This window comes from Allobosea sp. 47.2.35 (genome assembly GCF_024655635.1).
GTDB lineage: Bacteria > Pseudomonadota > Alphaproteobacteria > Rhizobiales > Beijerinckiaceae > Allobosea.
Genome location: NZ_JANLGI010000019.1, coordinates 1 through 113,986 on the forward strand (window position 1 = coordinate 1; position 113,986 = coordinate 113,986).

Sequence of the window (113,986 nt, forward strand, 5' to 3'; positions counted from 1 at the left end):
GAGGCGCCGGCCTGCCCGCGGCGCAAGAACCCGACGGTCTCGCACTCCAGGCTCGCGACGAAGCTGTAGGCGCTGCGGGCTTCCTCCTCCATCAGCTTGCCGCGCTCCATATGCGCTGAGGTGAAGCCCTCCATCACCTCCCCGGTCAGGCGTTCGCCGGCGAGCTTGTAGAGATAGGTCTGCCGGGTCCGGCTCTCGGCACCGCCGCGTCCCTTGGTCAGGATCGAGGCGAACTCGGACGCGGTCGGGATGCCCAGGCGCGCTTGTGCCCATTCCGGGGAGCCTTGTGTGCAGTTGATGATCTCGAGCATGATCAGGCCCGTCCCTTCCTGGCGTTGAGCATCACCAGCGCCTGCCGGAAGCGGCGCGCTGGCAGTTCGGCAAAGGCCTTGATCTTGAAGAAGCGCAGCAGGGCCTCGCGCTCACCGCCGACCTCGTCGATCAGCGCGAGTAGCTCCCGGGTCTGCTGGCGGGTGATGGTCTCACTGGACCCTGCGGCCTTGCCATCATCGTCATCGGTTGCGGCGAGCCCCAACGCTGCCTTCAGCGTCATCCGCTGCAGATAGGTCAGTGTCGATCCGATCGCCTGGATCGCGTTCTTGTCGCCGCTGTGATCGGCGCCGGCCGAGAGGCTGTTCTCCTCGCTATGGCCGTCACGGTGCGAGATCACGCAGGTGATGCTCACCCTCTCGCCGTCACTGCTCGAGCGGAAGCGGTAAGCCAGCCCGTGGCGCGCCAGGGCCGGCCCGATCGCGCGGGCGATCTCGGCCAGATCCTCGTGGCGGTAGTGCTTGCTCCCGATACTGGCGATCTGGGTCTTCGCGATCACCGGAAGCTCTGCCTTGGCGGCTGTCAGTGCGGCTTCAAAAGCGCAGCGTGCATCGTCGGCCCGGCTCCGCTCGTGCAGGCCGATCAGTTGAGACAGCACATGGTCGTCGGCGCCGCGGTCGAGCGCAGAACTCAACAGGCTGAGCGGGGTGATCGTGGGGGCAGGGCCCCGACCGGCAAGCCGAATGGTTGCGGCTGAGCGCCGGTAACGCGCTGCTGCGTTGGTCATTGCCTGGCCCTCCTGCTGAGAGGGCTGCAAGACGCGACGCGATCTGGGCCGAACCGCCAGTCGCGATAGGCTTGCGCGAGTTCAGCCGGGCTGAGCTGCGAGGTAGGGGGCAGGGGCTCTTGGCGCACCTCGTAGGTGAGCGCCCGTGAATCTACGGTAAGCGGAAGAGGCAAACTACGGTTCATCACGATACCCTCAGTGAAACTGCTGACGGGCGAGGGCGATCGCGGGAGCCTCATTCGGCGAGGTCGTCGTCGCTCCAGTTCCGATATCGTCGCGAAACAGCCCGGGGCGGCCCAGCGTCGCAACGGCTTGAAGCCGTTGAAGCGCCGACAGCTCAGCCTTGGCCTCGGCCCATCCGCGCTTCAGGGACTGAGACAGCAACTGGCGTCGTTGCGCCCGACTTTGCAGCCCTGAAAACCGAAGGCGGGCCTGCCGCATGGCGTAGCGCAGGATGCCCGGCTTGTAGAAAATGAGCTTGTGCTTGAACTCCAGGATCAGGGTCATCATCGTCCTCCAGCGACGAAAATCGTCGGTGACGGACGGTTCCCTTCCTGTCGGGGTACCAGTCAACTGGAATAGTCGACGCTCGACGAAAAGCGTTGATCAGGCTATGCCGACTTCATGATCACACCAGCCCAATGCCGCGCGGCCCGCGCACTCCTCGACTGGAGCCAGCAGGACCTCGCAAAGGCCGCACATCTTAGCCTCTCAACAATCCGTGACTTCGAGAAAGGCAGGCGCGTGCCGACCCATAACAACCTCCGCGGGATCAAACTCGCCCTCGAGGAGGAAGGAGTTGAGGTTGGGGCAGAGAGGTCAGGGGTCGCAATAATTAAGCCAAACGCCTAAGTCTGGATCGCGTCGACCAACATGCGAGGCAGAAGAGCTGTCGGACGAGGCCGGCGGCAAAGACCGTCGATCCGATTGAAAAATCCTTTCTCGACAACTCCACTCACCGCTAAGGGGAGAGGCCATAAACGAAAGTTATGGGCGAATTGACAGGTTATCTAATCAGCAGGATTTGTGCCGCTTGCGCTCGATTGACATTGCGCATTGTTTCGACCACTGCCTACTCCATAGTCGTGGTCGACTGCACGCGTCGAGCGTTGACCCGGCTCACGCTCTACTTGGACTTCTTCGACGATCACGCTGGACAATCGAATGTGTGGCATATTTGGGCTTGCCATATCGCGCAAGCATGCAATGGACCGCTCGCAATGGGCGGATGGCATCAAGAAGCTCTTCGAGACTTCCGAGACCCGCGGCAAGGAGGCCGCAGGTATCGCCATTGCGACGGCGCGAGAACTGCTCGTTCATAAGGACTCCGTCTCGGCCAGCGCGATGCTGGCGACGCCGGATTATCAACGCGTGATCAAACAGGCGGAGCAGTGGTTCTCCGAAGACAAGCTTTCCGGCAGCGCGCTCGCTGCGATCGGCCACTCGCGGCTGGTTACGAATGGCCTTCAAGGCATCGACGCCAACAATCAGCCGGTCTGGCGCGACGACGTGGTTCTCGTCCATAACGGGATTGTCGTGAACGTCGATGCGTTGTGGGCTCGCGAGAAGGCGGGTGGCCTTGTTCCGCGCGCGGATGTCGACACGGAGGTCATCGCGGCCCTCGTGCAGAAGCATCGCAACGGCGGTGGGTCGATTTCGGAGACGCTCGGCCGGGTCTATGCCGATATCTATGGCGAGACCTCGATCGCGATGTTCCTGCGCGATGTCGATGCCCTCGTTCTCGCGACCAATACTGGCTCCCTCTATATCGGACGCACGCGCGACGGCGCGGGCCTGTTCTTCGCGTCGGAACGCTACATCTGCGAGCAGCTCATCTCCGGCGCGAAGAAGCTTGCGGGCTTCGAGGGGGCCGAGATCATTCACTTGCGCCCGGGGCAGGGCGCGATCATTCCGCTTGCCACGCTCGACATCGAGCGCTTTGCCGTCGAGCCGCGAGGGGAGACGGGGGAAGTCAAGCTGGCCGCGCCGGCGGTGGAGCCGATGCTGGAGACGCAGCGGCGCGTCGAGGAGAAGTCGACGCGCTACCGCGAGGCGATGCAGGCGATGCGGCGTTGCTCGCGCTGTCTTCTGCCGGAAACGATGCCATTCATCGTCTATGATCAGCAAGGCGTCTGCAATTACTGCCACAGCTATACGCCATGGGTTCGCCGACCGGAGGGTGATCTCGAAGCCGAGCTCGCGAAGTATCGGTCCAAGGATGGCTCGCCCGATTGCGTCGTGGCCTTCTCGGGAGGCCGGGACAGCTCTTATGGGCTGCATCTGCTCAAGACCAAGTATGGGATGACGCCGCTCTGCTTCAGCTATGACTGGGGCATGGTGACGGATCTCGCGCGCCGCAATCAGGCGCGGATGTGCGGCAAGCTCGGTATCGAACACATCTGGATCTCGGCCGATATCAAGCAGAAGCGCGCCAATATCCGGGCCAATGTCCTCGCCTGGCTGAAAAAACCCGACCTTGGACTCATTCCGCTCTTCATGGCGGGCGACAAGCAGTTCTTCTGGCACGCCAGCGAGACGATCAAGGCCACGGGAATTCCGTTGTCGGTGTTCTGCACCAATCGGCTCGAGAAGACGGACTTCAAGACGGGCTTCCTCGGCCTGAGGCCGACGGACAGCGAGATGCGCAACAAGCCGTCGTCGCTGCGGTTGAAGTCCAAGGTGGATCTTGCCTGGGGCTATGGCAGCAGGTTCCTGTCCAACCCCCGTTATCTCAACCGTTCCATTCCGGACACATTGTTCGCGGCGTTCTCGTACTATGGCATCGAACAGGAACATCTTTTCATGTTCGATTATCTTCGCTGGGACGAGGAGACGATCAACCGGGCGTTGATCGATGAATACGATTGGGAAACGGCACCCGACACGCCGTCGACCTGGCGGATCGGCGACGGGACGGCGCCATGGTATAATTACATCTACCACACCGTGGCCGGGTTCACGGAGTTCGACACATTCCGCTCGAACCAGATTCGCGAGGGCATGCTGACGCGAGATGAGGCGCTCGCTTCGCTGGACGAGGTGAATGCCCCGCGGTGGGGAGCTATCCGGGATTACATGCATCTCATCAACGTGGATTTCGATGAGGCCATTCGCGTGGTCGATCGCATGCCCAAGCTCTATCTGGCGTAGATTCTCCTGTTCGGGGTTATTGAGCGGCCTTGCCGCTGCGAAGCGAGGTCGCGATGTCGCGTTGGTTCAGCGTGTCCCTGAAGAAGCGCGTGCTGTTTGGCTGCATCGCGTTGCTCGCATTGGCGGGCGCCGCGGCTGGGACATGGGCATATCGGCAATGGGCCGACCGTACCCCGGATCTTGCGGCACTGCGTGATAGCTTGCGTGCCCGCCTCGATCCCAAATTCCCGGGCAGGGGCGTGACGGACTATCCCGGGAATACGAGCGACGATGTATCCAAGGCCTATGCCATGGTGCTGAAGGCGGAAACCGAATGGGCCCGGCGGACCGGCAGGCCGGTCAGCGAACTGGCCATCGCATCCGGCATGTTCCTGCTGGAGCATTCGGACGAACGCCGTGACGGCTTCCCGGGCTGGGGCGTTCCGATCGCTTGGGATCCCTATGGTGACGGCTCGGTCAACCCGGCTCATACCAAGTATACGATTTCGACCGGCATCGCGATCGACGCTCTATTGGATTGGGCGGAGGTGGATCCGAAAGCGCCACGCGCCCGAATCTTCAATCTGATGATCGGCGCCGCGCGCCCGTATCTGCAAGCGGGAGCGCTGTCACCGTCCGGGTTGCTGCCCTATTCGCTCGAGTCCGTCGACAGACCCTACGACACCTTCAATCCGGCGGCCTATCTTGCCGGTGTCATGCAGCGCCTGAGCGTGTTCCCCGAGGCAGCGGAGATTCGTGACAGTCTGCGCGCTGTCGCCGACAAGACGATCGAAGCGCATCTGGCGCAGCGCCGCTCGACGCAGGCGGGAGCATGGTACTGGAACTATTCGATCAACGAGAACGTCCCCAACGACCTCGCCCATGCCGGCTATGTCATCTACGGCTTGCGCCTTTACGCTCAGGAAGGTGGAAAGCTTGCAGGCAAGCTGGATGTGCCTGCCATCGAGAAACACCTTGCCGATTTCGTCGGGGAGCCGACGGATCGCCTGTTCGCCTGGCCGATGTTCCGGCAGGATACGAACACGCCGGCGCGGTCCTATGATCTGGGGATGGGGCTTTATCTCACCTGCGTTGTCGGCCGGCCCGATCTCACCCATCGCTACGCCAGGTCGCTTGCGCGATACCGGACTCCCGAAGGCGCCTACCTGAAATACCCGCCGGACTACAACGCTCCTGCCCTCAGCGTCAGGGAGTACGAGGCCTATATCCTGCTCGGCCTGTCGCGCTGCGCCGAAAGGCCGGCCCAATGAAGCTGGGGCTGTCGCGCCGAGTGGTTGTCGCCCTTGCGGCGGTTTCTATCCTGGGGCTTGGGGCTGTCGGCACGCTGCGCTTCTTCAAGGCCGAGGCGCTACGGCGCGCCGCGATCACCGTTGCTGCCGATCAGACGCGGCAGCTTGAGACCGCACAGAAGACGATTGCCGAGCTTCGGCAAAACGAGACCTTGGCAATACAGGCTGCTGCTCGCAAGGCTTCTGGGCTGCGCCTGATCGCGATTTCAGAGGAGCATCGACAGGCTGCGGTAGCAGCCATGCCGCCGTTCGAGCCTGATCGGGAAGTCCCGATCCCGTTCACGCATTTCGAGAGCGGCGGGAGCAAGGCGGAGCTTCGCTATACGCCGTCGACGGGGCTGAGCACGCTGGATATTGCCGGTTATCGGGCAGTGACGTTTTCACGCCAGGGATTTCCGCTCAAGTTGGTCAGCCTCGGCCCGAATCGGTTCGCCGTCTTCTTTAGGGAAGTGCCTTCCAGCCGTCTGTTTCTCAGCATTCTGGATGGAATGGAGATGCGGGAAATCCAGCTCGCGGGTCCGGGGGATGCCGAGCCCGTCTTGCGCGAGAGCATAGCCTGGGATGGGCGTTTGCTGGGAATCCTCTACGATAACCAGCGCCGCGTGAACGAAGTCGTGGAGATCGACCTGGCCGCGGCCGCGGAGACACAGGTCCCGCGCGTGATCGCCACCTTGCCGACGCTCGAAGACCCCGCTGGATCGAATTACGAGATGATGGCGACATTGTTCATGTTGCCTGGGCGAGACCGTCTCTGGATCGTCGGGGGGACCTTGGTCTCGACCTTGTCCAAGAATGAATTTGCTGTTGTTGGGCGCCTGTCTGCCTGTGAGCGGGCGCAGGATGTGGCGTTATCTGAGCAGGGACCGACAGTCCTTTGCCTCGCCAAGCGCAAGGATGGGCCAGCTTTTCTGTTGTCGCGCTGGGAGGCGGGTGGCCTTGTTGGCGGATATGAGGACATCGCGGCGGACGGGGTGCCTTTCGATCTAGCAGTCAAGGCGGAGAAGCCGACGACGGATCGGGTTGTCTCCCCTGCCGATGTCGCCGGCTTGTTGCGCCGCGATCTCGCCGGAAACCAGGTTTCAGGGGTGATGGAGCTTGGGACCAACAATCTCGAGGGGCGGGTTGCCTGGTCCCAGATTTATTTCCTCAACGGCCTCCTCGACCTGTTGTTGATCAGCCGGAGTGACGAGCGCGCTTTCGAGCGCTTCGCTCCGCTGATCAGCGAGGTCAAGCGCCGGTTGGATGTCGAGATGTCGGCGCTGGATCGCGTTCTCGCCTCAGCCGTGGGCTATGAGGCGAAAGCCTTCACGGCTCACCGCGAGCCGCGCATTTTTGCCGTCCAGACGGCTCGCCTTTTGCTGCTCGCCAACCGGTATCGGCGCGAGGTTCCACATGGAGCTTCGCTTCCCGCATTTGAAGGGTTGCGGCAGCGGGTCTTCGAGCTGCAAGGACATATCGACGCGTTCCAGGTCTCGTCGGGAGGAGCTGACGAACCGAAGGCAGGCCGCTCCTATCTGATGTGGCCGAAAGGCAGCGCGTTCTATTTCGACGGCCTCAATGTCCCCTACAATCATCAAAACGAATGGGCCTACAGCGTACTGGATACGTTGAAGAGCGAACGCATGCTGGATCAGGCAGATAGCCTTGCCCGGCGGAGAGCGGTGGACATCATCGATCACTTTCTCGAGGGAGTGACGCACCGCGGCGCGATGCCGGAGAGCGGCATCTGGCCTTATTGGTGGGGCCGGGCTGCGCGAAGCTGGACGGAGTCCGACGGGGTCTCGATCAATACGCCCGCCTATCCGGGGGATCGCCTGGATGCCTTCATCTCCTTCAAGTCGATCGACGTGATGTCGGTGCTGTCGGCCGAACGTTTCAGCGAGCCGGCGACGCGACCGGAGTTGATCGCCGGCATTCGGGATCTCGTGGCTAATGGCAGCGTCTATCCTTTCGTATCTGCCTCCTTCGTAGCGCGTGGCTACCTGCCCGAGTTGGAGCCAATTGTCGGGTTGCGCTATGCGCGGATGACCGCGCCCTGGGAGATGCAGAATGCGGTATGGGCTTTGCTATCGCTGCCGCTTGCTGCCGATAAACGGTGAGGTAGGGCGAGAGCCTCGCGATTCAGAGTAGGTCACCCCAAGCGCGGCCCAGCAGCTTCAGGGGGGCGAGGCTGCTTTCTGGATCGCCGGGAGTTGGAGTTTCCGCCCTTCGATCACGGCGGTGGGCTTGGTGCTCCGCTGGCATTTTTGCATCGGCAAGAACGCCTTCTGGGCGTCCGAGAATTTCAAGTCCTCCATCGCCCTCAGCTCCTCCTGCTCCAAGGGAAACGATACGGAAAACTCTAACCCAAAGCTGTACCGTTTTAGGGACCAGATCAGGGCTCTGATCAAAAGCCTGCGGCCATCGTTGGGATTGAGGACCGGCAAGCCGGAAGGCTGATATGATCGGCCATTCGGGAGGTCGCTGTGCGTCACGCAGCTCAACAAGGCCTTACAAAATTCATTGTCGATTGTCGTTGTGCGTATATATGGGCGCAGTAATTCGCGAATTTGTGAATTTATTCGATATTATGAAGATTAAATTAAGTGATTTTTTCAAAAAATTGCCAATATAATCTAAATATTACTAAGAATTCGTTGGAAAGAATATTAATTAATCGTTTTTGTCGCCATTGTTAAAGAATTGAATTAATGCATGCGGCGAATGCAAAATCTGGACCTGTCTTAATTCGAAATAGAGATTGCACTTGATCGTAAGATGCTGCTCTCATTGTTCCAGAAGCGGACATGAGCGGTTTGCTACGACGCCTTCTCGGCTCCCCCCCTGCGGCGCACAGTTGCGCAGATTGGGGTTTTCGAGGTCTCAAGGTCGCCTTGGGACAACAGGACAGTGGACGAAGATCGAGAATGAGCGGTGAGCGGCAAGGCCCGGACATGCTGGGTCCGGAGGGAGGGGCGTTTTCGGTCCGCCGACTCGCCGGCTCGTTCATGGCGCTCAGCCTGAGCCTGGCGGCATCGCGTGGCCTTTCGATCGGCAGTTTGCTGCTGTTTTCTTGGTTCAGCGGCCCTGAACCTTTTGCGCCATTCGGGCTCTACATCGCGTTGGTGACTGTGTTCTGGGTCGCCGTCTTCGGTTGCTATGAGCAGGCTATCCTCGTTGCGCGAGCGGAGGAAACGGCGGCACTCGCTTGGTTGGCCAGCGCGGTCGCGGCGGGCCTCGTTGTGGCCCTGTTCGTTGCCTGCAGCGCAGCCGTGGCATTCGATCTGCCGTTGCCGGAAGGGTTTTCGGATGCGCCTTTTGCACTGCTCTGCATGCCGCTTTCGCTCGCGCTGCGGGCGGCAAATCGGCTCGCACTCATCTTTGCCACGCGAGAAGGCGAATTCGCGCATGTTGCGAGGACGAATTGGATTCAGGCGTCGGTCCAGGGGGCGATGCAGTTACTGCTGCTGGTCGCGGGGCGTGATTATCTGACCTGCCTGATTCTGGCGGATCTTGTCGGGCTCTTCGCTGGAACCGCGGTCATCGGCTTCCGCAGCGTTGGGGTGCAAAGAACGTTGGCCGCCAGTCCTCCCTCCCTATGGCAGATGCGGGACGCTGCTCTCGCCTGGCGGACGATGCCGCTTTGGCGCTTGCCGATGAGTCTCGTTTCGGTTGCTGCGATCAGCTTGCCAGCCCTGACCATCCCTCTCGCTTATCCGTCAGCACTTGCAGGCCAGCTTCTTTTTGCGTTGCGGATGCTTGAAATGCCTTCCTTCGTTGTGACGGGTGCGGTTTCGCCATTGCTGCAACGCCAGCTCTCGGTGCGGGAGCAATCCCCCGGCTTCGCAAAAGCGGCGGTGCTGCTGCTGACATTCGTGGCGGTATCCGGGTTTGCACTCGGAGGCGTGGCGGCGACGATCATCGACGACTATTTCACCGGCTCGCGCTGGTTCGATGCGCTCGCTGCCGTGCCTTGGCTCGTTCCTTATTTCATCGGCTTGACGATCAGCGCTCCACTGGTTGGAGCCGTGATCGGGCCATTGGTTGAACGTCGTTCGATGCTGCTACAGGGATTTTTCTTTGCCCTTTCGCTTGGGGCAGCGGCGCTGCTCTTCGCTCCCATCGACTGGCCGATCCCGCTGCTGGCTTTCGGCTGCGCCATGCTCGTGCGGGCTCTCACCTTTGCGCAACTCTATATCGATGCGCGGCGAGCCAGCGCCAAGAGTTCCTGAGCGGGCGCGATCGCTGCCGATATGCCGGATCGGGCGCCGTTACGCCAGAACGATGCCAGTTCGGGCGAGGCATCTGCCTTTCGGCTGCCCGCGAAGCGATGCTCGATGGGGCATCGATCATCGACGGTCCGGTATATCCTCAATCGAAAGATGCTTGATGGTGAGGTTTCTCGCTTCCCCGATGAAGGCCAGCGCATAATTGCTGGCGCCGCGAGGAACCTTGAACGGCAGTACCGTCTCTTGAGCATCGGGCGTCAGGAAGAACCTCCCGGCAGAGATCCAATCGACCCGGCCGTCGGGCATGGCGTATTGGATGTAGAGAGTGAAGAAACCAGACCCTGACGCGTCGACCCTGGCCTGCCTTTCCTGCCAGCCGTTCGGGGCGGCGTGTCGAAACAGGAGGTCATAGGCCGGTCGGACGGACGAATAGATCGTCGATTGGGGGTAGTTTTCCAGTGTCGTACGAAGATCCTCGAGCCGGGAGCGGAGCAAGAAGGACAAGCCCGGCGTGAAACCTTCCGTCGATATCCGTGACGTCCTCCCCCAGAAGCGGGTTTCGTCCGTGCTCCGGTAGGTCGCGAAAGTGCCGTCCGCGAATACGAGCGCCGTGTGGGACCAGTCTGCGATCGTCGTGCCGCGTGAAGCTTGCGTCCCCTCCGCGCGAGGTGGAACAGCCGTCCTGCAGAGGGCGAAATCCGAAAGGGCGATGTTGCTCGGGGCTCGTCCGACCTTGCGAATGGCGATCCGGAAATCAACGGTGTTGGGGCCGGGAGTGAAGCGGGCCTTTATGTGGCGAGGGTCCTTGTCGATCACTCCGTCCCAAAGGCGCGCGACTTGCGGCTCGACGCCGACTGTACGCTGGACGTACTCGATCGCGTCGATCGCCAGAAAGCCTTCGCCTTGCGCCGTGGCCGTGATGCCGACGGTGTTGGGCGCCGGAACCTGCTGCGACCATGACGTGCGCGGTGGCAGGTCCAACGGGCCGAGCCCCGTGGCGAGGATTTGATCCGCACCGTGATTGGCCGCGAGCAGAAGCGAGTCGGATGATGGGCTGCCCGATCCAGACAGAAACGCGGCGGACACCGTGCCCGTCGAGCGGATCAGATCGAAATTGAGGAAGGGGATACCGGTCAGCGATCGGGCAAGTTTCGTCCAGGAGCCACCCAGCTGCCAGATCGAGAGATCGATATCGGATGCGGGGATGGGGTGGCAGGTTGCAGGCGCCGGATTGTCGCGCAGCGCGAACAGACGATAGCCGCGGTGGTTGCCGATTTCGTCGACGAGTGTCTGGTCGGCGATCAGATCCGAGACCACGGTTCGCGAATAGGTCGGCCAATGGTAGTTTGGCAGCAGAATGAAGCGGATGTTGCGGGCTCGCAGCCAGGCATGGGCCTCGGCGACATCCGTCATTCGATAGAGTGGTTCGACGGCGTTATCGAAATTGTCCAGCCATGGACCCGTGCCGTACAAGGTGAAATCGGCCTGTCGAAAGACGAGCGTGCGCTCGCCGGGCTTCAGATGGCTTTCGATGTAGCGATATAAGGGCGCGCCGGGAAAACGGTCGCTGGCGCGATAGATCGGGGCCCGTTCGCCGATCGTCGCCAGGTCTACCCGGCTCCCGAGATTGGAGAGGCGTGCTGCTGATTGGAGCAGCATCCAGCCGGGAAAGATCAGGAGCAAAGCGGTGGTGGAGATCCGGAGCCAGCGTCCGCGTGTGAGCGCAGTGGCGAGGGCAGGCGCTGCCAGCACAGCGGCAAGCGGGACCAGCGTCATCATGTACCGGGCGTTCTTGATGACGAGGTCGGTGCGGAGCAGAATGGTCAGGCCTGCCATCAGGAAGTAGCAGCAGATCCAGACGGCAAAGACTTTCGACACCGGCTTTGCCGCGCGCCATTTGCGCAGGACCAGCCAAAGGCCGGGGACCAGCAGCCAGAACAGCAAGCTGAATTGAGGGAGTTCGGTAAAGCCCCGAAACAGGCCGAAAGCCATGCGGTCCGTGACGGTCATCAGGTCCCGCCGGTAGCGCTGGTCCGTGTAGAAATCGATCTCGGGCATATCCCAGATCGGCACGCTGTCGTGAATGGGCGTGCCGAAGAGGTAGAGGTTCCTAAAATAGTGGAGCCCCCCGACAAGGAGCGCGGCCATTCCGACGATGAGCGGAATCCGAAGGTTCCGGAAACGGTCAGGCGGGCCGAGCAGCAGCCAGGATGCACCGCCGAAGGCGATGGCGAGAATTCCGATGGAATGCGCAAAGGCTGCTAGGCCGAGAAGGCCACCGGTAAAGGCGGCTTGAGTGGTCGTGGGTTTCTCGATCAGGCTGGCGACGGCGACAGCTGCAGCTATGAAGGCTGTGAGGCGCAGCGGGTCGATGTGATAGCCCACGATCATCGTGACGTAGAGCGGGGACGCGATCAGCAGGATCATCGCGCCGGTCACGGCGATGGGCCGGCGGTCCGGAACGGCGATGGCCACGAGGGCCATGGTCGAGATGAGGCAATAAAGGACGAGAAGCCGGGCCGGCAGGAACGATTCCGCTCCAAGCCAGTGATACCCCCAGACGATATACATGTGATAAGCGGGCGGATGGGACGGTGGCGCAAAGAGGCCGTTCTCCGCCGCAGTGGTGATCGGGTATCCCGAAAGGGAAGCTTGCTGGAATATATTCTTGGCTACGGCCATATATTCAATGGAATCGTTCTCGAAGAACGGCATCGTCGCAATCTGAAATGTAATAAAAAGCAGAATAAAATAGAGCAGGTATTTAAATTTCGTCTCGGCCGCATACGAAAAGGCGTCCCGATAGATCGATAGAAATCTCAAAAATGAATCGCGATGAAACGAGATGGCGAAGATCGATGCCGCCAGAATGTAGATGAATGCATTCTTGTTGAGGAAAGGGATGTTGTAAGAAATATATATCAACAGAGACAGGATGAGCGGAGACGTGGCAATAAGCGCCGCGGCGTTAAATTTACTCTCCTGGGTAGCGCGGTGAAAGATTCTCAGAAGGGCCGTCGGAAGGCACGCAAAGGTTATGGCGATGAAACAGGAGAGCTTTGCGGCATAGATCACAGTTGCGGGCTTTCCGGAGAGGGCGTTTCTGTCGTTGAGTCTGATGAGCGGTGTCGTCGTTCGCCGTTTGCCGGTTTTCTTGCGGAACTGTGATGCCGCTGCCGCTGCCGGACGCTACCAGATATCGGTGCGAGGGGGCAATGCGCTTGCGCTGCCCGACGCTTGCATGTGCGGAACGGCTCTGCCGGGCATGGTCGATTCGATTGAGCCTTGTATTTCGATGCCCGCTTGGGCAGTGTCCCGGCGAAAATACACAAGGGTTTGTCGGCGAGATGGATGATCAAGCCATGCCGCATTCCTGAAGCAAAAAGTTATTGGCGAAGAGCCAGGAGAGTTGGGTGTATAAGGGTAAGATCATATCCGTTGTCGTTCCTTGCTACAACGAAGGGCATCAGATTCACAAAGTTGTGGAAACGATGCCGGATTTCATCGATCATATCGTTATCGTAGACGATCTGAGCAAGGACGATACCGTAGGTGTCGTAAAGGCTCTTCGGGAGAAGCACCCACGGATTACGTTGCTTGAGCATGCCGAGAACCAAGGTGTCGGCGGCGCGATTGCAAGCGGCTACAAGTGGTCTCGCGACAATGATATCGATGCCGCGGTCGTGATGGCCGGCGATGCTCAGATGGACCCGGACGACCTCCCTGCGCTCCTCGATCCCGTTGTGAACGGTGAGGTTGATTACTCGAAGGGGAACAGGCTTATCTGGAGAGGGTCGTATCGCATCATTCCCAAGAAGAGATTCTTCGGGAATTCGATTCTGTCGTTTCTTACAAAGATTGCCTCGGGCTATTGGCACGTCGCGGACTCGCAGACTGGCTACACAGTCATCAACAAGGATGCTTTGGCGACGATTGATTGGGACACCATGTATCGTCGCTATGGTCAGCCGAACGATCTGCTGATCAAGCTCAATATTGATGATTTCCGAGTCAGGGATGTGCCGGTTCGGCCTGTTTATGGCGTCGGAGAGATCAGCGGCATCAAGATTCGGCGCGTGGTGTTCACGATTTCCAACGTGCTCGTTCGCGGGTTCCTCAAGCGGATGTGGGAAAAATACGTCGTCCGCGACTTCCATCCACTCGTGTTGTTCTATCTCTTGGGCGTGCTGATGCTGGGTCTGTTCAGCGTCATGATGCTGCGGGTGATCGTGCTCTGGATCATGGACGGATTCGCCCCGCCGATGTCGGCGATGGCTGCGCTGTTCGCTTTTTCCACGGGGCTGCAGGCGATGTTCTTCGCCATGTGGTTCGACATGGATGCGAACAAGCACCTGCGCTGATGCCGATCGGTCGGGTTTTCCCCGTCCGCGGTTCGGGTGTGCTCCTTTGGGGCGCGTTGTGCGGGATCGTCGTCTATGTCGTCGCGGCGGGCGCCGTCATCATGATGGCAGAGCGTTCTGGGCGAGATGCTGTCGGGTTGCCACACCCGGCAGCGGCGGTGGTCTTCTATGACGACAGTCCGGTGCAGCGGAAGGCGCGCGTTGCCTATGCCGTCGAGCGGTTCCGCGCAGGCGATGTCCAGTATCTCGTGATGGCGGGCGGCTGGCGGCCGGGCCGGGGCGGCTACCAGGGGGCGCGAGAGATGGTGGAGGACGCGCGGGGCATGGGTGTGCCCGATGCGGCCCTCAGATATGACGCCGGCTCCAACGACACTGTTTCCAATCTACGCCAGGCGATGGCGCTCGTGCCGGATCTGGGAGTTCGCGCTGTCGTCATGATCAGCGACAGCTTCCATATCCCGCGCATCGCATCGCTCGCGCCGGTTTTTTGCGCGGATTTTGAGTGCCGCTTCTGGCCGGCCCCTGTGCCCATGACATGGTGGGTTTGGTTTGTGCGCATCAATCACGAGCTGGCTGCCCAGGCCGCGCGACTGCTGCCGCGCGGCCTGCTGGAGATTTGGTTCGACTACCGGCGCCATGCCGGGATCGCACAAGAGGGCGGCGCGCAGGCATGACTGGCACAGGTCTGGAAACTGGCGGGGGCGAGGCCCACAAGGGAACGAGCATCGCAACGGGCGTCCTGTGGAACATCGCTGCCCTCGGGTTCTTGGCCGTCGCCGGCATCGTTCTCAATCTGGTCGTCGGGCGGGTCTATGGGCCGGCGACGCTCGGCGTCTTCAACGTCGCTTTCGCCGTATACATTTTCTTGTCGCAGATTGCGGCCTTCGGGTTGCAGTTCTCGGCACTGCACTCGGTTTCGGTGATGCGGGGCGGGCATGGGGAAGCTTTGTCGCGAACCGTCTACGGCGGGCTTCTGCTCTGCGCCGGGATCGGTGGACTCGTGACCCTTGCGAGTATTTTGGCGGCGCCCCTGATCGCGGCCCTGTTCCCACGCGTGCCAGATCTTTCGACGGCGTGGCTCCTCGTCGCGCCCGGGCTGCTGCCGTTCGCGCTGAACAAGTATATGCTCGGAGTCATCAATGGCATGCAGCATATGCGCGCTTTTGCCGTTCTTCAGGCGGGCCGCTTCATCGGCATTCTGATCGGGCTGGGCGTGATGATCCTCGCGGGCTTGCCCGGGATCTACCTCACGTTCATCCTGGCGCTCGCCGAATTCCTGCTTGCCGGCGTTGCGGGAGCTTACCTTATGAAGGTGGTCCCTCGTCCGAGTGTGGCCGGCATGTCAGCTGAGATGCTGCGCCACGCGCGTTTCGGAATGCGCGTGTTTCCGGCGGGCATGGTGGCGGAACTTAACACCCGCGTCGATGTCCTGATGATCGGGGCGCTGCTCAACGATACCGCTGCTGGGATCTATACGATCGCCTCGCTGGTCTACGAGGCGGCGTTGCAGGCAGTGGTCGTTCTGCGGAATAATATCAATCCGCGCCTGGCGCGGGACATCATGGAGCACCAGAAGGAACATATCCTCGCTTTCAGCCGTCGATTGGGCGTGCTGGTTACGGTGCTTGCGGCGGTCGGGGCATTTGTCGCGATCATTGGCTTCCCGCTGTTCGCTTCGCTTGCTTTTCCCGGAAAGGAGTTCTCGGGAGCGTCGGAGCCATTGTTCTGGCTCATGCTCGCCCTCGTCTTCGCAGCCGCGCCGCTGTGCTACAGCCTGATCCTGTCGCAGGCGGGCAGGCCCGGCTGGCAGAGCGTCGGTATGGTCGCGATGTTGACGATGAACCTGATCTTCAACGCGCTGCTCATTCCAAAGTTCGGGATAGCCGGAGCCGGTATGGCCATGGGCCTTTCGACGGTGCTCGGCGGCGCCCTGATTGTCGCCCTAAGCCGCTTTGTGCTCGGCGTAAGGCTGTTTTTCTGAGGGTATGGCGCCGTTTTTGATGGCCCGTTGCTAAAGCAATGGCCTCCGACTAAGAGGCTCACGAGCGCGCCTGCAAATGGGGTCGGGGCGGCCGCACGTCGCCTATGCCATTGGGGCTTCGGCGCGGCTCAGTGCGGAAGCCGATCTCCGCGACTGTGGGCTTGCTAGGTCCAGATTACCGTCGACAGCTTGAAACGGACGACTGAACGATGTGTGGCCTATTCGGTTCGATCGGGTTTGCGCCGGATATGGCTCGGATCGATCTCGTTTCGCATCGTGGCCCGGATGGGCGGGGTTGGCGCGAATTCGCTTCTCCGGGCGGGCCCGTCGCTCTCGGGCACAGGCGGCTTGCCATCATCGACGTGTCGGATGCTGGGCTGCAGCCGATGTCGGAGCGATCAGGCCGCTACCATCTCGTTTTCAATGGCGAGATCTACAACTATATCGAACTGCGCGACGAGATGCGTGCGAGCGGCGAGATTTTCGAGACGGAATCCGACTCGGAGGTGCTGCTGCGGGCTTACATGCTTTGGGGCGAAGGAGCGTTGAAGCGCCTGCGCGGCATGTTCGCATTTCTTATCTGGGACGATCGGGACAAAACCCTGTTCGCCGCGCGCGACCGTTACGGCATCAAGCCCTTGTATATTGCAGCAAGCGGGCAAGGCGTCGCCTTCGCGTCGGAGATCAAACAGCTTCTCGATCTTGCCGGCGGGACTAGGAGGCTCAATCTGGCGCGTGCCTATGATTTTCTGGCGGACGGCATGTCCGATCACACCGCCGAGACCTTGTTCGAGGGAATTCTCCAGATTCGCGGCGGCGAATACGCCATCGTGGCGGCGCATGCTGCCGCACTCGGGCAGCCGATCGTCAGGCGTTGGCACGAGGTCGCTATGCCGCCCGTGGTCACAATGTCGGAAAAGGATGCGGCGGAGCGTTTCCGGGAGCTGTTGCGCGATTCGGTTCGGCTGCATCTGCGGGCGGATGTGCCAGTCGGCTCCTGCTTGTCGGGGGGGCTGGATTCCTCGTCCATCGTCTGCCTCATGGCCAGGATGTTGCCGGCTGATGGGCTAGGCCTGCACACCGTCTCGGCCTGCTACGCGGACAAGTCGGTGGACGAGAAGCCGTTCATGGATGCGGTCATCGAGGCAACGGGAGCGCAGGCGCATTTCGTTTTCCCACGAGCCGAGGACGTCTTCCAGCGCGTTGCCGATATCACCTGGCATCAAGATGAGCCCTTCGGTTCGAGCTCGATCTTCGCCCAGTGGTGTGTTTTCGAAACGGCCAAGGCTGCCTGCATCAAGGTCATGCTCGACGGTCAGGGAGCTGACGAAATCCTGGCCGGGTACCACGGTCTTTTTCCGACCTATTTGGCGGAGCTGGCACGGTCGATGCGTCTGATGCAGCTCGCGCGGACAATGGCGGAGCGGCGTTCCATGCATGGTCAGGGCGTGGGAAGGCAGGCGGCGGGGTTGATCTACTCGCTGGCGCCAGACGGCATGAAAAGGCTGGTTCGCGGCGCGCGACATGACCATTTGCAGCATGGCTGGCTGTCCACGGATACATTGGCGTCGCTTGAGCATCGTCCATCGGCTCTCGAGACCGCCGCAGCATCGCTAGGGCTGAAGGCGCCCGGCGATATCGCCTCGATCTGTCTGGTGATGGCGCATTCCTCCAACCTGCCCATGCTGTTGCATTGGGAGGATCGCAACAGCATGGCGCATGGGATCGAGGCCCGTGTCCCGTTTCTCGATCATCCGCTTGTCGACTTCGCCCTCGGTCTCGGCAGCCAGCACAAGCTGGTCGGGGCTGATACCAAGCGGGTTCTGCGGCGGGCCATGGCCGATGTCCTCCCCCCTGCAGTCAGTGCGAGGCGCGATAAGCTCGGCTTTGCGACGCCGGAAGCCGCCTGGTTCCGCGGGCCGCTTAGACAGTTGGTGGAGGATGGAGTCGAACGGACATTGCGCACGTTGCCCGGGTTGCTCGATCCAGCCGGTACGAGGCGCTTCGCGTCGAAGATGCTGTCGGGCGCGGCACCCCTTGATTTCAGTTTGTGGAGGATCATCAGCCTCGGTATCTGGGCCGAGCGCTTCAAGGTCTCTCTCGGCTAGTGCACTTGGCGTCCAGCAGTCTTGCTCGATGTCACTCTGTCTAGGCGCAATTTCTGACGCTCCAGGCAGCGATGCGTTGGCGAGCGCCCTGGATGTAGGCAGTTCCCTTGCTCGACATGGAAACCGCCGCCCCCCAGCGCAGCCTCTGCGCTGGCGACGATCGCCCTCCGGTTCAGGAGGGGTAGAACTTCGTCACTCTTTCGGTTGTCTCGGTCGACCTGCGACTGTCGTGTGGGACCGCTCACCGGCCTCGTATTCGACAGTGGTGGCTCTTGCCATACAATTTTGAGGTTGTTGCGGGCGAGCAGTTTGATTAGGCGAATGGACCGTTGCCGGAAATGGACAAGGCGGTTGTTCGTTCGGATATCCTGCGTGAATGGGACAGGCTTCTCCCCGGAAAAGAGGGGCGGGATCAGCGTGCGGACTATCTTGAGGTGACCGTCATTCGAGACAAGCAGGCCGTGGCGGCGATCACCAGCAATACCGATGACCATCCGACCTTCGAGTATTATTGGCTGCGTCAGATGTTTGGGCGTTGGGTATCGCCCAGATTAGAGGTTTCGTCGACCGCCTTATGAGCGCTTTAGAAAGCATGTTCCCGTTGTTATCGAGCCATAGACCCCAGGCTTTCTGAGTCGGGGCGCTTGGAGCACAGTGTCGTCGGTTTGCGCTGAGGAAATGCTCTGACAGGCCGTGCCGGAGGCACGGTCTTTGGCATCTCGGTCTCACAAGGCTCCTATAAGGGGGCCTTCCTGCCTGTGCGTTCGACGATATCGAGCAGGCGTTTGCCTTCCGTTTCGAAATTGAAGGCTTCAGCGGCTCGAAGGCTGTTTCGCTTGCACTGGTCGATCTGCTCTGGCGTCAACGTGTTCAGCAGCTCCGCGATGGCATCGGCGGAAAAAGCCACCAGCAAGGCCCCACAGGCTGTCCCTTCGATGATCTTGCGTATTTCGGGCAGGTCGCTGCTGACCACCATCAGCCCGGCGGCCAGATATTCGAAGAGCTTGTTGGGGAGTGCGAAACGCGCATGAATTGTGCTGTTGGATAGCAGGAAGATACCGATATCGGCGTCGCGCGCGGCTTCAACTACACGATGGGGCGGGACCGCCGGCTCGAACCGGACGCGATCTCCAAGGGCTGCCGCGCGGTTCACGAGTGCCTCGCGGAAGTCGCCTGCGCTTTCGCCGCGAATGGTAAGCCTGTATTGCGCCGGCCAGGCATGAACGCTGTCGATGAGCGTTTCCAGGCCGCGCCGTGGTGCAACGACGCCATGATACAGGACGTGGGTCGTCGAACCCGTCTGCCGAAACACGCCGGGTTGTTTTCGGGGCATATTGGCGATCACATCGGGCTTGACGGGCAGGGCGTAGCGTTCGGCGAGCGCCTCGCTCAATCCGGAGCTCACGGCGATGACCGCATCGGCTTCGCGAATGAAGCGGTTTTCTATCCAGGCGACATGCTGTTGTGCGAGGAGCCGCCAGGGCTTGCTGTCAGCGAATTCTTCTGTCGCGAATTCATGACTGTCGTAGATGATGCGCGCGTTGCAGGCGCGCTTGGCGGCACTCGCAAGGGGCAGGGCGCGCCAGTCATTGGCGATAACCAGGTCAGGGCGGTAATCCAGCAGCTGTCTTCTAGCAGCCAGGCGGGTGAGGGAGGCCCAGTAAAGCAAGCTGGCTGAGGCGGGCCAAAGGCTCGCAGGAGCGTGCCTGCCGACGAGGCCGAGACGTATGCGCAGGTTCGAGCCGGGGCCAGGTAATGGGGCCACGTCGTTGACCGGCGTTTCGGGCAGGGGTGCTTGCGCGAAGATGCGCACCGCATGTCCGGCCTGAGACAGCAACTCAGCATGACGCAACACGCGGGAATCGTGCCGCAGCGGTCCGATGCAAACCAATGCGATCTTCATGGATGAACTGCTGAGGGTAACGGGGGGCAGCACTCGATCAGGAGCGCGGCCGTGTCCGCGGCACGGTAGCGCCAATCATATTGCATCTCAACCGCACGGCGGCCGCGTGCGCCCATCGTCGTCGCCTCCGTCCGATCCGCGGCGACCTGTGCGACCGCGCCGGCGAGCGCGACCGGGTTGGCAGACGGGAAGACGAGGCCGCAAGCGTTGTCCCGCACGACCTCGGCCTGATAGGGCAGATCGCTGGCGATGACAGGGCGGCCGCTCGCCATGCTTTCGAACAGCTTGAGCGGCGCGACGCCACCCTCTTCGCGGCGGCCATGTCTTTCGATAGGGCAGAGATTGACGAGCGCGCGTGCAGCCAGGCCAGCGATATCGGGTTTGGGCAGATAGCCCAGGGCGATCACGCGCTGATCGTGCTCAGCTGCCGCCCTCACCGATGCGAGCCCCGGCCCGTGGCCTGCAACGACGAGCTTCACATTGGGCGGCCAGCTTGGGTCGGAAATGGCGGACAGCATCGTGTCGACACCGTGCCAAGCCACTAGGCCGCCGAAGAAGAAAGCGTAATCGCCTGCGATGGTCGGACCGCCAACCGCTCCGGGTTTGAATTCCTCGGAATCGGCTCCGTTCGGGATGAGCCGCACATCGATCTTGCTGCCGATCGTTTCGCGCAGCCAGCTCTGCAAGCCGGGTGTCACGGTAACGAGCATGCTGGCTGTGCGATATTGCCGATGCTGGATCCAGGTCAGCAACCGGGTTGCAATCGGAAGTAGGCCGTGGCTGACTCCGATATCCGCCGTGCGGCCATTGACCTCGTGGACGATTGGCTTGCCCAGAAGCCGGGCTCCTGTCGAGAACGCCAGTGCAGCCGGATGGGCTCGGACATAGGCGATGTCGGCTCGCCGAAGCGCGATGAATGCCTGCCAGCTGAGCCGCGCATAGTCCGACAGGCGACGCAAGGCCGAGCGTCGGGGTTCGTCAGCTTTGGCGTGCACTGCAAAAAGAGCGACCGGCAGGCCTAGATTGTTGGCGATCGCATGGACATGCGTAGCTGCCGCCTGCCCGGGTTGCAGGCTCTCCAGGCAAAGATAGACGACCTTGGGGCGTGTGCCGTCTCTCTGGACTCGCGCGACGTCGCCCACCACTAAGCTGCAGCGGCACTTCTCAGAGCGCCTCGCACCGCCTCGATGACGTAATTCTGCGTCGCCTCGTCGAGATAGGGATGCATCGGCAGCGCGACGACCTCCTGCGCGACGCGTTCGGAGATCGGCAGGCCGTTCCCGGCGACCGGATAGTGCTTGTAGGCGGTTTGCTGGTGCAGGGGCTTCGGGTAATAGACCGTGGTCGGCACGCCCTTGGCCTTCAGCGCAGCCTGGAAGGCGTCGCGGCGGTCGGCCGCGACGCGGATGGTGTACTGAGCCCAGGTCGAGACGCAGTCCGCCATGACATGGGGCGTCACGACGAGGTCCTTGAGCGCGGCCGTGTAGCGGGCTGCCACGACCTGCCGCTTCTCGATCTCCTCGGCATAGACCTTGAGCTTCTCGATCAGCACGGCGGCCTGGATGGTGTCGAGCCGCGAGTTCACGCCGACGCGGACATTGTCATATTTGTACGAGCCCTTGCCGTGGAAGCGCAGCGACATCAGCAGCGCGGCATGCTCGTCGCTGTCGGTCAGGATCGCGCCGCCATCGCCATAGCAGCCGAGCGGCTTGGCCGGGAAGAAGCTTGTGGTCGCGAAATCGCCGATCGCGCCGGCAACGCGGCCCTTGTAGCGGGCGCCGTAGCCCTGCGCGGAATCCGAGATCAGGATGAGGCCGTTCTGCTTGCAGAAGGCCTCGATCGGCTCGTAGTCGCAGGCCTGGCCGAAGAGATCGACGCTTATCAGGGCGCGCGGGTTGAGCTTGTGCTGCTTCGCTGTCTCAAGCGCGGCGCCGAGGCTCTTGGGGTCGATATTGTAGGTCGCTTCGTCGATCTCGGCGAAGACCGGGGTCGCACCCATCCAGGCGACGACCTCGGCGGTCGCGGCGAAGGTGAAGCTCGGGCAGATCACGGCGTCGCCGGGGCCGATGCCGAGCGCTTCGAGCACGAGGATCAGCGCGTCCGTGCCGTTGGCGACGCCGATCGCATGCTTCGCGCCGCAGAAGGCGGCGAGCCCGGTCTCGAACCGCTGGACCTGTTCGCCGAGGATGTAGTTGCCGTCATGGACGACCTTGAGGATGGCCTCGTCCATGGCCTTGCCGATGTACTGGCGCTGGGCCTTGAGGTCGATGAACTCGATCGTGGGACGCTCGCTCATCAGGCAATCTCCTCAAGCTGCTCCGGGCTGATTTCCCGGTAGCGCGTTCCAGTCAGCGGGCAGGTCAGGTCCGGCCCGAGCCTCTCGCCGGCCTTGCTCATCCAGCCGATCCGGCGTGCAGGGACCCCGGCCATCAGAGCATAGTCGGGCACGTCCTTCGTCACCACCGCGCCGGCGGCAATGAAGCAATACGCGCCGAGCGTATGGCCGCAAACGATGGTCGCGTTGGCGCCGATGCTCGCGCCGCGCTTCACCAGCGTGCGGCGGAACTCGGCCTTGCGGTTCATGAAGGCGCGCGGGTTGTTGACGTTGGTGAAGACGCAGGACGGGCCGCAGAACACGTCCGCTTCCAGCTCGACGCCATCATAGAGCGCGACGTTGTTCTGGATCTTGCAGCCGTCGCCGATCGTCACCCGCGGCCCGGCCATCACGTTCTGGCCGAGCACGCAATCCTTGCCGATCGTGGTCTGGCCCAGCACATGCACGAAATGCCAGATCCTGGTGCCGGTGCCGAGCGTCGCGCCCTCGTCGACATAGGCGCTTTCATGGACGAGCGCGCCGGGAAAGCGCGGGTGTTCCCGCATCTGCGACGCGCCGGCCATGCTTTAGCCCTTGAGGTATTTGGCGACGAAGGGATGCGTCTCGCCGGCGGTTACGACCGGGGCGTTGCGGAACTGCGAGACGACCTCGATCGAGAACCGGACATCCTCGAGGCCGTAACCCTTGCCGGCGAGGATCTCCTCGTAGCTGCGCGTGTGCAGGTCGGTGAAACCCTCGGAGAACTCGACCTCCTCGCCGTCCATGGTGATTGAGCGATAGGTCGTCTTCTGGCCCTTGACGCTGTCGGGCAGGTCGTTGGCGTCGACCGAGAGGAACCAACGCACATCGGCCTTCTCATAGGAGAGCAGGCCGCCGGCACGCTCGCCCTCGCGCAGGTTCGCCGTCTGCGACTGCAGGGGGCCGAACACATAGGCGAGCATGTCGAAGAAATGGACGCCGATATTGGTGGCGACGCCGCCGGACTTGGAAACGTCGCCCTTCCAGGAGGCGTGATACCAGCGGCCGCGCGAGGTGATGTAGGTCAGATCGACCGAATGGCGCTCGTTGGAGGTGGCGATGCGCTCCTTCAACGCCTGGATCGCCGGGTGCAGGCGCAGCTGGAGGATGGTGTTGACCTTGCGGCCCGAGTCGCGCTCGATCTCGATCAGCCCGTCGATGTTCCAGGGATTGAGGACGAGCGGCTTCTCGCAGATCACGTCGCTGCCGGCGCGCAGGCCGAAGCGGATATGGGCGTCGTGCAGGTAGTTGGGCGAGCAGATGGAGACATAGTCGATGTGCTCGCCGCGGCGATGCAGCTTGTCGACGTGGCGGTCGAAGCGCTCGAACTCCGTGAAGAAATGCGCCTGCGGGAAATGGCTGTCGATGATTCCCACGGAATCGTTGGGATCGAAGGCGACCTTCAGGTCGCCGCCGACGGCCTTGATGGCCTTCATATGGCGCGGCGCGATATAGCCGGCAGCACCGATCAGCGCGAATGACGTCATGATGTGTTCTCTGGCGTTTCCCGGGGTGTCTCGGCTCAGGCCTTGACGATATTAGCGCCGGTCAGGCCGGCCTTGGCGCAGGCATTGCGCGTATCGACGACGAGGCGCGCCGCAGCGACGAGTGCCTTGTAGTCGACCGCGTCATGGTCCGTCGCGATCAGCACGGCGTCATAGCCTTTGATCGTTTCCGGTGAAAGCGCGACTGAGGCACGGCCGGTCAGGTTGGCATGCTCGCGGGTGGGGGGAATCACCGGTACATGCGGATCGTGATAATCGGCCTTGGCGCCGCGCTCCTCGAGCAATTCGATCAGGCGCAGCGAGGGGCTCTCGCGCATGTCGTCGATGTTCTTCTTGTAGGCGATGCCCATCACCAGGATACTCGCCTTGCTCAGGCCGCGGCCCTGCTGGCGGTCGAGCGCCTCGGCGATCCGGTCGATCACCCAATGCGGCATGGCCGTGTTGATCTGTCCGGCGAGCTCTATGAAGCGGGTGGTGACGTCGAACTCGCGCGCCTTCCATGTCAGGTAGAACGGGTCGATCGGGATGCAGTGGCCGCCGAGGCCGGGGCCCGGATAGAACGGCATGAAGCCGAAGGGCTTGGTCTTGGCGGCGTCGATCACCTCCCAGACGTCGATGCCCATCTTGCCGTAGATCACCTTGAGCTCGTTCACGAGCGCGATGTTGACGGCGCGGAAGATGTTCTCAGTCAGCTTGACCGCCTCGGCCGTGGCCGAGGAGGAAACCGGCACAGTCTTGACCACAAGGGCGCCATACACCGCGTTGGCGAGTTCCAGCGCGTCGGCACCATCGCCGCCGACGACTTTCGGAATGGTCGAGGTGCCGAAATCAGGATTGCCGGGGTCCTCGCGCTCGGGCGAGAAGGCGAGGTAGAAATCGACGCCGCTCTTCAGGCCGGTCGCCTCAAAGACCGGGCGCATGACCTCGTCGGTCGTGCCGGGCCAGGTCGTCGATTCCAGCACGACGAGATGGCCCTTGCGCAGGCGCGGTGCGATAGCCCGGGCCGTCGCCTCGACATAGCTCAGGTCGGGCTCGCGATGCTTGGTCAGCGGCGTCGGCACGGCGATGATAATCGCATCGACGTCGCGCAGCTCGTCGAAATCGGTCGTGGCGCGGAAGCGGTCTTCCTTGATCGCGGCGGCGATGGCCTCGGTCGGGATGTGTTTGATGAAGCTCTCGCCGCGGTTGATCTGCGCGACGCGCTTGGCGTCGATGTCGACGCCGACGACCTCGAAGCCGGCCTTGCAGGCCGTCAGGGCCAGCGGAATACCGACATAGCCGAGACCGATGATGCCGATTCGGTAGTTCTTCGTGGCGATGCGCGTGAGCAGGCCGGAAAGGTCGGAACCAGTGACGGGGCGAGGAGACGCCGAAGCTGACATGAGCGGCTTTCCGCTGGAAGAGCGCACATGGCGCGAAATCAAGTTTCAAGGGAGGCTTTGCCGTTCGGTTAGAACGATGTCAACCTGAGGTGCTTCCGCTTCGGATCCTGTTGATCAAGTTTTGGGCAGAATTCCGTCATTCAAATGAGACGGTACCTGGAACCAACTCTATCCGTCGAAGAGGTTGGGTCGGTGCGGTAAGGATCCTCCACTTCGGGCGAGCTGACTTGCTGCGCTGCAGCCCTATGCGCGATAAGCTGCGTGAGCAGGCTTTCTCGGCTTGCTCTGACGGGGTTTTTATGACGTTCCGCAATATCCACGCTCACGGTTTCGTCCGCATCGCCTGCGCCGCGCCGCGGTTGAAGGTGGCGGATCCCGCTTTCAACGTGGCCGAGACCGTCGCCATGCTGCGGCGAGCCGACGAAGGCGGCGCCTCGCTCTGCCTGTTTCCGGAACTCGGCATCAGCGCCTATGCCATCGACGATCTGCTCCAGCAGAACGCCTTGCTCGATGCGGTGAACGACGCGTTGGCGCGGCTCGTCGCGGAAAGCCGCAGCCTGCGCTGCGTCGCGGTCGTCGGCGCCCCCTTGCGTGTCGATGGCAGGCTGTTCAACTGCGCCGTCGCGATCCATCGCGGCCGCATCCTGGCCGCCGTTCCCAAGACCTATCTGCCGAACTATCGCGAATTCTACGAGCGCCGCCAGTTTGCCTCGGGCGAGCGGGCCAGCACGCTCTATGTCGATCTCTGTGGGCAGGAGGTTCCGTTCGGCGCTGACATCCTGCTGACGGCGAGCGATATCCCCGATTTCGTCGTCCATATGGAGATCTGCGAGGACGTCTGGACGCCAATCCCGCCCTCGTCCTACGCCGCGCTCGCCGGTGCGACCTTGCTGCTCAACCTCTCGGCCTCGAACGTTACGATCGGCAAGTCGGACTGGCGCCATGCGCTCTGCATGGCCCATTCCGGCCGCTGCATCGCGGCCTATGCCTACTCAGCCGCCGGCACCGGCGAATCGACCACCGATCTCGCTTGGGACGGCCAGGCGATGATCTACGAGAACGGCGCGCTGCTGGCTGAGGCCGAGCGCTTCGCTGCCGAGCCGCAGCTCATCCTCGCCGATATCGATCTCGAACGGCTGGCGATGGACCGCATCCGCCAGAACACCTTCGGCGACAGTGCCGATCTCAATCGCGACCGACTCGGTTTCCGCCGCGTCGCTTTCGCGCTCGAGCCGGACCGTGACAGCGATCTCGGCCTCGCCCGTGAGGTGGATCGCTTCCCCTTCGTGCCGAACGACGACGCAAGGCTGAACGAGCTCTGCTTCGAGGCCTACAACATCCAGTCGCATGGCCTGCGCAAGCGGCTGGAAAGCACGCGGCTCGACAAGGTGGTGATCGGCGTTTCCGGCGGCCTCGATTCGACGCAGGCCCTGATCGTCGCGGCGCACACCTTCGACGCGCTCGGCCTGCCCCGCGAAAACATCCTTGCCTATACGCTGCCCGCCTTCGCGACGAGCAAGGACACCAAGGACAATGCCTGGCGCCTGATGCGCTCCCTCGGCGTCAGCGCCGAGGAGATCGACATGACGCCGGCCTGTCGGCAGATGCTCGTCGATATCGGCCATCCCTTCGCGGCGGGCGAGCCCGTCTACGATACTACGTTTGAAAACGTGCAGGCCGGCGCGCGCACCTCGGTGCTCTTCCGCCTCGCCAACCGGCACAATGCGCTGGTGATGGGTACCGGCGACCTCTCGGAGCTCGCGCTCGGCTGGTGCACCTATGGCGTCGGCGATCACATGTCGCATTACAACGTCAACGGCTCGGTGCCGAAGACGCTGATCCAGCATCTGATCCGCTGGGTCGCCCAGTCCGGTCGCTTCGGCGCGGAGGCCTCGGATGTCATGCTCGACATCCTCGCGACCGAGATCTCGCCGGAGCTGGTGCCGGGCGATGGCCACAAGCCCGCGCAGAAGACCGAGGATTTCGTCGGCCCCTATGCATTGCAGGATTTCAACCTGTTCTACACGACGCGCTACGGCTTTCGCCCGAGCAAGATCGCCTTCCTCTCCGAGCATGCCTGGCGCGATGCCGGGGCAGGGGATTGGCCGCCGAACATGGAGGCGGCCAAGCGCGTCGCCTATGACTTGCCCGTGATCAAGCGCTGGCTCGGCGTCTTCATCCGCCGCTTCTTCGAGACCAGCCAGTTCAAGCGCTCGGCCGTGCCGAATGGCCCGAAGGTTTCGTCGGGCGGCTCGCTCTCGCCGCGCGGCGACTGGCGGGCGCCGAGCGATGCCTCGGCTGCACCATGGCTCAAGGACTGGGAGCGGATTCCGGATTGACGCCGGGAGCTCTGGTCGTCAGGGCAGCCATCGGCCGATTGCGGGGGGCGCAGAACGGATTGACCCGTCGCTCCGCGCCCCGCTTGGCGTCATGGCCAGACAGGTGCGCCGTCCAGCCCCGTCGTTTCTGGCAGCCCGCAGATCAGGTTCGCATTCTGCACGGCCTGCCCGGCCGCACCCTTGCCGAGATTGTCGACCACGCCCATCGCGATCACCAGATCGCGCTCTGGGTCGGCCGCGTAGCTGACGAATGCGAGGTTGGAGCCCGTAGCCCATTTGGTTTGGGGCGGCTTGTCGGTCACGCGGACGAAGGACCGCCCGGCATAGAAGCGCCGCGCTGCGTCCAGGCACTGCTCGGTATTGGCGCGGCCGCGGCAATAGATCGTGGCGAGTATGCCGCGGGTCATCGGCACCAGGTGCGGCGTGAACACCAGCCCGGCCGCGCTGCCGCCACTCAGCCGCTCGATCGTCTTGGCAATCTCGGGCATGTGGACGTGCTTGAGCAGGCCATAGGGCACGAGGTTCTCGTTGCTCTCGGCGTAGCCAAACGTGCTGTCGCCGCCGCGGCCGGCACCTGAGATGCCCGTCTTGACGTCGATCACGATATTGCCGGGCTCGATCAGTCCGTTGACCAGCAAGGGCGCCAGCGCGGTCAGTGTCGCTGCCGGGAAGCAGCCGGGATTGGCGACACGCGTCTGGCCGCCGATCTCGGCCGGCCAGATATCGGCCAGACCGTAAGCCCAGCCTTCGACATAGCGGTGGTCGCCGCCGATATCGACGATCTTCACGTGCTTGGGCACGCGCGCCAGCGCGTCGGCCGACGCACCCGTAGGCAACGACGCGAACAGCACGTCGAGCTTGGGCAAGGTCGCAGGATTCCACTTCTCGATCACCAGTTCGGCCAGCTTGGCCGGCGCACCGGGGAAGCGATCCACCAACCGGCTGCCGGCGCTGCTCTCGCCCGCAGCATAGACCAGCTCGAAAGACGGGTGGCTGGCGATCAGGCGCAGCGCTTCACCGCCGCCAAAGCCACTGATTCCGACAATGCCGACGCGGATCTTCATGGTGATGTCCTTGTGGGTTTGGGCAAAAGAAAACCCCCGGAGCCTAGGGCTGCGGAGGTTCAGGGACGCGGGTCGGGGTCGCTTCGGCGGATGATACCTACGATCAGGCCGTCATCATGCGGAAGAACGCTGGTCGACGCGCAGCCCGAAGAGCCGCCGCTCGTGTGAAGCAGCGTCGGCGTCGGTCACAGCGGTTCCGGTTCCTGAGCATGTCCCGCGACACTGTCGCGATGCCCGTCCATCGTCAAGCGCAACGCCCGCTTTCGCACGCGGCAAGGTAGTCTCCGCACCCAACAAAAAAGCCCGCGGCTTGCGCCGCGGGCTGATCGTTTTTGTCTCGGGAGGCTCAGGCCGCGATCGCGGCCGGGTCCTTCTTCTCCCATTCCTCGCCCCAGATCATCACCGCATGGCCCGGCGAGACCTCGCGATACTGGCGCACCGGCGGCACGTAGTCGGCCGGGCGGACCGGGCTCTTGATCTCGTCGTTCGAGACCGGGCGCTTCTGCAGGCGCCGGGCCGGATCGGCGATCGGCACCGCCGCGAGCAGGCGCTTGGTATAGGGGTGCTGCGGGTTCTGGAAGATCGCCTCGCGCGGGCCGATCTCGACGATCTCGCCGAGATACATCACCGCGACGCGATGGCTGACGCGCTCCACCACCGCCATGTCGTGCGAGATGAAGAGATAGCCCAGGCCCATGCGGGCCTGCAGGTCGAGCATCAGGTTGACCACCTGCGCCTTCACCGAGACGTCGAGCGCGGAGACCGCCTCGTCCGCCACGATCAGGCGCGGCTCGACCGCGAGAGCACGCGCGATGCAGATGCGCTGGCGCTGGCCGCCCGAGAACTCGTGCGGGAAGCGGTTGGCCATCTCCGGCTGCAGGCCGACGCGCTTGAGCAGGTCGGCGACCTTGTCGCGCGCTTCGTTGCGCGTGGCGAGGTTGTTGATCAGCAGCGGCTCGGCGACGGCGGTGCCCACGTTCATGCGCGGGTTCAGCGAGGCGAAGGGATCCTGGAAGATCATCTGCATCCGCTTGCGCTGCTCGCGCAGGTCATGCTGGCTGAGCTTCAGCACGTCGACGCCGTCGAGCAGCACCGAGCCGGCCAGCGGCTCGATCAGGCGCATCACCGAGCGGCCGGTCGTCGACTTGCCGCAGCCGGATTCGCCGACCAGCGCCAGCGTCTCGCCGGCCTTAAGGCTGAACGAGACGTTCTCGACCGCGTGCACCCGGCCCCGGACCGAGGAGAGCAGGCCGCCACGGATTTCGAAGCGAGTCGTCAGGCCGGCGACCTCGAGCACAGGACGCTCGGCCGCCTTGACGGTGTCCGGCACCTCGGTCGGCACGTCGGACTCGCCGGTATTGCGATCGACGACCGGGAAACGCATCGGGCGCCCCTTGCCGATCATCGAGCCGAGCCGCGGCACGGCCGAGATCAGCGCCTTGGTATAGGGCTTCTTCGGGCTGGCGAAGATGTCCTCGGTCGCGCCGGTCTCGACCTCGTCGCCGTTGTACATCACGACCGTGCGGTCGGCGATCTCGGCGACGACGCCCATGTCGTGGGTGATGAAGAGGACGGACATGCCTTCCTCCTCCTGCAGCGTCTTGATCAGCTCCAGCGTCTGCGCCTGGATGGTCACGTCGAGCGCGGTGGTCGGCTCGTCGGCGATCAGGAGCTTGGGCTTGCAGGCCAGCGCCATCGCGATCATCACGCGCTGGCGCATGCCGCCCGAGAAGCGGTGCGGATACTCATGGAAGCGCGACTTCGCCGCGGGGATGCGCACCTTCTCCAGCAGGCGGATCGTCTCGGCCTCGGCCTCCGAGCGCGACAGGCCGCGATGCAGGATCAGCGCTTCCGCGATCTGGAAGCCGATGGTCAGCACCGGGTTCAGCGAGGTCATCGGCTCCTGGAAGATCATCGCGATCTCGTTGCCGCGGATATGGCGCATGTCCGCATCCGGCAGGGTCAGGAGTTCCTTGCCGTTGAGCTTGATCGAGCCTTCGATCTTGCTCGAGCCGGGCGGGGTCAGGCGCATGATCGACAGCGCGGTCACGCTCTTGCCGGAGCCGGATTCGCCGACGACCGCGAGCGTCTCCTTCGGCTTGATGTCGAAGGAGATGTTGCGGACGACCGACTTCCACTGGCCTTCGACCCGGAAGGAGGTCGTGAGGTTCGAGACGGTCAGGATCGGTGAGGTCATGGCTAGTCCTTCCCTGGATCAGATGACGCGACGCGGGTCGAGCGCATCGCGCAGGCCGTCGCCGATGAAGTTGATCGAAAGCACAGTCAGGAAGATCGCGGCGCCCGGGAACAGGGCCCAGTGCGGCGCGGTGTCGAGCTGGTCCTTGGCGTCGAACAGCAGGCGACCCCAGGTCGGGATGTCCGGCGGGAAGCCGAGGCCGAGGAAGGAGAGCGTCGATTCGGCGATGATCGCCGAGGACACCTCGATCGTCGAGGCGACGATGACGGGGCCGAGCGCGTTCGGGAGGATGTGCCTGACCATCTGGCGCATCTTGGTCGCGCCCTGGGCACGGGCGGCCTCGACGAACTCCTTCTCGCGCAGCGAGAGGAACTGCGCGCGCACCAGGCGCGCCACCGGCATCCAGCGCAGGCCGCCGATGACGATGACGATCAGCACGAAGACACCGCCCTCGACGCCGAACACCGCCTTCAGCTGTTCGCGGAACAGGTAGATGATGAGCAGCAGCAGCGGCAGCTGCGGCAGCGACAGGAACAGGTCCGTCACCCACATCAGGATCGGGTCGGCATATTTGCGCGACATGCCTGCCACCGCGCCGATGAGGACGCCGACGATCGTCGCCACCACCATCGCCGCGAGGCCGACGGCGAGCGAGATGCGTCCGCCATACATCATGCGCGCCAGGATATCCTGGCCGAGGTCGTCGGTTCCTAGCGGATGCGACCAGGACGGGCCCTGGAGCTGCGCCGAGAAGTCGATGTCGTTGATCGCGACCGGCCACACCCAGGGGCCGACGATGACGGCGAGGACCAGCATGCCGAGCACGAAGGTGCTCGCCATGGCCAGGCGGTGACGGCGGAAGCGGCGCCAGGTCTCGCGCCCGGGCGAGACCGAGACCTGGCTCACGGCAGCGCCCGCAGCCGGATCAGCTGAAGGAGATGCGAGGGTCGAGCCAGCCATAAAGAATATCCGCGATGAGGTTGAAGAAGACGACCAGGCAGGAGAAGACGAACGTCACGGCCATGATCACCGGCGTGTCGTTGGCCAGGATCGCATCGATCAGGAGCGATCCGATGCCGGGTACACGAAAGATCTGTTCGGTGACGAGCGCGCCGCCGAACACGGCAGGCATCTGCAGCGCGACCAGCGTCACGACCGGGATCAGGGCGTTGCGCGTGATGTGCCGCAGCGTGACCCGCTTCTCGCTCAGGCCCTTGGCGCGCGCCGTGGTGACGTAGTCGAGTCGGATGACGTCGAGCACGGCCGAGCGGACATAGCGCGTATAGGAGGCTGCCTGGAACAGGCCGAGCACGGTGATCGGCATGATCGCCTGGCGGAACATCTCCCAGTACCAGCGCCAGCCGGTGGCGGCGATGTCGGAGCGGTAGACGAAGGGGAACCAGTCCAGCGTGACCGAGAAGACCAGGATGAAGAGCAGGCCGGTGAAGAAGGTCGGCAGGGAGAAGCCGACGAAGGCGAGCGTGTTGGCGATCTGGTCGAAGACCGAATAGGGCCGGGTTGCGGCATAGATGCCGACCGGCAGCGCGACGCACAGCGCCAGAATCTGGGAGGAGCCGACGACGAACAGCGTGGTGGGCAGGCGCTGCAGGATCAGGTCGTCGACATTGATGCGGCTGGCGAAGGAGAAGCCCCAGTCGCCCTGCGCCATGTTCGACAGCCAGCGCAGGTAGCGCACCATCACCGGATCGTTGAGGCCGAAGCTGGCGCGCAGCGCCTCGCGCACTTCAGGCGGCACGTTCGGATTCGTCGCCATTTCCGAGAACGGATCGCCCGGCGCCAGGGCCAGGATCGTGAACAGGATCACGCTGATGCCGAGAAGACTTGGAATGGCGATCAATAACCGCCTGATGAGATATGTCGCCATGAAATAGTCTCTGTACGCACGGCCGGGCCGCGAACTGGAGTTGATGACGGCCGGCCCGCCCCTGACGCTGATTCAGCAGCAGGGGCGGGCCGGCACGTTTGTCTTCCGTCACCGCGGCGCAAACCGCGGTGACGGACGATCGGGCTTAGCTACGATACCAGGCCGCGATGTTCCAGCTGTCGACGTCCCAGCCGCTATGATCATGCGACAGGTTGTTCAGCGAGGCCGCGATGCGGGTGCGCGACAGGATCGGCAGGATGACATTGGCCTCGCAGAAGATCTCGTTGACCTTGATCAGGAGCGCAGCGCGCTTGGCCGGATCGAGCTCCTTCTGGGCGGCCTTGTAGGCCTTGTCGGCCTCCGGGTCCGAGTAGCGCGAGACGTTGCGGCCCAGCCACTTGTTCTCCTTGGTCGCGATCTCCCAGGAGACGAACTGGTTGAGGAAGCGCTCCGGATCGGGCTGCGGCTGCGTCGTGGTGTACATCTCCATGTCCACGTACAGCTTGGTGTAGGTGTCGGGGTTGGCGACGTCCGACGAGAAGAACACCGAAGCGGTGACCGACTTCAGCTCGAGGTCGATGCCGGCGCGCTGGCACGCCTGCTTGATGATCGCCTGCGTCTTCTGGCGCGGAGCGTTGATCGAGGTCTGGTAGACGTATTTGAGCTTCTTGCCGTCCTTCTCGCGGATGCCGTCCGAGCCCTTCTTCCAGCCGGCGTCGTCGAGGATCTTGTTGGCCTTGTCGATGTTGAACTCATACTTGAGCTTGGTCGACTTGAACTGCTTGGGCTCGTTGACGAAGCTCGCCGTCGCGGTGCCGCCGCGGCCATAGATGAACTTCTGCACCGAGTCGCGGTCGATCAGCAGGTTGATCGCCTGGCGCACGGCCGGGTCCGTCAGGGTCGGGTGCTTGGTCTTGACGCTGGAGCGCTCGCCATCGACCTCGGTCCACGGATCGGTCGTGTTGAGGATGATGAACTCGATATCGCCCGAGGCAACGGCGCTGATCTTGCCGCGGCCGCCGGTCTCCATGCGCTTGAGGACCTCGTCCTCGACCTGCAGGTTCCAGGCATAGTCGTATTCGCCGGTCTGGAGCACGGCGCGTGCCGCCGACACCGCGTCACCGCCACCCTTCACCTCGATCGTGTCGAAATGCGGCTGGATCTTGACGTGGTAATCCTCGTTGCGGGTGCCGGTCAGGATGTCGCCCGGCTTGAAGTCCGCGAACTTGTAGGGGCCGGTGCCGACGGGCTTCAGGTTGGCCGGGGCCTCGCGCGACTTCGCGCCCTTGTACTCGCCGAAATGATGCTTCGGGATGATCATGCCGGCGACGCCGACATAAGGATCGGCCCAGAACGGTGTCGCTTCCGCGAAGATCACCTTGACGGTGTGCTCATCGACCTTCTCGACCTTGATGTCCTTGTAGGAGCCGGTGGTATAAGCGGCGGTCGCCGGGTCGGCAGCGTATTCCCAGGTGAAGACGACGTCGTCGGCCGTCAGCGGCTTGCCGTCGTGCCACTTCACACCCTGCTTGATCTTCCAGGTGACGACCTTGCCATCGGCGGAGAGGCCGCCATTGGCCTTGGTCGGGATTTCCGCGGCAAGCTGCGGGATCAGGTTGCCGTCCTTGTCCCAGCCGGCGAGCGGCTCGTAGAAGATGCGGGACGCGATCTGGTCCTTGGTGCCCGAGGCGAAGTGCGGGTTCAGCAGCGTCGGGGCCTGCCAGAGCAGCATCTTCAGCGGGCCGCCGCCGCCGGCCTTGGTCGGCTTGTAGGGCAGGGTGGCATTCGCCATCGCCACATCGTTCCAGATCAGGATCTGGGTTGCGAGCGGCGCGGCAATGCCGACGGCCGCCATTCTCTGCATGAAGGAGCGTCGCGACAGCGTGCCTTCCTTCACATCCGCGACCAGGCCGCGGATTTCCTGCTCAATCATCAAAGCCTCCACCTTCAAAACAAAATTGATCCCCGGCACCTTCGCGCCGTGTTCTCGTTGATGGGCCCAGCAAGGCATGTGCCAACGAAAGCGTCAACTGTGCAGCGCAGGGCAGGTACGCGTCTGCCGCGATGCAGGGCTTCTAGGAATGGGCATTGTTGCATGAATGTGCCCATTTTTGCGCCACGGTCACAACTTTATGTCGATATCTGCCTGAAGACGACAGCTTTCTTTTCGTTGAGAACGGTGCCGCCGTGGCGCTCGCGCGCGGCGCCGTCATCCTTGTGACCTATTCTTCGTGAGCGGCCGGGCGTCGTCTTGCGGGGATGCCGTGGCGGGCCGGTGGAGCGTGCGCCGGTTCGTCTTGACTCACCCGTGCCGGAAATGGAATGTTTATTCCAACTCGCGGGAGGTCTAAAAAATTCCTGCCATTCGCTTCGGGAGGCGGGTCGTTGTCGCAAGCTGGTTCGTTCAGCCGTGATCTCCACGGCAAGGTTGCCATCGTCACCGGCGGCAGCCAGGGTCTGGGAGAGGCGATCGTCCGCGAATTCGCGGATCGTGGTGCTCGAGGCCTTCTTCTGACCGGGCGCAATGCGCAGCGTGGCGAGGCCGTGGCGGAAAGCCTGCGGAAAGGCGGCTGCGATGCCCGTTTCCATCAGGTCGATCTTGCCGATCTCGATGCCGTCAGGCGGGTGGTGCCGGCGGCCGAGAAGGCCTTCGGGCATCTCGACATCCTCGTGAACGCCGCGGGCGATACCGACCGCGGCACCATCTTCGACACCTCGCCCGCGCTCTACGAGCGCATCATGGCGGTGAATCTGCGCGCCCCCTTCTTCCTGATCCAGAATGCCGCCGACCTGATGCGCCGGCAGGATATCCCAGGCGCCGTCGTCAATATCCAGTCGATGTCGGCCCATGGTGGCCAGCCCTTCCTCTCCGCCTACAGCGTCTCGAAGGCCGCGCTCGCCGCGCTGACGAAGAATGCGGCCTACGGGCTGCTGAAGCACCGCATCCGCGTCAACGGGCTCAATATCGGCTGGATGGCGACGCCGGGCGAGGATGCGATCATGAAGCTGCGCCATGATGCCAAGGACGGCTGGCTTGATGAGGCCAATGCCTCCCAGCCCTTCGGCCGCCTGATCGACCCGCGCGAAGTCGCGAAGGCCGTCGCTTATCTCGCCTCGGCCGAATCGGGGCTGATGACCGGCTCGAATATCGATTTCGACCAGACGATTCTGGGCGCGCACGACTAGCCCCGGATTTCCACCGCGGCGCGAGCGCCGCAAGACTGCCTGACGAGACGCGACCACGGGAATGACGAAGGCCATGAAGATCGGATTGCTGGGCGCCGGCCGCATCGGGCGCATCCACGGGCTGAACGTCGCCGCGCGCGGCGATGCCGAGCTGGTCGCCGTCACCGACGCGATGCCGGAGGCTGCTGCCTCGCTCGCCGCCGCTGTCGGCGCCAAGGCCACGACCACCGAGGCGATCCTCGCTGACGCCGCCATCGATGCGGTGCTGATCTGCACGCCGACCGATACCCATGCCGACCTGATCGAGCAGGCGGTTTCCGCCGGCAAGGCCGTGTTCTGCGAGAAGCCGGTCGATCTCGACGCGGCCCGCATCCGCCGCTGCCTCGCGACGGTCGAGAAGTCCGGCAAGCCCTTGATGATCGGCTTCAACCGCCGCTTCGACCCGAATTTTGCCGCGCTGGAGAAGCGCTTGCGGGCGGGCGAGGCCGGTGCGATCGAGATCGTCACCGTGATCTCGCGTGATCCCGCGCCGCCGCCGGTCGATTACGTCAAGCGCTCGGGCGGGCTCTTCCGTGACATGATGATCCATGATTTCGACATGGCGCGCTTCCTTCTGGCCGAGGAGCCGGTCGAGGTCTTCGCGCTCGGCTCCGCTCTCGTCGACAAGGCGATCGGCGAGGCCGGCGATGTCGATACCGCCGCCGTGATCATGAAGACGGCCTCGGGCCGGATCGCCCAGATCTCGAATTCGCGCCGCGCCACCTATGGCTACGACCAGCGCATCGAGGTCCATGGCTCCAAGGGCATGCTCCGCGCCGGCAATATCCATGAGACGACGGTCGAGATCGCGACGGGGCAGGGCTTCCGTGCCGACCCCGTGCAGAATTTCTTCCTGGAGCGCTATGCCGCGGCCTATCGCGCCGAGCTCGACGCCTTCATCGCGGCCTGCAACGGCAAGGCCGCGGCTTCGCCGACCGGGCTCGACGGCCTGAAGGCGCAGATTCTCGCCGATGCCGCGACCGAATCCGCGCAGACCGGCAAGCCCGTCCGCGTCGATCTGGGGATGAAGTGATGACGCCGGCCGAGCGCGACCTGCGCTATTACACGGCGCTTGGCCTCGCCGCCGAGGCGGGCCATCTGGCGCTCGGCTATTTCAACAAGAGCGAGTCGCTCGGCATCACCATGAAGGGCGCGCAGGACTGGCTGACCGTCGCCGACGGCAAGGTCGAAGATTTCCTGCGCCGCCGCCTCTCGGAGCTTTTCCCGCAGGACACCGTCATCGGCGAGGAGGGCGGTGGTCAGGCGTCGGACGCGGTCTGGATTCTCGACCCGATCGACGGCACCGCGAATTTCGCCCGGGGCGACCGCAACTGGTGCATCTCCATCGGCTTCCTCGCGAACCGCAGGCCCGAGATCGGCGTCGTGGCGGCGCCGGCCCTGGGCGAGGTCTATGCCTCCAGGCGCGGCGCCGGGGCGACCCTGAACGGCGACCCGATCAAGGTGTCCGGCACCACCGATATCGGCCGCGCCTCGGTTGAGCTCGGCTGGTCGACACGCATCCCCGCGCAGAACTATGTGAAGGTGATCGAGCGCAACTATGCCGCCGGTGCCGCGATGAAGCGTGGCGGCTCGGGCACGCTCGGCCTCTGCCATGTCGCCAATGGCTCGAGCGATGCCTATGCCGAATTGCATATCAATGCCTGGGACGTCGCGGCCGGCATCGTCATCGCCAGCGAGGCGGGCGCTGAGATCAACGACTTCTTCGCCGGCGAGGGGATTGCGAAGGGAAACCCCATCCTGTGCTGCACGCCAGCGCTTGCGGCGCCGCTGCGGGAGATTACCGGAATCGCTTAGCCGACATCATATTTCATTGATCTTTCGACAAAATTCATCTCAGCTTCGTCTTAAGCGACAAGAAACGAAAGATCCGAACAGGGAGGTTCACATGCAGACGAAATCATGGCTCAAGGCGGGGCTTTTCGCCGCGCTCGCCACGGCGGCCTTCGCCGCCACCCCGGCCCGCGCCCAGGGCTCGCTCGTCATGTATTGCGGTGTCCAGGAAGAATGGTGCCGCGCCATGTCGACGGCCTTCGAGAAGGAGACCGGCATCAAGGTCGCGATGACCCGCAAGTCGGCGGGCGAGATCTATGCCCAGCTCAAGGCTGAATCCTCGAACCCGCGCGGTGACGTCTGGTGGGGTGGTACTGGCGACCCGCATCTGCAGGCGGCGGAAGAGGGGCTCACCCTCGAATATGAATCGCCGAAGAACAAGGAGCTCCACGGCTGGGCGCTCGACCAGTGGAAAGCCGCCAAGCAGCGTTCGGTCGGCATCTATGCCGGCGCGCTCGGCTTCGGCTTCAACACCGAGCAGATCAAGTCCAAGGGCATCCCCGAGCCGAAATGCTGGGCCGACCTGCTCAATGCCAAGCTGAAGGACGACGTCCAGGTTGCCGATCCCAACTCCTCGGGCACGGCCTACAACCTGCTGGCGACCGTCATCCAGCTGATGGGCGAGGATAAGGGCTTCGAGTACCTGAAGCAGCTCCACAAGAACGTCAGCCAATACACCAAGTCGGGCGCCGCCCCGGCCAAGGCCGCGAGCCTCGGCGAGACGGCCGTCGGCATCGTCTTCATCCATGACGCGGTGGTCTTCGCCGTGCAGGGCGACCCGATCAAGCCGGTCGCGCCCTGCGAGGGCACGGGCTACGAGATCGGCTCGATGTCGATCGTCAAGGGCGCGCGCAATCTGGAGAACGCCCAGAAGTTCTACGACTGGGCCCTGACCCCGGCCGCGCAGGCGCTCGCCGCTCCCGCGAAGTCCTATCAGGTCCCGTCGAACAAGGCCTCGCCGGTGCCGGCGCAGTCGCCGAAGATGGATCAGATGAAGCTGATCAACTACGACTTCGTGAAATACGGTTCCTCGGCCGAGCGCACCCGCCTGCTCGCCAAGTGGGACAAGGAAGTCAAGGCGCTGCCGAAGTAAGCGGCTTCGCACTTTTCTTCCGAACCAACATCGTCATCCTGGGCCCTGCCCGGGATGACCCGGCGGTTTCATCACCAAACACGTTTGGCGGCCTTCAGAACCGGGATAACGGTCGGCCGCATCAGGGCAAGGGAACAGGGCAACCATGGCGCCAGCGACGAGACTCGTGCTGCTGATCGGCTGGCTCGGCTATGCGCTGATGCCCTGGTATCTCGTCGAGGGCATGAGCCTGACGAACTGGGCCTGGCTCGCCGAATACCCGTTCGGCAAGGCGGGCAGCGCGCTGGCGCTTTCGCTGTCCGGCCAGACGCCCTGGCTCCTACCTGTCGGCATCGCGCTGGCAGCTGCGACGATCTTCTGGGGCAGTGCCGACCGGCAGCGCACGGCCGGCGTACTGGTCTGGGCCGGCCTGCTCGGCATGGCCCTGTTTTTCGCCCAGGCTTTCTCCATCGTCCTGAAGGACCAGGGCATTTCCTGGCTTGCCGCCCTGCTCGGCGGCGCCGGTGCTGCCCAGCGCGGCATCGGCGGCGGCGCCTTCCTGACGCTTTTGTCGCTGCTCTTCCTGCTCTGTCACGGCCTTGCCTATCGCGGCGTTTGCCGTGGCGACCTCTTCACGACCTCGACGATCGGCCTCGTCGTCCTGCTGATCGGCATCTTCATCTTCTTCCCGGTCGCGATCATCTTGAAGAGCGCGCTGGTCGACCAGAACGGTGCCTTCGCACCGGCGGCCTTCGTCGAGCGCTTCCTCGATTCCTCGATCTGGGGGCTGGGCTGCGTCACCAGCAATACCAATTGCGGTGTCGCCTGGAACACGCTGATCCTCGCCGTGCTCTGCGGCGTCATCACCACCTTGCTCGGCCTCGCCTGCGCGCTGCTGATCCTGCGCACCGGCATGCCCGGCAAGCGCGTCATGCGGGCGCTGACGGTGCTGCCGATCATCACCCCGCCTTTCGTCATCGGCCTCGCGCTGATCCTGCTCTTCGGCCGCGCCGGCGCGGTCTCGACCCTGCTCTACGAGTGGTTCGACATTCCGCGTTCGCGCTGGCTCTACGGCCTGCCGGGTGTGCTGCTGGCGCAGGTGCTCGCCTTTGCGCCGATCGCCTTCCTCGTCCTGATCGGCGTCGTGCAGGGCATTTCGCCGAGCCTTGAAGAAGCTTCGCAGACGCTCGGCGCCAAGCGCTGGCAGACCTTCCGCACCGTGACCTGGCCGCTGCTCAAGCCCGGCATCGCCAATTCCTTCCTGCTCGGTTTCGTCGAGAGCATGGCCGATTTCGGCAATCCGCTGGTGCTCGGCGGCAATTTCGAGGTGCTCTCGACCAAGATCTTCTTCGCGGTGGTCGGCGCCTCCTACAATCAGGGGCAAGCGGCGGTGCTCGCCATCGTGCTGCTCGCCTTCACGCTCGGCGCCTTCTGGGTGCAGCAGCGCTGGCTTGGCGACAAGTCCTACACGACGGTCACCGGCAAGGGCGATGCCGGCCTGCCGACGCCGCTGCCGCGCCGCATCACCTGGCTCTCGGCCGCCGTCATCGTGCCCTGGGTCGCGCTGACCGTGGTGATCTATGTCGTCATCCTCGTCGGCGGCTTCGTTCGCAACATGGGCCGCGACTTCACCCCGACGCTCCAGCACTATCTCACCGGTTTCGCCATCGACTTCAGCAACGGCATCTATTTCCAGGGCTCGGCCTGGCCGTCCTTCTTCACCACGGTGAAGGTCGCCGCGATCTCGGCGCCGCTGACGGCGTTGATCGGCCTGCTCACCGCCTATCTGCTGACGCGCCAGCGCTTCAGCGGCCGGGCAGGCTTGGAATTCGCGACGATGCTCTCCTTCGCCATTCCCGGCACGGTGCTCGGCGTCGCCTATATCCTCGCCTTCAACGTGCCGCCGGTCGAGATCACCGGCACGGGCCTGATCCTCGTCATCGCCTTCGTCTTCCGCAACATGCCGGTCGGCGTGCGCTCCGGCATCGCCGGCCTGTCGCAGATCGACAAGAGCCTGGACGAGGCTTCGACCACGCTGCGCGCCCGCAGCTTCACCACGCTCTGGCGCGTGGTGCTGCCGCTGCTCAAGCCCGCCCTGGTCTCGGCGCTGGTCTATAGCTTCGTGCGCTCGATGACGGCGGTCAGCGCGGTGATCTTCCTGGTCTCGGCCGAATACAACCTCTCCACCGCCTATATCGTCGGGCGCGTCGAGGCCGGCGAATTCGGCCTCGCCATCGCCTATTCCTCGGTTCTGATCGTCTTCATGGCGCTCGGCATCGCGCTCATCCAGTTCACCGTCGGCGAGCGCAAGCTCGGCCGCCGCGCCCGCACCGCTGCTGTCGCCGCACCGGCGCCTGCCCCCGCTATCGGATAAGGACAGAGACTTAAGATGGCCAAGGCCGGACCCGCTTCCGTCGAATTCCGCAACGTCTCGATGCGCTATGGCGCGGTGACGGCGGTCGACAACATCAACTTCACCATCGAGGCCGGCAAGCTCGTGACCCTGCTCGGCCCCTCCGGCTGCGGCAAGACCACGACCTTGCGCATGATCGCGGGCCTCGAGATCGCCAGCGACGGCCAGATCCTGATCGGCGGCAAGGACGTCACCAAGCTCTCGGCTGCCGACCGCGACGTCTCGATGGTGTTCCAGTCCTACGCGCTCTTCCCGCATATGAGCGTGCTCGACAACGCCGCCTATGGCCCGACCGTGAAGGGCCTCGGCAAGGACGAGGCCAAGCAGATGGCGCTGGAGAAGCTGGCGCTGGTCGGCCTGAAGGGCTTTGAGAACCGCTACCCGTCCGAGCTTTCGGGCGGCCAGCAGCAGCGCGTCGCGGTGGCCCGCGCGCTCGTGCTGGAGCCGCAGGTGCTGCTCTTCGACGAGCCGCTCTCCAATCTCGACGCCAAGCTGCGCCGCCGCGTCCGCGAGGAAATCCGCGAATTGCAGCAGGACCTCAACCTGACCGTGGCCTATGTCACGCATGATCAGGAGGAGGCGCTCGCCGTCTCCGACCGCATCATCGTGATGTCGAACGCCCGGATCGCGCAGGAAGGCGCGCCGCGCGACCTCTACGAGCAGCCCTCCAACGCCTTCGTCGCCGACTTCATCGGCGACGCCAATCTGGTCGATGTCACCGTGAAGGCGGCGGCGGACGGCCGCGCCGATGTCGCGATCGGCTCGGCGACGGTCAGCCTGCCGGCGCGTGGGCTCGGTGTCGGCCCGGCCAAGGTCGCGATCCGGCCGGAGGCGCTGCTGCTCGGCGAGCCGGGGCAGGCGGGTTCGCTGCCCGGCACGATCCGCAAATGCGCCTATCTAGGCAACCATCTCGACATCATGGTCGAGACTGAAGTGGGTGGGCTTTTCGTCGTCCAGTATGGCGGGCGCGAGATGCTGGAGCCCGGCACAGCGGTCTCCGTTTCCTTCGCGAACAAGGGCGTGACGCTGATTCCGCCGGCCTGAGCGACGCCGGAAGCCGAAGTTCGATGCTCGCAGGCTGAGAATGCGGCAGCTGCTGCCGTATTCTCAGCACTTTCGCTGTGTATTTCTGTTGAGTTGGCTAATCAAAAATTGATAGATTCGGCTGACAATCGTCACCTGAATCGGGGAAAGACCGCACGAAAATGGCCACGGGCGAGAGCGCAACCACCATCCTGATCCATCTTGTCGGCGGCGTCGCACTGCTGATCTGGGCGGTCAGGCTGGTGCGAACCGGCGCGATGCGCGCCTTCGGCTCCCAGCTCAGGCAGGCGCTGCAGAGTTTCACGCGCAACCGCTTCGCCGCCTTCGGCAGCGGCGTCGCGGTGACCATGGTGCTGCAAAGCTCGACGGCGACGACGCTGCTGGTCTCTTCCTTCGCCGGTCAGGCCCTGATCGTGCCGGCCATGGCGCTCGCCGTCCTGCTCGGCGCCAATCTCGGCACGTCGCTCGCGGCCTTCGTCATCTCGATGGATCTGGGCTGGCTCTGGGGGCTCTGCGTCGCCATCGGCGTCGCCATGTATCTGTCCAGCGAGGCGATGGAACGCCCGCGCAATATCGGCCGCGTGCTGGTCGGCATCGGCCTGATCCTGCTGTCGCTGATCGAACTGAACACGGCCGCCGCGCCGCTGGCGCAGTCGCCCACCTTCCGCACCGTCCTCGCCGCCATGGGCTCCGAGCCGCTGCTCGGCATCCTCGCCGCCATCGCCGCGACCTGGATCGTGCATTCCTCGATCGCGATCATCCTGCTCGTCGCGACTTTCGCGGCATCCGGGTTGTTCCCGCCGGCGACGGCGCTCACGCTGGTCATCGGCGCCAATCTCGGCAATGCGCTGATCCCGGTGCTCGACCAGCTCGGTGCGCCCGCCGCCCAGCGCCGCGCCGCCGTCGGCAATCTGGCGACGCGCGTGATCCTGGCGCTCGCCGTGCTGCCCTTCGTCGGCCCGCTTTCGGCCTGGCTCATCAGCCTGCCTTCGGCGGATGCGCGGCTCGCCATCGAGTTCCATGTCATGCTGAACGTCGTCGGCGCACTGGTCTTCCTGCCCTTCGTCGGGCCGATCTCGGCCCTGGTCGAGCGCTTCATGCCCGGCAAGGACGAGAAGGCGGAAGCCGTCACTCCGCGCTATCTCGACCCCAACGCACTCGACGCTCCGACCGAGGCGCTCGCCGGTGCGATGCGCGAGGCACTGCGCCTTGGCGACCGCGTCGAGGGCATGCTGCGCGATACCATGACGCTGCTTGAGAAGGACGAGCTCAAGCTCTCCCGCGCCATCGCCCAGGCCGATGACGGCGTCGACACCATCCACGAGTCGATCAAGCTCTATCTGGTCAAGGTCTCCCGCAACGAGCTGTCCGAGGAGGAGAGCCGGCGCCTGTTCGAGATCATCACCCTGATCACCAATCTCGAGCATATCGGCGACATCATCGACAAGAACCTGCGCGAGCTCGCCGAGAAGAAGATCCGCAAGCGCTATTCCTTCTCGCCGGAAGGGCTGGCCGAGATTCGCGACTTCCATCACCGCGTCGCCTCGGCGCTGGCGCTGGCACTCAACGTCTTCGCGACCCGCGACCTCGTGCTCGCCCGCCAGCTCTTCGCCGACAAGGCTGCAATGCGCGATGCCGAGCGGCGCGCCACCGACAGCCATTTCCAGCGCCTGCGTTCGGGTCGGCCGGAATCGATCGAGACCAGCGCGATCCATCTCGACATCATCCGCGATCTCAAGCGCATCCACGGCCATATCGTCTCGATCGCCTATCCGATTCTGGAGAGCGCCAACGAGTTGCGCGAGAGCCGCCTGCGCGAGACCAAGGCAGCCGCCGAGCAGCGCGAGATGCCGTCCGTCCTCATCCCTGCCGCACATTCGGGCGGGTAAGGGCGATCCTCAGCGTGGCGCCGCCAGGATGATCGCGGCGCCCACGAGGCAGATGGCGCCGCCGGTCAGGTCCCAGCGATCCGGCCGGATGCCCTCGACAGCCCAGAGCCAGCCGAGCGAGGCGGCGATATAGACCCCGCCATAGGCGGCGAAGGCGCGCCCGGCCGCGGCGCTCTCGACCAGCGTCAGCAGCCAGGCGAACAGCCCGAGCGAGACCAGCCCCGGCAGCAGCCACCAGATCGGCTTGCCGAGCCGGAGCCAGCCCCAGAAGGCGAAGCAGCCGGCGATCTCGAAGAGCGCGGCGCCGATATAGGCGGCGATGGTCGGCATGTCATGATCCGGGTGCGCTTAAACGAGGTTCCCTCACGGGAGGCCTCAGTCTAAGCCGGATGACGCGTCACGCCAGCAAGCCCGGATCATGTCAGTAAAGAACATCGCCATCATCGGTGCAGGCCCCGCAGGCCTGATCGCGGCCGAGCGGCTGGCCGCTGCAGGGCATCGCGTCGCGATTTACGAGCGCATGGCCTCACCGGCCCGCAAGTTCCTGCTCGCCGGGCGCGGCGGCCTGAACCTCACCCATTCCGAAGGGTTCGACGTTTTTCTCCGCCGCTACCGTGAAGCGGGCGATTGGCTGGAGTCGGCCCTGCGTGCCTTCCCGCCACAGGCGTTGCGCGATTGGGCGGATGGGCTCGGCGCGGAAACCTTCATCGGCTCCAGCGGCCGCGTCTTTCCCCGCGCAATGAAAGCCTCGCCCCTGCTTCGGGCTTGGCTCGCCCGGCTCGACGGGCTGGCCGTCCGGTTGGCATCGGGCCGGCTCTGGACCGGCTGGAGTGCCGATGGCGCCCTGACATTCCGCCTCGCGAGCGGCGAAATCGAAACTGTTCGCCCCGATACGACGCTGCTGGCGCTCGGCGGCGCGAGCTGGCCACGTCTTGGCTCCGATGGCGGCTGGGTGCCGTTGCTCACCGCACGCGGCGTCGCGATGTCGCCGCTCCGGCCGGCCAATGGAGGTTTCACGGTTGCCTGGTCGCCTCAGATGAAGGAGCGCTTCGCCGGTCAGCCGTTGAAGCGCATCGTTATCCGCTCTGGCGGTGCGACGGCAGCCGGTGAGGCGATGATCGATGCCGGCGGCATCGAAGGCGGGGCGATCTACGCGCTGTCGGCGCCGATCCGCAAGGCGATAGAGCAGGAAGGCGGTGCCACGATCCAGATCGACCTGCGGCCCGATCTCACGGAGGAGGAGCTTGCCGCACGCCTCGCAAAGCGCCGCAAGGGCGAGACGCTGAGCAACCATCTGCGCAAGGCGGCGGGTCTTGCTCCGGTGGCGATCGCCCTGCTGCGTGACGCCGCCGGAACGGCACTCCCGGACGAGCCGGTGGCGCTCGCCGCATCGATCAAGGCGGCAAAGCTGAGGCTTGAAGCGCCCATGCCGATCGCGCGCGCCATCTCGACGGCCGGCGGCATTGTCCGTGATGAATGCGATGCCGGCTTCATGTTGAAACGCCTGCCGGGCGTCTTCGTGGCCGGTGAGATGTTGGACTGGGAGGCGCCGACCGGCGGCTACCTGCTCCAGGCCAGCTTCGCGACCGGCGTCGCGGCCGCGGCTGGTATGGAGACGTGGCTGGCCGGACAGCGTTGAACCAGTGCTGCCTTGCCGCGTTACCCCTGCATCGACGTGAAGGGAGCAAGGCATGGCCGAGCCGATGAAGCCCGGAACCGATGTGACATGGCGCTGGGGCGCGCATCGCGCTCGCGGCCGTGTCGAGCAGGTTTTCACGACGCCGGTCAGCCGCAGGATCAAGGGCACGCGCGTGCACCGCAATGCTTCGGAGGCGAAGCCGGCCTATCTCGTAACCCAGCCCAATGGCGGCTACGCGCTCAAATCCCACAGCGAATTGGAGCGCGTTCAATGAGCCATATCGACCTGACGCCGCCCGAAGCGGTCGCCAAGGCGGCCGCGAAGGGCCTCAGGCTGCGGCAGCAGTTCAACCGCGGCGGCACGCAGATCGGCGTAGCCCGTGCCCGCGACCTCAGCAACCGCCGAAGATTGAGCTCCGATACGGTGCGGCGCATGGCGAGCTATTTCGCTCGCCATGCCGTCGACAGACAAGCCAGTGGCTTCGGCGATAAGGACGACCCCTCCGCCGGCTGGATCGCTTGGCTGCTCTGGGGCGGCGACGAAGGCCGCGACTGGTGCGAGCGCAAGAAGGCGGAACTGGACGAAGCGGATAAGGGCGAAAAGAAGCGCGCGTGATCAATCGCTCCGCTTCAGCGCGGCCATGGCATCGGCGGTGCCTGTTCGAGCCCCATCGCAATATGCTGCCATCTCCTGTCACCAATCATGCCGGCAAGGCGCCGCGCCCTCTCGCATCGCGGCCCGTTCCGCACCATATTGCGGCCATGCCGAAAAGCTCCGACACCACCGCGACCAAGCCGAAGGCGGCGAAGAAGCCCTCTTCGGCGCGCACGCCGAATTCCAAGGCGACCAAGCCCGAGCTGAAGCCGCTCGAAGGCTATCTCGCCGACCTGCTGAACCCGGCGATCAACCGCGGCACGGCGGTGCCGGGCGGTGCCTCCGGCTTCAGCGACAGGCCGCAGGCCGGCTACGAGGCCGAGCCGAGCTATGCGCTGGAACGGCCCGGCGGCGAGGAGAGGCCCAAGCGCAAGCTCTCCAAGAAGGCGGATTCCGCCTTCATCGGCGCCGAGGGCGCGGCGGCCGCGACGGCGAGCTCGCTGCAGCATCTGCTCGAAACCGGCAGCCCCTTCATCCAGCCCGGCAAGCCCTGGACGCCGCACCGGCCCGAGCGCCCCGAGAAATCGGAAGGCGGCATCGCCTTCACGATGAAGTCCGACTTCTCTCCATCAGGGGATCAGCCGACCGCGATTGCCGATCTCGTCGACGGCATCCGCCGGCAGGAGCGCGACCAGGTGCTGCTCGGCGTCACCGGCTCCGGAAAAACCTTCACCATGGCCAAGGTGATCGAGGAGACGCAGCGCCCGGCGCTGATCCTCGCGCCCAACAAGACGCTGGCGGCGCAGCTTTACGGGGAGTTCAAAAGCTTCTTCCCCGACAACGCGGTCGAGTACTTCGTCTCCTATTACGACTATTACCAGCCGGAGGCCTATGTCCCGCGCTCGGACACCTATATCGAGAAGGAATCCTCGATCAACGAGCAGATCGACCGCATGCGCCACTCGGCGACGCGCTCCCTACTCGAACGCGACGACGTGATCATCGTCGCCTCGGTCTCCTGCATCTACGGTATCGGCTCGGTCGAGACCTATACGGCGATGACCTTCTCGGTGAAGCTCGGCGAGCGCATCGAGCAGCGCCAGCTCATCGCCGATCTCGTCGCGCTCCAGTACAAGCGCACCCAGCACGACTTCGCCCGCGGCACCTTCCGCGTCCGCGGCGACGTGATCGAGCTCTACCCGGCCCACTATGAGGACCGCGCCTGGCGCATCGGCCTGTTCGGAGACGAGGTCGAGAGCATCAGCGAGTTCGACCCGCTGACCGGCCAGAAGACCGGCGAGCTCGAATTCATCAAGGTCTACGGCAATTCGCACTACACCACGCCGCGCCCGACGCTGACCCAGGCCGTGAAGTCGATCAAGGAGGAGCTCAAGGCCCGCCTCGACGAGCTCAACCGCATGGGCCGCTTCCTGGAGGCGCAAAGGCTCGACCAGCGCTGCACCTTCGACATCGAGATGATCGAGGCCACCGGCTCCTGCAACGGCATCGAGAACTATTCGCGCTATCTCACCGGCCGCAAGCCGGGCGAGCCGCCGCCGACGCTGTTCGAGTACCTGCCCGACAACGCGCTCGTCTTCACCGACGAGAGCCATGTCACCGTGCCGCAGATCGGCGGCATGTACCGGGGCGACTTCCGCCGCAAGGCGACGCTGGCCGAATACGGCTTCCGCCTGCCCTCCTGCATGGACAACCGGCCGCTGCGCTTCGAGGAATGGGACGCGATGCGGCCCCAGTCTGTGCATGTCTCGGCCACGCCCGGCGGCTGGGAGATGGAGCAGACCGGCGGCGTCTTCACCGAGCAGGTCATCCGCCCGACCGGCCTGATCGACCCGCCGGTCGAGATCCGCCCCGCCAAGCATCAGGTCGCGGACCTCCTGGACGAGGTCAAGGAGGTCACCGAGCGCGGCTACCGCACGCTGGTCACCGTGCTGACCAAGCGCATGGCCGAGGATTTGACCGAATACCTGCACGAGAACGGCGTGCGCGTGCGCTACATGCATTCGGATATCGACACGATCGAGCGCATCGAGATCCTGCGCGACCTGCGTCTCGGCGCCTTCGACGTGCTGGTCGGCATCAACCTGCTGCGCGAGGGCCTCGACATCCCGGAATGCGGCTTTGTCGCCATTCTCGACGCCGACAAGGAGGGCTTCCTGCGCTCCGAGACCTCGCTGATCCAGACCATCGGCCGCGCCGCGCGTAACGTCGACGGCAAGGTCATCCTCTATGCCGACCACGTCACCGGCTCGATGGAGCGGGCGATGGCGGAGACCAATCGCCGCCGCGAGAAGCAGGTCGCCTATAACGCGGAACACGGCATCACGCCGCAGACGGTGAAGAAGAATATCGGCGACATCCTCGGCTCGGTCTATGAGCGCGACCATGTCACGGTCGACAAGGGGCTGGTGGCGCCGGCCTCGGGCCACAACCTCAAGGCCGCGATCGCCGATCTCGAGAAGCGCATGCGCGAGGCCGCGGCCGATCTCGAATTCGAGACGGCGGCCCGCCTGCGCGACGAGATCAAGCGCCTGCAGGCGACGGAGCTGGCGATCGCGGACGATCCGCTCGCCCGGCAGGGCGATGTCGAGGCCTCCGCCGGCAAGTACAAGGGCGAGCGCTCTTACGGCTCCAGCGCCAACCTGCCGCCGAGCCGTGCCCGCAAGCCCACGGACGAGGACATGGGGCCGCATAACTGGGGCGGCGGCGAGGGCAAGCCGAAAGCCGGCGAGAAGCCGAACCCGCTGCTGACCGGCACCTCACGTGTCCGCAAGCCGACGCTCGATGAAATGGGTCCGGTGCCGGAATCGCGGCCTAAGGGGGCGGGGGAGAGACGGCGGCGGAGGTAGGCTTGGCTATCCGTAATGACGGCAGTTTTTTTATCATCAATATCTGCGTGGCGCTGTTCGGTGGTCATCGTTCATTTGACGATGGCGCTATTCAACGATCAAGGGCGCGGGGAACCCTTCTCCCGGATGGGAGAGGGGCAGGGGTGAGGGACCGCCGCTGATCGTCAAGCCGCAACGGCGACGCAGCGCCTTCTCTTGAACCCGCACACCCTCATCCGGCGCTTCGCGCCACCTTCTCCCATCCGGGAGAAGGAAGAGGCGTCGCGGCTCGGGAGCTTGGGTCGGCTAGGCCTCACGCCCCGTCGAAAGCCGCGTGATAGCGCACCGTGCCGGCCGGCAGCTCCGCACCGAAACCGAGGCGCATGAAATATTCCGGTGGCACGCCCTCCAGCACCAGCTCCGGATCGTTGGCGAAGCCGAAGCGGCCGTAATAGCCGGGGTAGCCGAGCAGCACGCAGCCAGCGGCGCCCTTCTCGCGCAGGCGCTGCAGGCCCTCGCGGATCACGCCCGAGCCGATGCCGCCGCGCTGCCGGCCCCGCTTCACCGAGACCGGCCCGAGCCCGAAGCAATCGCGCTCCGCCCCGTCGATCGTCACCGGTGAGAAGGCGACATGGCCGATGATCTCGCCCTCTTCGACGGCGACGAGCGAGGTCAGCGCCCCGGCCGCGCGCAGGCCGTCGACGATCGCCGCTTCGGTGCCGCTGCTATGCGGCGCCGTCGCGAAGGCTTCCGTGGTCAGGGTGCGGATGGCGTCGGCGTCTTCGGGCCGCTCGGGGCGGATATCCATGGTTCTCTCCTGTGGGGCGCGGGTTATGCGCCCGGCGTCCCGCGCTCGCAAGGCGTTCACCAACGCAGATGTGATGGCCCGGCTGCAACCCGGCCGTGGCAGGCTGGTTGTCGGGGGGCGCGCGGCTTGCGCGCCCGAGCAGGGAGACGTTGCATGACGATGCTGAACCGCCGCCGCCTTCCCGTCCTTCTCGCCGGCCTCGCCGCCACCGTCGCGCTGCCGGCGCTGGCGCATCACGGCTGGGCCTGGGCCGAGGGCGAGCAGATGACGCTCATGGGCAAGATCAGCAAGATCTCGATGGCCCCGCCGCATCCGATGCTGATGGTCGAGTCCGAGGGCAAGCTCTGGCAGGTCGATCTCGGCAATCCCAACCAGACCGAGCGCTCCGGCTTCCGCGGCGACACGGCCAAGCCCGGCGATGCCATCACAGCGCTCGGCAACCGCCATCTCGACGAGACCAAGCTGCACATGAAGGCGGTGCGCATCACCCTCGCCGGCAAGGATTACGACATGTATCCGGAGCGCATTCGCACGAACTGAGCGTGGCCGAACTGATCGAGGCGCTGGGACATTGGCCGGGCGCGCTGTGGTTGCAGCGCTCCGGCACGGCCTATCTCGTCGTCAACGCCGCCCATATCCTCGGCATCGGCCTGCTCGTCGGCGCGATCCTGCCGCTCGATCTCCGATTGATCGGCCTGTTGCGCGGCGCCCCGCTCGCCGTGCTCGCGCCTTTCCTGACCCGCGCCGCCGCCTGCGGCCTCGCGCTGGCGCTCCTGACCGGCGCCTGGCTCTTCACGGTGAAACCATCGGATTACGCGGGTAATCCCGCCTTCCTCGCCAAGCTCGCTTTGCTCGCGCTGGCGCTCGGCAATATCGCGCTCCAGCATCGGGGCAGGGCGCTGGCGGAGGCGCTCGTGACCGAGCGGGTGTCGGGGCGTGTGCGGGCGAGCGCGTTCGCCTCCTTCACGCTCTGGCTGGCGGTGCTGCTGGCGGGGCGCTGGATAGGTTTTGTCTAGGCCGCGACGGCGAGCTGCGTGTCGAGCTTGCGGATCGCGGTGCTGAGCTCGGGCTCGTCGACGAGATCGGCGGCATCGGCGAGCTTGAACCAGTGCAGGTCGCGCTGGTGCTGCTCGGCCCAGCTGTCGAGCTGCTGCTCGACTTCCAGCAGGTAGAGCTTCACTTCGCAGAGCGCGAAATGGTCGCTCATCCGCTTCCAATAGGTGTAGCGTCCGGCCGGCTTCTCGCTGACGCGACCGACGACGCCGGCCTCCTCATAGGCCTCGCGCGCGGCGGCGTCGCGGTCCTTGAGGCCCTTCATCGGCCAGCCCTTGGGCACGATCCAGCGGCGCGTGGTGCGCGAGGTCACGAGCAGGATTTCGGTCGAGCCGTCGGCGGCGTGGCGGATCGGCATGGCGGCGATCTGCGACCGCTTCTCCCCCGGTTTCCGCTTGGCCTTCTTCATCGACGCTGAGAGCCTCCTATGCATCGGGCCGAAAAGTGGAATGCACTTTTCGGAGGACCCCGATGCTCAAACCAAGAGCTTGATCGCACCTGCGTCCGTCAGGACGCTCAGGCGATCAAGCGGCTGCACATTCGTCCGGCTCCGAATCACAGATGTTCGCCGGAGCGAATAAATATTGCATCGATTCGGAAAAATGGAAGAGGCGTTCCGTGGAATCGCGTCAGTCCTTCGATTCGCGCATGTCCTCAGGCTTGGCCAGCCGCAGCAGGAGCCAGCCACTGACGCCGGAGAGCAGCGACCCGGCGATCACGCCGATCTTCGTCTGGCTCTGCAGCGCCTCCGAATCGGGGAAGGCGAGCAGCCCGATGAACAGGCTCATGGTGAAGCCGATGCCGCAGAGCAGGGCGATGCCGTAGAACTGCGCCCAGGAGGCGCGGGCCGGCAGGTCAGCGAAGCCGGTGCGGATCGCCAGCCAGCTGAAGCCGAAGACGCCGATCTGCTTGCCCAAGAACAGTCCGAGCATGATGCCGAGCGGCACCGGCGCCGCGAGCGTCGAGAGTCCGAGCCCGCTGAAGGACACTCCGGCATTGGCGAAGCCGAAGACCGGAATGACCAGGAAGGCGACGTAAGGATGCAGGCCATGCTCCAGCCGGTGTAGCGGCGAAGTAGCGTCGTCGGGCCTGGCCGGGGAGGGTTTCAGCGGGATCGTCAGGGCCAGCGCCACGCCGGCCAGCGTCGCATGCACGCCGGATTTCAGGGTGAAGACCCAGAGCGCCACGCCGAGCAGGAGATAGGGGCCGAGCCGTGTCACGCCGAAGCGGTTGAGGAGAGCGAGGGCGACCAGCGTTGCTGCCGCAAGGCCGAGATGGAGGCCCGACAGGCCGGCCGTGTAGAACACCGCGATGATGATCACCGCGCCGAGATCGTCGAGGATGGCGAGCGCCGTCAGGAAGACCTTGAGCGAGGCTGGCACGCGCGGGCCGAGCAGCGAGAGCACGCCGAGCGCGAAGGCGATGTCGGTAGCGGTCGGGATCGCCCAGCCGCGCAGGCTCTCGGGCGCTCCGAGATTGAAGCCGACATAGATCAGGGCTGGCGCGACCATGCCGCCGAGCGCGGCGAAGCCGGGCAGCACACGGCGGCTCCAGCTCGAGAGCTGGCCGTCGAGCATCTCGCGCTTGATCTCCAGCCCGACGAGCAGGAAGAACACCGCCATCAGCGCGTCGTTGATCCAGTGCAGAACCGAAAGCCCGAGCACATAGCTCTTCAGGGCGCTGAAATAGAACGGCGCCAGCGGCGAGTTGGCGATGACGAGGGCGAGCGCCGCGACCACCATCAGGATGATGCCGCCGGCGGCCTCGCTATGCAGGAAATCCCGCAAGGCGGAAACGGGGCGGGTCCGGTGGGCGGCGCCGGTCATCAGGTTCTCCTTACGTCGATCGGGACGGAAGAGATACGACAGGCTGTCGCCCTAGACCAAGTTTGCCGATGCCGCAGGCGGAATCAGAGCTTCTTGCCGTCCTTGTCGAACTGCTTGAGGAAGGCGATCAGGTCCTTGATCTCCTTCTCGCTCTTGATGCCGACGAAGATCATCTTGGTGCCGGGAATCTTGGCCTTGGGGTCCTTGATGTAGTCGGTGAAGGTCGCCTCGTCCCAGGTCAGGCCGGAATTCTTGTTGGCGTTCGAATAGCTATAGGCCTCGACCGCGCCGGAATGCCGGCCGATCAACCCGTTGAGCTCGGGGCCGACGAGGTTGCGCGCGCCTTCGCCGACCTGATGGCAGGCGCGGCATTTGGCGAAGGAGCGCTCGCCTGCCGAGATGTCCTGCGCCGTGGCGGGCTGGGCAAGGAGGGGAAGCAGGAGGACAAGGCCGAAGAAAATGGCTCGCATGATCAGGTCTTTCGACTTGGAGACATTCTCAACTTAATGCCGAGTCGCATGGCGATGGCATGAGCCATTTCGCCGCGCGGCGCCCTGTTCAGAGTTCGCCGATCCACTCCGCCACGGTCGCGGTGAAGGCATCGGGACGCGAAACCGGGAAGAGATGCCCGCCGGTTTCCATGATCGCGCGGCGGCAGCCGGGCAGGGCGGCGGCGAGCGCCTCCTGATGGTAGACGGGCACGACCATGTCGTCGCGCGTGCCGAGCACCAGCACCGGCATCATCAGCGAGTCGATATCGGCGGTGCCGTCGAAGGCGAGCAGGGCATCGAGGCGCTCGCGCGTCACGGTCCGGGCGTGCTCGCTCACCGGCGCGGCCTCGATCGCGGCATCGTAGATATGCCAGTTCGCCTCGATCCAGCGCGGCTGGTAGCCGCTGAGCACCGAGGTCGCGGCATAGGCATAGGGGTCGCAGGCGAGGATGGCGCGCCGGGCGCCGAAGACGGCATTGAGATAGCGGCCGGATTTCAGCCAGCTCGCGCTCAGGATCAGGCCGTCGAGCCGGCCGGGCGCGAGCTTGGCGATCGCCTGCGCGATGCAGCCGCCGGTGGAATGGCCGAGCACCACGGCCCGCGAGACGCCGGCTGCGTCGAGAACGGCGAGGCTGTCCTGCGCCAGCAATTCGATCGTGCAGGGCGCCTCACCGCGCGTGCTGGCACCGATGCCGCGCTGGTCGAAGCGGATGACCTGGAAGGAACGCGAGAGCGTCGCGGCGATGTCGCTCCAGAAGGCGGCGCTGCCGCTAAGGCCGCTGACCAGCAGCAGCGGTTGGCCGTGGCCTTCCTTGAAGGCGTGCAGCACGGCGCCGTCCGGCGTCTCGACCTTGAAGTCGGTGATATCCGTGGTGGCCGTCATGCGTCACCTCGCGGATGGAGATGCCGAATGCTGCGCAGCCCGCGCATGATCTCGTCCATGGCCCCATCCTCCCTGGAATAGTAGGTCGCCCGCCCTGATCGCTCGGTCTTGATTGGCCGATGGGATCGCTTCGTGTCAGGATGGCGCATCGATCCCGCCCCCGCCATGGCTTGAGCGCAGGGGGCGGAATGTTCTTGACGCAGATCAAATAGACCAAAGACTAATTGGCCTGCGTCTGACGCATGTCTTTGTGCGCGATGCGGCGGGCTGCCGGGATGTCGCCAGGCTCGGTCACGGGGTCAGGATGGATTCAGTCCTTCGCTGAGGGCGTAGGGCGCGAGCACGTCGCGAATGTCGCGTTCGACGCGGGGCGTCAGCAACGCGCGGGTGACCACGGCCCGCAGGTGATGGTCCATCAGGTCGGCGGCCCGGACGGCGTCGCCGGCACGCAGGGCATCGATCAATTGCCGATGCTCGGAGACGGCGCATTCGCTCGAATGCGGGCGCCCGTAGATCGCCAGGATCAGCGAGCAGCGCGACGAGGCTTCCTGGACATAGCGCAGCAGCAGCGCATTGCCGGTCATCTTGGCGAGCTTGATGTGGAACTCGCCGGAGAGGCGGATCGATTCCGGGCCGTCCTGCTCATGCGCCTTCTCTTCCTGGCGGACATGGGCTTCCAGCTCGGCGACCTGGGCGGGGGTGATGCGGCCGGCCAGGCTTTCGGCCACGAGCCGTTCGAGCCCGCGCCGGACCTCGAACACGTCGCGCGCCTCTTCCAGTGTGGGATAGGCGACCGAGGCACCGCGATTGGGTTTGAGCTCGACGAGCCCCTCGACGGCGAGCCGTCCGAAGGCCTCGCGCACCAGGGTGCGGCTGACGCCGAGTTGCTCGCCGATCGAATCCTCCGGCAGCTTCATGCCGGGCTTCAGCGCCTGCTCGATGATCGCCCGGCGCAGCGCGCGGTAGACGGATTCGGCGCGCAGGACCGGGGCTCGCTTCTCGGCCATCGTGGCTTTCCCTCGTGCAGGAATGGTCTTGTCCGGGGGTGTCAATGTCACGATAGCGGGCTCCGCGCCAGTTTCCGCTTGTGTTCAATAATCGCATACAATACGCTTATGACATCGTATGCAAGTATGCCTGATAATCGCACACGAAAATGGCGCGCAAAGCGTCAGGTGCATAACGGGACGGCAGAAAGCGATCGAGACTCGGTGCAGCCGCGGGCGCGCCGATGCAAAAGGGGAGAAGTCGATGAAGAAGGCCTGGTTGCTGGCGGCCGTCGCCGCCTTTGCGCTCACCGGTGCGGCGGAAGCCAAGACGCTCAAATGGGGCGCGTCACGCGAGATCGCCTCGCTCGATCCCTATTCCTACGGCGAGACTTTCACGCTGTCCGTGTTGAACCACGTCTATGAGGGGCTGGTGCGCTATACCGGCGATCTCAAGATCGAGCCGGCTCTGGCCGAGTCCTGGGAGACCGTGTCGCCGACCGTCTGGCGCTTCAAGCTGCGTCAGGGCGTGAAGTTCCATAACGGCAATCCCTTCACGGCCGATGACGTCATCGCCTCGCTGGCGCGTGTCACCCACGAGACCTCGCCGCTCAAAGGCAATCTGCCGGCCTACAAGAGCTCGAAGAAGATCGACGACTACACGGTCGAACTCGAGGTCAACGGCCCCTATCCGCTGCTGCTGAACGACCTCACCAACATCTTCATCTTCGACAAGGAGTGGATGGAGGCGAACAACTCGCTGCTCCCGACCGATTCCGGCAAGGGCGTGAAGGGCTACGCCACCGACAACGCCAATGGCACCGGCCCGTTCAAGGTCGAGAGCCGCCGTGCCGATTCCAGGACGGTCTTCGTCAAGAACGCCGCCTGGTGGGACAAGCCGAAGCACAATATCGACGTGATCGAGTTCTCGCCGATCACCTCGTCCTCGACCCGCGTCGCGGCGCTGCTCTCGGGCGAGATCGACTATACCAACGTCGCCCCGCTGCAGGACCTGCCGCGCCTCTCCGCCTCGCCGGACGTCAAGGTGCTGCAGACCAACGAACTGCGTTCGGTCTTCTTCGCGCTCAATCTCGGCGACAAGCTGATCGAGAGCGACGTCAAGGATAAAAACCCCTTCAAGGACATCCGGGTCCGCGAGGCGCTCTATCGCGCCATCGACATCGACGCGGTGCACAAGCGCGCCATGCGCGGCCTGTCGCGCAACACCGGCGCCCTCGTCGCCCCGGCGATCCCTGGCTACGAGCCCTCGCAGGACGAGCGCCTGCCCTTCGACCTGAACGGCGCCAAGAAGCTCCTGGCCGATGCCGGCTATCCCAACGGCTTCTCGTTCCAGATCAACTGCCAGAGCGACTCGCTCGTCAACGAGGAGGAGTTCTGCCAGGCGGTCGCGGCGATGTGGTCGCGCGCCGGCTTCAAGCCGAACCTCAGCATGGCCCCGCGCAGCCAGCAGACGCCGAAGCGCGTCAAGGGCGAGTTCGACGTCATCTCCTTCGGCTGGGCCAACGAGCCGATGATCGACGCCTACTCCCTGCTGGTCCAGGTGCTGCGCTCCAAGAGCGGCACCGGCGGCGTCTTCAACTGGGGCGGCTGGGGCGATCCGCGCATCGACGCGCTGATCGACAAGGCTGGCGTCGAGCTCGACACGCCCAAGCGCATCGAGATGATGAAGGAAGCGCTCAAGATCGCCAAGAAGGAGCAGCTCTTCATCCCGCTGCACCAGCAGCCGATGGCCTGGGCGATGCGCAACACCGTCGCCTCGACCGTGCAGGCCTCGGACAACAAGCCGCGGCTCTGGCTGACCATGATGAAGTGAGGCTGCCGCGGTCCAACCGTCATGGCCGGGCTTGACCCCCGGCCATTTCGGCAACCAGCGCCTTCTCTTGAAGTTCCCGGGTTCTCGCATCGCGAAACCCGGGAATGACGCCGGAACGCAGGAGTTCCCATGCCGGCCTTTCTTTTCAAGCGACTGCTCAACGCCGCCGGCGTGATGCTGGCGGTGGCCTTTCTCGCCTTCCTGATCTTCCGCTTCGTCGGCGACCCCGTCGAGCTGATGCTGAACGAGCAGGCGAGCCAGCAGCAGCGCGACGAACTGCGTGTCCGCCTCGGCCTCGACAAGGGCTTCGTGCTGCAATACGCGACCTTCGTCGGCAATGCCGTGCGCGGCGATTTCGGCATCTCCTACCGCAACCAGCAGGACGTCTTCACGCTGATCTCGGAGCGCTTCCCGGCGACCTTCGAGCTGGTTCTGGTCGCGACCTTCCTGTCGCTCGCCGTCGGCGTTCCGCTCGGCGTCTATACCGCGATCCGACGAGACAGTTTCCTCGCCAAGACCCTGCAATTCGTCTCGGTGCTCGGGGTCTCCCTGCCAAGCTTCGCGCTCGGCATCCTCTTCATCCTGATCTTCTCGGTGACGCTGCAATGGTTGCCCGCCTTCGGGCGCGGCGAGGTCGTCCAGATCGGCTGGTGGAGCACCGGCTTCCTGACTGCTTCGGGCCGCAAGGCATTGATCCTGCCCGGCATCACGCTCTCGCTCTTCCAGATCACGCTGGTGATGCGCCTCGTCCGTGCCGAGATGCTGGAGACCATGCGCACCGACTTCATCCGCTTCGCCCGGGCGCGCGGCCTGCCGGCACGCGCCGTCAATTTCGGCCATGCGCTGCGCAATTGCCTGATGCCGGTCATCACCGTCACCGGCCTGCAGATCGGCAATCTCATCGCCTTCGCGCTGGTCACCGAGACGGTGTTCCAGTGGCCGGGCATGGGCATGCTTTTCGTCCAGGCCGTGACCTTCGTCGATATCCCGGTGATGGCGGCCTATCTGATCGTCGTCTCCTTCATCTTCGTCACGCTCAACACGCTGGTCGACCTGACCTATGCCTGGGTCGATCCGCGCCTGCGCGAGGACGCGCTCTCGGGAGGCGCCAATGCCCGCTGAGACCCTGAAGAAACCCGGCCGCCTGCGCCGCTTCCTCGACAGCGATATCGGCTGGAGCTTCTGCCACACGCCGGTCGCCTGGCTCTCGGCGCTGGTGCTGGTGTTGCTTGTCCTGACCGCGCTTTTCGCGCCGCTGATCGCGCCGCAGAACCCCTACGATCTTGCCCAGGTCTTCATCGACAAGGCCGAGATCCCGCCGATCTGGCAGGAGGGTGGCGAATGGCCCTTCCTGCTCGGCACCGATCCGCAGGGCCGCGACGTGCTCTCGGCCATCCTCTACGGCTCGCGCATCTCGCTGATCATCGGCTTCTCCGCCGTCGTCGTCTCGATGATGATCGGCGTCTCGATCGGGCTCACCGCCGGCTTCTATGGCGGGCGCATCGACAACCTGCTGATGCGGCTCGGCGATACCGTGCTCTCGATTCCGACGCTGCTGATGGCGATCCTAGTCTCGGCGATCTTCCGCGAGATGCTGCCGCCGGCCCTGCGCGAGCCCTTCTCGGCCGTGGTGCTGGTGCTCTCGATCGCGCTGACCAGCTGGGTCCAGTATGCCCGCACCGTGCGCGCGCTGACCATGGTCGAGCGCCGCAAGGAATACGTGCTTGCCGCCCGCATCATCAAGGTGCCGGCGACGCGGATCATGGGCCGTCACATCCTGCCCAACACGATGACGCCGGTGCTGGTTTCGGCGACGCTCAGTCTCGGCCTCGCTATCCTCTCGGAGGCGACGCTGTCCTTCCTCGGCGTCGGCATGCCGATCACCCAGCCTTCGCTCGGCACGCTGATCCGCATCGGCAACCAGTACCTGTTCTCCGGCTCCTGGTGGCTCGTCGTTTTCCCCTCGCTGCAGCTCGGCCTGATCGTGCTTTCGGTCAACCTGCTCGGCGACTGGCTGCGCGACGCGCTGAACCCGAAGCTGCGCTGAGACCATGGCCCGGAATGGCATTTTGATGAGGACTAGCCTGTGAGCCTGCAAGCCAAGAAGCGTCCCGAAGGCCGCATCCTGATGACCGCCCGCTGGGTCGTCGGACACAAGGACGGCCGCCATCGCCTCTATGAGAATGGCGAGGTCGTCTTCGAGAACGGCGAGGTCGTCTTCGTCGGCCATGGCTTTCCCGGCGACGTCGCCCGCCGCATCGACTACGGCCATGCCCTGATCGGGCCGGGCTTCGTCGATTGCGACGCGCTCTCCGATCTCGACACCACCATCCTCGGCTATGACAACCAGCCGGCCTGGAAGAAGGGTCGCGTCTGGCCGCGCAGCTATCTCGAGGCCGGCCCCTACGAGATGTATACCCGCGAGGAACTGGCCTTCCAGAAGCGCTATGCCTTCTCGCAACTGATCCGCAATGGCATCACCACCGCGCTGCCGATCGCCTCGCTGTTCTATCGCGCCTGGGGCGAGACGGTGCAGGAATTCGAGGATGCCGCGGATGCCGCCGCCGATCTCGGCATGCGCGCCTATCTCGGCCCGGCCTATCGCACCGGCAACCAGGTCGTCGAAAGCGACGGGCGCGTCGTCACCTATTACGAGGAGGAGCGCGGTCTCGCCGAGCTCGATGCTGCCATCGATTTTGCGAAGCGCCATGAGGGCCAGGCCGGCGGCTTGATCCGCGCGATGTTCGCGCCCGACCGCATCGAGACCTCGACGGCCGAGCTGTTGCGCCGCACCGCGGCAGCCTCGCGCGAGCTCGACATTCCCGTCCGGCTGCACTGCTGCCAGTCGAAGATCGAGTACGACCTCGTCCTCGCCCAGCACGGCATGAGCCCGCCGGAATGGCTGGAGAGCCTCGGCTTCCTCAACGAGCGCTGCCTGCTGCCGCATGGCACGGTCGTCTCCGGCAGCCGCCTGATCGACCGCCCCGGCCGCGATCTCGAGATCATCCGCGATTCCGGCGCCAGCATCGTGCATTGCCCGCTGGTCTCGGGCCGGCACGGCAACAGCATCAATCATTTCGGCAGCTATCGCGCCATGGGCCTCAACATCGCCATGGGCACGGATACCGCCCCGCCCGACATGGTGGTGAACATGCAGACCGGCATGATCCTCTCCCGCACCATGGCCGCCAATGTCGGCGCGGTTCGCTCCGAGGATTACTACGACGCCGCGACCATCGGCGGCGCCGATGCGCTGCAGCGGCCCGATCTCGGCCGCCTCCAGCCGGGCTCCCGCGCCGACATCACCGTCTTCGAATTCGACCGGCCGCATAGCGGGCAGGTCATCGACCCCATCCAGACGATGATGCTGACCGGCCATGGCCGCGACTTCGCGACCGTGGTGATCGATGGCCGCTTCGTCATGGAGAACCGGGCGATCCCCGGCCAGGACGAGGCTGCCGACAACGCCCGCGCCCAGAAGCAGTTCGAAGGCGTGATGGCGCGCTATCCCGAGCGCACGCTCGGCCACCCGCCGATGAGCGAAATCTTCTCGTCGAGCTACGCGATCGAACGCAGCGAGGCCTCTGCATGACCGCATCCGCCGCCCAGCCTCTCCTGTCCGTCCGCGACCTGCGCATCGTCTTCGATGGCCGCCACGGCCCGTTGACCGCGCTGGACGGCGTGTCCTTCGATATCGCGCCGGGCGAGATCCTCGGCGTGGTCGGCGAGTCCGGGGCGGGCAAGTCCCTGACCGGCACGGCGGTGATCGGCCTGCTCGATCCGCCGGGCCGCATCGTCGGCGGCGAGATCCATCTCTCCGGCCAGCGCATCGACAACCTGCCGGCCGAGCAGATGCGCAAGCTGCGCGGCCGGCGCATCGGCGCGATCTTCCAGGACCCGCTGACCTCGCTGCACCCGTTGCTCAAGGTCGGCGACCAGCTCGTCGAGACCATTCTGACCCATCTGCCGGTCAGCCGGACGGAGGCGCGCAAGCGTGCGCTCGATCTGCTCAAGGAGGTCGGCATCCCCGCCGCCGAGACGCGGATCGACCATTTCCCGTACCAGTTCTCCGGCGGCATGCGCCAGCGCGTCGTCATCGCGCTCGCGCTCTGCGCCGAGCCCTCGCTGATCATCGCCGACGAGCCGACGACCGCGCTCGACGTCTCGATCCAGGCGCAGATCACCACCTTGCTGAAGCGGCTCTGCCGCGAGCACGGCACGGCGATCATGCTGGTCACCCATGACATGGGCGTCATCGCCGAGACGGCCGACCGGGTCGCGGTGATGTATGCCGGCCGCATCGTCGAGATCGGCCCGGTCGAGGAGGTGACGCGCCGGCCGAGCCATCCTTACACGGCCGGCCTGATGGCCTCGATTCCGAGCGTCCATGTCCGCCACGAGCATCTCAACCAGATCGACGGCGCCATGCCGCGCCTCAACGCCATCCCGCCGGGCTGCGCCTTCAACCCGCGCTGCGGAAAGGCCGAGGATTTCTGCCGCAAGCACAAGCCCGGCCTGCCCGTGACCGGACATGCCGCAGCCTGCCATTTCCCCCTGAAGGAGGCGGCCCATGCTTGAACAGGCCACGACGCTCGCCCCCGTACAGTCTACGGGCGACGACATCATCCTCGATGTCGAGGCGGCCTGCTGCCGCTTCGACGTTTCGGCGCCGGCCCTGTCGCGGCTGTTCTCTGGGGAGACGCGGCGCATCCTGCGCGCGGTCGAGAGCGTCTCTTTCACCGTGAAGCGCGGCACCACCTTCAGCATCGTCGGCGAGTCCGGCTGCGGAAAATCGACGCTCGCCCGCATGGTCGTCGGCCTCCAGCGCCCGACCGAAGGCAAGCTGAGCTTCCGTGACATCCGTCGTGCCGACGGCACGATCGGCCCGCCGCGCGTGCAGATGATCTTCCAGGACCCCTATGCCTCGCTCAACCCGCGCTGGCGCGTCGGCGAGATCATCGCCGAGCCGATCCGCGAACTGAACCTGCGCGCCTACGAGGCGGCGATCCAGCAGCGTGTCGGCGACCTGCTGGAGACCGTCGGCCTGTCGCGCACCGATGCGAGCCGCTACCCGCATGCCTTCTCCGGTGGCCAGCGCCAGCGCATCTCGATCGCGCGTGCGCTTGCGACCGAAGCCGATTTCCTCGTCTGCGACGAGCCGACCTCGGCGCTCGACGTTTCCGTGCAGGCGCAGATCCTCAACCTGGTGGTCCGGCTGCAGAAGGAATTCGGGCTGACCTATCTCTTCATCAGCCACAACCTCTCGGTCGTCCGGCACATGTCGGACGATATCGCGATCATGTATCTCGGCCGCTTCGTCGAGGCGGGCCCGGCCGAGCAGGTCTTCACCAAGCCGCAGCACCCCTATACCCGCCTGTTGCTTGATACGATCCCCGATGTCGAGCGTCCGAACCGGGAGCGCCGGCCGATGTCCGGCGAGGTGCCGAGCCCGATCAGCCCGCCGGCCGGCTGCACCTTCAACCCGCGCTGCACCCAGGCCGCCGACCGGTGTCGCGTCGACCGGCCGGAGCTGCGGCAGTTGGGTGGCGTCGACGTGTCCTGCCACTTCGCCTGAGGTACAGGCGCAGCGGTTTCGCTCTGCATCCTTGTCATTCCGGGGCGCGCCGCAGGCGCGAACCCGGAACCCACGGCTGGGTGAGACAGTCGATGCGCGGTTGCCAGCGGCTCGCCCGATCGTGGGTTCCGGGTTCTTCGCTGCGCGAAGCCCCGGAATGACAAAGGTGCGCGCCAGCCTCAGTCGACCAGCGTCGCCTCAAGCGTGATCGGCGCCTTGAACAGTTTCGAGACCGGGCAGCCGGCCTTGGCCTTGTCGGCGAGCGACTGGAAGGTCGCCTGGTCGGCGCCGGGCACCTTGCCCTTCAGCGTCAGGTGGATCGCGGTGATCGCGTAGCCGTCATCGAGCTTGTCGAGCGTCACGCGCGCCGTGGTGTCGAGCGCATCAGCCTTGAGATTGGCTTCTCCCAGGACGAGGGAGAGCGCCATGGTGAAGCAAGCGGCATGCGCCGCGCCGATCAGCTCCTCGGGATTGCTGCCGGGCTTGCCCTCGAAACGGCTGGCGAAGCCATAAGGATAGGCGTCGAGCGCCTTCGTCTCGGTCGAGATCGTGCCCTTGCCGTCCTTGATGCCGCCTTCCCAATGGGCTGCGCCGGTCTTGTTGATCGCCATGATGCTGTCTCCCGTTCTGGTTGGATCGGTACTTTGCGGCTGGAACGCTACCCTTTGACAACGGTCCAGCGCGAGTCCGGTTCATCGTGACGACAAAGGCTCTGAATTGCCGTAAGGTCATCGCTCCGAACGCTGGAGGCTGTCATGACCGCATTCAACGCCGTTCGTTTCAAGGTGAAGCCGGGAATGGAGACCGCCTTCCTCGACGCTCACCGAAAGGTCGCCGAGGACTGGCCGGGCCTGCGGCATGCCAATATCATCGCGGCCGGTGAGGGGCGATACTGCATCATCGCCGAATGGGAGAGCTTCGAGGCGATGGTGGCGGCCCGCCCGCAGATGATCGCCACCCTCAACAGCTTCCGCCATACGCTCGACGATCTCGGCAACGGGCTCGGCGTCACCGATCCGATCGCCGGGTCGGTGGCCGTCTCGCTGAAATAGGGCATCGCCCGAACGCTCGCCGCAAAAGAAGAAGGCCCGCACCGATCGCTCGATGCGGGCCCATGGATTGGCCGGTGATCTGGCCGCTCAGCGGAACAGCGCCAGCGACTTCGACAGGGTGATCCAGACACCCCAGGCGATCGGCAGGCCGACCACGGCCCAGGCGAGCAGGGCCGGGCCGTTGAAGCCGCCCTTGCCGATGCCGTAGGAGCCGTAATGGGCCGTGGCGTCGACGCTCGCCGACCGCTTCTGCAGCGCTGCGACCTCGGCATCCTTCATGAACCATCTGGTCGCGACCGGGCGGATCAGCAGGTTGCAGAGGAATCCGAGCACCAGCATGCCGGCGAGGATGTACATGGTGCGGTCATAGACCTGCGCGCGCGGCACGCCGGCATTGATCTGCGCCTCGCGGATATAGTTCACCACGACAGGGCCGATGATGCCGGCGGTCGACCACGCCGTCAGCAGGCGGCCATGGATGGCGCCGACGAACTGCGTGCCGAACATGTCGGCGAGATAGGCCGGCACGGTGGCGAAACCGCCGCCATACATCGACAGGATGATGCAGAAGAAGCCGACGAAGAGCGCGAGCGACCCCGCATGCGCGGCCCAGGGCGAGAGCGCATAGAGCAGGATGCCGAGCCCGAAGAAGGTGGCATAGGTCAGCTTGCGGCCGAGCTTGTCCGAGAGCGAGGCCCAGAAGAAACGCCCGACGATGTTGAACAGCGAGAGCAGGCCGACGAAGGCCGCCGCGATCGTGGCGATCTGCGTCTTCTGCCCGGCATCGAGCGCGGCAAAGCCGATCTCCGGCTTGCCGATCAGCGAGCCCGCGAAGATCTCCTGCAGCATCGGCGAGGCCATGCCGAGCACGCCGATACCAGCCGAGACGTTGAGGCAGAGCACGGCCCAGATCAGCCAGAACTGCTTGGTCTTGTGCGCGTTCTGGAGATGGACATGCCCCGAGGTGATCATGGCGTTCTGCGTCGCCGGGGGTGTTCAACCTTCCGGTCGCCAGTTCGCCGGCGGCACGCGATAGCCAAAGGTGCCGGCCATCATGAAAACGAAATAGATCGCGGCCATCGCGACGAAGGTCTGCCAGACGCCGACCGAGGCGGGCGTCTTGAAGGTGTTCATCAGCATGTCGGCCAGCGGCGAGCCGATCATCGCGCCGCCGCCGAAACCCATGATCGCCATGCCGGTCGCCATGCCGCGTCGGTCCGGGAACCATTTCACCAGCGTCGAGACCGGCGAGATATAGCCGAGGCCGAGCCCGATGCCGCCGATCACGCCGGAGCCGACCCACATCATCCAGAGCTGATGCGTGTAGATGCCGAGCGCCGAGATCAAGAGGCCGCCGCACCAGCACAAGGTCGAGACGAAGGCCGCCTTGCGCGGGCCGACGCGCTCGAGCCAGCCGCCCCAGATCGCGGCCGAAGAGCCGAGGAAGACGAAGAACAGCGTGTACATCCAGCCGAGATCGGCGACCTTCCAATCGCAGGTCGTGGTGAACAGCGAGCCGATCAGGCCGACATCCGCCGCGCAGGCGACGGGCTTGGTGATGCCGATTGCCTGGCTCAGCGGCAGCCAGAACACCGAGAAGCCATAGGCCATGCCGATGCACAGATGGATGCATAGCGCGGCCGGCGGCACGAGCCAGCGGTTGAAGCCCGGCTTGGCGATAGTCCGTTCGCGGTCGAGCAGGCCGATGCCGCCCCCGATTGGTCCGATATCCTCTGCGACACTCATCCTCGGTATCCTTTCCCCATGGCTTCGCCGTTCGGGCCAGGTAGGATCCCAGCTCGTTGATGTCTTCTCGTCGCCGGCAAAACCGGCGTCTGGCTGCTAACCTCCGCGCCCCGGCCTGATCCGCGGCAGGGCTTGCCGCAGCAGGGGCGTGAGGTCCTCCGGCCGGTTGGCGAAGGCGGCGAGGAAGTCGCCGCGCATGCGTCCGGTCCAGAAGTGGTTGATATGGTCGGCGACCGAGGCGGCGGCCTCCGCCTCCGGATAGGCTCTGAAGAAATCGGCGATCTGCCCGGCCATGCGCCGGAGCTTCTCGACGTTCTCAGCGTGGTGATCGGTGGTCAGGCCAGCCTCCGTCATCGGGCGATCGTCTCAGGCTCTGGCGCCAGCGCCCCGGTGAAGACGATGCAGCCGTCGCGGCGCGCGACGGCGGCCAGCGTCAGGCCGAGATGCCGGGCCCGCTCGATCGCGAGCGAGGTCGGCGCGGATATCGCGACCAGCGTGCCGGCACCGAAGATCGCCGCCTTCTCGACCATCTCGAAGGAGGCGCGGCTGGTGACGAGCAGGAAGCCTTCGCTGGCATCCGCCCCGGAGCGGAGCCGTGCGCCGATCAGCTTGTCGAGCGCGTTATGGCGGCCGACATCCTCGCGCACGGCGAGGATCTCGCCGGAGGCATCGCACCAGGCGGCGCCATGAACCGCGCGTGTGAGCTGGTTCAGCGGCTGATGCTTGTCGAGCGCCATAAGCGCAGCCTCGATCGCCGCGGCGGATACGGCGCGCGAAGCCCGCGTCGCGGCATCGGCCATCGGGATTTCCTCGATGGTCTCGACCCCGCAGAGCCCGCAGGAGGTGCGGCCCGAGAGATTGCGCCGCCGCGCCAGATGCTCGCGGAAGCGGCCGGGCGCGAGCTCGATCGTGACGATGACGCCCTCGTCCTTCGGCTCGACGGCGACGGAGCGGATCTCGTCCGCGCCGCGCACGATGCCTTCGGTCAGGCTGAATCCGGTGACGAAATCCTCGAGGTCCGACGGGCTCGCCATCATCACCGCATAGGGCATGTTGCCGTAGACGATATTGATGGGGGTCTCGACCGCGACCTCGATCTCGCGCGCGGCCTCCTGCGCCGCGCCGAAGCGCAGCGGCTGCGCCGTGACGGCGGCCGAGGCCGGCGGCTGGGCTTCGCGGTTATTCCGCGGCATCGGGCAGGCGCTCCGCGATCCGGCGCAAGGTCACGTCCTCCTCGAAATTCTTCTCCTGCCAGGCGGAATAAGCGTTGGTGCGCCGGACCTCGACGGCGGTGACCTTGTATTCCGGGCAGTTCGTCGCCCAGTCCGAATAATCGGTGGTGATGACGTTGGCGCCGGTCTTGGCATGGTGGAAGGTCGTGTAGACCACGCCCGGCTGCATCCGCTCGGAGATCACGGCGCGGAGCGCGATATCGCCCGAGCGGCTGGCGAGCGCCACGAGATCGCCGTCGCGGATGCCGCGGCTCTCGGCGTCGAAGGCATGGATCTCCAGCACGTCCTCGTCATGCCAGGCGCCGTTCTCGGTGCGCCGCGTCTGCGCGCCGACATTGTATTGCGAGAGGATGCGGCCTGTCGTGAGCAGCAGCGGGAAGCGCGGTCCCGTCCGCTCGTCGGTCGGGACGTATTCCGTGATCATGAACTTGCCCTTGCCGCGCACGAAGCGGTCGACATGCATCAGGGGCGTACCGGTCGGAGCCTTGTCGTTGCAGGGCCACTGCACCGAGCCGAGCTTGTCCAGCTTGTCATAGGAAACCCCGGCGAAGCTCGGGGTCAGACGCGCGATCTCGTCCATGATCTCGCTGGGATGGCCGTAGCTCATCTCGTAGCCGAGGGCGCGGGCCAGATCGATCGTGACCTGCCACTCGTCCTTGCCGGCGAGCGGGGCCATCACCTGCCGGACGCGGTTGATGCGGCGCTCGGCATTGGTGAAGGTGCCGTCCTTCTCCAGGAAGGAGGCGCCCGGCAGGAAGACATGGGCGTATTTCGCCGTCTCGTTCAGGAAGATGTCCTGGATGACGACGCATTCCATCGAGGCCAGGCCCGCCGTGACGTGCTTGGTGTTCGGGTCGGACTGGGCGATGTCCTCGCCCTGGACATAGAGGCCCTTGAAGGTGCCGCCGACCGCCTCGTCCAGCATGTTGGTGATGCGCAGGCCCTGCTCGGGATCGAGCGGCACGCCCCAGAGCATCTCGAAGACCTGCCGGGTCGAGTCGTCGGAGACGTGGCGATAGCCCGAGAATTCGTGCGGGAACGAGCCCATGTCGCAGGAGCCCTGGACATTGTTCTGCCCGCGCAGCGGATTGATGCCGACGCCATCGCGCCCGATATTGCCGGTCGCCATGGCGAGATTGGCCATCGCCATCACAGTGGTCGAGCCCTGGCTGTGCTCGGTGACGCCGAGCCCGTAATAAATCGCGCCATTGCCGCCGGTGGCATAGAGCCGCGCCGCCGCGCGCACATCGGCCGCCGGCACGCCGGTATAGGCCTCGCTCACCTCAGGCGAGTTCTCCTCGCGGGCGACGAAGCGGGCCCAGTGCTCGAAATCGCCGAGATCGCAGCGCTCGCGGACATAGGCCTCGTCGATCAATCCTTCGGTGACGACGACATGGCTGAGCGCGTTGAGCAGCGCGACATTGGTGCCGGGCCTGAGCGGCAGGTGGTAATCCGCCTTCACATGCGGCGACTGCACCATGTCGATCTTGCGGGGATCGGCGACGATCAGGCGGGCGCCCTCGCGGATGCGCTTTTTCATGCGCGAGGCGAAGACCGGGTGCCCGTCGGTCGGGTTGGCGCCGATGACGAGGATGACGTCGGATTTGGCGACGGACTTGAAGTCCTGCGTGCCGGCCGAGGTGCCGAGCGTCGTCCGCAGGCCATAGCCGGTCGGCGAATGGCAGACGCGGGCGCAGGTATCGACATTGTTGTTGCGGAAGGCGGCGCGCACCAGCTTCTGGACGAGGAAGACCTCCTCGTTGGTGCAGCGCGACGAGGTGATCGCGCCGACCGATTCACGGCCATATTTGACCTGGATGCGCTTGAACTCGGAAGCCGCGTAGTTGATCGCCTCTTCCCATGAGACTTCGCGCCACGGGTCCGTGATCTTCGCACGGATCATCGGCTTGGTCATGCGGTCGGTATGGGTCGCATAGCCCCAGGCGAAGCGGCCCTTGACGCAGCTATGGCCCTCGTTGGCCTTGCCGTCCTTGTACGGCACCATGCGGATGACGCGGTCGCCCTGCATCTCGGCCTTGAACGAGCAGCCGACGCCGCAATAGGCGCAGGTCGTGACCACCGAATGCTCGGGCTGGCCATACTCGATGACCTTGTTCTCCATCAGCGTCGCGGTCGGGCAGGCCTGCACGCAGGCGCCGCAGGAGACGCATTCGGATCCCAGGAAATCGGTCGGCCCTGCCGTGACGCGCGAGTCGAAGCCGCGGCCGGTGATCGTCAGCGCGAAGGTGCCCTGCACCTCCTCGCAGGCGCGCACGCAGCGATTGCAGACGATGCATTTCGACGGGTCGTAGGTGAAATAGGGGTTGGAGGTGTCCTTCGCGAGCCAGTTCTCGTTGGCGAGCCCGTCTGGCCCCTTGGCGAAGACGTGGTTCTCGCCCTCGTAGCCGTAGCGGACCTCGCGCAGGCCGACGGCGCCGGCCATGTCCTGCAATTCGCAGTCGCCATTGGCCGAGCAGGTCAGGCAGTCCAGCGGGTGGTCGGAGATGTAGAGCTCCATCACGCCCTTGCGTAAGGACGAGAGGTTCTCCGTCTGGGTGCGGACGACCATGCCCTCTTCGGCCGGAGTCGTGCAGGAGGCCGGTGTGCCGCGACGCCCCTCGATCTCGACGAGACAGAGCCGGCAGGAGCCGAAAGGCTCGAGCGAGTCGGTGGCGCAGAGCTTGGGGATCTTGGTGCCCAGGCTCATCGCCGCCGCCATCACCGAGGTGCCGGCCGGCACCGTGACGCTCTGGCCGTCGATGGTCAGCGTCACCGTCTTCTCGGAGAGACGGATCGGCGTACCGTAGTCGATTTCCTTGATCAGGGCCATCTCAGCCTCCTCACTCGGCCGCCAGAGGCAGCGGAGGACGGTCGAAATCCTCGGGGAAATGGTTGAGCGCGCTCAATACCGGCATGGGTGTCAGGCCACCCATCGCGCAGAGCGATGCGTCGGTCATCAGCTTCGAGAGATCGCGCAGCACGGCGATGTTCTTGGGAACCTCGGTGCCGGCGATGATGCGGTCCATCGTCTCGACGCCGCGCGTCGCGCCGATCCGGCAGGGCGTGCACTTGCCGCAGCTTTCCTTGGCGCAGAATTCGAAGGCGAAGCGGGCCTGCCTGGCCATGTCGACGCTGTCATCGAACACGACGATGCCGCCATGGCCGAGCATCGCGCGCATGGATGCGAGCGCCTCGTAATCCATCTGCACGTCGAGCTGCCCGGCCGTGAGATAGGCGCCGAGCGGCCCGCCGACCTGCACGGCCCGGATCGGCCGGCCCGAGAGGGTACCGCCGCCCATATCCTCGATGATCTCGCGGAGCGAGATGCCGAAGGCGAGCTCGATCAGCCCGCCGCGTTTGACATTGCCGCCTAGCTGGATCGGCAGCGTGCCGCGCGAGCGGCCCATGCCGTAATCCGCATAGGCCTGAGCGCCATGATCGAGAATCCACGGCACGGCCGCGAAGGAGAGCACGTTGTTGACGATGGTCGGCTTGCCGAACAACCCCTGCAACGCCGGCAGCGGCGGCTTGGCGCGGACGATGGCGCGCTTGCCTTCGAGGCTCTCCAGCAGCGAGGTTTCCTCGCCGCAGATATAGGCGCCGGCCCCGAGCCTCACTTCCAGATGGAACGCCTGCTGCGAGCCCATCACCGAGGCGCCGATCATCCCGGCGGCCTCGGCCTTCAGGATGGCGCGCTGGAGCGTGCGATGGGCGTGCGGGTATTCGGAGCGGAGGTAGATGTAGCCGCGCGTCGCGCCGACCGCGATCGCGGCGATCGTCATGCCCTCGATCACGAGATAGGGGTCGCCTTCGAACAGCATGCGATCGGCGAAGGTGCCGCTATCGCCCTCGTCGGCATTGCAGACGATATACTTCTGCTCGGCTTTCGCGTCGTGGACGGTCTTCCACTTGATGCCGGTCGGGAAACCGGCGCCGCCCCGACCGCGCAGGCCCGATGCCTTCACCGCCTCGACGATCTCGCCGCCGGTGAGGGCAAGCGCCTTCTCCAGCCCCTTGAAGCCGCCATGGGCGCGGTAATCGGCGATCGAGAGCGGGTCGATGACGCCGACGCGCTCGAAGGTGAGGCGCTGCTGGCGCTTCATCCAGTCGAGTTCGACGGTCTTGCCGAGGAGCAACGCATGGGCGCCGCCGGAGAGGAAGCCGGTGTCGAATAGCGCGGCGACGTCCTTCGCCGCGATCGGCCCATAAGCGATCCGGCCCTCGGCCGTCTCGACCTCGACCATCGGCTCCAGCCAGAGCATGCCGCGCGAACCATTGCGGACGATCTCGATGGAAAGCCCGCGCGCCGCCGCCTCGCTGGCGATGGCCTGCGCGACGGCTTCCGCGCCGACCGACAGGGCGGCGGCGTCGACGGGAACGAAGATGCGGATGGCGCTCATGAATGCGCTCTTCCGTGTTGGCAGAGCAAGGCGATGCGGGCGGCATCGACGCGCCCGATCAATTCGCCATCGACCAGGGCGGAGGGCCCGAGCGCGCAATTGCCCAGACAATACACCGTTTCGACGATGGCGTCGCCGGCATGGTCGTCGTCGACCGCGATGCCATGCTTGGCGGAGAGTTCATCGACGACCGTTTCGCAGCCCAAGGCCTGACAGGCCTCGGCCCGGCAGAGCTTGATCGTGCGGGCCGGCTGCGGAGCGGTCTTGAAGTCGTGATAGAAGGAGATCGCGCCATGGACCTCGGCCCGCGACAGGTTCAGCACCTCGGCGATCAACGGCACGGCCTGCGGATCGACATAGCCGAACTCGTCCTGAAGCGCGTGCAGCATCGGCAGCGTGGCGCCTTCCAGATGCGCCAGCCCCGCGACGATCATGCGTGCGCTGTCCTGATCCCAGGCCGGGTAACCCGCCATCTTTCCTCCATAGGCCCGGTTCGCCGGGCGCTCGTTAAGGGAAGGGTGGTTGAAACTGGAATGATTTCAAATCGTTTCTTTCGAAGGCGTGATAGGTTTTAGCTATCAACATACGCGATGAGAGGCCGCCATCGCTTCATGGCCAGTGCGTCACGCCTCGAAAGTTTCGTGTTGGGGTCGTTTTGCGCTGCACAATGCCGCATTGCTTCTACGACGATAGGCGAAGACTATCGTACGATCGGGCGCCGCGGCAGTCCGGCATCGGTCACGGGCTTCGTCATCATCAGGAGGTTGCGCGCCAGCGGTGCCACCGGCTGCCGGTCCGCCACGATCAGCCCGATCGTGCGCTGGGCCTCCGGCTCGACCAGCGACAGCGCCCTCGTGCCGAGCGGCACGCCGAAGAATTCCAGCAATTGCAGCGAGACGATGCTGGCGACGCCCTGGATGCCGGCATGCGAGCAGAGATTGAAGATCGAGTTGGTCTCGATCATCGGCCGGGGCGCGGTGCCGACCGAGCGGAAGATGCCGTCGATGATGCGCCGGTTCTGCATGTCGCCGGTGAGCAGGCAGAGCTTCTGCTCGGCCGCTTCCGCCCAGGTGATGGTGTCGCGCGCGCCGAACGGCCCGTCCTCGCGCGTCAGCAGCACATAGGATTCCTGATAGATCGGCTTGGAGATCACCCGGTCGAGCGGCTCGTTGTCGAGATAGGTCAGCCCGACATCGAGCTCGAAATCGTCGATGCCCTGCTGGATCTCCTGCGAGGTCAGCGACAGCACGGTCAGCGACACCGCAGGATAGCGCTCCGAGAAGGGCGCGGTGATATGGGCGATCATCGGCAGCGCGGTCGGGATCGCGCCGAGCCGGATGCGGCCGGAGACGCCCTCGCGCAGTTCGGCGATCGAATCCTTCATCACCTCGGCCTCGGCCAGGATGCGCCGCGCATGGGCGAGCACGACCTCGCCCTCCTTGGTGAAGCCCTGGAAGCGCCGCCCGCGCTCGACGATCATCACGCCAAGCTCCTCCTCGAGCTGCCCGATCGCGGCCGAAAGCGTCGGCTGCGAGACATGGCAGGCCTCGGCCGCGCGGCGGAAATGCTTCTCGCGGGCGAGCGCGTCGAGATAGACCAGCTGGCGAATGATCATGGCGTCGGCTCAGAGGCGGCCGAGAGCGCCGCGCGCCCGAGCATCGGCAGCTTGCGCGGGCGATGCAAGCGGCGCGGTTGCATTCCTGCAAACAGCCTGTTGCTGGCGGGGCAACGCCTGGAGAATTGCGCTGCGGCAATCCCGACCCTAACTCCCGGAGGCCGGGATGGCCGGCAGGCAAAAGGCTGCGTCGCGGCCTCGGGATGATCATGGCACAGGAACTGGAATTCGGGCTCGACACCTTCGGCGACGTCACTCATGGGGCGGATGGCAAGCCGCTGCCGCATGCGCAGGTGATCCGCAATCTCGTCGACGAAGCCGTCCTGGCCGACGAGATCGGCATCGATTTCATCGGCGTCGGCGAGCATCATCGTGCTGATTTCGCGGTGTCCTCGCCGGAGACGGTGCTGGCCGGCATGGCGACACGCACCAGCCGGATCAAGCTCGGCTCGGCCGTGACCGTGCTGAGCTCGGACGATCCGATCCGCGTCTTCCAGCGCTTCGCGACGGTCGATGCGCTCTCGAACGGGCGGGCCGAGGTCATCCTGGGCCGAGGCTCCTTCACCGAATCCTTCCCGCTCTTCGGTCTCGACCTGCGCGACTACGAGAAGCTGTTCGAGGAGAAGCTCGACCTCTTCGCCGGACTGCTGCCGCAGGAACCCCTGACCTGGCAGGGCTCGATCCGCCCGCCGCTCAAGGACCAGCTCGTCTATCCGCCGGTCGAGAACGGCCCGCTCAAGACCTGGATCGGCGTCGGCGGCAGCCCGGAATCGGTGGTGCGGGCCGTGCGCTACGACCTGCCGCTGATGCTCGCCATCATCGGCGGCGATCCGCTGCGCTTCAAGCCGTTCGTGGACCTGTACCACCGCGCCTATGGCCAGATCGGCAAGCCGGCCAAGCCCGTCGGCGTGCACTCGCCGGGCTATGTCGCGGCGACCGACGAGCAGGCGAAGGAGGAATTCTTCCCGGCCTTCAAGCAGATGCGTGACCGCATCGGCGCCGAGCGCGGCTGGCCGCCGATGGGCCGCGACGAGTTCGAGCAGGAGGTCGCGCGCGGCTCGCTCTATCTCGGTTCGCCCGAGACGGTGGCCCGCAAGATCGCCGCGACAGCCAAGGGGCTGGGCATCGCCCGGTTCCAATTGAAGTACAGCGCCGGGCCGCTGGAGCATGAGAAGGCGATGGAGTGTATCCGGCTCTATGGCGAGAAGGTCGTGCCGCTGGTGCGGGAGATACTGGCTTGAAAGCCTCACACCGTAGCGCTCCGTTCGAGGTCATCCCGGGCGGAGCGCAGCGGAGACCCGGGATCCATGCCGGAACCTTCTTCGGAAGCGCTCCGGAATGGATCCCGGATCGGCGCGGCTACGCCGCTTGTCCGGGATGACCGCGCGGGTGGTTGAGGTTGGAGCGCTCAGGGTGCCTTCAGCGGATCGACCGACAGCGTCCGCTTCAGCGCCCTCAAGCCGAACGTCGTCCGCGTCTGCCGGACGCCGGGAATGCGGTAGATCGTGCCGCGTAGGAAGCGCTCGTAATGGTCGGTGCCGCTGACCACCACCTTGGCGAGATAGTCGTATTCGCCAGTGACCAGATGCGCCTCGACCACCTCCGGCGCCCGGCTCAGCGCCTCGCCGCACTGGTCCAGAACCTGATCGTCATGCTTGTCGAGCGTGATCTCGACGAAGACGATATTGTTGTAGCCGAGCGCCTTGTGGTCGAGCAGCGCGACATATTTCTCGATCGCGCCGGACTCCTCCAATCGCTTCACTCGTGTCCAGCACGGGGAGGGTGAAAGCCCGACCTTCTCGGCCAGCGCCTGCGTCGTCAATCGCCCGTCATCCCGCAACGCAGCGAGAATCTTGCGATCGATCAGATCGAGAGCAGGACCATTCTGGCTCTTTTTGTTCATCGGGAAATCATTCTGGATATATCGGATAAGGCAGATGTTTCTTCTGCCTGATTTCGCCCTTGCCGGCAAATTCGGAATGAACCTCCGAACCGTCCCCGCTAGCGTTGGTTGCAAGGGGAACGATCGCCGGCCTGCTATGCGTCTTGCCGCATCTCTGAAGAGCGTCACAGGCGCTTGCGGGATGCGCGCGAAGGCGGAATGCTGGCGGTGTCAGGGATGGAGGCGCTCATGAGCAGCGACAAGTCAGGCCAGGCGCCGGCAGCAACCCAGCCACTGCAGTTCCATGTTCCCAAACCGGCGAGCCGCCCGGGCGAGAAGCCGGACTTCTCCCATGTCGTGATCCCGAAGGCCGGCTCCGTCGCGCGGCCGCCGGTCGATGTCGATCCCAAGGACATTCGCGACCTCGCCTACTCGATCATCCGCGTGCTCAACCGTGAGGGCGAGGCGGTTGGCCCCTGGGTGCCCGATCTCTCGCATGACGATCTGATCCGCGGCTTGCGCCATATGATGACGCTGCGCACCTTCGACGGGCGCATGCAGATGGCGCAGCGCCAGGGCAAGACCTCGTTCTACATGCAGCACACGGGCGAGGAGGCGGTGAGCTGCGCCTTCCGCATCGCGCTCCAGCCCGGCGACATGAACTTCCCGACCTATCGTCAGGCCGGCCTGCTGATCGCCCACGACTACCCGCTCGTCGACATGATGTGCCAGATCTACTCGAACGAGCGCGACCCGATGAAGGGCCGGCAATTGCCGGTGATGTACTCGTCGAAGGAGCACGGCTTCTTCTCGATCTCCGGCAATCTCGCGACGCAATACGTGCAAGCCGTCGGCTGGGCGATGGCCTCGGCGATCAAGAACGACACCCGCATCGCCGCTGCCTGGATCGGCGACGGCTCGACGGCGGAATCGGATTTCCACGCGGCGCTCGTCTTCGCCTCGACCTACAAGGCGCCGGTCGTCCTCAACGTCGTCAACAACCAGTGGGCGATCTCGACCTTCCAGGGCATCGCGCGCGGCGGTTCCGGCACGTTTGCCGCAAGAGGTCTCGGCTTCGGCATTCCGGCGCTGCGCGTCGACGGCAACGACTACCTCGCGGTCTATGCGGTCGCGCAATGGGCGGTCGAGCGCGCCCGCCGCAATCTCGGTCCGACGCTGGTCGAATACGTCACCTATCGCGCCGGCGCCCATTCCACCTCGGACGACCCCTCCGCCTATCGCCCCAAGCATGAGTCCGATGACTGGCCGCTGGGCGACCCGCTGATCCGCCTGAAGCAGCACCTGATCGCGGTCGGTGCCTGGTCGGAGGAACGCCACAAGCAGGCGGAGGCCGAGATCCTCGCCACCGTCATCGCCGCGCAGAAGGAGGCCGAGAGCTTCGGCACGCTGCATTCCGGCGGTAAGCCCTCGGCGCGCGACATCTTTGAGGACGTCTATGCCGAGCTGCCGCCGCATCTGCGCCGCCAGCGCCAGCAGATCGGAGTCTGACGCGATGGCACGCATGACGATGATCGAGGCGATCCGCTCCGCGATGGATGTCTCCATGGGCCGCGACGACGATGTCGTGGTCTTCGGCGAGGATGTCGGCTTCTTCGGCGGCGTCTTCCGCTGCACTCACGGGCTCCAGCAGAAATACGGGATGTCGCGCTGCTTCGACGCGCCGATCAGCGAGGCCGGCATCGTCGGTACGGCGATCGGCATGGCGGCCTATGGCCTGAAACCCTGCATCGAGATCCAGTTCGCCGACTACATGTACCCGGCCTATGATCAGATCGTCTCCGAGGCCGCCCGCCTGCGCTACCGCTCGGCCGGCGACTTCACCTGCCCGATGGTGATCCGCATGCCGACCGGCGGCGGCATCTTCGGCGGCCAGACCCATAGCCAGAGCCCGGAAGCGCTCTTCACCCATGTCTCCGGCCTGAAGACGATCGTTCCGTCCAACCCCTATGACGCCAAGGGCCTGCTGATCGCGGCGATCGAGGACCCGGATCCGGTGATCTTCCTCGAGCCGAAGCGGCTCTATAACGGCCCCTTCGACGGCCATCACGACAGGCCCGTCACGGCCTGGTCGAAGCATGAGCTCGCCGAGGTGCCGGAGGGCCATTACACCGTGCCGCTCGGCAAGGCGGTGACGCGGCGCGAGGGCTCGGCCGTCACCATCCTCGCCTATGGCACGATGGTCCATGTCGCGCTGGCGGCCGCCGAGGACACCGGCATCGACGCCGAGGTCATCGACCTGCGCACCCTCGTACCGCTCGATCTCGAAGCGATCCTGGCCTCTGTCCAGAAGACTGGCCGCTGCATCGTGCTGCACGAGGCGACGCTGACGTCGGGCTTCGGCGGCGAACTCGCTGCCTTGGTCCAGGAGCACTGCTTCTACCATCTGGAGGCGCCGGTGATGCGCGTCACTGGCTGGGACACGCCCTATCCGCATGCGCAGGAATGGGACTATTTCCCCGGCCCCGCCCGCCTTGGACAGGCGCTGCTAGATATCATGGAGGCACGCTGATGGCCGAGCGCATCATCAAGCTGCCGGATGTCGGCGAAGGCATCGCGGAAGCGGAACTCGTCGAGTGGCACGTCAAGGTCGGCGACATCGTCCGCGAGGACGATCTGCTCGCCGCCGTGATGACGGACAAGGCGACGGTGGAGATTCCCTCGCCGGTCGAGGGCGAGGTCACCTGGGTCGGTGCCGAGGTCGGCGACACCGTCGCGATCGGCTCGGCCATCGTGAAGCTGAAGGTCGCGGGCGAAGGTGCCGCGGCTGAGGAACCTACAGAGGAAGCGCTGGCCGAAAAGCCGGCGCCGGCTCCCGCCGCGCCGCCCAAGGCCGAAAAGCCTGCCGCGCCGGCTGCTCCTGCCAAGCTGGCCGTGTCGCCTCCGCCGCCGAAGCCGGCGCGTGCCGACGCTGCTCCCGCCCAGCGCCGTGCGCCGGGCGAGAAGCCGCTCGCTTCGCCGGCCGTGCGCCTGAAGGCCCGCGAGGCAGGGATCGACCTGCGCCAGGTCCAGGGCACGGGCCCCGCCGGCCGCATCACGCATCAAGATATCGACGCCTTCCTGCTGCGCGGCCCGGAGCCGACCCGTGGCGGCGGGCTCGTCGAGCAGAGCGCCGTCACCGAGGTCAAGGTCGTCGGCCTGCGCCGCCGCATCGCCGAGAAGATGGCGCTGTCGAAGTCGCGCATCCCGCACATCACCATCGTCGAGGAGATCAACGTCTCGCCGCTGGAGGACCTGCGCGCGACGCTCAACAAGAAGCCGACGCCGGAGCGGCCGAAGCTGACGCTGCTGCCCTTCCTGATGCGCGCCATGGTCAAGGCGCTCGCCGAGCAGCCGGCGCTGAACGCGCTCTATGACGACGATGCCGGGATCGTGCGCCAGCATGCCGCGATCAATATCGGCATCGCCACGCAGACGCCGACCGGCCTGATCGTGCCGGTGGTCAAGCATGCCGAGGCGCGAGACCTCTGGGGTTGCGGGATCGAACTCGCCCGCCTCGCCGAGCGCGGCCGCGACGGCACCGCGACGCGCGACGAATTGACCGGCTCGACCATCACCATCACCTCGCTCGGCGCGCTCGGCGGCATCGCGACGACGCCGGTGATCAACTATCCGGAAGTCGCCATCGTCGGCGTCAACAAGATGGTCGTGCGCCCGGTCTGGGACGGCACCACCTTCGTGCCGCGCAAGATGATGAACCTCTCCTCCAGCTTCGACCACCGCGTCATCGATGGCTGGGACGCCGCCGTCTTCGTGCAGCGGCTGAAGGAGCTGCTGGAGAACCCGGCCACGCTCTTCGTGGATATGTGAGGAGCGTGCCATGACCGAAATCACCTGCAAGCTCCTCGTCATCGGCGCTGGCCCCGGCGGCTATGTCTGCGCCATCCGCGCCGGCCAGCTCGGCATCGACACCGTCATCGTCGAGAGCACCAAGCTCGGCGGCTCCTGCCTCAATGTCGGCTGCATCCCTTCCAAGGCGATGATCCATGTCGCCGAGGAGTTCGAGAAGGCGGCGGAAGCCGCCGCCGGCAAGACGCCCTTCGGCCTGACCGCGGCCGAGCCGAAGCTCGACCTGAAACAGGCCGTGGCCTGGAAGGACGGCATCGTCCAGCGCCTCAACAACGGCGTCGCCGGCCTGCTGCGCAAGGCCAAGGTCAAGATCGTCCATGGCAAGGCCCGCTTCCGCGACGGCAAGACGGTCGTCGTCGAGACCGAGACCGGTCCGAAGACGATCCAGGCCGAGGCCATCGTCATCGCGACCGGCTCCGCCCCGGTCGAATTGTCCTTCCTGCCCTTCGGCGGGAACGTGATCTCTTCGACCGGTGCGCTGGCTCTGACCGAAGTGCCGAAGCGTCTCGTCGTGGTCGGCGGCGGCTATATCGGGTTGGAGCTCGGCACCGCCTTCGCCAAGCTCGGTGCAAAGGTCACGGTCGTCGAGGCGCAGGACAAGATCCTGCCGCTCTACGATGCGGAACTGACCGGCCCGATCTCCAAGCGCTTGACCGCGCTCGGCGTCGAGGTGCTGCTAGGGGCCAAGGCGCTCGGGCCTACGCCCAAGGGCGACGGCCTGCGCATCGAGACGGCCGATGGCAAGGAGCGCAGCCTGCCCGCCGACAAGATCCTGGTCACGGTCGGCCGCAAGCCGGTCACCGACGGTCTCGGGCTTGAGAACCTCGTGCTCGACATGGATGGGCGCTTCATCCGCATCGGCGAGCGTTGCGAGACCGCGATGCGCGGCATCTACGCCATCGGCGACGTCACCGGCGAGCCGATGCTGGCCCATCGCGCCATGGCGCAGGGCGAGATGGTGGCGGAGATCGTCGCCGGCCTGCCGCGCGCCTGGGACAAGCGCGGCATCGCGGCGATCTGCTTCACCGATCCCGAGATCGTCTCGGTCGGCCTCTCGCCCGATGAAGCCAAGCGCGCCGACCACGAGCTGAAGATCGGCCAGTTCCCCTTCGCCGCCAATGGCCGGGCCATGACCCGCCATGGCGAGGCCGGCTTCGTGCGCGTCGTCGCTCAGGCCGGCAGCGAACTGGTGCTCGGCATCCAGGCGGTAGGGCAGGGCGTCTCGGAATTGTCGGCGGCCTTTGGCCTCGCCATCGAGATGGGCGCGACACTGCAGGACATCGCCGGCACGATCCACGCCCATCCCACGTTGGGCGAGGCCTTCCCGGAGGCCGCGATGAAGGCGCTGGGCCACGCGCTGCACATCTGAGGCTGCCCGCGACCGATCCGCGCAGGCAGTCGGCTATGATGCATACAATCTTGACATTGTCTGCATCGAGGGCGATCTGAGGGGCGACGCCGAATGAACGGCGCCGTCCTGAGGAGATAATTCCATGTCCGGCGAGCACTGGCCGCCACTCTCTCCGCTCAAGACCGGCCTGCGCGGCCGCTGCCCGCGCTGCGGGCAGGGCAAGATGTTCGAGGGCTTCCTGAAGCTGAAGCCGAAATGCGAGAATTGCGGCCTGGATTATGCTTTCGCCGATCCCGCGGATGGCCCGGCCTTCTTCGTGATGATGTTCCTCTGCATCCCGGCGGTGGCGTTTCCGCTCTGGCTGGAGCTGGCCTACAACCCGCCGACCTGGGTGCATCTGGTCACGACGCTGCCGCTGATCCTGCTGACCTGCATCCCGCCCTTGCAGCCGCTCAAGGGCTGGCTGATCGCCTCGCAATATTTCCACAAGGCCGAGGAAGGCCGGCTCGCGCGTCCGACGCCGCAGGATAAGCCGGTCACCTCGAACTGACGCTGTCGGGCGCGCTCAGCCTCCGTCGCGGATCAATCCGGCGAGCAGGCCGAGCGCTTCCGCCAATCGCGCCCGTTCCGGAATCGCGCCGAGCGCGATCCGGATCGCATCCGGTGCCACGCCGCCCGTGTTGAAGGCATCGGCGGCCATCACGCCGAGGCCAGCGTCGCGAGCGCGTTCAATTAATCGGTTCCGCTCCCAATACGCGGGCAGAGGCTGCCAGACATGCAGGGCATGCGGATGAGCCTGCATCGTTGCGGGCAGGATGTCCCGCGCCAGCGATTGCCGTTCAGCCGCCTCGCGCCGGACGCCGTCGAGCAGGTCCTTTGCCGCGCCAATCCTGATCCAGTGCGCGGCGAGCGCCGTCATCAAGGGCGCGGGCATCAGGGCGGTCGCCCGCAACGCGGCAAGATAGGGGGCGCTGTCGGTTCCTTCCGGCATGACGACGAAGGCCGTTCGCAGGCCGGGCGTCAGCACTTTCGACAAGGTCGCGACATGCCATGTCCGCTCCGGCGCTAGCGCCGCCAGCGGCACGGGCGCATCGCCGGCGAGCAGGCTGTAGGGATCGTCCTCGATCAGGATGAGATCGCGACGGCGGGCGACGGCAACGAGCTCCTCTCGGCGCCGCGCCGGAATGGTGATGCAGGTCGGATTCTGCAGCGTCGGCGTCAACGCGAAAAGCTTCGCGCCATGCCGGCTCGCGGCCTCGTCGAGCGCGTCAGGCAACGGACCGTCTTCATCGCTGGCGACGGGCGCGATCGTCAGGCCCCGCTGCCGCGCCGCACCGATAAGGCCGGGATAGGTAAGCGGCTCCATCAGGACCGTGTCGCCCGGCCGGGCCAGCAGAGAGAGCAGGGCGTTGAGACTGGTCTGCGCACCGGGCACGACGGCGATGCGCGGCGGCGGAACTGTCCCCATCAGCGGCGCCAACCATGCAGCGCCGGCCGCGCGCTCGGCCAGCGAACCTGCGCCGCCATGATAGTTCATCAATTGATCGGCATCGCTGCGCGCCAGGATTTCGGCGATGCCGCGCTGCATCAGCTCGCCGAGCCGCAGGCCCTTCGGCGCGGGCGGGATGGTCATGCTGAGATCGAGCGCCGGCCCCTCCTGCTCCTGCCGGGCGGAGATAAACGAACCGCGCCCCGTCACGGCGTCGATCAAGCCGCGCTCGCGCGCCTCGCCGAAGGCGCGGGTCACCGTGGTAAGGTCGACCGCGAGATGCTCGGCGAGCCGGCGCTGCGGCGGCAAACGATCGCCCGGCCGCAGCAATCCGCTCGCGACGGCCTGTTCAAGCTGTGCGACGATCTGCAGGTAGCGCGGTCCCGCCGTCGGATCGAGCCGGCTGGTCCATGTGAGTGCCTCGTCGCTGTCGGCCATAGCCAACTCAAATTCCATACATTCGTTGGATTGTAGGTATCGCATAGCGCGGCCTGGGCGTTCGCGCCAGAGGCATGCCATCGCTGCCATCCGCATTCGCGGAGATGCCGGTGGTGGCGGGCGTCCTCTCCTGTCATAGAGCGGTTTCAGCCGGGACCGGAGACAGGGCATGGCACGCCTGCGCCTCGATGCGCTCGATCGCAAGATCATCGCGGAATTGCAGATCAATTCGCGCCTTTCGGTGCAGGATCTGGCCGAGCGCGTGGGGCTCTCCGCCTCGCCCTGCGCGCGCCGCATCCGCATCCTGGAGGAGGCCGGCGTCATCACCGGCTATGCCGCGATCATCGACCAGACCAAGGTCGGCCTGCCCATCAGCGTCTTCGTCTCGATCAAGCTGGAGCGCCAGCGCGAGGATGAACTCGACCGCTTCTCGCAGGCCGTGGCGCGCTGGCCCGAGGTGGTCGACTGCTATTTGATGACCGGCCAGCGCGACTATCTGTTGCGCATCGTCGTGCGCGACCTGCCGGCCTATGAGCGCTTCCTCAAGGACAAGCTCACCCGCCTCGACGGCGTCGCCTCGATCGAGACGAGCTTCGCGCTGGGGCAGGTGAAGCGCTCCAGTGCGCTTCCGATCGCGGCGGTGCCGGAGGAGGATTGATGGCGACGGAGCGGCCTACCGCTCCGCCGAAGCGGCCCAGATATTGATCCCGCCATCGACGGCATGCCTGTCGATCGCTGCCAGCTCCTCAGCCGAAAAATCCGGGTTCTTCAGCGCTGCGACGCAGTCAGTCACCTGCTCCGGCCGGCTTGCACCGATCAGCGCCGAGGTGACACGCCCGCCGCGCAGCACCCAGGCGATCGCCATCTGGGCGAGGCTCTGGCCGCGCGCCGCCGCGATCTCGTTCAGCGCGGCGATGCTCTTGAGATTGGCCTCGCTCAGGAAGCCGTCGCGGAAGGAGGGGGCCTTCTTGTCGGCGCGGCTGCCCGCCGGCACGCCCTTCAGGTATTTGTCGGTCAGCATGCCCTGCGCCAGCGGCGAGAACACGATCGAGCCGATGCCCTCCGCGTCGAGCGTATCCAGCAGGCCGTCCTGCTCGATCCAGCGATTGAGCATCGAATAGCTCGGCTGGTGGATCAGGCAGGGCGTGCCGAGCCGGCGCAGGATCGCGGCCGCCTCCTGCGTGCGCTTCGCATTGTAGGAGGAGAGCCCGACATAGAGCGCCTTGCCCTGGCGCACGATGGCGTCGAGCGCGCCCATCGTCTCCTCCAGAGGTGTGTTCGGGTCGAAGCGGTGCGAATAGAAGATGTCGACATGGTCGAGCTTCATCCGCTTCAGGCTCTGGTCGAGGCTGGAGATCAGGTATTTGCGGCTGCCCCATTCGCCATAGGGGCCGGGCCACATTCGGTAGCCGGCCTTGGTCGAGATCACGAGTTCGTCGCGATAACCGGCGAAGTCCTGTTGGAGGATTTCGCCGAAGGCGGTCTCGGCCGAGCCGGGCGGCGGGCCGTAGTTGTTGGCGAGGTCGAAATGGGTGATGCCGAGATCGAAGGCCGTGCGGCAGATCTCGCGCATGTTGGCGTGTTGGCCGGTCTCGCCGAAATTCTGCCAGAGGCCGAGCGAGAGCGCGGGCAATTGCAGTCCGCTGCGGCCGCAGCGGTTATAGCGCATCGCGTCATAGCGGTTCGGATTGACCATGGCTCAAGCCTCTCAATCGATTGAAACGGGCATAAAATGAAGGCCCGGTGGCGTTTGGTCCACCGGGCCTCGCTGTCGTCAGATCGCGATCCGGTCAGGCCGCGGCGTAGCCGACCGTGCCCTTGATCTCCAGGAACTCCTCGAGGCCGAAATCGGCGTATTCGCGGCCGTTGCCGGACTGCTTGTAGCCGCCGAAGGGCGCGCCGGCGTCCCATGCCGGGTAGTTGATGTAGACATTGCCCGAGCGCATCTGCGCCGCGATGCCGCGAGCGCGCTCCTGCGAGCCGGACTGGACATAGGAGGCCAGGCCGTAAGGCGTGTCGTTGGCGCGCGAGACCACCTCGTCGTCGCTCTTGTAGGGCAGGATCGACAGCACGGGGCCGAAGATCTCCTCGCGGGCGATCGTCATGTCGTCGGTCACGCCGCCGAACACGGTCGGGCGGACATAGTAGCCGCGGTTCAGGCCTTCCGGACGGCCCGTGCCGCCGGTGACCAGCGTCGCGCCTTCCTTGATGCCGGCCTCGATCAGGCGCTGGATCTTCTCGTACTGGACCTCGCTGACGACCGGGCCGAGGAAGACGCCATCCGCCGAGGGAGCACCGACCTTGAGCGGCTCGGCCACCTGCTTGGCGATGGCGAGCGCCTCCTCATGCAGCTTCTCCGGCACGAACATCCGGGTCGGCGCGTTGCAGGACTGGCCGGAATTGCGCATCACGCTCTCGACGCCGAGCTTCACCGACTTCTTCAGGTCGGCATCATCCAGGATGATGTTGGCCGACTTGCCGCCGAGCTCCTGATGCACGCGCTTGACGGTGTCCGCCGCCGCCTTGGCGACGAGGATGCCGGCCCGCGTCGAGCCAGTGAAGGAGACCATGTCGACGCCGGGATGGCGCGAGATCGCTTCGCCGACCGTCGGGCCGTCGCCGTTGACGAGATTGAACACGCCCTTCGGCACGCCGGCCTCTTCCATCGCTTCGGCGAAGATGATGGCGTTGAGCGGCGCGATCTCGGAGGGCTTCAGCACCATGGTGCAGCCGGCGGCGAGCGCGGGCGCGACCTTGCACATGATCTGGTTGAGCGGCCAGTTCCACGGCGTGATCATGCCGACGACGCCGATCGGCTCCTTGGCGATCAGGGTGGTGCCGCGCAGCTCCTCGAACTCGAAATTCTCGAGCGTCTCGATCATCTTGGCGAGATGGGCGGTGCCCATCGCGGCCTGCGCGCGGTGCGCCAGTTCCTTCGGCGCGCCCATCTCGCGCGACAGGATGTCGGCGATGGCGTCGTAGCGCTTCTTGTAGGCCTCGGCGAGGCGGCGCATCAGCGCGAGGCGCTCGGCCTTCGAGGTCTTGGCGAAGGCCGGGAAGGCGGCGCGGGCGGCAGCGACGGCCTTGTCGACATCGGCCTGCTCGCCGAGCGCGATCGTGGCGAAGACCTCTTCGTTCGACGGATCGATCACGCCGAGCGTGCGGTTGCCCGACGGCTTCACCCACTGGCCATCGATATAGAATTCGAGCTCATGCGCCATGGTCTGGTCTCCTGCCTCGTCTTGGCTCGGGGCGCGGACAACCTGCCGGAAAGCGGCCGGATATCGATGCCCCGAGCGGGAACTGTGGGTGTCCGACGCGAACGGGCGGCCCTGCGCGATCATGCATCGCCGGCCGCCACCAACGCTGTATCTGACGGGGCGCAACGTTAGGGGGCGGATGCGCGCCTGTCACGGGGCGCCGCGCCGCATTTGCGGATGGCCGCCATGCAGCGGCGCTTCTTGCGGGGGCTAGAGCCGCGCCTTGACGCTACGCGGCGTCGCCAGAAGCAGGCTGGTCTCGCTGTTGGTGACGCCGGGGATCATGCGGATGCGGCGGAGCACCTGGTCGAAGGCGATCAGGTCGGAGGTACCGAGCTCGACCACGAGATCCCAGTTGCCGTTGGTGGTGTGGATGCTGGAGACCTCGGTGAAGCCGCTGAGCGCGTCGATCACCGTATCCGCCGCCTGGCCGGCGATCTCGATCATGGTGATGCCGCGCACCGGCAGGTCGATCGCATCCGAGCGCAGGATCACGGTGAAGCCGATGATCTCGCCGGATTGCTCCAGCTTCTCCAGCCGTGCCCGCACCGTTGCCCGCGTCAGGCCGAGATCGGCGGCGAGGTCCGAGATGCTGCGGCGCCCGTCATGGCGCAGCAGGGTGATGAGTTTGCGGTCGAGATCGTCCATTGCCCGAAATGGATAGATCGCTTTGCCGTTTCGATCAATCTTGGTCCCGATCTGGTCGTTTTGGCTTCTATCGCCTGCCGCCGAAAACAGGGACAATCGCTCCTTCAACGAGAACAGCGCGGGGAACCATGATTCAGCAGCTCAACGTCGTGCCTTTCGTCAGCGTCGACCACATGATGAAGCTGGTCCATGCGATCGGCATCGAGCGGATGCTGTCGGAGATCGCGGGCTATATCGAGGATGATTTCCGGCGCTGGGAGATCTTCGACAAGACGCCGCGCATCGCCTCGCACAGCCTCGAAGGCGTGATCGAACTGATGCCGACCAGCGACGGCAAGCTCTACGGCTTCAAATACGTCAACGGCCATCCCAAGAACATGAAGGCCGGCCTGCAGACGGTCACCGCTTTCGGCCTGCTCTCGGATGTCGCGACCGGCTATCCCGTCCTGCTCTCCGAGATGACCATCCTGACCGCACTGCGCACTGCGGCGATGTCGGCAGTAGCCGCGAAACATCTCGCCCCGAAGAACGCTTCGACCATGGCGATCATCGGCAATGGCGCCCAGTCCGAATTCCAGGCCTTCGCCTTCCGCGCGATCCTCGGCATCGAGAACCTGCGGCTCTACGATGTCGATCCGGCCGCGACCGAGAAATGCGCCCGCAACCTTGCACGCCATGGTTTCAGGATCACCCGCTGCACCACGGCTATGGAAGCGGTCGAGGGCGCAGAGATCGTTACCACCGTCACGGCCGACAAGCAGTACGCGACGATCCTGACCGACAACATGGTCGGTGCCGGCATCCACATCAACGCGGTCGGCGGCGACTGCCCCGGCAAGACCGAGATCCATCGCGACGTGCTGCTGCGCTCGTCGATCTTCGTCGAGTATCCGCCGCAGACCCGCATCGAGGGCGATATCCAGCAGCTCGACGCCGACCATCCGGTCGAGGAGCTCTGGAAGGTCATCGCCGGCACCGCGACGGGCCGCACGGATGCCCGTCAGATCACGATGTTCGACTCGGTCGGCTTCGCGATCGAGGATTTCTCGGCGCTGCGCTATGTCTATGAGCGCATCCGCGAGGCCGGCACCTATGTCGATCTCGACCTGATCGCCGATCCCGACGATTCCCGCGATCTCTTCGGGATGCTGATGCGCGCCGCGCCGGGCGCCGCCGCGGCGGCCTGAGCGTCAGCCGGCCTGACTGAGCGCGAGGAACGTCGTCGCCGCCCTGGCGAGGTAGCGTTCCTTGTGGCGCAAGGCGAGAAAGCGGCGCTTCGGCAGCGGCAGGGCTACGGTTGCGAGCCGCCCGGCCGCGATCGCATTGGCGGCGACGAGCCGCGAGATCGCGGTCGCTCCCGCTCCGGCCGCAACGGCCGCGCAGATCGCCTCGTTGGACGGAAGCTCCAGCGCCACGGCGAGATCGTCTGCGGCGAGCCCGAGCCCCGGCAACGCCGCCTCGAACATCGCCCGCGTCCCCGAGCCCGGTTCGCGCAGGACCCATGCGCCTTGCTTAAGCTCGACGGATGAAGGCGGCTGCCGCGTCCACGCATGGCCGGGCGGCACGACGATGACGAGTTCGTCCTCGGCGACTTGAGTCATCGCCAGCGCGGGTTCGTCGATCTCGCCCTCGATGAACCCGAGATCGGCCGCGCCGTCATGGATCGCGGCGCTTACCGTCTCGGTATTGCCGATGGCGAGCGTGACCGCGATCCCGGGGTGCACGCGGCGAAAGCGCTGGATCAGCGGCGGCAGCCAGTAGTTCGCCACGGTCTGGCTGGCCATCAGCGCGAGCGAGCCGCGCGCCAGCCCCGAGAGATCGGAGAGCACCGCTTCGGCCGCGGCCGCCCGCGCCAGCACGGCGCGCGCCTCGATCAGGAAGAGGCGACCGGCCTCGGTCAGGACGATGCGCCGGCCGATCCGGTCGAACAGCTTCGTCGCATAGCGCGCCTCCAGTGTCGCGATCGCGGAACTCACCGCGGATTGGGTGAGGTTGAGGGCACGCGACCCTTGCGTCAGGTGTTCCCGTTCGGCGACGGCGACGAAGATGCGGAGCTGTTCGAGCGTCATGCGCCCGAGCTTACGCGGCGATCTTCACCAGCAGAAGGCTGAAGCAAGCGATGAACAGGAAGGCGGCGAGCCCGAGCAGAAGCGGGCGCAGGCCCTTGGCCTTGAGCTTGCGGAGATCGGTCTCCAGCCCCATCGCGGCCAGCGCCATCGAGAGCAGGAAGGTGGTCGCCGTTACGATGCCCGCCTTGGCGTCGGCCGGGATGGTGACGAGGCTGTTGAGCCCGACCATCGCGATGAAGCCGAATACGAACCAGGGCATTGGTGCCTTGGCCTGCGTGCCCGCGTCGCCCTTGCCGCGAGCGCGCCGCGCCGCCATCAGCCCGAGCGTGATCACGACCGGCGCGAGCATCATCACGCGCGAGAGTTTGGCTACGGTGCCGAACTCACCGGCCTGCTGCCCGCCCTGGAAGGCGGCGGCGACGACCTGCGCGATCTCGTGGATCGAGGCGCCCGTCCACAGGCCGTAGGCATGGGCATCGAGATGCAGTAGCCCCGGCAGCAGCGGATAGGCGAACATCGCGATCGAGCCGAAGACGGTGACGCAGGCCACCGCATAGGCGACGTCCTCGTCGGGTGCTTGCGTCACGGTGTTGGTCGCGATCACCGCCGATGCGCCGCAGATCGAGGTGCCTGCCGCGATCAGTTCGGCGAGCTTGCGCTCGACGCCGATCCGCCGACCGAGCCAGGTGGTGAAGAGGAAGGTCGAGACCAGCGTCAGCGCGATCACGGTGATGCCGCTGACCCCCACCGCCAGCACCTGTGCCACCGTGAGCTGGAGGCCGAGCAGGATGATGGCGAAGCGCAGCACCTTGCGCATGGCGAAGGCGACGCCCACCCGGGCCGCTGCCGGCGTGCCGACGAGATTATGGAAGCCGATGCCGATCAGGATGGCGAGGATCATCGGGCTGAACGCGCCGAGCCCCGGCACCTGCCGCAGCGCGAAGCCGGCTGCCGCGATCGTGCCGGCGAGCAGCAGGCCGGGGGCGATGGCGAACAATGACGCGCCGGATGCCACGGGGGCAGGCTGTGCGAGATTCTGCGGGGCGTAAGAGGACATTGACCAGCTCTCCGATGCTGGTCAGGAAATATTCTTCTCCATCCGATCGATCCAATGCGTAATATCAAACGTACCGTTCGGTTGGGGCGAATGGTACTGCGCGTCAGTTCGCCGACGGCATCTCCGCCAGGAACGAGAGATAGGCCGGGTTGTCGCTCTCGCTCCAATAGGGATAGCCGAGCGCGTCGAGCCGCTTGGCGAGCTGGCCGCGCTGGGCGGGCGGGATCTGGATGCCGGCGAGGATGCGCCCGTAATCGGCGCCGTGGTTGCGGTAGTGGAACAGCGAGATGTTCCAGTCGGCCGAGAGGCTGTTGAGGAATTTCAGCAAGGCGCCCGGCCGCTCCGGGAACTGGAAGCGGAAGATCAATTCGTCGCCGAGCCCCGGCGCCTTGCCGCCGACCATGTAGCGGATATGCAGCTTGGCGAGCTCGTTCTCGCTCATGTCGAGCACGGGGTAGCCGTGCTCGGAGAGCATCGCGATGATCTGGCGCTTCTCGGCATCGCCCTCGGAAAGCTGCACGCCGACGAAGATGCGCGCCGCCCTGGGGTCGGAATAGCGGTAGTTGAACTCGGTGATGGCGCGCCGGCCGAGCAGTTCGATGAAGGCGCGGTAGGCGCCGGGCTTCTCGGGGATCGTCACCGCCAGCAGGGCCTCGCGATGCTCGCCGATCTCGGCCCGCTCAGCGATATGGCGCAAGCGGTCGAAATTCATGTTCGCGCCGGAGTTGATCGCGATCAGCGCGCCCGTTCGCTTGGCCCCGCGCGCCGCATAGGCTTTGAGGCCCGCGAGGCTGACGGCGCCCGATGGCTCGGCGATGGCGCGGGTATCTTCGAAGATGTCCTTCACCGCCGCGCAGATCTCGTCGGTCGAGACGGTGACGACCTCGTCGAGCAATTCGCGGCAGAGCCTGAATGTCTCCTCGCCGGCCTGTCGTACCGCGACGCCGTCGGCGAAGAGGCCGACCTGATCGAGGATCACCCGCTTGCCCGCCGCGATGGCGCCGGCCATGGAGGCGGCATCCTCCGGCTCGACACCGATCACCTTGATCTCCGGCCGCAGGAATTTTGCGTAGACCGCGACGCCGGCCGCGAGCCCGCCGCCGCCGATCGGCACGAAGATCGCCTCGATCGGATCGGAATGCTGGCGCAAGATTTCCATGCCGACCGTGCCCTGGCCGGCGATCACGTCCGGGTCGTCATAGGGGTGGACGAAGGTCAGGCCCTTCTCGGCTTCGAGCTTGCGGGCATGGCCATAGGCCTCGTCGAAATTCTCGCCGTGGAGCACGACGCGCCCGCCGAGGCTGCGCACCGCCTGCACCTTGATGTCCGGCGTCGTGCGCGGCATCACGATGGTCGCCTTGATGCCGAGCTTCTTTGCCGCCAGCGCCACGCCCTGCGCGTGATTGCCGGCGGAGGCGCAGATAACGCCGCGCTCGGCCTCGACCATGGAGAGCCCGGCGATCTTGTTGTAGGCGCCGCGCAGCTTGAACGAGAAGACCGGCTGCAGATCCTCGCGCTTCAGCAGGGCGCTGCCGCCGATGCGGGCGGATAAGCGCGGCAACGGGTCGAGCGGGCTTTCGATCGCGACGTCATAGACGCGCGCCCCGATGATCTTGCGGATGTAGTCTTGCATGGCCGGCCCGTCCTTCGGACGCGGCGATAGTCCGATGTGCAGTTATGTCAATGGAGATCGTTGCGTGCGGCGAGGGACGGGTGGTGTCGGCCATGCGCTTGGCGGGATTGCCAACCCCCCGGCCGGCGCGCCAAAGCGGTGAGCGAGACAAGGCGCCGCGCAGCGATGGCGCCGCAGAGGTGGAGACGACGCATGAGCTGGGGCAATCGCGATTTCATGGTGCCGGGCCGGCCGGTTGCGGTCGGCGATCGCGGCATGGCGGCGACCTCGCATCCCGCCTCGACGCTGGCGGCCGTGGAAATCCTGCGCAACGGCGGCAATGCCATCGACGCGGCCATCGCGGCGGTAGCCGTTCAGGCCGTGGTCGACCCGCATATGACCGGCATCGGCGGCGACTGCTTCGCGATTTATGCGCCGGCCAATGGCAAGATGGTCGCGATCAACGGCTCCGGCCGCTCGGCGGCCAAGGCCGAGCTCGGCTGGTTTCTCGGCCAGGGCATGACGTCGATCGCGGCAGATTCGCCTCATTCCGTCACGGTGCCGGGCGCCATCGACGCCTGGTGCCGGCTCGTCGCCGACCATGGCAGCAAGAGCCTCGACGAGATCTTCGCAGCCGCGATCCGCGCCGCCGAGGAAGGCTTCGTGGTGACGCCGCGCGTCGCACTCGACTGGGCCAAGGCCCGCGGCCGCATCGAGAAGCACGGCCTCGGCAACGCCGTCTACCTGCCGGGCGGCAATCCCCCGGCCATCGGCGACAAGATGGTCCATCCGGCGCTTGGCAACATGCTGCGCCGCGTCGCCCGCGAGGGCCGCTCGGCCTTCTACGAAGGCGAGCTTGCGCAGGACATGGTCTCCGTGCTGAACGCGGCCGGCAGCTTGATCAGCGTCGAGGACTTTGCCGCTTCGAAGCCGGATTATGTCGATCCGATCGGCGCCGATTATCGCGGCCATCGTCTCTGGGAATGCCCGCCGAACGGCCAGGGCATCGCCGCGCTCTTGATCGCGCGCATCCTCGAAGGCTTCGACATGAAGTCCGAGAAGCTGAGCGAGGCCGATCGCATCCATCTCCTCGCCGAAGCGAGCAAGGCGGCCTATCGCCAGCGCGATGCGCTGGTCGCCGATCCGGCCGTGAGCCCGTTCGACACGGAAGCGTTCCTGTCGGATCAGTTCGTCGGCCGCATCCGTGGGGAGATCAGCCTGGAGAAGGCAGCGGCACCCGAAGTCTTCGACATGCCCCTGCACAAGGACACGATCTATCTCTGCGTCGTCGACGGCCAGGGCAACATGGTCTCTTTCATCAACTCGCTGTTCTCCGCCTTCGGCAGCGGCATCTATGCCGCCAAGGCCGGCGTCATGCTGCAGAATCGCGGCTCGGGCTTCCGCCTGATCGAGGGGCACCCCAACGCGATCGCCCCGCGCAAGCGCCCGTTCCACACGATCATTCCGGGGATGCTGGCCAAGGACGGCAAGCCGATCATGCCGTTCGGCGTGATGGGCGGCCAGTACCAGTCGACCGGCCATGCCCATTTCCTCTCCAGCATCCTCGACCGCGGTTTCGATCCTCAGCAGGCCTCGGACGCGCCGCGCAGCTTCGCCTATGACGGCAAGCTCTCGCTGGAGACGACGATCCCCGCCAGCGTCGCCGCCGACCTGAAGGCGCGCGGCCATGACGTGGTCTGGGCCGAGGATCCGCTCGGCGGCTGCCAGGCGATCTGGGTCGATCACAAGCGCGGCGTGATGTTCGGCGCTTCCGACCACCGCAAGGATGGCTTCGCGCTCGCCGTCTGAGGAACCCGGCCTTAACGCCCCTCCGCTATCGCTCGTCGCCAGCGAGGGAGGGGCGCGTGGCGCAGGACAGTCCATTCGGCTGGGGGATCATGGGCACCGGCGCGATCGCCGGGCTCTTCGCCGCCGATCTCGGGTTGTTGCCGCAGGCGCGTGTCGCTGCCGTGCACTCACGGTCGCTGGAGAAGGCGCAGGGCTTCGCCGCCCGCTTCGGCGAGGCGAAGGCCTATGACGACGAGGCTGCCTTCCTGGCCGATCCGGCGATCGAGGCGGTCTATATCGCGACGCCCAACCATCTCCACGCCGCGCAGGCGCTCAAAGCCATCGCGGCCGGCAAGCCGGTGCTGATCGAGAAGCCGATCGCGCTGGCCAGCGCCGATGTGGAAGCGATCGCGCTGGCCGCGGGCGAGCGCGGCATCTTCGCGATGGAGGCCTTGTGGAGCCGCTTCCTGCCGGCGGTGCGCCGGGCGCGGGAGGAGATCGCTGCAGGCCGCATTGGCAAGGTCCGGCGCATCCGCGCCGATCTCTCCTATCTCCATCCCGAGGAGCCGGGTAGCCGCTTCTTCGATCCGACTCTCGGTGGCGGCGCGGCTTTCGACCTCGGTGTCTATCCGCTGTCGCTGGCGCTGCATCTGCTGGGTGAGCCGGGTGCCGTGAGCGGAAGCTGGCTCGCCGCCGGCACCGGCGTCGACCGGCGTAGCGTGTTCCGGCTGGATTATCCCGCAGCTGTGGCCGAACTCTCATGCGGTTTCGACCGGAACGGGGCAAACCGGCTCCTGATCGAGGGCGAACGTAGCGGGCTGGTCTTCGAGGCCCCTTTCCTGAAGGCCCAGCGATTGAGCTGGTATGCCGATGCCGGCCGTGCAGCGGCAGCCTATGAACGTGGAACGGGCGGCGTGACGCGCCTGCTCAACCGTATGCCTCAGTCAGGGCGGGTCAGCGAAAACTTCGCCCTTCCAGGCAACGGTCTTCAATTTCAGGCGGAGGCCGCGATGGCCGCGATCCGTGCGGGGAGGAGTGCCTGCGCAGAGATGCCGCTCGGCGAAAGCGCCGCCGTGCTGCGGGTCATCGAAACGATACGGGCGCAACCAGCAACGACGCTCTGACCAACCTGCTCAGTGGCGCGTGCCGCAGGTGAAGGCACCGCAGCGCACCTTGTCGGCCAGCGTCTCGGCGAAGGTCGCGGTCGCGTCCTCGCCATAGGTCTCGACCAGCGTCCGCAGCGCCGCGAACAGCGCGGCATGTGCCATGGCGTCGGGATCGAGCCCGTCCTGCTGCGCTTCGTTGAAGGCGTCCTCGACATAGCCATAGGCCACGCGGCGGACATCGCCATGGTCCTCGGCGAGATTCGGGTCGAGCATCGTGTCGTCTGGCTGGATCGGCATCGAAACGGGACTCTTGAGCCTTCTGTCTGACGCGAATCGCGGCGCTTCTGCTCCGGATCGCGACGTTTGGGCGATGCTCAAGACATAAGCCGTGCCAGAGCGGCACGCCACCGCGCAGTTTAAGAAAGGTTAACGCGACCGGGAAAATCCGGTGGAAGACGCCTTACGGCAACAGCTGTTGCCTATCCGCCATAGCGTCCGGCCAGCGCCCGCGACAGCGCCTCGCCTTCGGCGGCAAGGCGGGATGAGGCTTCCTGGCTGGCCTCGGTACAGGAGCGATGCGTCAGGGAATAGGCCTTGAAGCCACGATTGAAGGCTGCGGTCAGCCGGTCGCGGCGCTGCGGCGTCCAGCCTTCCGCCTCGATCAAGGCCGCCATTCGCGTGCGCCAGTCCTGCGCCTCCCGCCCGCCGCAAAGCGTCCTGAGATAGGCGAGCGAGCCCATGATCTCGGAGAGCTGCAGGAGTTGCGGCTCATAGGGCGGAGCGGCGGGTTCCGAAGCAGGCTGCTCGGCAGGCTTGGTCGCTGGCGGCTTCGCCGCCGGCTGCTGGGGCCGCTGTTGCGCTTCCGCCGTGATCGGCAGCAGGAGCAGGGCGGCCAGCAGCGCCGGGTGGCGAAGTCGGGCCTTCATGACGAGGAGGCTCCCGCCATGAAGAGCTGGTGGGCGCGGCGCAGAACGTCTCCGAGTTCGCGCGTGGTCGCGAGTCCGCCGAGCTTGAGCGGATCGGCCCACATCACCGCTCCGGCCTCAGGCCCCGTGCGCGGCTCGCCGGAAAGCCACTCGCCGATGAAGGAAGCGACGACGAAATGATGGGTCACCGCGCCCCTGGCGTCGCGGCCGAAAATCTCGACATGGCGGTTGAAGCCGAGGATGCGGGCGCTGACGCCGACCTCTTCCTCAAGTTCGCGCAAAGCCGCTTCCTCAAGCGTCTCGCCGGCCTCGACCTTGCCGCCTGGCAGCGACCAGAGCTGGTCGGCCGGGGGCTTCGTCCGGGTCGCCAGCAGAACCTTCCCGTCGCGGAACACGGCGACGGAGGCCGCCAACACCGGCCGTGCCGCGGCCCGGCCGGGCGCGGGGAAGCGGATGACCTGGCCGCCATCCTCGCTCATTGCGTGCGGACCGGCGTCAAACGTGCTGCCCGCCATTGATGTGCAGCTCCGAGCCGGTGACGTAGCTCGAGGCATCCGTGCAGAGGAAATAGATCGCCTTGGCGACCTCGTCGGGCTTGCCGAGGCGCTGCATCGGCAGGGTCGCGACGATCTTCTCGGTGCCGGGCGAGAGGATCGAGGTGTCGATCTCGCCGGGCGAGATCGCGTTGACGCGCACGCCGAGCGGGCCGAAATCGGCCGCCATCTCGCGGGTCAGGCTGGCGAGCGCCGCCTTCGAGGTCGCATAGGCCGCCCCGGCGAAGGGATGCACGCGAGAGCCCGCGATCGAGGAGACGTTGACGATCGCGCCCTTGGCGGCGGTGAGCTCGTCGAGCAGGCCGCGTGCCAGCATGATCGGCGCGAAGAAATTGACCTGGAAGACCTTGTGCCAGTCATTGAAGGAGGTCGTGGCGGCGCCGAGACGCTCGCCCTTCGGCCCCTTCGGCGAGATGCCGGCATTGTTGACGAGCGCGTGCAGCTTGCCGCCCTCGATGGCGAGCCGCTTCTTGATCTCGGCGATGCCGCGCATCGTGTCCTCGGGGTCGCCGAGATCGATCTGGATGTGGTCGTCGGCGCCCGACGGCCAGGGGCATTTGTCGGAGAAGGCCTGGCGCGAGCAGGACAGGATGCGCCAGCCCGCCATGGCGAACTGCATCACCGTGGCATGGCCGATGCCGCGGCTCGCCCCGGTCAGCAGCATCACCGGGCGCTTGCCCGGTTCGGTCTTCGGAAAATCGAACTTGGGCATCGCCATGGGGGAGTAGTCCTAGAGGCTGCTATGAGCCAGGGGGTGGATTTGACGCGAGCGATTTTGCGCGAATGCAAGGAGTTCAAGGACGCAAGCCTTCCGGCTTGCTACGAAGAACGACACAGCAGTCGCGCAAAAGCGCCGCGCCCTTCGGGTGAGGTGAAAACGCTGGAGCTGCAGCGTCGCACCGCTTGCCGATACGGACGTATCGGCCGCGCGATGCTCCTTCCATCTCCAGCGTTTTGACCTCATCAAATCCATCCCCTGGCTCATAGCAGCCTCTAGGGGTAGAAGCGTGTCTTCGTCCAGGGCGCGTCGGACGCGTCGCGGCGGAAGATGATGCGGTCATGCAGGCGGAAGGCGCCGTCGCGCCAGAACTCGATATAGGTCGGGGTGATGCGAAACCCGCGCCAGTAGGAGGGGCGCGGAATCTCGCCGATGCCGAATTTCAGCGTGTAGCTCGCCACGGCCTTCTCCAGCGCGAAGCGGCTTTCCAGCGGGCGCGACTGCTGCGAGGCCCAGGCGCCGATGCGGCTGTCGCGCGGCCGGGAGTGGAAATAGGCATCCGATTCGGCATCACTGACGAGCGCGACATGGCCGCGGACGCGAATCTGCCGGCGCAGGCTTTTCCAGTGGAACAGGGCGGCGGCCTTGGGCTGGCCGAGCAGTTCCTGGCCCTTCTGGCTTTCGGTATTGGTATAGAACACGAAACCATCGGGCCCATGGCCCTTGAGCAGCACCATGCGGCTGTTCGGCATGCCCTCGGCATCGACGGTGGAGAGGGCCATGCCGGTCGGGTCGTTGGGCTCGGACTTCGTGGCTTCGTCCAACCACTTCTGGAACAACACGAAAGGCTCGTTTTCCTCGGTGAAGTCACCGCTCGTTAACGGTTGCACGTTCTAATCCTCGGGTCGTTGAAGTGGGCGTTGGGCGAGCGCAGAAGTGATCCGGGTTCGGGCGGTTGGCTTATATAGGGCAGGGGCGGGGGCGTTCCAAAGCCTTAACCGTTGCGCAGCCCCCATGCGCCCGCTGGCTGCCGCGCTGCTGCTGGGGCTGTCGAGTGCCGGCTGCTCGGTGTCCTTCCCGATTCTCGGCCTGTCGAGCAAGGGTGAGGACGAGGTGGCCGCGACCTCGGCGATGACGACCTCTTCGGTCCTGCCCGTGCGTGGCGGGGATCGCTCCGGTCCGCTCGCCAGCCTGTCAGCGGAGATCGGGCCGGAAGACATGCGCCGTGCCGACGGGGCTATGGGCGTGGCGCTCGATCCGCAGGGTAACGGCGCTGCCGTCTCCTGGGACAATCCCCAGAGCGGCATCAAGGGCTCGTTCATCCCGGTCGGCGGTCCGTTCCTGCGCTCCGACGAGATCTGCCGTGCCTTCATCGCCAGCGTCCAGACGCAGGCCCGGCTGGTCAAGCTGCAGGGCACGGCCTGCCGCCCTTCGGGCGGCGAATGGGCCGTCAAGGACATGGGGCCCTGGAAGGGCTTGGGCTGAGCTTTCAAGCTGCTTGCGTCGTCGTCGCGCCGGGTGCAAAACCGCCCCGGTCAGGTGTTGCGCCTGCGCCACACCGTCCCCACATGAGGTGAAGCGGACGGCTGGCGGCTTTGGCGCCGGCCGTCTGACATAGATCGCCGCGCGTCCGTACGGACGCGACAACGGTGATCTATATATTTGTTATCGCATCGGATTTTTCCGAAAAGTGGTATCCACTTTTCGGTCCGATGCTATGGCGTGGAAACGAGGTTTTGGATGCGCGATCCCTATCAGGTTCTGGGCGTCGCCCGCGGCGCGAGCGATGCGGAAATCAAGAAGGCTTTCCGCAAGCGCGCCAAGGAGCTGCACCCGGACCGCAACCGGGACGACCCCAAGGCGCAGGACAAGTTCTCCGAGCTCAACGCCGCCTATGAGATCGTCGGCGACGAGGCCAAGCGCAAGCAGTTCGACCGCGGCGAGATCGATGCCGAGGGCAAGCCCCGCTTCCAGGGCTTCGAGGGCATGGGCGCCGGCCGCGGCGGGCGCAGTGGCGGCTTCGAATTCAATTTCGGCCAGGGCGGCGGCAATCCCTTCGGCGCGCGTGGCGGGCCGGGCGGCGGCGCGGGCGATGCCGGTTTCGACGCCTCCGACATCTTCTCATCGCTCTTCGGCGAGGGCTCCCGGCGTGCCCGCGGCAAGCCCGAGCCGCAGAAGCCGCCGGAGCAGAGTTTCACGCTCGACGTCACGCTGGCGCAGGCCGCGACCGGCGGCACACGCCGGGTCAAGCTGCCCGGCGGGCGCGAGGTCGAGATCACCATCCCCGAGGGGGTGAGCGACGGCAAGGTCATGCGCCTGCGCGGGCTCGGCCAGGCCGATCCGTTCTCGGGCGAGGCCGGCGACGTGATGATGACCATCAAGGTCAAGCCGGATTCCCGCTTCACCATCGACGGCAACGACCTGCGTACGCGCGTCGCGGTGCCGCTTGCCAAGGCGGTGCTCGGCGGGCCGCTGCATGTGCCGACGCTGACCGGTGCGGTCGAGATGAACATCCCGCCGCTGACCGGCACGGGCCGGCAGTTCCGCCTGCGCGGCAAGGGGCTCAAGGGCGAGAAGGGCGCGGTCGGCGATCTCTTCATCGCTATCGATATCGAGATGCCCGCGAGCGACGCAGAACTCACGGCGCTGATGAAGGCGCGCGACGAGGCGAAGTAAGCCGGCTCTTCCGTCTTTGCGGCCGGAAGCCGGTCGCGAAGGACGCCGAATGCGCTCCCATGCGCGATTCAGCCGTGGAGGCGGGCATCAAAAGCGGTTCCCGTTTCCCTGCGACTGTTCTAAGAGACCTGCTCGTCATTCATTCGCGGGTTTCCCATGCCTGATTCCAACGCCGTTTCGCCGACCGCCAATCTCCTCAAGGGCAAGCGCGGGCTCGTGATGGGCGTCGCGAACAACCGCTCCATCGCCTGGGGCATCGCCAAGGCGGCGGCGGACGCGGGTGCGGAACTCGCCTTTACCTATCAGGGTGACGCGCTGAAGAAGCGCGTGGAGCCGCTCGCCAAGGAACTCGGCGGCCATGTCGTCGGCCATTGCGACGTCACCGACGGCGCCACGATCGACGCGGTCTTCGCCGAGGTCGAGAAGCTCTGGGGCAAGCTCGATTTCGTCGTCCACTGCATCGCCTTCTCCGACAAGGACGAATTGACCGGCCGCTATGTCGAGACCAGCGAGGCGAACTTCACCAAGTCGCTGCTGATCTCCTGCTACTCCTTCACCGCGATCACCCAGCGCGCCGAGAAGCTGATGACCGATGGCGGCTCGTTGTTGACGCTGACCTATTACGGCGCCGAGAAGTGGATGCCGCACTACAACGTCATGGGCGTCGCCAAGGCCGCGCTGGAATCGAGCGTGCAATATCTCGCCGCCGATCTCGGTCCCTCGAAGATCCGCGTCAACGCGATCTCGGCCGGCCCGATCAAGACGCTGGCGGCGTCGGGCATCGGCGATTTCCGCTATATCCTGCGCTGGAACGAGTACAACTCGCCGCTGCGCCGCACGGTCACGATCGAGGAGGTCGGCGAGACCGCGGTCTTCCTCGTCTCCGATATGTCACGCGGCATCACCGGCGAGATCATGCATGTCGACGCCGGCTATCATGTCGTCGGCATGAAGGTGCCAGAGGCGCCCGATATCACGCTCGAAAAGGGTGCGTGAGACCGAGTTTGGTTATAACATTGTTGTAACCGACCGGAGCCGTGTCTATATTGGCCTCCTGGAGGAAGCCATGCGCAGCGCGGTCAAGAAGATCGGTAATTCGGCGGGCATCGTCATTCCGAAGCCCCTTCTGGCCGAGATCGGGGCCAAGGCTGGTGATGGTGTCGAACTCACCGTCGAGCAAGGCCGTATCATCATCGAGCCCGTACAGACGCGAGCGCGCGAAGGCTGGGCCGAGGATGCCAGGCGTCTCGCCGAAGCGGGTGATGACGCGCTGGTCTGGCCGGAATTCGGCAATGCCGAGGATGCCGAGCTGACATGGTGAAGCGCGGCGAGATCTGGCTCGCAACGCTCGATCCGACGGTCGGCAGCGAAATCCAGAAGACGCGACCCTGTCTCGTTATCTCGCCGCCGGAAATCCACGACCATCTGCGCACCGTCATCGTCGCGCCCATGACCTCCAAAAGCCGCCCGGCTGGCTTCAGGATTCCGATCTCCTTTCAGGGCACCGATGGGTTGGTTCTGTTGGAGCAGAGCCGTACCATCGACAAAACGCGGCTGATCAAGCGGCTGGGATCGGCCCCGCCGGCAACGCTCAGCCGTGTTCTGGCTGTTCTACGCGAACTCTACGAAGACTAGCTTGCTTGGCGGTTCACCCCGCCAGCAGAGCCTTCAACCGATCCGTCGCGGCCTCGTCGCGGCGGATCGTTTCGTCTGTGGCGGCCGCCAGCAAGTCGGTCACGCTGCGCCCGCCGATCAGGCGCTGCGGCAGGATTTCGGCCAGCGGCGTCAGCACGAAGGCGCGCTCCGGGATGCGCGGATGCGGGATCTGCAGCCGCGCCTGGTCGATGATCGCATCGCCATAGGTCAGGATGTCGATGTCGAGCGTTCGCGGCCCCCAGCGTTCGCGGCGTTCGCGGCCGCCAGCGCGCTCCAGCTCCAGGCAGAAGGCGAGCAGGTCCGCCGGTTGCAGCGAGGTCTCGACCAGCGCGGCCATGTTGAGGAATTCGGGTTGGTCGGTCTTGCCCCATGGTGGCGTGCGATAGATCGAGGAGAGGCGGCCGAGCGTCACGCTGGAATGCTCGCGCAGCCCCTTCAGCGCCGCGGCAAATGCCGCGACGGGGTCGCCGATATTGCCACCGAAGGCGAGTGCGGCTTCAACCTTCACGCTGGAACCTCAACTGGATACCGACCGAGCCGAGCGTCGCCGGGATCGGCGGGGCGGGCTTGCGTAATGTGACCTCGACGCCCTCGACGGTCGGGAAAGCATCGAAGAGCGCCAGTGCCACGGCGCGCGCCGCGCCTTCGAGCAAATGGTAGCGCTGGGCCGTGAAGGCCTCGGCGACGATCGTGACGGCCCGCCCGTAATCGACGGTGTCGGCCAGGCGGTCGCTGGCGGCTGCGGCGCGCAGGTCGGCATCGAGCACGAGGTCGAGCACGAAGCGCTGGCCGAGCCGCTCCTCTTCCGAGAAGAAGCCGTGATAGGCGTAGATATCGAGTTTCTCGATCAGGATGCGGCCGGTTTCGCTCACAGGTCTGCTTTCATGCTGTCTTCGATGGCCGCCCAGGTCTTCAGCGCGTCGATATGCGGGGCGACGTCATGGGCGCGGATGATGGCGGCGCCGCGGCTCGCGCCGTAGAGATGCGCGGCGATGCTGGCGGCGAGCCGCTCGGCCGGAACCTCCCGGCCGGTGATCCGCCCGAGCGTTGACTTGCGGGAGGCGCCAAGCAGGATCGGGCAGCCGAGTACGGCGAGCCGGTCGAGATGGCGGATCAGGTCGAGATTTTGCCTGATGGTCTTGCCGAAGCCGATGCCGGGATCGACGACGATCTGGCTTCGCGGCAGGCCGGCTTTCGTCGCGATCGCGATCGAGCGTTCGAGGAAACGCAGCACCTCGTCGAAGATGTCGATGGAGGCGTCGCTGCTCTCGCGGTTATGCATCAGGATGATCGGTGCGCCTGCCCGCGCCGCGACGTCGGCGATGCGGGGATCGCGCTGGGCGCCCCAGACATCGTTGACGATCGAGGCGCCGGCTGCGAGCGCAGCCTCCGCCACCTCGGACTTGTAGCTGTCGATCGAGATCGGCGTCTCGATCCGCGCCTTCAGCCCGGCGATCACCGGCAGCACGCGCCCCATCTCGGTCGCGGCATCGACGGCGGCATGGCCGGGCCTCGTCGATTCGCCGCCGACATCGACGATAGCGGCGCCCTCGGCCGCGAGGCGCGCGCCATGGGCGATCGCCGCCTCGGCATCCGCCAGCAGCCCGCCATCCGAGAACGAATCGGGCGTCATGTTGACGATGCCCATGACGAGCGGCATCGCGGGAAGCGCGAGGCTGCGGCCGTCGGGCAAGGTGAGGGTAGGGGGCATGCTGTTCCGCGAGTGACGAGGCAAGGGCGCTATACACACGCCGTGTAATTTCGGCCACAGAAAGCGGCCGATTGCCGCCATCGGCGGAAAGCACCCGGAAGAGCTTTGACCCTGCCGATGCCGGCGTGCAGAAGCGAGGCATGGTTCCGCTATCGCTCCCTCACCGCCTCATCCTCGTCCGTCATGGCGAAACCGACTGGAATCGGGAGGGCAGGCTGCAGGGCGGGCAGGACATCCCGCTGAACGATCTCGGCCGCCGCCAGGCCGCCGAGGCCGCCGGCCGCCTCAAGGCTCTGGAGCCGGCTTTCGCCGATCTCGACTATATCGGCTCGCCGATGCAGCGGGCGCGCGAGACCATGGACATTCTCCGGCGCGAGCTCGCTTTGCCGGCTGGCGAGTACCGTATCGACGATCGTCTGCGCGAATTGACCTTCGGTACGTGGGAAGGCTTCACCTGGCGCGACATCCGCAAGGCCGAGCGCGAGCAGGCGCATCTGCGCGAGCGCGATAAATGGGGCTTCGTGCCGCCGGGCGGCGAGAGCTATGGCATGCTGGCCGAGCGGATCAGGCCGGTCCTGGCAGAGCTCAAGCGCGAGACGGTGGTCGTCAGCCACGGTGGCGTCGCGCGCGCCGTGCTGGCGCTGGTCGGAGCGGTGGCGCCGCGCGAGGCCTCGCTGGTCGAGATTTGGCAGGGCAAGCTGCTCGTCGTCAACGGGAACAAGGCGGACTGGATCTAAGTTTGCACGCAGCAGGATCACGGCGGCGCGGGCGGCATTCATGGCCGGTTCAGGCGTGATTTTGCAGGGAGAATATGCTAGCGAAGCGGCGTGATGCGGCGGCCTGCCCGGCCGGGGGGCTCACGCGGATGTCGCGAGGCGGGAGCGACGATTCCGGTTTTCTTCACGAGGTGCGTGATAAGGCGCCGCACGGCCGAGGGCAGGGTCTGCCGCGGTGTCAGCGACGGGCCTTTCAGCGCAGCGGGGCGCGATGAACGATATGACGAAGCTGTCGGCGGCGTCTGACGCGGCTGGCGCCAATCCCCTCGCCATGCTGGCCGGCGAGAAACGCCCGGATTTGATTCGGGACGAGGTTCTGGCCGAGATTTTCGCTGCCACGGTCGCGCTTCGCCCTGATCACCCCGCCCTCACCAACCGCGAGCGCCGCCTGAGCTATGCCGAGGTCTGGACTGAGGCAGGGCGCCAGGCACGCGGCCTCCAGCTTGCCGGCATCGGCCCCGGCGACATGGTCGGCCTCTGGATGCCGCGCGGCATCGATCTCCTCGTCGCGCAGATCGCGATCACCCGCGCGGGGGCCGCCTGGATTCCCTTCGATGCGGAAGCGCCGGTCGAGCGTATCGCGACCTGCCTGAACGATGCCGATGCCAAGGGCATCGTCACCTGCGCCGGCTGGGCCGGCCGGGCCGAGGCGACGGAGCGCGCTGTCTGGACACCAGAGGGCCTCGCCGCAGGCGCCGACGGCACGGAGCCGCCGGCGCGTCCGGCCGGACTCACCGCAGATCACCCGGCCTATCTGATCTACACCTCCGGCTCGACGGGCACGCCGAAGGCGATCGTCATCAGCCACCACAATATCTGCCATTTCCTGCGCTCGGGTAACGCGCTCTACGGCTTCGGGCCGGACGACGTCGCCTTCCAGGGGGCGTCGGTCGCCTTCGACCTGTCGATGGAGGAAATCTGGACGCCCTATCTCGTCGGCGCGACCCTGTTCGTCGCCTCGCCCGAGATGATGGGCGATGCCGAGAAGCTGCCGGCGATCCTGAACGAGGCCGGCGTCACCATCATCGACACCGTGCCGACCCTGCTCGGCATCCTGCCCGCCGATGTGCCCTCGCTGAAGCTGATCCTGCTCGGCGGCGAGGCGCTGCCCCCCGCGATCGTGCAGAAATGGTCGAAGCCCGGCCGGCGCATCCTCAACACCTACGGGCCGACCGAAGCGACGGTCGTCGCCACCGCTGCCGAGGTCGTCCCCGGCGAGACCGTGACCATCGGCAAGCCGATTCCGAACTACACGGCCTATGTCGTCAGCGAGGACATGCGTCTCGTTCATCCCGGCGAGCAGGGCGAATTGCTGATCGGTGGCCCCGGCGTCGCCAAGGGCTATCATGGCCGCCCCGAGCTGACGGCCGAGAAATTCATCGCCAACCCCTTCACGGGTGTCGCGGGCGAGGGCGATCCGATCCTCTACCGCTCCGGAGATGCCGTCAGTCTCGATGCCAGCGGCAATATCGTCTTCCACGGCCGCATCGACGACCAGATCAAGATCCGCGGTTTCCGCGTCGAGCTGGGCGAGATCGAATCGAAGCTCACCGACGAGCCCGGCGTCGCGCAGGCGGCGGTCGTGCTGCGCACGGATGACGGTATCGAGCGCCTCGTCGCCTTCGTCGTGCCGGAGCCAGGTGTCGCGGTCGACGGTCCGGTGCTGCGCGCGGCGCTGCGCGAGAAGCTGCCGCCCTATATGGTGCCGGCGCATTTCGAGGCGGCCGGCTCCCTGCCGCGCATGGTCTCCGGCAAGGTCGACCGCAAGATGCTCAAGGCGGCGCCATTGACGGCGCCGAGCGCCGATGGCGAGCAGGAGCCGCCGCGCAACGCGACGGAAGCAGCCCTGCTGGATGCGGCCAAGCGTGTGCTCGGCACGGCGAGCCTGCCGCTGGAGGCGGATTTCTTCATCGATCTCGGCGGCCACTCGCTGCTGGCGGCCCGCTTCATCTCGATCGTGCGCGAGACCCCGGCCTATGCCGGCATCACGCTGCAGGACGTCTATGCCGCCCGTACCTTGCGGGCGATGGCCGCGCTCCTCGACGAGCGCGGCGTCGCCGCGGCCGAGGACCTCTCCTTCACGCCGCCGCCCTTCCTGCGCCGCTTCCTCTGCGGGCTCGCCCAGGCAGCGGCCCTGCCGGTCATCATCGGCCTTGCGACGGCGCAATGGCTCGGCGTCTTCGTCACCTACATGATCCTCTCGGGCGAGGACCTGCCGCTGCTTGGCCAGATCGCCGCGCTGCTCGGCGTCTATGTCGCGATCATCGTCGTGACCGGCCTCATCGCCATCGCGCTGAAATGGCTCGTGCTCGGCCGCACCAAGCCGGGCGTCTACCCGCTCTGGGGCGTCTACTATTTCCGCTGGTGGTTCGCCGCACGTGTCGCCGGGCTCGTCCATATCAAGTGGCTGCAGGGCACGCCCGTCATGCGCTTCTACTGGCGTCTGCTCGGCGCCAAGGTCGGTCGGGACGTCATCATCTCCGACTACGAGGCCGGCGCCGTCGACCTGATCGAGATCGGCGAGGGCACCAGCTTCGGCTCCAAGACCACCTTCGCCAATGGCGAGGCGATCGGCGACAAGCTGATCATCGGCCGCATCACCATCGGCAAGGACGTTTCGGCGGGCGCCTCGGTCGTGCTCGGCCATGGCTCGGTGATCGGCGACCACGCCGAGATCGGCGACCTCACCGCCATCGCGCCCGGCGCCCATGTCGGCGAGGCCGAGATCTGGGACGGCACGCCCGCCCGCAAGATCGGCACGGTCGATGTCGCGGCCCTGCCGCCGCAGGCCGAGGCCTCGCCCGGCCGCCGCGCGCTGCTGACGGCTTTCTACATCCTTATGCTGGTCGTGCTGCCGCCGGTCAGCCTGCTGCCGATCTTCCCGGCCTTCTGGCTCTTCGACAAGATCGACTACTGGATCGCCGGCTGGACCGAGATCAGCTATCTCTGGTTCCTGCCGATCCTGACCTGGCCGACCGCGATCGGCCTGATCGCCTTCACCGTGCTGCTGATGGCCGGCCTGCGCTGGGCGATCCTGCCGCGCGTGACGTCGGGCTCCTGGTCGATCCATTCCGGCTTCTACGCCCGCAAATGGACGGTGGCGCTGGCGACCGAGGTGACGCTGGAGACGCTCTCCTCGCTCTTCGCCACCATCTACATGCGCGCCTGGTACCGGCTGATGGGCGCCAGCATCGGCAAGGGCGCGGAGATCTCGACCAATCTTTCCGGCCGCTATGACCTGACCGGCATCGGCGCCGGCAACTTCATCGCCGACGAGGTCGTCTTCGGCGACGAGGACATGCGCCGCGGCTATATGCGCCTCGACGCGACGCGCACCGGCGACCAGGTTTTTGTCGGCAACGATGCGGTTGTACCGCCCGGCGCCGTCATCCCCGACCGGGTGCTGATCGGCATCAAGTCGAAGCCGCCGGCCAATGACCGCATGCAGGCCGGCGACACCTGGTTCGGCTCGCCGCCCATCCGCTTGCCGACGCGGCAGAAGGTCGATCTCGGCGCCGACTGGACCTACAAACCCTCCTTCGCCAAGCAGTTCGGGCGCGGCCTGTTCGAGGCGCTGCACACCTCCTTCCCGGCGATGCTGTTCATCACCTTCGGCACGATCGCGGTCGACATGGTGCTGCAGCAGAAGATCAACGAGGGCGACTGGCTCGGCCTCGTCCTCTCCTTCATGGGCGTCGCTGTCGCGATCGCCGTGGTGCAGGCGCTGATCTGCGCCACCGTGAAATGGCTGATGATGGGCGTCTACAAGCCCGTGATGAAGCCGATGTGGTCGTGGTGGGCGATGCGCACCGAGGCCGTCGCGGTGATGTACTGGGGCCTCGGCGGCAAGGTGCTGTTCGACTACCTGCGCGGCACGCCGTTCCTGCCCTGGTTCCTGACGCTGTTCGGCGCGAAATACGGCAAGGGCGTCTGGCTGGATTCCACGGATATCACCGAGTTCGACTGCATCAAGGTCGGAGATTTCTGCACGGTGAACGCGCATTCGGCGCTGCAGACCCATCTCTACGAGGACCGGGTGATGAAGGTCGGCCGCGTGCGGCTGGGCAAGGGCGTCTGCGTCGGTGCGGGCGCGACGGTACTCTACGACACCCATGTCGGCGACTACGCCCAGATCGGCCTGCTCACCGTCATCATGAAGGGCGAGAACCTGCCGGCGCATACACGTTGGGAGGGTGCCCCGGCGGCGCCGGCGAAGGGGCCGGCGCATTGACGGAATCGGTCCGGAGTTTGACCGCTGGTCCCGCCACGGACTAAGACCCTGCACGGATTTTCGCGCAGGCTCCCATGTCGCATAACAGCTTCGGCCATCTCTTCCGCGTCACCACCTTCGGCGAGAGCCATGGCCCGGCCATCGGCTGCGTCGTCGACGGCTGCCCGCCGCTGCTGCCGCTGACCGCTGCCGATATCCAGGGCGATCTCGACCGGCGCCGGCCCGGCCAGTCGCGCTTCACCACGCAGCGCCAGGAGCCGGACGAGGTCCGCATCGTCTCCGGCGTCTTCGCCCGCGAGAGCGACGGCGTGCAGGTCACGACCGGCACCTCGATCGGGCTCATGATCGACAATGTCGACCAGCGCTCGAAGGATTATTCCGACATCAAGGACAAGTACCGGCCGGGCCACGCCGACTACACCTATGACGTCAAATACGGCATCCGCGACTATCGTGGCGGCGGGCGTTCCTCGGCGCGCGAGACCGCGATGCGCGTCGCCGCCGGCGCCATCGCTCGCAAGGTCGTGCCCGGCATGGTCGTGCGCGGCGCGCTCGTTCAGATGGGGCCGCACAAGATCGACCGCGCCAACTGGGATTGGGACGAGATCGGCCGCAACCCGTTCTTCTGCCCGGACGCCAAGGCTGCCGCCTTCTTCGAAGGCTATCTCGATGGCGTCAGGAAGTCGGGCTCCTCGATCGGCGCCGTGCTGGAGATCGTCGCGGAAGGCGTGCCGGCGGGGTTGGGTGCGCCGATCTACGCCAAGCTCGATTCCGAGATCGCGGCCGCTTTGATGAGCATCAATGCGGTCAAGGGCGTCGAGATCGGCGAGGGCTTCGGTGCGGCCGCGTTCTCCGGCGAGGAGAATGCCGACGAGATGCGCGCCGGCAATGACGGGCGCCCGCTGTTCCTCTCCAACCATGCCGGCGGCATTCTCGGCGGCATCTCGACCGGCCAGCCGATCGTGGCGCGTTTCGCCGTGAAGCCTACCTCCTCGATCCTGGCGACGCGGGCGACCGTGACCCGCACCGGCGGCGAGGCCGAGATGTTCACCAAGGGCCGCCACGACCCTTGTGTCGGCATCCGGGCCGTGCCGGTCGGCGAGGCGATGGTCGCCTGCGTGCTGGCCGACCAGTATCTGCGCCATCGCGCGCAGGTCGGCGTCGTCGAGCCGCGCTGGCCATTCCAGGAGTGAGCGAGGCGTCGGCTGTTTCCGCCTGCTCGCATCTTGCATTTCAGCAATATTGAAAATGCATCGAGCATTCATTGCGGATGAAGCGGCGCCGTATTAGCTTCACGGCATGAAGCTCGACGTCTGGCTCCGGCAGCAAAAGATCGCACGCAGCGCCTTTGCAAAGCAGGTCGGCCTGTCGCCGGCCAGCGTGACCGCGCTCTGCAACGATCCCGCTGCCTGGATCTCCCGCGAAAGCGCCGAGCGCATCACCGCCGCCACCGGCGGCGCCGTCACCCCCAATGATTTTCTCGGCCTGTCCGGGCCGCGCGAGGCTGCCATGTCCAACAATGTCGCCGAGACCATCGATGCCTTCGCCCGCGGCGAGATCGTCATCGTCACCGATGACGATGATCGCGAGAACGAGGGCGATCTCATCGTCGCAGCCTCGCTCTGCACGCCGGAGAAGATGGCCTTCATCATCCGCAACACCTGCGGCATCGTCTGCGCGCCGCTGACCGCGAGCGAGGCGCGCCGCCTGCGGCTCGATCCGATGGTGTCCTCGAACGACGCCCCGCTTGGCACAGCCTTCACCATCACGGTCGATGTCAAGCATGGGCTGACCACCGGTATCTCGGCCGAGCAGCGCACCAACACGGTCCGCGCGCTCGCCAACGGCAATATGGGCGCCGCCGACTTCGTTCGCCCCGGGCATGTCTTCCCGCTCATCGCCAAGGATGGCGGCGTGTTGATGCGCTCCGGCCATACCGAAGCCGCCGTCGATCTCTGCAAGCTCGCCGATCTCCCGCAGGTCGGCGTCATCTGCGAGCTCGCCAATGACGACGGCACGGTGATGAAGGGCGCGCAGATCACCGCCTTCGCCGAGAAGCACGGGCTGAAGCAGATCACGGTGGCGGACCTGATCGCCTATCGCCAGTCGCGGGAGAAGCTGGTCGAGCGCGTGCATTCCTTCCCGGTCAAGACCGAGTTCGGCGACGTGACCGGCCATGTCTACGTCACGCCCTTCGACAACACCCAGCACTTCGCCTTTGTCATGGGCAAGCTCGGCGATGGTGAGAAGGTTCCGGCCCGCCTGCACCGTGCCGATGTCGTCGCCGACGTGCTCGGCGGCGCCGGCTCGATCCAGTGCGCGCTGCGTCGCTTTCAGCAGGAAGGCAAGGGCGTGCTGATCTATCTGCGCGACGGCAGCGCCGGCGTGCCGATCAAGGCTGTCGACGAGGAAGGCTCGGATGCGCTGCGCAGCCAGCAATGGCGCGAAGTGGGGCTCGGCGCCCAGATCCTGCGCGATCTCGGCGTCCGCTCGATCGTGAACCTCGCCTCGTCGCCGCGTTCCTTCGTCGGCCTCTCCGGCTTCGGCATCGAGATCGCCGGCACGGCACCGCTGGAGTAAGCGCGGCGCCCGGCGCTCAACCCTCCATCAGCGCCGAGACATGGACGGCGGTCGATTTCGCCAGCGCGTCGAGATCGTAGCCGCCCTCCAGCACCGAGACGATCCGGCCGCCGGCGTGGCGGTCGGCCGCTGCCATCAGCTTCTGGGTCGCCCAGGTGAAATCCGCCTCGCGCAGGTTGAGGCTGGCGAGCGGGTCGCGCCAATGCGCGTCGAACCCGGCCGAGATCACCACGAGATCGGGCCGGAAGGCGTCGAGGCGCGGCAGGATCGCGGTCTCGAAAACATCGCGGAATTCGTCGGAGCCGTCGCCGGCCCGCAAGGGTGCGTTGACGATCGTGCCCTGCGTGCCACGTTCCATGGCCGAGCCGGTGCCGGGATAGAGCGGCATCTCGTGGACGGAGGCGTAGAGCACGCTGGCATCGTCCCAGAAGATATCCTGCGTGCCATTGCCGTGATGGACGTCCCAGTCGATGACGGCGACGCGTTCGGCGCCATGCGCCTTCTGCGCGTGGCGCGCCGCGATCGCGGCATGGTTGAAGAAGCAGAAGCCCATGGCGCGCTCGCGCTCGGCATGGTGGCCGGGCGGGCGCATCGCGACGAAGGCATTGCGCGCCTTGCCGGCCATCACCTCGTCGACGGCCGCGACCGCGCCGCCGACGCCGCGCAGCGCCGCCTCGATCGTGCCGGGCGACATTAGCGTGTCCGCATCGACCTGGACGAAGCCCGCCGCAGGGGCGGATGCGATCAACGCCTGCGCATAGGACTCAGGATGACAGAGCGCGACCTGCTCGAGCGTGCCGAGCGGCGCTTCGAGCCGAATCAGTGCCGCGAATCGCTCGGCCTCGAGCGCCTGCTCGACCGCCTTGATCCTGTCGGCGCATTCGGGATGGCCCGCCGGCATCGCATGCGCGAGGCTCGCCGGATGGGTGAAGAGCAGGGTCGTCAAAGCCGGTTACCCCTGCAGCAAGTCCGCCTGAAACGTCATGCGTGGCCGCTTTGCCACGCCAAACGGCCTTCTGAGCCCCGGAAACGGAACCTGATTGCACCATGGCCGTTTGAGGCCTAGTGCTTCGCCGAGCCGCCGCTTTTGGGGAAGCGCTCTGGCGATACGAAGCGTTAACGTTCGATTCATCATAAAGGCTGCCTTCGGGTCGGCTGGGTGGAGGCTATGAAGAAGACCGTTTTCGTCGCGCTGGCGCTGTCCACCCTGCTGGGCGCCTGCCAGTATAAGAGCTTGGCCGCTCCGGAGCTGTCAGCCCGTGACGCGGAATATATCGCGCTCGTCCCCAAGTTCGACACCTACTTGCCTTATCTCCCCTACGAGATCGCCGATCCGACCGGGCAGCCGCCCGGCACGATCTACATCGATACCAGGGAAAAGTTCCTCTATCTCGTCCTGCCGAACAAGAAGGCGATCCGCTACGGCGTCGCCACCGGCGAGGAGGCCTATGGCTGGACCGGCGAGGCTGTCGTGCAGCGCAAGGCGGAATGGCCGCGCTGGACGCCGCCGGCCGAGATGATCAAGCGCTGGCCGCATCTGAAGCCGGTGGCCGGCGGCATGAATGGCGGTCCGGACAATCCGCTCGGCGCGCGCGCGCTCTATCTCTACCAGAACGGCCAGGACACGCTCTATCGCATCCACGGCACCAACGAGCCCGAGACGATCGGCCGCTCGGCCTCCTCGGGCTGCATCCGGATGCGCAATATCGACGTGATCGACCTCTTCAACCGCGTGCCCGCGGGCGCGAAGGTCATCGTCGTCTGAGCGATGGGACGAGCCGGAGAATTCAGCGGGCGGCCTTCGGGCCGCCCGTTTTCGTTTGGACGAGCCGAGCCCAAGAAAAAGGCCGGTGGGAGCACGCTCCGCACCGGCCAAGTCATGGGGTCTCGAAGGGGAGGTTTCAGTCGATGAAACCGTGGCGGAGAACGCCGGGCAGGTCGCCCCTGCGCGCTTCGCCGTGCTGCTTCAACGCAGGCGACATCTGTCGGGTTCCCGCGGCGACCGCCTGAAGCGCGATCGGGCGGAAGAGGGTCGCATAAGTCGCCCGCGCCGTGGCGTCGTGGAAACTCTTGCGGACCGGCGTCGGGGTATGGGCGTCGCGTTGAAGCATGGCTCCTGACTCAAGCTGTGAACCTCGTGCCGGCGGCTCGCGCCAGCCGACCCCTCCATCTCTGACACCTGATCGGGACGGCGCCGGGGCGCCACTGTGATCTGTTCGTGGCGTTTTCCGGCGGGGATCCCGGATTCCGCCTTATTGCTGAACGCGAAAAAAGGCCGGGCGCTGCCGCCCGGCCGTCAATCTTCCCGCGATATCAGGCGTTCAGGCGAAGAGGCCTTCGGCCTTGGCCCAGTTCAGCGTCTTGTCGAGGGCGCGCTCGCAGCGGTTGAACATTTCCTCGATCTCGGCCTCGTTGATCACGAGCGGCGGGCAGAAGGCGAGGCGGTCGCCCATGGCGCGGGTGATGAAGCCCTCTTCCAGCGCATAGGCCACGGCCTTGGCGCCGACGCCCTTCTTTCCCTCGAACGAGGCCTTGGTCTGCTTGTCCTTGACCAGCTCGGCGCCGCCGATCAGGCCGACGCCCTTGGCCTCGCCGACGAGCGGATGCTCGGCGAGCTTGTTCAGGCGGCGCAGGAAGGTCGGCGAGACCTTCTCGACATGGTCGACGATCTTCTCGCGCTGGTAGATCTCCAGCGTCTTCACCGCCACCGCGCAGCCGACCGGGTGGCCGGCATAGGTGTTGCCGTGGCCGAAGGTGCCGATCTTGCGGCTCTGGTCGACGAGAACGTCATAGATCTTGTCGTTCATCATCACGGCGCTGAGCGGGAAATAGGCCGAGGTGATCTGCTTGGCGAGCGAGATCGAGTCGGCGTTGAGCCCGTAGGTCTCGGTGCCGAACATCTTGCCGGTGCGGCCGAAGCCGGTGATGACCTCGTCCGAGATGAACAGCACGTCGTACTTGGCGAGCACGGCGTTGATCTTCTCGAAATAGCCCTCCGGCGGGATGATCGCGCCGCCGGCGCCCATCACCGGCTCGGCGATGAAGGCGGCGACCGTGTCCGGTCCCTCGCGCAGGATCATTTCTTCCAGCTCGGCGGCCAGCCGCGACGAGAAATCCTGCTCGCTCTCGCCGGGCTCGGCGAAGCGGTAATGGTGCGGGCAGGAGGTGTGCAGGATGCCCGGCAGCGGCAGGTCGAAATCGATATGGTTGTTCGGCAGGCCGGTCAGCGAGGCCGAGGCGACGGTGACGCCGTGATAGCCCTTCAGCCGCGAGATGATCTTCTTCTTCTGCGGGCGGCCGAGCGCGTTGTTGAGATACCAGACGATCTTGACCTGGGTGTCGTTGGCGTCGGAGCCGGAGGCGCCGTAGAACACCTTGGAGATCGGAACCGGGGCGATCTCCTTGAGCTTCTCGGCGAGCTCGATCGCCGGATCGTGGCTGCGCCCGCCGAAGATATGGGTGAAGGGCAGCTTCTTCATCTGCTCATAGGCGGTCTCGACCAGTTCCTGGTTGGAATAGCCGAGCGAGGTGCACCAGAGCCCCGCCATGCCCTCGATATATTCCTTGCCGGCGGAATCGTAGACATAGATGCCCTTGCCGCTCTCCAGCACGAGCGGGCCCGTCTGCCGATGCGTGGCGAGGTTGGTATAGGGATGGACGAGGGTCTCGATATCCCTGACGGCGACATTCGACAGCATGATGGGCTCCCGGCTCTGTTTAATATTCTTTCCAGCATACGCCGATATGACCGCAAATGTTGAGCGATTTTGGCGCAGGGGACGGTAGACTCTGCCGCAGGGCGAGCGAAACGGAAAGGGTGCGCGCCAAACGGGCGTGGCGGCCCGTCCGGGCGGCTCAGCCGACGACCGGCGGCAGGGTGAAACGGCCGCCGAGTTCCTCCAGCATCGCGCCGACGGCGACAGCCGTGCGGTCCTCGCCGAAGGGCGCGATGATCTGCACGCCGAGCGGCAGGCCCTCGCGCGAGCGCATGACCGGAGCCGACAGGGCCGGCAGGTCCGCCCCCGTGGCAAGCGCCGCCCAGAGCAGGAAGTCGAGATAGGGCCTCGGCTCGCCGTTCACGATCAGGCGCCGCGCATGGATGTCCGGCCCGTGGTCATGCGGGATCGCGGCGACCGGCGCCGGCGGGCAGAGCACGACGTCGTAATGCGTGAAGAAGCTCGCCCATTGCCGCTTCTGGGCGCGGCGGCGCTGGTCGATCTGCTGGTAGAAGCCGGGTGTCATCCGGGCGCCGCGCGCCTGCAGGGCCTGATGCGACAGGTCGTTCGGGCTGAAGCGCGAGGCTAACGCCTGGATGCGGGCGCGCACCTTCGGCGGCAGGCCGTAGGCGACGACGGCATGATTCAGCAGCGCATAGACCTCGAACGCGTCGGCAAAGCGGATCGAGGGGCGCGCCGTTTCGTCGACGATCGCGCCGGCCTCGGCCAGGCGGCGCGCGGCCTCGCGCACGGCGCCGGACACCTCCTGATCGACCGGCGCGAAAGGATCGTCGGCCCAGAGCGCGACGCGCAGGCCCTTGGCGTCGGTCCGGCGCGGCTCGGGTAGGATGGGCGCGGGCAGGGCGGTGTCGCGTGGTCCGGCGATCACCCGCAGGATCAGGTCGAGGTCGTCGGTGGCGCGCGTGATCGGGCCGGCAACCATCAGGTCGACATTGCGGAGCGTCCGCCGTTCCGGCGGCGGCGGGATCGCGCCCCAGGTCGAGATCAGCCCCCAGCTC

The 113,986-nt window shown here is 65.6% G+C and carries 100 protein-coding genes and 1 pseudogene (1 of these 101 cut by a window edge); 51 read left to right on the plus strand and 50 right to left on the minus strand.

What is annotated here, in order from left to right:
• The 3 genes from NUV79_RS20245 to NUV79_RS20255 form a co-directional block, all read right to left on the minus strand.
• Positions 1 to 311: YqaJ viral recombinase family protein (locus NUV79_RS20245; protein WP_257734874.1), on the minus strand; the 311-nt coding region annotated here is incomplete at its 3' end.
• Positions 312 to 313: 2 nt separating this feature from the next.
• Positions 314 to 1,087, minus strand: a complete 774-nt coding sequence (locus NUV79_RS20250; protein WP_257734875.1) for an ERF family protein — start codon at positions 1,085 to 1,087, stop codon at positions 314 to 316.
• A gap of 165 nt (positions 1,088 to 1,252) precedes the next feature.
• On the minus strand, positions 1,253 to 1,564 hold the full coding sequence (locus tag NUV79_RS20255) for a hypothetical protein (protein WP_257734876.1): 312 nt from the start codon (positions 1,562 to 1,564) through the stop codon (positions 1,253 to 1,255).
• A gap of 117 nt (positions 1,565 to 1,681) precedes the next feature.
• On the opposite strand from NUV79_RS20255, the gene NUV79_RS20260 reads away from it, so the two are divergent.
• The 5 genes from NUV79_RS20260 (at position 1,682) to NUV79_RS20280 (ending at position 9,707) form a co-directional block, all read left to right on the plus strand.
• A complete protein-coding gene (locus tag NUV79_RS20260) occupies positions 1,682 to 1,909 on the plus strand; it encodes a helix-turn-helix domain-containing protein (protein ID WP_257734877.1) in 228 nt (75 codons plus the stop codon).
• Positions 1,910 to 2,263: 354 nt separating this feature from the next.
• Complete coding sequence (locus tag NUV79_RS20265; RefSeq protein WP_257734878.1) at positions 2,264 to 4,207, plus strand: hypothetical protein; 1,944 nt, start codon at positions 2,264 to 2,266, stop codon at positions 4,205 to 4,207.
• A 53-nt stretch (positions 4,208 to 4,260) separates the two neighbouring features.
• A complete protein-coding gene (locus NUV79_RS20270) occupies positions 4,261 to 5,457 on the plus strand; it encodes a hypothetical protein (protein ID WP_257734879.1) in 1,197 nt (398 codons plus the stop codon).
• On the plus strand, positions 5,454 to 7,595 hold the full coding sequence (locus tag NUV79_RS20275) for a hypothetical protein (protein WP_257734880.1): 2,142 nt from the start codon (positions 5,454 to 5,456) through the stop codon (positions 7,593 to 7,595). The genes NUV79_RS20270 and NUV79_RS20275 overlap by 4 nt, the downstream gene beginning before the upstream one ends.
• 807 nt (positions 7,596 to 8,402) lie before the next feature.
• Positions 8,403 to 9,707 carry a polysaccharide biosynthesis protein gene (locus NUV79_RS20280; RefSeq protein ID WP_257734881.1) on the plus strand — a complete coding sequence of 435 codons (1,305 nt, stop codon included), beginning with the start codon at positions 8,403 to 8,405 and terminating at the stop codon, positions 9,705 to 9,707.
• Between the two features lie 117 nt (positions 9,708 to 9,824).
• Here the strand turns inward: NUV79_RS20280 and NUV79_RS20285 are convergent, their stop codons facing one another.
• Complete coding sequence (locus NUV79_RS20285) at positions 9,825 to 12,779, minus strand: hypothetical protein (RefSeq protein WP_257734882.1); 2,955 nt, start codon at positions 12,777 to 12,779, stop codon at positions 9,825 to 9,827.
• Positions 12,780 to 13,117: 338 nt separating this feature from the next.
• On the opposite strand from NUV79_RS20285, the gene NUV79_RS20290 reads away from it, so the two are divergent.
• The 5 genes from NUV79_RS20290 to NUV79_RS20310 all read left to right on the plus strand — a co-directional run bounded on the left by NUV79_RS20290 (position 13,118) and on the right by NUV79_RS20310 (position 18,732).
• The gene (locus NUV79_RS20290) at positions 13,118 to 14,065 is read left to right on the plus strand and encodes a glycosyltransferase family 2 protein (protein ID WP_257734883.1); all 948 of its coding nucleotides are present in this window, start codon (positions 13,118 to 13,120) and stop codon (positions 14,063 to 14,065) included.
• Positions 14,065 to 14,739, plus strand: a complete 675-nt coding sequence (locus NUV79_RS20295) for a YdcF family protein (protein ID WP_257734884.1) — start codon at positions 14,065 to 14,067, stop codon at positions 14,737 to 14,739. The genes NUV79_RS20290 and NUV79_RS20295 overlap by 1 nt, the downstream gene beginning before the upstream one ends.
• Positions 14,736 to 16,046, plus strand: coding sequence for an oligosaccharide flippase family protein (locus NUV79_RS20300; protein ID WP_257734885.1), 1,311 nt, complete (start codon positions 14,736 to 14,738; stop codon positions 16,044 to 16,046). Before NUV79_RS20295 ends, NUV79_RS20300 begins: the two co-directional genes overlap by 4 nt.
• Before the next feature lie 248 nt (positions 16,047 to 16,294).
• Positions 16,295 to 18,154, plus strand: a complete 1,860-nt coding sequence (asnB, locus tag NUV79_RS20305; protein ID WP_257734886.1) for an asparagine synthase (glutamine-hydrolyzing) — start codon at positions 16,295 to 16,297, stop codon at positions 18,152 to 18,154.
• Positions 18,155 to 18,492: 338 nt separating this feature from the next.
• A complete protein-coding gene (locus NUV79_RS20310) occupies positions 18,493 to 18,732 on the plus strand; it encodes a hypothetical protein (RefSeq protein ID WP_257734887.1) in 240 nt (79 codons plus the stop codon).
• A 158-nt stretch (positions 18,733 to 18,890) separates the two neighbouring features.
• On the opposite strand, the gene NUV79_RS20315 is transcribed toward NUV79_RS20310, so the two are convergent.
• The 6 genes from NUV79_RS20315 to NUV79_RS20340 are packed head-to-tail and all read right to left on the minus strand — an operon-like array spanning position 18,891 to position 25,297.
• Positions 18,891 to 20,057, minus strand: coding sequence for a glycosyltransferase (locus tag NUV79_RS20315; RefSeq protein ID WP_257734888.1), 1,167 nt, complete (start codon positions 20,055 to 20,057; stop codon positions 18,891 to 18,893).
• Positions 20,054 to 21,199: a glycosyltransferase family 4 protein gene (locus NUV79_RS20320; RefSeq protein ID WP_257734889.1), complete on the minus strand. Its 1,146-nt coding sequence runs from the start codon at positions 21,197 to 21,199 to the stop codon at positions 20,054 to 20,056. Before NUV79_RS20320 ends, NUV79_RS20315 begins: the two co-directional genes overlap by 4 nt.
• Before the next feature lie 2 nt (positions 21,200 to 21,201).
• A complete protein-coding gene (locus NUV79_RS20325; protein WP_257734890.1) occupies positions 21,202 to 22,353 on the minus strand; it encodes a DegT/DnrJ/EryC1/StrS family aminotransferase in 1,152 nt (383 codons plus the stop codon).
• The gene (locus NUV79_RS20330; protein WP_308218226.1) at positions 22,353 to 22,955 is read right to left on the minus strand and encodes an acyltransferase; all 603 of its coding nucleotides are present in this window, start codon (positions 22,953 to 22,955) and stop codon (positions 22,353 to 22,355) included. Before NUV79_RS20330 ends, NUV79_RS20325 begins: the two co-directional genes overlap by 1 nt.
• 3 nt (positions 22,956 to 22,958) lie before the next feature.
• On the minus strand, positions 22,959 to 23,897 hold the full coding sequence (locus tag NUV79_RS20335) for a Gfo/Idh/MocA family oxidoreductase (protein ID WP_257734891.1): 939 nt from the start codon (positions 23,895 to 23,897) through the stop codon (positions 22,959 to 22,961).
• Positions 23,898 to 23,932: 35 nt separating this feature from the next.
• Positions 23,933 to 25,297 carry a nucleotide sugar dehydrogenase gene (locus NUV79_RS20340; RefSeq protein ID WP_257734892.1) on the minus strand — a complete coding sequence of 455 codons (1,365 nt, stop codon included), beginning with the start codon at positions 25,295 to 25,297 and terminating at the stop codon, positions 23,933 to 23,935.
• A gap of 299 nt (positions 25,298 to 25,596) precedes the next feature.
• Here NUV79_RS20340 and NUV79_RS20345 point away from each other — a divergent pair, with 299 nt between their 5' ends.
• Entirely contained in the window at positions 25,597 to 27,636 is a 2,040-nt protein-coding gene (locus NUV79_RS20345) for an NAD(+) synthase (protein ID WP_257734893.1), read from the plus strand.
• A gap of 89 nt (positions 27,637 to 27,725) precedes the next feature.
• Here NUV79_RS20345 and argC read toward each other — a convergent pair whose 3' ends face one another.
• The 5 genes from argC to NUV79_RS20370 all read right to left on the minus strand — a co-directional run bounded on the left by argC (position 27,726) and on the right by NUV79_RS20370 (position 34,715).
• Entirely contained in the window at positions 27,726 to 28,700 is a 975-nt protein-coding gene (argC, locus tag NUV79_RS20350) for an N-acetyl-gamma-glutamyl-phosphate reductase (protein ID WP_257734894.1), read from the minus strand.
• Between the two features lie 346 nt (positions 28,701 to 29,046).
• Entirely contained in the window at positions 29,047 to 30,897 is a 1,851-nt protein-coding gene (locus NUV79_RS20355; protein WP_257734895.1) for an ABC transporter ATP-binding protein, read from the minus strand.
• Positions 30,898 to 30,915: 18 nt separating this feature from the next.
• Positions 30,916 to 31,857, minus strand: coding sequence for an ABC transporter permease (locus tag NUV79_RS20360; RefSeq protein WP_257734896.1), 942 nt, complete (start codon positions 31,855 to 31,857; stop codon positions 30,916 to 30,918).
• Positions 31,823 to 32,782, minus strand: a complete 960-nt coding sequence (locus NUV79_RS20365; RefSeq protein WP_257734897.1) for an ABC transporter permease — start codon at positions 32,780 to 32,782, stop codon at positions 31,823 to 31,825. Before NUV79_RS20365 ends, NUV79_RS20360 begins: the two co-directional genes overlap by 35 nt.
• A gap of 145 nt (positions 32,783 to 32,927) precedes the next feature.
• A complete protein-coding gene (locus NUV79_RS20370) occupies positions 32,928 to 34,715 on the minus strand; it encodes a peptide ABC transporter substrate-binding protein (protein ID WP_257734898.1) in 1,788 nt (595 codons plus the stop codon).
• Positions 34,716 to 35,167: 452 nt separating this feature from the next.
• Here NUV79_RS20370 and NUV79_RS20375 point away from each other — a divergent pair, with 452 nt between their 5' ends.
• The 7 genes from NUV79_RS20375 (at position 35,168) to NUV79_RS20405 (ending at position 44,276) form a co-directional block, all read left to right on the plus strand.
• Positions 35,168 to 35,968, plus strand: a complete 801-nt coding sequence (locus NUV79_RS20375; protein WP_257734899.1) for an SDR family oxidoreductase — start codon at positions 35,168 to 35,170, stop codon at positions 35,966 to 35,968.
• Between the two features lie 61 nt (positions 35,969 to 36,029).
• Positions 36,030 to 37,040 carry an inositol 2-dehydrogenase gene (iolG, locus tag NUV79_RS20380; protein ID WP_257734900.1) on the plus strand — a complete coding sequence of 337 codons (1,011 nt, stop codon included), beginning with the start codon at positions 36,030 to 36,032 and terminating at the stop codon, positions 37,038 to 37,040.
• On the plus strand, positions 37,040 to 37,822 hold the full coding sequence (locus NUV79_RS20385) for an inositol monophosphatase family protein (RefSeq protein ID WP_257734901.1): 783 nt from the start codon (positions 37,040 to 37,042) through the stop codon (positions 37,820 to 37,822). The genes iolG and NUV79_RS20385 overlap by 1 nt, the downstream gene beginning before the upstream one ends.
• A 91-nt stretch (positions 37,823 to 37,913) precedes the next feature.
• A complete protein-coding gene (locus NUV79_RS20390) occupies positions 37,914 to 38,951 on the plus strand; it encodes an ABC transporter substrate-binding protein (protein ID WP_374679305.1) in 1,038 nt (345 codons plus the stop codon).
• 145 nt (positions 38,952 to 39,096) lie between these two features.
• Entirely contained in the window at positions 39,097 to 41,304 is a 2,208-nt protein-coding gene (locus NUV79_RS20395; protein WP_257734902.1) for an ABC transporter permease, read from the plus strand.
• 15 nt (positions 41,305 to 41,319) lie between these two features.
• Positions 41,320 to 42,387, plus strand: a complete 1,068-nt coding sequence (locus NUV79_RS20400) for an ABC transporter ATP-binding protein (protein ID WP_257734903.1) — start codon at positions 41,320 to 41,322, stop codon at positions 42,385 to 42,387.
• Positions 42,388 to 42,548: 161 nt separating this feature from the next.
• Positions 42,549 to 44,276 carry a Na/Pi cotransporter family protein gene (locus NUV79_RS20405; RefSeq protein ID WP_257734904.1) on the plus strand — a complete coding sequence of 576 codons (1,728 nt, stop codon included), beginning with the start codon at positions 42,549 to 42,551 and terminating at the stop codon, positions 44,274 to 44,276.
• A gap of 9 nt (positions 44,277 to 44,285) precedes the next feature.
• Here NUV79_RS20405 and NUV79_RS20410 read toward each other — a convergent pair whose 3' ends face one another.
• The gene (locus tag NUV79_RS20410; RefSeq protein ID WP_257734905.1) at positions 44,286 to 44,606 is read right to left on the minus strand and encodes a YnfA family protein; all 321 of its coding nucleotides are present in this window, start codon (positions 44,604 to 44,606) and stop codon (positions 44,286 to 44,288) included.
• 88 nt (positions 44,607 to 44,694) lie between these two features.
• Here NUV79_RS20410 and NUV79_RS20415 point away from each other — a divergent pair, with 88 nt between their 5' ends.
• The 4 genes from NUV79_RS20415 (at position 44,695) to uvrB (ending at position 49,376) form a co-directional block, all read left to right on the plus strand.
• The gene (locus tag NUV79_RS20415; RefSeq protein WP_257734906.1) at positions 44,695 to 45,915 is read left to right on the plus strand and encodes a BaiN/RdsA family NAD(P)/FAD-dependent oxidoreductase; all 1,221 of its coding nucleotides are present in this window, start codon (positions 44,695 to 44,697) and stop codon (positions 45,913 to 45,915) included.
• A 52-nt stretch (positions 45,916 to 45,967) separates the two neighbouring features.
• The gene (locus NUV79_RS20420) at positions 45,968 to 46,189 is read left to right on the plus strand and encodes a hypervirulence associated TUDOR domain-containing protein (RefSeq protein ID WP_257734907.1); all 222 of its coding nucleotides are present in this window, start codon (positions 45,968 to 45,970) and stop codon (positions 46,187 to 46,189) included.
• Complete coding sequence (locus tag NUV79_RS20425; RefSeq protein ID WP_257734908.1) at positions 46,186 to 46,530, plus strand: hypothetical protein; 345 nt, start codon at positions 46,186 to 46,188, stop codon at positions 46,528 to 46,530. The genes NUV79_RS20420 and NUV79_RS20425 overlap by 4 nt, the downstream gene beginning before the upstream one ends.
• Before the next feature lie 146 nt (positions 46,531 to 46,676).
• A complete protein-coding gene (gene uvrB, locus NUV79_RS20430) occupies positions 46,677 to 49,376 on the plus strand; it encodes an excinuclease ABC subunit UvrB (RefSeq protein ID WP_308218227.1) in 2,700 nt (899 codons plus the stop codon).
• Positions 49,377 to 49,668: 292 nt separating this feature from the next.
• Here uvrB and NUV79_RS20435 read toward each other — a convergent pair whose 3' ends face one another.
• On the minus strand, positions 49,669 to 50,163 hold the full coding sequence (locus NUV79_RS20435; protein ID WP_257734909.1) for a GNAT family N-acetyltransferase: 495 nt from the start codon (positions 50,161 to 50,163) through the stop codon (positions 49,669 to 49,671).
• Between the two features lie 153 nt (positions 50,164 to 50,316).
• Here NUV79_RS20435 and NUV79_RS20440 point away from each other — a divergent pair, with 153 nt between their 5' ends.
• Positions 50,317 to 50,703, plus strand: coding sequence for a DUF6152 family protein (locus tag NUV79_RS20440; protein WP_257734910.1), 387 nt, complete (start codon positions 50,317 to 50,319; stop codon positions 50,701 to 50,703).
• 2 nt (positions 50,704 to 50,705) lie between these two features.
• Positions 50,706 to 51,179 carry a DUF6644 family protein gene (locus NUV79_RS20445; RefSeq protein ID WP_257734911.1) on the plus strand — a complete coding sequence of 158 codons (474 nt, stop codon included), beginning with the start codon at positions 50,706 to 50,708 and terminating at the stop codon, positions 51,177 to 51,179.
• On the opposite strand, the gene NUV79_RS20450 is transcribed toward NUV79_RS20445, so the two are convergent.
• The 5 genes from NUV79_RS20450 to NUV79_RS20470 form a co-directional block, all read right to left on the minus strand.
• Positions 51,176 to 51,625: an NUDIX hydrolase gene (locus NUV79_RS20450; protein WP_257734912.1), complete on the minus strand. Its 450-nt coding sequence runs from the start codon at positions 51,623 to 51,625 to the stop codon at positions 51,176 to 51,178. The genes NUV79_RS20445 and NUV79_RS20450 overlap by 4 nt on opposite strands.
• Positions 51,626 to 51,845: 220 nt before the next feature.
• Positions 51,846 to 53,042: a Na+/H+ antiporter NhaA gene (nhaA, locus tag NUV79_RS20455; protein WP_257734913.1), complete on the minus strand. Its 1,197-nt coding sequence runs from the start codon at positions 53,040 to 53,042 to the stop codon at positions 51,846 to 51,848.
• 83 nt (positions 53,043 to 53,125) lie between these two features.
• On the minus strand, positions 53,126 to 53,512 hold the full coding sequence (locus NUV79_RS20460; RefSeq protein WP_257734914.1) for a c-type cytochrome: 387 nt from the start codon (positions 53,510 to 53,512) through the stop codon (positions 53,126 to 53,128).
• 88 nt (positions 53,513 to 53,600) lie between these two features.
• On the minus strand, positions 53,601 to 54,416 hold the full coding sequence (locus NUV79_RS20465; RefSeq protein WP_257734915.1) for an alpha/beta fold hydrolase: 816 nt from the start codon (positions 54,414 to 54,416) through the stop codon (positions 53,601 to 53,603).
• Positions 54,417 to 54,715: 299 nt separating this feature from the next.
• A complete protein-coding gene (locus NUV79_RS20470) occupies positions 54,716 to 55,423 on the minus strand; it encodes a GntR family transcriptional regulator (RefSeq protein ID WP_257734916.1) in 708 nt (235 codons plus the stop codon).
• A 244-nt stretch (positions 55,424 to 55,667) separates the two neighbouring features.
• On the opposite strand from NUV79_RS20470, the gene NUV79_RS20475 reads away from it, so the two are divergent.
• From NUV79_RS20475 to NUV79_RS20500, 6 genes are all read left to right on the plus strand, one after another.
• On the plus strand, positions 55,668 to 57,236 hold the full coding sequence (locus NUV79_RS20475; protein WP_257734917.1) for an ABC transporter substrate-binding protein: 1,569 nt from the start codon (positions 55,668 to 55,670) through the stop codon (positions 57,234 to 57,236).
• Positions 57,237 to 57,365: 129 nt separating this feature from the next.
• Positions 57,366 to 58,358, plus strand: a complete 993-nt coding sequence (locus NUV79_RS20480; protein ID WP_257734918.1) for an ABC transporter permease — start codon at positions 57,366 to 57,368, stop codon at positions 58,356 to 58,358.
• Positions 58,348 to 59,283: an ABC transporter permease gene (locus NUV79_RS20485; RefSeq protein ID WP_257734919.1), complete on the plus strand. Its 936-nt coding sequence runs from the start codon at positions 58,348 to 58,350 to the stop codon at positions 59,281 to 59,283. The genes NUV79_RS20480 and NUV79_RS20485 overlap by 11 nt, the downstream gene beginning before the upstream one ends.
• A gap of 81 nt (positions 59,284 to 59,364) precedes the next feature.
• Positions 59,365 to 60,828 carry an amidohydrolase family protein gene (locus NUV79_RS20490; RefSeq protein WP_257734971.1) on the plus strand — a complete coding sequence of 488 codons (1,464 nt, stop codon included), beginning with the start codon at positions 59,365 to 59,367 and terminating at the stop codon, positions 60,826 to 60,828.
• Positions 60,825 to 61,814, plus strand: coding sequence for an ABC transporter ATP-binding protein (locus tag NUV79_RS20495; RefSeq protein ID WP_257734920.1), 990 nt, complete (start codon positions 60,825 to 60,827; stop codon positions 61,812 to 61,814). The genes NUV79_RS20490 and NUV79_RS20495 overlap by 4 nt, the downstream gene beginning before the upstream one ends.
• A complete protein-coding gene (locus tag NUV79_RS20500; protein ID WP_257734921.1) occupies positions 61,807 to 62,811 on the plus strand; it encodes an ABC transporter ATP-binding protein in 1,005 nt (334 codons plus the stop codon). Before NUV79_RS20495 ends, NUV79_RS20500 begins: the two co-directional genes overlap by 8 nt.
• Positions 62,812 to 62,990: 179 nt before the next feature.
• Here NUV79_RS20500 and NUV79_RS20505 read toward each other — a convergent pair whose 3' ends face one another.
• Positions 62,991 to 63,422 (minus strand): OsmC family protein, encoded by a 432-nt coding sequence (locus tag NUV79_RS20505; RefSeq protein WP_257734922.1) that lies wholly within the window; start codon positions 63,420 to 63,422, stop codon positions 62,991 to 62,993.
• Between the two features lie 144 nt (positions 63,423 to 63,566).
• Between NUV79_RS20505 and NUV79_RS20510 the strand changes: the two genes are divergently transcribed.
• Positions 63,567 to 63,863, plus strand: coding sequence for an antibiotic biosynthesis monooxygenase family protein (locus tag NUV79_RS20510; protein WP_257734923.1), 297 nt, complete (start codon positions 63,567 to 63,569; stop codon positions 63,861 to 63,863).
• 87 nt (positions 63,864 to 63,950) lie between these two features.
• On the opposite strand, the pseudogene NUV79_RS20515 reads toward NUV79_RS20510, so the two are convergent.
• The 7 genes and pseudogenes from NUV79_RS20515 to NUV79_RS20545 all read right to left on the minus strand — a co-directional run bounded on the left by NUV79_RS20515 (position 63,951) and on the right by NUV79_RS20545 (position 72,856).
• Positions 63,951 to 65,609, minus strand: a pseudogene (locus NUV79_RS20515) (OFA family MFS transporter).
• Between the two features lie 96 nt (positions 65,610 to 65,705).
• A complete protein-coding gene (locus NUV79_RS20520) occupies positions 65,706 to 65,963 on the minus strand; it encodes a formate dehydrogenase subunit delta (RefSeq protein ID WP_257734924.1) in 258 nt (85 codons plus the stop codon).
• Positions 65,960 to 66,802, minus strand: coding sequence for a formate dehydrogenase accessory sulfurtransferase FdhD (fdhD, locus tag NUV79_RS20525; protein WP_257734925.1), 843 nt, complete (start codon positions 66,800 to 66,802; stop codon positions 65,960 to 65,962). The genes NUV79_RS20520 and fdhD overlap by 4 nt, the downstream gene beginning before the upstream one ends.
• On the minus strand, positions 66,789 to 69,671 hold the full coding sequence (gene fdhF, locus NUV79_RS20530) for a formate dehydrogenase subunit alpha (protein ID WP_257734926.1): 2,883 nt from the start codon (positions 69,669 to 69,671) through the stop codon (positions 66,789 to 66,791). The genes fdhD and fdhF overlap by 14 nt, the downstream gene beginning before the upstream one ends.
• A gap of 10 nt (positions 69,672 to 69,681) precedes the next feature.
• Complete coding sequence (locus tag NUV79_RS20535) at positions 69,682 to 71,241, minus strand: formate dehydrogenase beta subunit (RefSeq protein ID WP_257734927.1); 1,560 nt, start codon at positions 71,239 to 71,241, stop codon at positions 69,682 to 69,684.
• Positions 71,238 to 71,714: an NAD(P)H-dependent oxidoreductase subunit E gene (locus tag NUV79_RS20540; RefSeq protein WP_257734928.1), complete on the minus strand. Its 477-nt coding sequence runs from the start codon at positions 71,712 to 71,714 to the stop codon at positions 71,238 to 71,240. Before NUV79_RS20540 ends, NUV79_RS20535 begins: the two co-directional genes overlap by 4 nt.
• A 227-nt stretch (positions 71,715 to 71,941) precedes the next feature.
• Positions 71,942 to 72,856 carry a LysR family transcriptional regulator gene (locus NUV79_RS20545; protein ID WP_257734929.1) on the minus strand — a complete coding sequence of 305 codons (915 nt, stop codon included), beginning with the start codon at positions 72,854 to 72,856 and terminating at the stop codon, positions 71,942 to 71,944.
• A 209-nt stretch (positions 72,857 to 73,065) separates the two neighbouring features.
• On the opposite strand from NUV79_RS20545, the gene NUV79_RS20550 reads away from it, so the two are divergent.
• Entirely contained in the window at positions 73,066 to 74,097 is a 1,032-nt protein-coding gene (locus NUV79_RS20550; RefSeq protein WP_257734930.1) for an LLM class flavin-dependent oxidoreductase, read from the plus strand.
• Between the two features lie 167 nt (positions 74,098 to 74,264).
• On the opposite strand, the gene NUV79_RS20555 is transcribed toward NUV79_RS20550, so the two are convergent.
• Positions 74,265 to 74,759 carry an Lrp/AsnC family transcriptional regulator gene (locus tag NUV79_RS20555; protein WP_257734931.1) on the minus strand — a complete coding sequence of 165 codons (495 nt, stop codon included), beginning with the start codon at positions 74,757 to 74,759 and terminating at the stop codon, positions 74,265 to 74,267.
• A gap of 228 nt (positions 74,760 to 74,987) precedes the next feature.
• Between NUV79_RS20555 and NUV79_RS20560 the strand changes: the two genes are divergently transcribed.
• The 5 genes from NUV79_RS20560 to NUV79_RS20580 all read left to right on the plus strand — a co-directional run bounded on the left by NUV79_RS20560 (position 74,988) and on the right by NUV79_RS20580 (position 80,506).
• Complete coding sequence (locus NUV79_RS20560) at positions 74,988 to 76,247, plus strand: 3-methyl-2-oxobutanoate dehydrogenase (2-methylpropanoyl-transferring) subunit alpha (protein ID WP_061969144.1); 1,260 nt, start codon at positions 74,988 to 74,990, stop codon at positions 76,245 to 76,247.
• Between the two features lie 4 nt (positions 76,248 to 76,251).
• Positions 76,252 to 77,268, plus strand: coding sequence for an alpha-ketoacid dehydrogenase subunit beta (locus NUV79_RS20565; RefSeq protein WP_257734932.1), 1,017 nt, complete (start codon positions 76,252 to 76,254; stop codon positions 77,266 to 77,268).
• Entirely contained in the window at positions 77,268 to 78,566 is a 1,299-nt protein-coding gene (locus NUV79_RS20570; RefSeq protein WP_257734933.1) for a dihydrolipoamide acetyltransferase family protein, read from the plus strand. Before NUV79_RS20565 ends, NUV79_RS20570 begins: the two co-directional genes overlap by 1 nt.
• A gap of 10 nt (positions 78,567 to 78,576) precedes the next feature.
• The gene (gene lpdA, locus NUV79_RS20575; protein WP_257734934.1) at positions 78,577 to 79,974 is read left to right on the plus strand and encodes a dihydrolipoyl dehydrogenase; all 1,398 of its coding nucleotides are present in this window, start codon (positions 78,577 to 78,579) and stop codon (positions 79,972 to 79,974) included.
• Between the two features lie 124 nt (positions 79,975 to 80,098).
• Positions 80,099 to 80,506 carry a DUF983 domain-containing protein gene (locus NUV79_RS20580; protein ID WP_257734935.1) on the plus strand — a complete coding sequence of 136 codons (408 nt, stop codon included), beginning with the start codon at positions 80,099 to 80,101 and terminating at the stop codon, positions 80,504 to 80,506.
• Positions 80,507 to 80,521: 15 nt separating this feature from the next.
• On the opposite strand, the gene NUV79_RS20585 is transcribed toward NUV79_RS20580, so the two are convergent.
• Positions 80,522 to 81,883 carry an aminotransferase-like domain-containing protein gene (locus NUV79_RS20585; protein WP_257734936.1) on the minus strand — a complete coding sequence of 454 codons (1,362 nt, stop codon included), beginning with the start codon at positions 81,881 to 81,883 and terminating at the stop codon, positions 80,522 to 80,524.
• Positions 81,884 to 82,052: 169 nt separating this feature from the next.
• Between NUV79_RS20585 and NUV79_RS20590 the strand changes: the two genes are divergently transcribed.
• A complete protein-coding gene (locus tag NUV79_RS20590) occupies positions 82,053 to 82,541 on the plus strand; it encodes an Lrp/AsnC family transcriptional regulator (RefSeq protein WP_257734937.1) in 489 nt (162 codons plus the stop codon).
• Between the two features lie 15 nt (positions 82,542 to 82,556).
• On the opposite strand, the gene mgrA is transcribed toward NUV79_RS20590, so the two are convergent.
• The 3 genes from mgrA to NUV79_RS20605 form a co-directional block, all read right to left on the minus strand.
• Positions 82,557 to 83,579 (minus strand): L-glyceraldehyde 3-phosphate reductase, encoded by a 1,023-nt coding sequence (gene mgrA, locus NUV79_RS20595; protein WP_257734938.1) that lies wholly within the window; start codon positions 83,577 to 83,579, stop codon positions 82,557 to 82,559.
• Between the two features lie 94 nt (positions 83,580 to 83,673).
• Positions 83,674 to 85,104 carry an aldehyde dehydrogenase family protein gene (locus NUV79_RS20600; protein ID WP_257734939.1) on the minus strand — a complete coding sequence of 477 codons (1,431 nt, stop codon included), beginning with the start codon at positions 85,102 to 85,104 and terminating at the stop codon, positions 83,674 to 83,676.
• Positions 85,105 to 85,353: 249 nt separating this feature from the next.
• Complete coding sequence (locus NUV79_RS20605) at positions 85,354 to 85,791, minus strand: Lrp/AsnC family transcriptional regulator (RefSeq protein ID WP_047577514.1); 438 nt, start codon at positions 85,789 to 85,791, stop codon at positions 85,354 to 85,356.
• Positions 85,792 to 85,919: 128 nt separating this feature from the next.
• Between NUV79_RS20605 and NUV79_RS20610 the strand changes: the two genes are divergently transcribed.
• Positions 85,920 to 86,978, plus strand: coding sequence for an ornithine cyclodeaminase (locus NUV79_RS20610; protein WP_257734940.1), 1,059 nt, complete (start codon positions 85,920 to 85,922; stop codon positions 86,976 to 86,978).
• Between the two features lie 3 nt (positions 86,979 to 86,981).
• On the opposite strand, the gene NUV79_RS20615 is transcribed toward NUV79_RS20610, so the two are convergent.
• From NUV79_RS20615 to ilvA, 3 genes are all read right to left on the minus strand, one after another.
• Positions 86,982 to 87,860 carry a LysR substrate-binding domain-containing protein gene (locus NUV79_RS20615; protein WP_257734941.1) on the minus strand — a complete coding sequence of 293 codons (879 nt, stop codon included), beginning with the start codon at positions 87,858 to 87,860 and terminating at the stop codon, positions 86,982 to 86,984.
• 10 nt (positions 87,861 to 87,870) lie between these two features.
• Positions 87,871 to 88,917: a YeiH family protein gene (locus NUV79_RS20620; RefSeq protein ID WP_257734943.1), complete on the minus strand. Its 1,047-nt coding sequence runs from the start codon at positions 88,915 to 88,917 to the stop codon at positions 87,871 to 87,873.
• 103 nt (positions 88,918 to 89,020) lie between these two features.
• The gene (gene ilvA, locus NUV79_RS20625) at positions 89,021 to 90,550 is read right to left on the minus strand and encodes a threonine ammonia-lyase, biosynthetic (RefSeq protein WP_257734944.1); all 1,530 of its coding nucleotides are present in this window, start codon (positions 90,548 to 90,550) and stop codon (positions 89,021 to 89,023) included.
• A gap of 192 nt (positions 90,551 to 90,742) precedes the next feature.
• On the opposite strand from ilvA, the gene NUV79_RS20630 reads away from it, so the two are divergent.
• Together NUV79_RS20630 and NUV79_RS20635 are read left to right on the plus strand one after the other, a co-directional pair.
• Positions 90,743 to 92,338, plus strand: coding sequence for a gamma-glutamyltransferase family protein (locus tag NUV79_RS20630; protein ID WP_257734945.1), 1,596 nt, complete (start codon positions 90,743 to 90,745; stop codon positions 92,336 to 92,338).
• Between the two features lie 89 nt (positions 92,339 to 92,427).
• The gene (locus NUV79_RS20635) at positions 92,428 to 93,441 is read left to right on the plus strand and encodes a Gfo/Idh/MocA family protein (RefSeq protein ID WP_374679306.1); all 1,014 of its coding nucleotides are present in this window, start codon (positions 92,428 to 92,430) and stop codon (positions 93,439 to 93,441) included.
• Between the two features lie 9 nt (positions 93,442 to 93,450).
• Here the strand turns inward: NUV79_RS20635 and NUV79_RS20640 are convergent, their stop codons facing one another.
• From NUV79_RS20640 to pdxH, 5 genes are all read right to left on the minus strand, one after another.
• A complete protein-coding gene (locus NUV79_RS20640) occupies positions 93,451 to 93,720 on the minus strand; it encodes a hypothetical protein (RefSeq protein WP_348521636.1) in 270 nt (89 codons plus the stop codon).
• Positions 93,721 to 93,902: 182 nt separating this feature from the next.
• Positions 93,903 to 94,349 (minus strand): TIGR02301 family protein, encoded by a 447-nt coding sequence (locus NUV79_RS20645; protein ID WP_257734947.1) that lies wholly within the window; start codon positions 94,347 to 94,349, stop codon positions 93,903 to 93,905.
• The gene (locus NUV79_RS20650) at positions 94,346 to 94,828 is read right to left on the minus strand and encodes an NUDIX hydrolase (RefSeq protein ID WP_257734948.1); all 483 of its coding nucleotides are present in this window, start codon (positions 94,826 to 94,828) and stop codon (positions 94,346 to 94,348) included. Before NUV79_RS20650 ends, NUV79_RS20645 begins: the two co-directional genes overlap by 4 nt.
• 16 nt (positions 94,829 to 94,844) lie before the next feature.
• Positions 94,845 to 95,567 carry an SDR family NAD(P)-dependent oxidoreductase gene (locus tag NUV79_RS20655; protein WP_257734972.1) on the minus strand — a complete coding sequence of 241 codons (723 nt, stop codon included), beginning with the start codon at positions 95,565 to 95,567 and terminating at the stop codon, positions 94,845 to 94,847.
• A gap of 329 nt (positions 95,568 to 95,896) precedes the next feature.
• Complete coding sequence (pdxH, locus tag NUV79_RS20660; protein ID WP_257734949.1) at positions 95,897 to 96,511, minus strand: pyridoxamine 5'-phosphate oxidase; 615 nt, start codon at positions 96,509 to 96,511, stop codon at positions 95,897 to 95,899.
• A 124-nt stretch (positions 96,512 to 96,635) separates the two neighbouring features.
• On the opposite strand from pdxH, the gene NUV79_RS20665 reads away from it, so the two are divergent.
• The 5 genes from NUV79_RS20665 (at position 96,636) to NUV79_RS20685 (ending at position 99,932) form a co-directional block, all read left to right on the plus strand.
• The gene (locus NUV79_RS20665; protein WP_257734950.1) at positions 96,636 to 97,106 is read left to right on the plus strand and encodes an RT0821/Lpp0805 family surface protein; all 471 of its coding nucleotides are present in this window, start codon (positions 96,636 to 96,638) and stop codon (positions 97,104 to 97,106) included.
• Positions 97,107 to 97,361: 255 nt separating this feature from the next.
• Complete coding sequence (locus NUV79_RS20670) at positions 97,362 to 98,297, plus strand: J domain-containing protein (protein WP_257734951.1); 936 nt, start codon at positions 97,362 to 97,364, stop codon at positions 98,295 to 98,297.
• Positions 98,298 to 98,453: 156 nt separating this feature from the next.
• Positions 98,454 to 99,293 (plus strand): enoyl-ACP reductase FabI, encoded by an 840-nt coding sequence (gene fabI, locus NUV79_RS20675; protein ID WP_257734952.1) that lies wholly within the window; start codon positions 98,454 to 98,456, stop codon positions 99,291 to 99,293.
• Positions 99,294 to 99,363: 70 nt separating this feature from the next.
• Positions 99,364 to 99,618, plus strand: coding sequence for an AbrB/MazE/SpoVT family DNA-binding domain-containing protein (locus NUV79_RS20680; RefSeq protein WP_257734953.1), 255 nt, complete (start codon positions 99,364 to 99,366; stop codon positions 99,616 to 99,618).
• Positions 99,612 to 99,932, plus strand: coding sequence for a type II toxin-antitoxin system PemK/MazF family toxin (locus NUV79_RS20685; protein WP_257734954.1), 321 nt, complete (start codon positions 99,612 to 99,614; stop codon positions 99,930 to 99,932). The genes NUV79_RS20680 and NUV79_RS20685 overlap by 7 nt, the downstream gene beginning before the upstream one ends.
• A gap of 13 nt (positions 99,933 to 99,945) precedes the next feature.
• Here NUV79_RS20685 and folK read toward each other — a convergent pair whose 3' ends face one another.
• From folK to folP, 3 genes are read right to left on the minus strand one after another with little or no spacing between them, the layout of a single operon-like run.
• Positions 99,946 to 100,461: a 2-amino-4-hydroxy-6-hydroxymethyldihydropteridine diphosphokinase gene (gene folK / locus NUV79_RS20690; RefSeq protein ID WP_257734955.1), complete on the minus strand. Its 516-nt coding sequence runs from the start codon at positions 100,459 to 100,461 to the stop codon at positions 99,946 to 99,948.
• Positions 100,451 to 100,825 carry a dihydroneopterin aldolase gene (gene folB, locus NUV79_RS20695; protein ID WP_257734956.1) on the minus strand — a complete coding sequence of 125 codons (375 nt, stop codon included), beginning with the start codon at positions 100,823 to 100,825 and terminating at the stop codon, positions 100,451 to 100,453. The genes folK and folB overlap by 11 nt, the downstream gene beginning before the upstream one ends.
• A complete protein-coding gene (gene folP / locus NUV79_RS20700) occupies positions 100,822 to 101,664 on the minus strand; it encodes a dihydropteroate synthase (RefSeq protein WP_257734957.1) in 843 nt (280 codons plus the stop codon). Before folP ends, folB begins: the two co-directional genes overlap by 4 nt.
• A 140-nt stretch (positions 101,665 to 101,804) precedes the next feature.
• Here folP and NUV79_RS20705 point away from each other — a divergent pair, with 140 nt between their 5' ends.
• The 4 genes from NUV79_RS20705 (at position 101,805) to ribB (ending at position 109,251) form a co-directional block, all read left to right on the plus strand.
• Positions 101,805 to 102,401, plus strand: coding sequence for a histidine phosphatase family protein (locus NUV79_RS20705; RefSeq protein WP_257734958.1), 597 nt, complete (start codon positions 101,805 to 101,807; stop codon positions 102,399 to 102,401).
• 250 nt (positions 102,402 to 102,651) lie between these two features.
• Positions 102,652 to 106,671: a Pls/PosA family non-ribosomal peptide synthetase gene (locus NUV79_RS20710; protein ID WP_257734959.1), complete on the plus strand. Its 4,020-nt coding sequence runs from the start codon at positions 102,652 to 102,654 to the stop codon at positions 106,669 to 106,671.
• A 74-nt stretch (positions 106,672 to 106,745) separates the two neighbouring features.
• Positions 106,746 to 107,864 carry a chorismate synthase gene (aroC, locus tag NUV79_RS20715; RefSeq protein WP_257734960.1) on the plus strand — a complete coding sequence of 373 codons (1,119 nt, stop codon included), beginning with the start codon at positions 106,746 to 106,748 and terminating at the stop codon, positions 107,862 to 107,864.
• A gap of 106 nt (positions 107,865 to 107,970) precedes the next feature.
• On the plus strand, positions 107,971 to 109,251 hold the full coding sequence (gene ribB / locus NUV79_RS20720) for a 3,4-dihydroxy-2-butanone-4-phosphate synthase (RefSeq protein WP_257734961.1): 1,281 nt from the start codon (positions 107,971 to 107,973) through the stop codon (positions 109,249 to 109,251).
• Between the two features lie 16 nt (positions 109,252 to 109,267).
• Here the strand turns inward: ribB and NUV79_RS20725 are convergent, their stop codons facing one another.
• A complete protein-coding gene (locus tag NUV79_RS20725; RefSeq protein ID WP_257734962.1) occupies positions 109,268 to 110,197 on the minus strand; it encodes a histone deacetylase family protein in 930 nt (309 codons plus the stop codon).
• 222 nt (positions 110,198 to 110,419) lie between these two features.
• On the opposite strand from NUV79_RS20725, the gene NUV79_RS20730 reads away from it, so the two are divergent.
• A complete protein-coding gene (locus NUV79_RS20730; protein WP_257734963.1) occupies positions 110,420 to 111,016 on the plus strand; it encodes a L,D-transpeptidase in 597 nt (198 codons plus the stop codon).
• A 136-nt stretch (positions 111,017 to 111,152) separates the two neighbouring features.
• Here the strand turns inward: NUV79_RS20730 and NUV79_RS20735 are convergent, their stop codons facing one another.
• From NUV79_RS20735 to NUV79_RS20745, 3 genes are all read right to left on the minus strand, one after another.
• Positions 111,153 to 111,362, minus strand: a complete 210-nt coding sequence (locus NUV79_RS20735) for a hypothetical protein (RefSeq protein WP_173048326.1) — start codon at positions 111,360 to 111,362, stop codon at positions 111,153 to 111,155.
• 210 nt (positions 111,363 to 111,572) lie between these two features.
• On the minus strand, positions 111,573 to 112,949 hold the full coding sequence (locus tag NUV79_RS20740) for an aspartate aminotransferase family protein (protein ID WP_257734964.1): 1,377 nt from the start codon (positions 112,947 to 112,949) through the stop codon (positions 111,573 to 111,575).
• Between the two features lie 157 nt (positions 112,950 to 113,106).
• Positions 113,107 to 113,986, minus strand: the 3' portion of a protein-coding gene (locus tag NUV79_RS20745) for an amidase (RefSeq protein WP_257734965.1). The gene runs 584 nt beyond the window's last position; the window shows 880 of its 1,464 coding nt (coding positions 585-1,464); its start codon lies off the right edge, out of view — the gene reads right to left on this strand; the stop codon is at positions 113,107 to 113,109.

Coding starts and splice junctions, on each gene's coding strand:
- NUV79_RS20255 (WP_257734876.1), bottom strand. CDS start 1,564: ATGACCCTGATCCTGGAGTTCAAGCACAAGCTCATTTTCTACAAGCCG.
- NUV79_RS20260 (WP_257734877.1), top strand. CDS start 1,682: ATGATCACACCAGCCCAATGCCGCGCGGCCCGCGCACTCCTCGACTGG.
- NUV79_RS20265 (WP_257734878.1), top strand. CDS start 2,264: ATGGACCGCTCGCAATGGGCGGATGGCATCAAGAAGCTCTTCGAGACT.
- NUV79_RS20270 (WP_257734879.1), top strand. CDS start 4,261: ATGTCGCGTTGGTTCAGCGTGTCCCTGAAGAAGCGCGTGCTGTTTGGC.
- NUV79_RS20275 (WP_257734880.1), top strand. CDS start 5,454: ATGAAGCTGGGGCTGTCGCGCCGAGTGGTTGTCGCCCTTGCGGCGGTT.
- NUV79_RS20280 (WP_257734881.1), top strand. CDS start 8,403: ATGAGCGGTGAGCGGCAAGGCCCGGACATGCTGGGTCCGGAGGGAGGG.
- NUV79_RS20295 (WP_257734884.1), top strand. CDS start 14,065: ATGCCGATCGGTCGGGTTTTCCCCGTCCGCGGTTCGGGTGTGCTCCTT.
- NUV79_RS20300 (WP_257734885.1), top strand. CDS start 14,736: ATGACTGGCACAGGTCTGGAAACTGGCGGGGGCGAGGCCCACAAGGGA.
- asnB (WP_257734886.1), top strand. CDS start 16,295: ATGGCTCGGATCGATCTCGTTTCGCATCGTGGCCCGGATGGGCGGGGT.
- NUV79_RS20310 (WP_257734887.1), top strand. CDS start 18,493: ATGGACAAGGCGGTTGTTCGTTCGGATATCCTGCGTGAATGGGACAGG.
- NUV79_RS20315 (WP_257734888.1), bottom strand. CDS start 20,057: ATGAAGATCGCATTGGTTTGCATCGGACCGCTGCGGCACGATTCCCGC.
- NUV79_RS20325 (WP_257734890.1), bottom strand. CDS start 22,353: ATGAGCGAGCGTCCCACGATCGAGTTCATCGACCTCAAGGCCCAGCGC.
- NUV79_RS20330 (WP_308218226.1), bottom strand. CDS start 22,955: ATGGCCGGCGCGTCGCAGATGCGGGAACACCCGCGCTTTCCCGGCGCG.
- NUV79_RS20335 (WP_257734891.1), bottom strand. CDS start 23,897: ATGACGTCATTCGCGCTGATCGGTGCTGCCGGCTATATCGCGCCGCGC.
- NUV79_RS20340 (WP_257734892.1), bottom strand. CDS start 25,297: ATGTCAGCTTCGGCGTCTCCTCGCCCCGTCACTGGTTCCGACCTTTCC.
- NUV79_RS20345 (WP_257734893.1), top strand. CDS start 25,597: ATGACGTTCCGCAATATCCACGCTCACGGTTTCGTCCGCATCGCCTGC.
- argC (WP_257734894.1), bottom strand. CDS start 28,700: ATGAAGATCCGCGTCGGCATTGTCGGAATCAGTGGCTTTGGCGGCGGT.
- NUV79_RS20355 (WP_257734895.1), bottom strand. CDS start 30,897: ATGACCTCACCGATCCTGACCGTCTCGAACCTCACGACCTCCTTCCGG.
- NUV79_RS20360 (WP_257734896.1), bottom strand. CDS start 31,857: ATGGCTGGCTCGACCCTCGCATCTCCTTCAGCTGATCCGGCTGCGGGC.
- NUV79_RS20365 (WP_257734897.1), bottom strand. CDS start 32,782: ATGGCGACATATCTCATCAGGCGGTTATTGATCGCCATTCCAAGTCTT.
- NUV79_RS20370 (WP_257734898.1), bottom strand. CDS start 34,715: ATGATTGAGCAGGAAATCCGCGGCCTGGTCGCGGATGTGAAGGAAGGC.
- iolG (WP_257734900.1), top strand. CDS start 36,030: ATGACGAAGGCCATGAAGATCGGATTGCTGGGCGCCGGCCGCATCGGG.
- NUV79_RS20385 (WP_257734901.1), top strand. CDS start 37,040: ATGACGCCGGCCGAGCGCGACCTGCGCTATTACACGGCGCTTGGCCTC.
- NUV79_RS20390 (WP_374679305.1), top strand. CDS start 37,914: ATGCAGACGAAATCATGGCTCAAGGCGGGGCTTTTCGCCGCGCTCGCC.
- NUV79_RS20395 (WP_257734902.1), top strand. CDS start 39,097: ATGGCGCCAGCGACGAGACTCGTGCTGCTGATCGGCTGGCTCGGCTAT.
- NUV79_RS20400 (WP_257734903.1), top strand. CDS start 41,320: ATGGCCAAGGCCGGACCCGCTTCCGTCGAATTCCGCAACGTCTCGATG.
- NUV79_RS20405 (WP_257734904.1), top strand. CDS start 42,549: ATGGCCACGGGCGAGAGCGCAACCACCATCCTGATCCATCTTGTCGGC.
- NUV79_RS20410 (WP_257734905.1), bottom strand. CDS start 44,606: ATGCCGACCATCGCCGCCTATATCGGCGCCGCGCTCTTCGAGATCGCC.
- NUV79_RS20415 (WP_257734906.1), top strand. CDS start 44,695: ATGTCAGTAAAGAACATCGCCATCATCGGTGCAGGCCCCGCAGGCCTG.
- NUV79_RS20420 (WP_257734907.1), top strand. CDS start 45,968: ATGGCCGAGCCGATGAAGCCCGGAACCGATGTGACATGGCGCTGGGGC.
- NUV79_RS20425 (WP_257734908.1), top strand. CDS start 46,186: ATGAGCCATATCGACCTGACGCCGCCCGAAGCGGTCGCCAAGGCGGCC.
- uvrB (WP_308218227.1), top strand. CDS start 46,677: ATGCCGAAAAGCTCCGACACCACCGCGACCAAGCCGAAGGCGGCGAAG.
- NUV79_RS20435 (WP_257734909.1), bottom strand. CDS start 50,163: ATGGATATCCGCCCCGAGCGGCCCGAAGACGCCGACGCCATCCGCACC.
- NUV79_RS20440 (WP_257734910.1), top strand. CDS start 50,317: ATGACGATGCTGAACCGCCGCCGCCTTCCCGTCCTTCTCGCCGGCCTC.
- NUV79_RS20450 (WP_257734912.1), bottom strand. CDS start 51,625: ATGAAGAAGGCCAAGCGGAAACCGGGGGAGAAGCGGTCGCAGATCGCC.
- nhaA (WP_257734913.1), bottom strand. CDS start 53,042: ATGACCGGCGCCGCCCACCGGACCCGCCCCGTTTCCGCCTTGCGGGAT.
- NUV79_RS20460 (WP_257734914.1), bottom strand. CDS start 53,512: ATGCGAGCCATTTTCTTCGGCCTTGTCCTCCTGCTTCCCCTCCTTGCC.
- NUV79_RS20465 (WP_257734915.1), bottom strand. CDS start 54,416: ATGACGGCCACCACGGATATCACCGACTTCAAGGTCGAGACGCCGGAC.
- NUV79_RS20470 (WP_257734916.1), bottom strand. CDS start 55,423: ATGGCCGAGAAGCGAGCCCCGGTCCTGCGCGCCGAATCCGTCTACCGC.
- NUV79_RS20475 (WP_257734917.1), top strand. CDS start 55,668: ATGAAGAAGGCCTGGTTGCTGGCGGCCGTCGCCGCCTTTGCGCTCACC.
- NUV79_RS20480 (WP_257734918.1), top strand. CDS start 57,366: ATGCCGGCCTTTCTTTTCAAGCGACTGCTCAACGCCGCCGGCGTGATG.
- NUV79_RS20485 (WP_257734919.1), top strand. CDS start 58,348: ATGCCCGCTGAGACCCTGAAGAAACCCGGCCGCCTGCGCCGCTTCCTC.
- NUV79_RS20490 (WP_257734971.1), top strand. CDS start 59,365: ATGACCGCCCGCTGGGTCGTCGGACACAAGGACGGCCGCCATCGCCTC.
- NUV79_RS20495 (WP_257734920.1), top strand. CDS start 60,825: ATGACCGCATCCGCCGCCCAGCCTCTCCTGTCCGTCCGCGACCTGCGC.
- NUV79_RS20500 (WP_257734921.1), top strand. CDS start 61,807: ATGCTTGAACAGGCCACGACGCTCGCCCCCGTACAGTCTACGGGCGAC.
- NUV79_RS20505 (WP_257734922.1), bottom strand. CDS start 63,422: ATGGCGATCAACAAGACCGGCGCAGCCCATTGGGAAGGCGGCATCAAG.
- NUV79_RS20510 (WP_257734923.1), top strand. CDS start 63,567: ATGACCGCATTCAACGCCGTTCGTTTCAAGGTGAAGCCGGGAATGGAG.
- NUV79_RS20520 (WP_257734924.1), bottom strand. CDS start 65,963: ATGACGGAGGCTGGCCTGACCACCGATCACCACGCTGAGAACGTCGAG.
- fdhD (WP_257734925.1), bottom strand. CDS start 66,802: ATGCCGCGGAATAACCGCGAAGCCCAGCCGCCGGCCTCGGCCGCCGTC.
- fdhF (WP_257734926.1), bottom strand. CDS start 69,671: ATGGCCCTGATCAAGGAAATCGACTACGGTACGCCGATCCGTCTCTCC.
- NUV79_RS20535 (WP_257734927.1), bottom strand. CDS start 71,241: ATGAGCGCCATCCGCATCTTCGTTCCCGTCGACGCCGCCGCCCTGTCG.
- NUV79_RS20540 (WP_257734928.1), bottom strand. CDS start 71,714: ATGGCGGGTTACCCGGCCTGGGATCAGGACAGCGCACGCATGATCGTC.
- NUV79_RS20545 (WP_257734929.1), bottom strand. CDS start 72,856: ATGATCATTCGCCAGCTGGTCTATCTCGACGCGCTCGCCCGCGAGAAG.
- NUV79_RS20550 (WP_257734930.1), top strand. CDS start 73,066: ATGGCACAGGAACTGGAATTCGGGCTCGACACCTTCGGCGACGTCACT.
- NUV79_RS20555 (WP_257734931.1), bottom strand. CDS start 74,759: ATGAACAAAAAGAGCCAGAATGGTCCTGCTCTCGATCTGATCGATCGC.
- NUV79_RS20560 (WP_061969144.1), top strand. CDS start 74,988: ATGAGCAGCGACAAGTCAGGCCAGGCGCCGGCAGCAACCCAGCCACTG.
- NUV79_RS20565 (WP_257734932.1), top strand. CDS start 76,252: ATGGCACGCATGACGATGATCGAGGCGATCCGCTCCGCGATGGATGTC.
- NUV79_RS20570 (WP_257734933.1), top strand. CDS start 77,268: ATGGCCGAGCGCATCATCAAGCTGCCGGATGTCGGCGAAGGCATCGCG.
- lpdA (WP_257734934.1), top strand. CDS start 78,577: ATGACCGAAATCACCTGCAAGCTCCTCGTCATCGGCGCTGGCCCCGGC.
- NUV79_RS20580 (WP_257734935.1), top strand. CDS start 80,099: ATGTCCGGCGAGCACTGGCCGCCACTCTCTCCGCTCAAGACCGGCCTG.
- NUV79_RS20585 (WP_257734936.1), bottom strand. CDS start 81,883: ATGGCCGACAGCGACGAGGCACTCACATGGACCAGCCGGCTCGATCCG.
- NUV79_RS20590 (WP_257734937.1), top strand. CDS start 82,053: ATGGCACGCCTGCGCCTCGATGCGCTCGATCGCAAGATCATCGCGGAA.
- mgrA (WP_257734938.1), bottom strand. CDS start 83,579: ATGGTCAATCCGAACCGCTATGACGCGATGCGCTATAACCGCTGCGGC.
- NUV79_RS20600 (WP_257734939.1), bottom strand. CDS start 85,104: ATGGCGCATGAGCTCGAATTCTATATCGATGGCCAGTGGGTGAAGCCG.
- NUV79_RS20605 (WP_047577514.1), bottom strand. CDS start 85,791: ATGGACGATCTCGACCGCAAACTCATCACCCTGCTGCGCCATGACGGG.
- NUV79_RS20610 (WP_257734940.1), top strand. CDS start 85,920: ATGATTCAGCAGCTCAACGTCGTGCCTTTCGTCAGCGTCGACCACATG.
- NUV79_RS20615 (WP_257734941.1), bottom strand. CDS start 87,860: ATGACGCTCGAACAGCTCCGCATCTTCGTCGCCGTCGCCGAACGGGAA.
- NUV79_RS20620 (WP_257734943.1), bottom strand. CDS start 88,917: ATGTCCTCTTACGCCCCGCAGAATCTCGCACAGCCTGCCCCCGTGGCA.
- ilvA (WP_257734944.1), bottom strand. CDS start 90,550: ATGCAAGACTACATCCGCAAGATCATCGGGGCGCGCGTCTATGACGTC.
- NUV79_RS20630 (WP_257734945.1), top strand. CDS start 90,743: ATGAGCTGGGGCAATCGCGATTTCATGGTGCCGGGCCGGCCGGTTGCG.
- NUV79_RS20635 (WP_374679306.1), top strand. CDS start 92,428: ATGGGCACCGGCGCGATCGCCGGGCTCTTCGCCGCCGATCTCGGGTTG.
- NUV79_RS20640 (WP_348521636.1), bottom strand. CDS start 93,720: ATGCCGATCCAGCCAGACGACACGATGCTCGACCCGAATCTCGCCGAG.
- NUV79_RS20645 (WP_257734947.1), bottom strand. CDS start 94,349: ATGAAGGCCCGACTTCGCCACCCGGCGCTGCTGGCCGCCCTGCTCCTG.
- NUV79_RS20650 (WP_257734948.1), bottom strand. CDS start 94,828: ATGAGCGAGGATGGCGGCCAGGTCATCCGCTTCCCCGCGCCCGGCCGG.
- NUV79_RS20655 (WP_257734972.1), bottom strand. CDS start 95,567: ATGCTGCTGACCGGGGCGAGCCGCGGCATCGGCCATGCCACGGTGATG.
- NUV79_RS20665 (WP_257734950.1), top strand. CDS start 96,636: ATGCGCCCGCTGGCTGCCGCGCTGCTGCTGGGGCTGTCGAGTGCCGGC.
- NUV79_RS20670 (WP_257734951.1), top strand. CDS start 97,362: ATGCGCGATCCCTATCAGGTTCTGGGCGTCGCCCGCGGCGCGAGCGAT.
- fabI (WP_257734952.1), top strand. CDS start 98,454: ATGCCTGATTCCAACGCCGTTTCGCCGACCGCCAATCTCCTCAAGGGC.
- NUV79_RS20680 (WP_257734953.1), top strand. CDS start 99,364: ATGCGCAGCGCGGTCAAGAAGATCGGTAATTCGGCGGGCATCGTCATT.
- NUV79_RS20685 (WP_257734954.1), top strand. CDS start 99,612: ATGGTGAAGCGCGGCGAGATCTGGCTCGCAACGCTCGATCCGACGGTC.
- folP (WP_257734957.1), bottom strand. CDS start 101,664: ATGCCCCCTACCCTCACCTTGCCCGACGGCCGCAGCCTCGCGCTTCCC.
- NUV79_RS20705 (WP_257734958.1), top strand. CDS start 101,805: ATGGTTCCGCTATCGCTCCCTCACCGCCTCATCCTCGTCCGTCATGGC.
- NUV79_RS20710 (WP_257734959.1), top strand. CDS start 102,652: ATGAACGATATGACGAAGCTGTCGGCGGCGTCTGACGCGGCTGGCGCC.
- aroC (WP_257734960.1), top strand. CDS start 106,746: ATGTCGCATAACAGCTTCGGCCATCTCTTCCGCGTCACCACCTTCGGC.
- ribB (WP_257734961.1), top strand. CDS start 107,971: ATGAAGCTCGACGTCTGGCTCCGGCAGCAAAAGATCGCACGCAGCGCC.
- NUV79_RS20730 (WP_257734963.1), top strand. CDS start 110,420: ATGAAGAAGACCGTTTTCGTCGCGCTGGCGCTGTCCACCCTGCTGGGC.
- NUV79_RS20735 (WP_173048326.1), bottom strand. CDS start 111,362: ATGCTTCAACGCGACGCCCATACCCCGACGCCGGTCCGCAAGAGTTTC.
- NUV79_RS20740 (WP_257734964.1), bottom strand. CDS start 112,949: ATGCTGTCGAATGTCGCCGTCAGGGATATCGAGACCCTCGTCCATCCC.